103 protein-coding genes and 2 pseudogenes (1 of these 105 only partly in view) are annotated in these 111,825 nt (G+C 64.2%); 39 read left to right on the top strand and 66 right to left on the bottom strand.

What is annotated here, in order from left to right; translation table 11 throughout:
• The 7 genes from pth to PHA8399_RS11275 form a co-directional block, all read right to left on the bottom strand.
• Positions 1-259, bottom strand: partial view of an aminoacyl-tRNA hydrolase gene (gene pth / locus PHA8399_RS11305; RefSeq protein ID WP_058286253.1) — the 5' end (the start) only. 425 nt of this gene lie to the left of the window's left edge; 259 of the gene's 684 nt are visible here — the first part of the coding sequence; it begins with the start codon at positions 257-259; its stop codon lies beyond the left edge, outside the window.
• A 75-nt stretch (positions 260-334) separates the two neighbouring features.
• Positions 335-1,576, bottom strand: coding sequence for an NAD(P)/FAD-dependent oxidoreductase (locus PHA8399_RS11300; protein ID WP_058286252.1), 1,242 nt, complete (start codon positions 1,574-1,576; stop codon positions 335-337).
• A 145-nt stretch (positions 1,577-1,721) separates the two neighbouring features.
• On the bottom strand, positions 1,722-2,351 hold the full coding sequence (locus PHA8399_RS11295) for a 50S ribosomal protein L25/general stress protein Ctc (RefSeq protein ID WP_058286251.1): 630 nt from the start codon (positions 2,349-2,351) through the stop codon (positions 1,722-1,724).
• Positions 2,352-2,498: 147 nt separating this feature from the next.
• The gene (locus PHA8399_RS11290; protein ID WP_058286250.1) at positions 2,499-4,241 is read right to left on the bottom strand and encodes a di-heme-cytochrome C peroxidase; all 1,743 of its coding nucleotides are present in this window, start codon (positions 4,239-4,241) and stop codon (positions 2,499-2,501) included.
• Positions 4,242-4,338: 97 nt separating this feature from the next.
• Positions 4,339-5,505, bottom strand: coding sequence for an alpha-hydroxy acid oxidase (locus tag PHA8399_RS11285; protein ID WP_058286249.1), 1,167 nt, complete (start codon positions 5,503-5,505; stop codon positions 4,339-4,341).
• Positions 5,506-5,756: 251 nt separating this feature from the next.
• Positions 5,757-6,548 carry a tryptophan synthase subunit alpha gene (gene trpA / locus PHA8399_RS11280; RefSeq protein WP_058286248.1) on the bottom strand — a complete coding sequence of 264 codons (792 nt, stop codon included), beginning with the start codon at positions 6,546-6,548 and terminating at the stop codon, positions 5,757-5,759.
• A gap of 105 nt (positions 6,549-6,653) precedes the next feature.
• Entirely contained in the window at positions 6,654-7,151 is a 498-nt protein-coding gene (locus PHA8399_RS11275; RefSeq protein ID WP_058286247.1) for an acyloxyacyl hydrolase, read from the bottom strand.
• A gap of 206 nt (positions 7,152-7,357) precedes the next feature.
• Between PHA8399_RS11275 and ychF the strand changes: the two genes are divergently transcribed.
• From ychF to PHA8399_RS11260, 3 genes are all read left to right on the top strand, one after another.
• Positions 7,358-8,455 (top strand): redox-regulated ATPase YchF, encoded by a 1,098-nt coding sequence (gene ychF, locus PHA8399_RS11270; RefSeq protein ID WP_058286246.1) that lies wholly within the window; start codon positions 7,358-7,360, stop codon positions 8,453-8,455.
• A 174-nt stretch (positions 8,456-8,629) separates the two neighbouring features.
• Positions 8,630-9,007, top strand: a complete 378-nt coding sequence (locus tag PHA8399_RS11265; RefSeq protein WP_058286245.1) for a DUF2237 family protein — start codon at positions 8,630-8,632, stop codon at positions 9,005-9,007.
• Positions 9,008-9,033: 26 nt separating this feature from the next.
• On the top strand, positions 9,034-9,378 hold the full coding sequence (locus tag PHA8399_RS11260; protein ID WP_058286244.1) for a lysozyme inhibitor LprI family protein: 345 nt from the start codon (positions 9,034-9,036) through the stop codon (positions 9,376-9,378).
• 69 nt (positions 9,379-9,447) lie between these two features.
• On the opposite strand, the gene trpB is transcribed toward PHA8399_RS11260, so the two are convergent.
• The 8 genes from trpB to PHA8399_RS11220 form a co-directional block, all read right to left on the bottom strand.
• Complete coding sequence (gene trpB / locus PHA8399_RS11255) at positions 9,448-10,707, bottom strand: tryptophan synthase subunit beta (RefSeq protein WP_058286243.1); 1,260 nt, start codon at positions 10,705-10,707, stop codon at positions 9,448-9,450.
• Positions 10,708-11,210: 503 nt separating this feature from the next.
• Positions 11,211-11,855 (bottom strand): phosphoribosylanthranilate isomerase, encoded by a 645-nt coding sequence (locus PHA8399_RS11250; RefSeq protein ID WP_058286242.1) that lies wholly within the window; start codon positions 11,853-11,855, stop codon positions 11,211-11,213.
• A 7-nt stretch (positions 11,856-11,862) separates the two neighbouring features.
• Positions 11,863-12,213, bottom strand: coding sequence for a V-type proton ATPase subunit G (locus PHA8399_RS11245; RefSeq protein ID WP_008555367.1), 351 nt, complete (start codon positions 12,211-12,213; stop codon positions 11,863-11,865).
• A complete protein-coding gene (gene ihfB, locus PHA8399_RS11240) occupies positions 12,213-12,497 on the bottom strand; it encodes an integration host factor subunit beta (protein WP_008557618.1) in 285 nt (94 codons plus the stop codon). The genes PHA8399_RS11245 and ihfB overlap by 1 nt, the downstream gene beginning before the upstream one ends.
• Positions 12,498-12,741: 244 nt before the next feature.
• Positions 12,742-13,974, bottom strand: coding sequence for a class I SAM-dependent methyltransferase (locus PHA8399_RS11235; RefSeq protein ID WP_058286241.1), 1,233 nt, complete (start codon positions 13,972-13,974; stop codon positions 12,742-12,744).
• A gap of 201 nt (positions 13,975-14,175) precedes the next feature.
• Positions 14,176-15,855 carry a 30S ribosomal protein S1 gene (rpsA, locus tag PHA8399_RS11230; RefSeq protein ID WP_058286240.1) on the bottom strand — a complete coding sequence of 560 codons (1,680 nt, stop codon included), beginning with the start codon at positions 15,853-15,855 and terminating at the stop codon, positions 14,176-14,178.
• 288 nt (positions 15,856-16,143) lie between these two features.
• Positions 16,144-16,578 (bottom strand): hypothetical protein, encoded by a 435-nt coding sequence (locus tag PHA8399_RS11225; protein WP_244270205.1) that lies wholly within the window; start codon positions 16,576-16,578, stop codon positions 16,144-16,146.
• 247 nt (positions 16,579-16,825) lie between these two features.
• Entirely contained in the window at positions 16,826-17,467 is a 642-nt protein-coding gene (locus PHA8399_RS11220; RefSeq protein WP_058286238.1) for an NAD(P)H-dependent oxidoreductase, read from the bottom strand.
• Positions 17,468-17,592: 125 nt separating this feature from the next.
• On the opposite strand from PHA8399_RS11220, the gene PHA8399_RS11215 reads away from it, so the two are divergent.
• A complete protein-coding gene (locus tag PHA8399_RS11215; RefSeq protein WP_058286237.1) occupies positions 17,593-17,970 on the top strand; it encodes a winged helix-turn-helix transcriptional regulator in 378 nt (125 codons plus the stop codon).
• Between the two features lie 12 nt (positions 17,971-17,982).
• On the opposite strand, the gene PHA8399_RS11210 is transcribed toward PHA8399_RS11215, so the two are convergent.
• The 6 genes from PHA8399_RS11210 to PHA8399_RS11190 form a co-directional block, all read right to left on the bottom strand.
• Positions 17,983-18,273: a DUF6525 family protein gene (locus tag PHA8399_RS11210; RefSeq protein ID WP_082649528.1), complete on the bottom strand. Its 291-nt coding sequence runs from the start codon at positions 18,271-18,273 to the stop codon at positions 17,983-17,985.
• Positions 18,266-19,468 carry a GTP-binding protein gene (locus tag PHA8399_RS11205; RefSeq protein ID WP_058286236.1) on the bottom strand — a complete coding sequence of 401 codons (1,203 nt, stop codon included), beginning with the start codon at positions 19,466-19,468 and terminating at the stop codon, positions 18,266-18,268. The genes PHA8399_RS11210 and PHA8399_RS11205 overlap by 8 nt, the downstream gene beginning before the upstream one ends.
• Positions 19,469-19,685: 217 nt before the next feature.
• Entirely contained in the window at positions 19,686-22,883 is a 3,198-nt protein-coding gene (locus PHA8399_RS11200) for a 2Fe-2S iron-sulfur cluster-binding protein (RefSeq protein ID WP_058286235.1), read from the bottom strand.
• Between the two features lie 17 nt (positions 22,884-22,900).
• Positions 22,901-23,353, bottom strand: a complete 453-nt coding sequence (locus PHA8399_RS11195; protein ID WP_058286234.1) for a MarR family winged helix-turn-helix transcriptional regulator — start codon at positions 23,351-23,353, stop codon at positions 22,901-22,903.
• Between the two features lie 333 nt (positions 23,354-23,686).
• Entirely contained in the window at positions 23,687-23,860 is a 174-nt protein-coding gene (locus PHA8399_RS21980; RefSeq protein ID WP_008557019.1) for a DUF1328 domain-containing protein, read from the bottom strand.
• 42 nt (positions 23,861-23,902) lie between these two features.
• Positions 23,903-24,277, bottom strand: coding sequence for a hypothetical protein (locus PHA8399_RS11190; protein WP_244270204.1), 375 nt, complete (start codon positions 24,275-24,277; stop codon positions 23,903-23,905).
• A gap of 127 nt (positions 24,278-24,404) precedes the next feature.
• Here PHA8399_RS11190 and PHA8399_RS11185 point away from each other — a divergent pair, with 127 nt between their 5' ends.
• The 3 genes from PHA8399_RS11185 (at position 24,405) to PHA8399_RS11180 (ending at position 26,220) form a co-directional block, all read left to right on the top strand.
• Positions 24,405-25,136 carry a Crp/Fnr family transcriptional regulator gene (locus PHA8399_RS11185; RefSeq protein ID WP_058286232.1) on the top strand — a complete coding sequence of 244 codons (732 nt, stop codon included), beginning with the start codon at positions 24,405-24,407 and terminating at the stop codon, positions 25,134-25,136.
• A gap of 287 nt (positions 25,137-25,423) precedes the next feature.
• Positions 25,424-25,594 (top strand): DUF1328 domain-containing protein, encoded by a 171-nt coding sequence (locus PHA8399_RS21975; protein WP_008556398.1) that lies wholly within the window; start codon positions 25,424-25,426, stop codon positions 25,592-25,594.
• A 128-nt stretch (positions 25,595-25,722) separates the two neighbouring features.
• Positions 25,723-26,220 (top strand): Dps family protein, encoded by a 498-nt coding sequence (locus PHA8399_RS11180; RefSeq protein WP_058286231.1) that lies wholly within the window; start codon positions 25,723-25,725, stop codon positions 26,218-26,220.
• A 181-nt stretch (positions 26,221-26,401) separates the two neighbouring features.
• Here the strand turns inward: PHA8399_RS11180 and PHA8399_RS11175 are convergent, their stop codons facing one another.
• A complete protein-coding gene (locus PHA8399_RS11175) occupies positions 26,402-27,217 on the bottom strand; it encodes a response regulator (protein WP_058286230.1) in 816 nt (271 codons plus the stop codon).
• Between the two features lie 47 nt (positions 27,218-27,264).
• Between PHA8399_RS11175 and PHA8399_RS11170 the strand changes: the two genes are divergently transcribed.
• The 4 genes from PHA8399_RS11170 to PHA8399_RS11155 are packed head-to-tail and all read left to right on the top strand — an operon-like array spanning position 27,265 to position 31,291.
• The gene (locus PHA8399_RS11170) at positions 27,265-27,510 is read left to right on the top strand and encodes a NepR family anti-sigma factor (protein WP_141889360.1); all 246 of its coding nucleotides are present in this window, start codon (positions 27,265-27,267) and stop codon (positions 27,508-27,510) included.
• Positions 27,503-28,060, top strand: a complete 558-nt coding sequence (locus tag PHA8399_RS11165) for an RNA polymerase sigma factor (protein ID WP_058286228.1) — start codon at positions 27,503-27,505, stop codon at positions 28,058-28,060. The genes PHA8399_RS11170 and PHA8399_RS11165 overlap by 8 nt, the downstream gene beginning before the upstream one ends.
• A gap of 5 nt (positions 28,061-28,065) precedes the next feature.
• Positions 28,066-29,829, top strand: coding sequence for a sensor histidine kinase (locus PHA8399_RS11160; RefSeq protein ID WP_244270211.1), 1,764 nt, complete (start codon positions 28,066-28,068; stop codon positions 29,827-29,829).
• Positions 29,807-31,291: a phospholipase D family protein gene (locus PHA8399_RS11155; protein WP_058286227.1), complete on the top strand. Its 1,485-nt coding sequence runs from the start codon at positions 29,807-29,809 to the stop codon at positions 31,289-31,291. The genes PHA8399_RS11160 and PHA8399_RS11155 overlap by 23 nt, the downstream gene beginning before the upstream one ends.
• 243 nt (positions 31,292-31,534) lie before the next feature.
• On the opposite strand, the gene PHA8399_RS11150 is transcribed toward PHA8399_RS11155, so the two are convergent.
• Both PHA8399_RS11150 and PHA8399_RS11145 read right to left on the bottom strand, forming a co-directional pair.
• Positions 31,535-31,660 (bottom strand): entericidin A/B family lipoprotein, encoded by a 126-nt coding sequence (locus PHA8399_RS11150; protein ID WP_058286226.1) that lies wholly within the window; start codon positions 31,658-31,660, stop codon positions 31,535-31,537.
• Between the two features lie 10 nt (positions 31,661-31,670).
• Positions 31,671-32,159 carry a hypothetical protein gene (locus PHA8399_RS11145; protein WP_058286225.1) on the bottom strand — a complete coding sequence of 163 codons (489 nt, stop codon included), beginning with the start codon at positions 32,157-32,159 and terminating at the stop codon, positions 31,671-31,673.
• A 207-nt stretch (positions 32,160-32,366) separates the two neighbouring features.
• Between PHA8399_RS11145 and PHA8399_RS11140 the strand changes: the two genes are divergently transcribed.
• Entirely contained in the window at positions 32,367-32,954 is a 588-nt protein-coding gene (locus tag PHA8399_RS11140) for an exopolysaccharide biosynthesis protein (RefSeq protein ID WP_058286224.1), read from the top strand.
• 182 nt (positions 32,955-33,136) lie between these two features.
• On the opposite strand, the gene PHA8399_RS11135 is transcribed toward PHA8399_RS11140, so the two are convergent.
• From PHA8399_RS11135 to PHA8399_RS11125, 3 genes are all read right to left on the bottom strand, one after another.
• The gene (locus tag PHA8399_RS11135) at positions 33,137-33,814 is read right to left on the bottom strand and encodes a PRC-barrel domain-containing protein (protein ID WP_158509261.1); all 678 of its coding nucleotides are present in this window, start codon (positions 33,812-33,814) and stop codon (positions 33,137-33,139) included.
• A 315-nt stretch (positions 33,815-34,129) separates the two neighbouring features.
• Positions 34,130-35,149 (bottom strand): AI-2E family transporter, encoded by a 1,020-nt coding sequence (locus tag PHA8399_RS11130; RefSeq protein WP_058286222.1) that lies wholly within the window; start codon positions 35,147-35,149, stop codon positions 34,130-34,132.
• Between the two features lie 359 nt (positions 35,150-35,508).
• The gene (locus PHA8399_RS11125) at positions 35,509-36,210 is read right to left on the bottom strand and encodes a GntR family transcriptional regulator (protein ID WP_058286221.1); all 702 of its coding nucleotides are present in this window, start codon (positions 36,208-36,210) and stop codon (positions 35,509-35,511) included.
• Between the two features lie 203 nt (positions 36,211-36,413).
• On the opposite strand from PHA8399_RS11125, the gene PHA8399_RS11120 reads away from it, so the two are divergent.
• From PHA8399_RS11120 to PHA8399_RS11110, 3 genes are all read left to right on the top strand, one after another.
• Complete coding sequence (locus PHA8399_RS11120) at positions 36,414-37,499, top strand: TRAP transporter substrate-binding protein (RefSeq protein WP_058286220.1); 1,086 nt, start codon at positions 36,414-36,416, stop codon at positions 37,497-37,499.
• A 66-nt stretch (positions 37,500-37,565) separates the two neighbouring features.
• A complete protein-coding gene (locus PHA8399_RS11115) occupies positions 37,566-38,063 on the top strand; it encodes a TRAP transporter small permease subunit (RefSeq protein ID WP_058286219.1) in 498 nt (165 codons plus the stop codon).
• Positions 38,060-39,610 (top strand): TRAP transporter large permease, encoded by a 1,551-nt coding sequence (locus PHA8399_RS11110; protein ID WP_058286218.1) that lies wholly within the window; start codon positions 38,060-38,062, stop codon positions 39,608-39,610. Before PHA8399_RS11115 ends, PHA8399_RS11110 begins: the two co-directional genes overlap by 4 nt.
• 82 nt (positions 39,611-39,692) lie before the next feature.
• On the opposite strand, the gene PHA8399_RS11105 is transcribed toward PHA8399_RS11110, so the two are convergent.
• Complete coding sequence (locus tag PHA8399_RS11105; RefSeq protein ID WP_058286217.1) at positions 39,693-40,388, bottom strand: GntR family transcriptional regulator; 696 nt, start codon at positions 40,386-40,388, stop codon at positions 39,693-39,695.
• Positions 40,389-40,523: 135 nt separating this feature from the next.
• On the opposite strand from PHA8399_RS11105, the gene PHA8399_RS11100 reads away from it, so the two are divergent.
• The 11 genes from PHA8399_RS11100 to PHA8399_RS11050 all read left to right on the top strand — a co-directional run bounded on the left by PHA8399_RS11100 (position 40,524) and on the right by PHA8399_RS11050 (position 53,933).
• Positions 40,524-41,222: an aspartate/glutamate racemase family protein gene (locus PHA8399_RS11100; RefSeq protein WP_058286216.1), complete on the top strand. Its 699-nt coding sequence runs from the start codon at positions 40,524-40,526 to the stop codon at positions 41,220-41,222.
• 22 nt (positions 41,223-41,244) lie between these two features.
• Positions 41,245-42,612: an NCS1 family transporter gene (locus PHA8399_RS11095; RefSeq protein WP_208856292.1), complete on the top strand. Its 1,368-nt coding sequence runs from the start codon at positions 41,245-41,247 to the stop codon at positions 42,610-42,612.
• 332 nt (positions 42,613-42,944) lie between these two features.
• Positions 42,945-43,736 carry a cyclase family protein gene (locus PHA8399_RS11090; RefSeq protein ID WP_058286215.1) on the top strand — a complete coding sequence of 264 codons (792 nt, stop codon included), beginning with the start codon at positions 42,945-42,947 and terminating at the stop codon, positions 43,734-43,736.
• Positions 43,737-43,824: 88 nt separating this feature from the next.
• Entirely contained in the window at positions 43,825-44,328 is a 504-nt protein-coding gene (locus tag PHA8399_RS11085) for a MarR family winged helix-turn-helix transcriptional regulator (protein WP_058286214.1), read from the top strand.
• A gap of 27 nt (positions 44,329-44,355) precedes the next feature.
• On the top strand, positions 44,356-46,521 hold the full coding sequence (locus PHA8399_RS11080) for a thiamine pyrophosphate-dependent enzyme (RefSeq protein ID WP_058286213.1): 2,166 nt from the start codon (positions 44,356-44,358) through the stop codon (positions 46,519-46,521).
• Entirely contained in the window at positions 46,518-48,059 is a 1,542-nt protein-coding gene (locus tag PHA8399_RS11075; RefSeq protein ID WP_058286212.1) for an indolepyruvate oxidoreductase subunit beta family protein, read from the top strand. The genes PHA8399_RS11080 and PHA8399_RS11075 overlap by 4 nt, the downstream gene beginning before the upstream one ends.
• Before the next feature lie 284 nt (positions 48,060-48,343).
• Complete coding sequence (gene dctP / locus PHA8399_RS11070; RefSeq protein ID WP_058286211.1) at positions 48,344-49,312, top strand: TRAP transporter substrate-binding protein DctP; 969 nt, start codon at positions 48,344-48,346, stop codon at positions 49,310-49,312.
• A 40-nt stretch (positions 49,313-49,352) separates the two neighbouring features.
• Positions 49,353-49,853, top strand: coding sequence for a TRAP transporter small permease (locus PHA8399_RS11065; RefSeq protein WP_058286210.1), 501 nt, complete (start codon positions 49,353-49,355; stop codon positions 49,851-49,853).
• 11 nt (positions 49,854-49,864) lie between these two features.
• The gene (locus tag PHA8399_RS11060) at positions 49,865-51,181 is read left to right on the top strand and encodes a TRAP transporter large permease (protein WP_058286209.1); all 1,317 of its coding nucleotides are present in this window, start codon (positions 49,865-49,867) and stop codon (positions 51,179-51,181) included.
• 182 nt (positions 51,182-51,363) lie between these two features.
• A complete protein-coding gene (locus PHA8399_RS11055; RefSeq protein WP_058286208.1) occupies positions 51,364-52,377 on the top strand; it encodes a ligase-associated DNA damage response exonuclease in 1,014 nt (337 codons plus the stop codon).
• The gene (locus PHA8399_RS11050) at positions 52,377-53,933 is read left to right on the top strand and encodes a cisplatin damage response ATP-dependent DNA ligase (protein WP_058286207.1); all 1,557 of its coding nucleotides are present in this window, start codon (positions 52,377-52,379) and stop codon (positions 53,931-53,933) included. The genes PHA8399_RS11055 and PHA8399_RS11050 overlap by 1 nt, the downstream gene beginning before the upstream one ends.
• A gap of 175 nt (positions 53,934-54,108) precedes the next feature.
• Here the strand turns inward: PHA8399_RS11050 and PHA8399_RS11045 are convergent, their stop codons facing one another.
• From PHA8399_RS11045 to pqqA, 17 genes are all read right to left on the bottom strand, one after another.
• Positions 54,109-54,912 (bottom strand): IclR family transcriptional regulator, encoded by an 804-nt coding sequence (locus PHA8399_RS11045; RefSeq protein ID WP_058286206.1) that lies wholly within the window; start codon positions 54,910-54,912, stop codon positions 54,109-54,111.
• 64 nt (positions 54,913-54,976) lie between these two features.
• Complete coding sequence (locus tag PHA8399_RS11040; RefSeq protein ID WP_058286205.1) at positions 54,977-56,317, bottom strand: TRAP transporter large permease; 1,341 nt, start codon at positions 56,315-56,317, stop codon at positions 54,977-54,979.
• 41 nt (positions 56,318-56,358) lie between these two features.
• Complete coding sequence (locus tag PHA8399_RS11035; RefSeq protein ID WP_058286204.1) at positions 56,359-56,853, bottom strand: TRAP transporter small permease; 495 nt, start codon at positions 56,851-56,853, stop codon at positions 56,359-56,361.
• Between the two features lie 62 nt (positions 56,854-56,915).
• Entirely contained in the window at positions 56,916-57,986 is a 1,071-nt protein-coding gene (locus tag PHA8399_RS11030) for a C4-dicarboxylate TRAP transporter substrate-binding protein (protein ID WP_058286203.1), read from the bottom strand.
• Between the two features lie 174 nt (positions 57,987-58,160).
• Positions 58,161-59,681 carry a class I adenylate-forming enzyme family protein gene (locus tag PHA8399_RS11025; protein ID WP_058286202.1) on the bottom strand — a complete coding sequence of 507 codons (1,521 nt, stop codon included), beginning with the start codon at positions 59,679-59,681 and terminating at the stop codon, positions 58,161-58,163.
• 23 nt (positions 59,682-59,704) lie between these two features.
• A complete protein-coding gene (locus PHA8399_RS11020; RefSeq protein WP_058286201.1) occupies positions 59,705-60,709 on the bottom strand; it encodes an NAD(P)H-dependent flavin oxidoreductase in 1,005 nt (334 codons plus the stop codon).
• A 10-nt stretch (positions 60,710-60,719) separates the two neighbouring features.
• Positions 60,720-61,499, bottom strand: coding sequence for an oxepin-CoA hydrolase, alternative type (locus tag PHA8399_RS11015; protein ID WP_058286200.1), 780 nt, complete (start codon positions 61,497-61,499; stop codon positions 60,720-60,722).
• Complete coding sequence (locus PHA8399_RS11010; protein ID WP_058286199.1) at positions 61,496-61,921, bottom strand: PaaI family thioesterase; 426 nt, start codon at positions 61,919-61,921, stop codon at positions 61,496-61,498. The genes PHA8399_RS11015 and PHA8399_RS11010 overlap by 4 nt, the downstream gene beginning before the upstream one ends.
• Before the next feature lie 3 nt (positions 61,922-61,924).
• Positions 61,925-63,055 (bottom strand): acyl-CoA dehydrogenase family protein, encoded by a 1,131-nt coding sequence (locus tag PHA8399_RS11005; RefSeq protein WP_058286198.1) that lies wholly within the window; start codon positions 63,053-63,055, stop codon positions 61,925-61,927.
• Between the two features lie 14 nt (positions 63,056-63,069).
• Positions 63,070-64,266, bottom strand: coding sequence for an acyl-CoA dehydrogenase family protein (locus PHA8399_RS11000; protein ID WP_058286197.1), 1,197 nt, complete (start codon positions 64,264-64,266; stop codon positions 63,070-63,072).
• A 13-nt stretch (positions 64,267-64,279) separates the two neighbouring features.
• Positions 64,280-65,458, bottom strand: coding sequence for an acetyl-CoA C-acyltransferase (locus PHA8399_RS10995; RefSeq protein ID WP_058286196.1), 1,179 nt, complete (start codon positions 65,456-65,458; stop codon positions 64,280-64,282).
• Positions 65,459-65,469: 11 nt separating this feature from the next.
• Complete coding sequence (locus PHA8399_RS10990; protein ID WP_058286195.1) at positions 65,470-67,563, bottom strand: FAD-dependent oxidoreductase; 2,094 nt, start codon at positions 67,561-67,563, stop codon at positions 65,470-65,472.
• 775 nt (positions 67,564-68,338) lie between these two features.
• Entirely contained in the window at positions 68,339-69,424 is a 1,086-nt protein-coding gene (gene pqqE, locus PHA8399_RS10985; RefSeq protein WP_058286194.1) for a pyrroloquinoline quinone biosynthesis protein PqqE, read from the bottom strand.
• Positions 69,421-69,708 carry a pyrroloquinoline quinone biosynthesis peptide chaperone PqqD gene (gene pqqD / locus PHA8399_RS10980; RefSeq protein WP_058286193.1) on the bottom strand — a complete coding sequence of 96 codons (288 nt, stop codon included), beginning with the start codon at positions 69,706-69,708 and terminating at the stop codon, positions 69,421-69,423. The genes pqqE and pqqD overlap by 4 nt, the downstream gene beginning before the upstream one ends.
• The gene (gene pqqC, locus PHA8399_RS10975; protein ID WP_244270203.1) at positions 69,705-70,457 is read right to left on the bottom strand and encodes a pyrroloquinoline-quinone synthase PqqC; all 753 of its coding nucleotides are present in this window, start codon (positions 70,455-70,457) and stop codon (positions 69,705-69,707) included. The genes pqqD and pqqC overlap by 4 nt, the downstream gene beginning before the upstream one ends.
• Entirely contained in the window at positions 70,454-71,338 is an 885-nt protein-coding gene (gene pqqB / locus PHA8399_RS10970; RefSeq protein ID WP_058286192.1) for a pyrroloquinoline quinone biosynthesis protein PqqB, read from the bottom strand. Before pqqB ends, pqqC begins: the two co-directional genes overlap by 4 nt.
• Before the next feature lie 21 nt (positions 71,339-71,359).
• A complete protein-coding gene (gene pqqA / locus PHA8399_RS10965) occupies positions 71,360-71,467 on the bottom strand; it encodes a pyrroloquinoline quinone precursor peptide PqqA (protein ID WP_027236494.1) in 108 nt (35 codons plus the stop codon).
• Between the two features lie 137 nt (positions 71,468-71,604).
• On the opposite strand from pqqA, the gene PHA8399_RS10960 reads away from it, so the two are divergent.
• Together PHA8399_RS10960 and PHA8399_RS10955 are read left to right on the top strand one after the other, a co-directional pair.
• The gene (locus tag PHA8399_RS10960) at positions 71,605-73,689 is read left to right on the top strand and encodes a 4Fe-4S binding protein (protein ID WP_058286191.1); all 2,085 of its coding nucleotides are present in this window, start codon (positions 71,605-71,607) and stop codon (positions 73,687-73,689) included.
• A complete protein-coding gene (locus tag PHA8399_RS10955; RefSeq protein ID WP_058286190.1) occupies positions 73,686-74,591 on the top strand; it encodes an FAD:protein FMN transferase in 906 nt (301 codons plus the stop codon). The genes PHA8399_RS10960 and PHA8399_RS10955 overlap by 4 nt, the downstream gene beginning before the upstream one ends.
• Before the next feature lie 6 nt (positions 74,592-74,597).
• On the opposite strand, the gene PHA8399_RS10950 is transcribed toward PHA8399_RS10955, so the two are convergent.
• Positions 74,598-75,500, bottom strand: a complete 903-nt coding sequence (locus PHA8399_RS10950) for a substrate-binding periplasmic protein (protein ID WP_145977025.1) — start codon at positions 75,498-75,500, stop codon at positions 74,598-74,600.
• Positions 75,501-75,518: 18 nt separating this feature from the next.
• The gene (gene pedF / locus PHA8399_RS10945) at positions 75,519-76,196 is read right to left on the bottom strand and encodes a cytochrome c-550 PedF (RefSeq protein WP_058286189.1); all 678 of its coding nucleotides are present in this window, start codon (positions 76,194-76,196) and stop codon (positions 75,519-75,521) included.
• 170 nt (positions 76,197-76,366) lie between these two features.
• Here pedF and PHA8399_RS10940 point away from each other — a divergent pair, with 170 nt between their 5' ends.
• The 9 genes from PHA8399_RS10940 (at position 76,367) to PHA8399_RS10900 (ending at position 86,744) form a co-directional block, all read left to right on the top strand.
• A complete protein-coding gene (locus PHA8399_RS10940; RefSeq protein WP_058286188.1) occupies positions 76,367-77,527 on the top strand; it encodes an ABC transporter substrate-binding protein in 1,161 nt (386 codons plus the stop codon).
• On the top strand, positions 77,524-78,498 hold the full coding sequence (locus PHA8399_RS10935; RefSeq protein WP_058286187.1) for a YVTN family beta-propeller repeat protein: 975 nt from the start codon (positions 77,524-77,526) through the stop codon (positions 78,496-78,498). The genes PHA8399_RS10940 and PHA8399_RS10935 overlap by 4 nt, the downstream gene beginning before the upstream one ends.
• A gap of 49 nt (positions 78,499-78,547) precedes the next feature.
• Entirely contained in the window at positions 78,548-79,006 is a 459-nt protein-coding gene (locus PHA8399_RS10930) for a cupredoxin domain-containing protein (protein WP_058286186.1), read from the top strand.
• Entirely contained in the window at positions 79,003-79,722 is a 720-nt protein-coding gene (locus PHA8399_RS10925) for an ABC transporter ATP-binding protein (RefSeq protein WP_058286185.1), read from the top strand. Before PHA8399_RS10930 ends, PHA8399_RS10925 begins: the two co-directional genes overlap by 4 nt.
• A complete protein-coding gene (locus PHA8399_RS10920) occupies positions 79,719-80,519 on the top strand; it encodes an ABC transporter permease (RefSeq protein WP_058286184.1) in 801 nt (266 codons plus the stop codon). The genes PHA8399_RS10925 and PHA8399_RS10920 overlap by 4 nt, the downstream gene beginning before the upstream one ends.
• A gap of 212 nt (positions 80,520-80,731) precedes the next feature.
• Complete coding sequence (locus tag PHA8399_RS10915; protein ID WP_058286183.1) at positions 80,732-82,498, top strand: PQQ-dependent methanol/ethanol family dehydrogenase; 1,767 nt, start codon at positions 80,732-80,734, stop codon at positions 82,496-82,498.
• A gap of 142 nt (positions 82,499-82,640) precedes the next feature.
• Positions 82,641-83,336, top strand: coding sequence for a LuxR C-terminal-related transcriptional regulator (locus PHA8399_RS10910; protein ID WP_058286182.1), 696 nt, complete (start codon positions 82,641-82,643; stop codon positions 83,334-83,336).
• Between the two features lie 33 nt (positions 83,337-83,369).
• Entirely contained in the window at positions 83,370-84,539 is a 1,170-nt protein-coding gene (locus tag PHA8399_RS10905; protein WP_058286181.1) for an FIST N-terminal domain-containing protein, read from the top strand.
• A 3-nt stretch (positions 84,540-84,542) separates the two neighbouring features.
• A complete protein-coding gene (locus PHA8399_RS10900; RefSeq protein WP_058286180.1) occupies positions 84,543-86,744 on the top strand; it encodes a hybrid sensor histidine kinase/response regulator in 2,202 nt (733 codons plus the stop codon).
• 17 nt (positions 86,745-86,761) lie between these two features.
• Here the strand turns inward: PHA8399_RS10900 and PHA8399_RS10895 are convergent, their stop codons facing one another.
• Together PHA8399_RS10895 and adh are read right to left on the bottom strand one after the other, a co-directional pair.
• A complete protein-coding gene (locus PHA8399_RS10895) occupies positions 86,762-87,109 on the bottom strand; it encodes a DUF779 domain-containing protein (protein ID WP_208856290.1) in 348 nt (115 codons plus the stop codon).
• Positions 87,110-87,180: 71 nt separating this feature from the next.
• Complete coding sequence (gene adh, locus PHA8399_RS10890; RefSeq protein ID WP_058286179.1) at positions 87,181-88,725, bottom strand: aldehyde dehydrogenase; 1,545 nt, start codon at positions 88,723-88,725, stop codon at positions 87,181-87,183.
• Positions 88,726-88,971: 246 nt separating this feature from the next.
• Here adh and PHA8399_RS22820 point away from each other — a divergent pair.
• Positions 88,972-89,112: pseudogene (locus PHA8399_RS22820) on the top strand (IS481 family transposase); the annotation flags it as partial.
• Between the two features lie 313 nt (positions 89,113-89,425).
• Here PHA8399_RS22820 and PHA8399_RS10885 read toward each other — a convergent pair.
• The 16 genes from PHA8399_RS10885 to cuyA form a co-directional block, all read right to left on the bottom strand.
• Positions 89,426-89,983 carry a hypothetical protein gene (locus PHA8399_RS10885; RefSeq protein WP_244270202.1) on the bottom strand — a complete coding sequence of 186 codons (558 nt, stop codon included), beginning with the start codon at positions 89,981-89,983 and terminating at the stop codon, positions 89,426-89,428.
• 380 nt (positions 89,984-90,363) lie between these two features.
• Positions 90,364-91,485, bottom strand: coding sequence for an alanine/ornithine racemase family PLP-dependent enzyme (locus PHA8399_RS10880; RefSeq protein WP_058286178.1), 1,122 nt, complete (start codon positions 91,483-91,485; stop codon positions 90,364-90,366).
• Complete coding sequence (locus PHA8399_RS10875; protein ID WP_244270201.1) at positions 91,482-92,462, bottom strand: N-acetyltransferase DgcN family protein; 981 nt, start codon at positions 92,460-92,462, stop codon at positions 91,482-91,484. The genes PHA8399_RS10880 and PHA8399_RS10875 overlap by 4 nt, the downstream gene beginning before the upstream one ends.
• Before the next feature lie 1,059 nt (positions 92,463-93,521).
• Positions 93,522-96,152, bottom strand: a complete 2,631-nt coding sequence (locus PHA8399_RS10870; RefSeq protein WP_058286177.1) for a nitrate reductase — start codon at positions 96,150-96,152, stop codon at positions 93,522-93,524.
• Positions 96,152-96,484: a nitrite reductase small subunit NirD gene (gene nirD / locus PHA8399_RS10865; RefSeq protein ID WP_058286176.1), complete on the bottom strand. Its 333-nt coding sequence runs from the start codon at positions 96,482-96,484 to the stop codon at positions 96,152-96,154. The genes PHA8399_RS10870 and nirD overlap by 1 nt, the downstream gene beginning before the upstream one ends.
• Complete coding sequence (nirB, locus tag PHA8399_RS10860; protein WP_058286175.1) at positions 96,481-98,922, bottom strand: nitrite reductase large subunit NirB; 2,442 nt, start codon at positions 98,920-98,922, stop codon at positions 96,481-96,483. The genes nirD and nirB overlap by 4 nt, the downstream gene beginning before the upstream one ends.
• Positions 98,923-98,926: 4 nt before the next feature.
• Positions 98,927-100,609 (bottom strand): ABC transporter ATP-binding protein, encoded by a 1,683-nt coding sequence (locus tag PHA8399_RS10855; RefSeq protein WP_058286174.1) that lies wholly within the window; start codon positions 100,607-100,609, stop codon positions 98,927-98,929.
• 6 nt (positions 100,610-100,615) lie between these two features.
• Positions 100,616-101,689 carry an ABC transporter permease gene (locus PHA8399_RS10850; protein ID WP_058286173.1) on the bottom strand — a complete coding sequence of 358 codons (1,074 nt, stop codon included), beginning with the start codon at positions 101,687-101,689 and terminating at the stop codon, positions 100,616-100,618.
• An 86-nt stretch (positions 101,690-101,775) separates the two neighbouring features.
• Positions 101,776-103,143: a CmpA/NrtA family ABC transporter substrate-binding protein gene (locus tag PHA8399_RS10845; RefSeq protein ID WP_058286172.1), complete on the bottom strand. Its 1,368-nt coding sequence runs from the start codon at positions 103,141-103,143 to the stop codon at positions 101,776-101,778.
• A 265-nt stretch (positions 103,144-103,408) separates the two neighbouring features.
• A complete protein-coding gene (locus PHA8399_RS10840) occupies positions 103,409-104,587 on the bottom strand; it encodes a CmpA/NrtA family ABC transporter substrate-binding protein (RefSeq protein WP_058286171.1) in 1,179 nt (392 codons plus the stop codon).
• Positions 104,584-105,168, bottom strand: coding sequence for an ANTAR domain-containing response regulator (locus PHA8399_RS10835; RefSeq protein ID WP_058286405.1), 585 nt, complete (start codon positions 105,166-105,168; stop codon positions 104,584-104,586). The genes PHA8399_RS10840 and PHA8399_RS10835 overlap by 4 nt, the downstream gene beginning before the upstream one ends.
• A gap of 525 nt (positions 105,169-105,693) precedes the next feature.
• Positions 105,694-106,422: an amino acid ABC transporter ATP-binding protein gene (locus PHA8399_RS10830; RefSeq protein ID WP_058286170.1), complete on the bottom strand. Its 729-nt coding sequence runs from the start codon at positions 106,420-106,422 to the stop codon at positions 105,694-105,696.
• Positions 106,419-107,075 (bottom strand): amino acid ABC transporter permease, encoded by a 657-nt coding sequence (locus PHA8399_RS10825; RefSeq protein WP_058286169.1) that lies wholly within the window; start codon positions 107,073-107,075, stop codon positions 106,419-106,421. Before PHA8399_RS10825 ends, PHA8399_RS10830 begins: the two co-directional genes overlap by 4 nt.
• Positions 107,076-107,078: 3 nt before the next feature.
• Entirely contained in the window at positions 107,079-107,795 is a 717-nt protein-coding gene (locus tag PHA8399_RS10820) for an amino acid ABC transporter permease (RefSeq protein WP_058286168.1), read from the bottom strand.
• 72 nt (positions 107,796-107,867) lie between these two features.
• Positions 107,868-108,731: an amino acid ABC transporter substrate-binding protein gene (locus PHA8399_RS10815; protein ID WP_058286167.1), complete on the bottom strand. Its 864-nt coding sequence runs from the start codon at positions 108,729-108,731 to the stop codon at positions 107,868-107,870.
• Between the two features lie 34 nt (positions 108,732-108,765).
• Positions 108,766-109,812 (bottom strand): D-cysteate sulfo-lyase, encoded by a 1,047-nt coding sequence (cuyA, locus tag PHA8399_RS10810; protein ID WP_058286404.1) that lies wholly within the window; start codon positions 109,810-109,812, stop codon positions 108,766-108,768.
• 129 nt (positions 109,813-109,941) lie between these two features.
• Here cuyA and PHA8399_RS10805 point away from each other — a divergent pair, with 129 nt between their 5' ends.
• Positions 109,942-110,829 carry a LysR family transcriptional regulator gene (locus tag PHA8399_RS10805; protein WP_082649524.1) on the top strand — a complete coding sequence of 296 codons (888 nt, stop codon included), beginning with the start codon at positions 109,942-109,944 and terminating at the stop codon, positions 110,827-110,829.
• Between the two features lie 854 nt (positions 110,830-111,683).
• On the opposite strand, the pseudogene PHA8399_RS22815 reads toward PHA8399_RS10805, so the two are convergent.
• A pseudogene (locus tag PHA8399_RS22815) lies at positions 111,684-111,825 on the bottom strand (VOC family protein); the annotation flags it as partial.

Genomic DNA, 111,825 nt, shown 5'->3' with positions numbered 1-111,825 from the left:
CCACATCAGCCGGCGTCAGCTTGTAAAACCGCATCGCCTCACCCACCGATTGGCCGGAGAGGTTCATGAAGGTCTGCGGCTTCAAGAGCAGCACCTTCACACCGCCCAAGACCCCCTCGCTGATCAGCGCCTGGAACTTGGATTTCCAGGGACTGAACCCATGATCCGACGCGATCTGGTCCAGCGCCATGAAGCCGATGTTATGGCGGTTGCGCTCATACTTCGGGCCGGGATTGCCAAGGCCGACAAAGAGTTTCATGGGTTCTGCCCGCTTGCGTTTCAAGGAAACCGAGTGATGCCCTATTTGGGCCGCGGAATCCAGAGGCCGGCGCCCTCAGGCAAAGGCCCGGTCCGCCGCAAATGGCGACAGATCGACATTGGGCTGGCGGCCTTCCGCCAGATCCGCGATCAGCCGCCCGGTGATGCCGCTCAGGGTCAGTCCGATGTGCTGATGGCCAAAGGCATAAAGCAGCCGGTCCGATTGCGGGCTGGGCCCGATGACCGGCAGCGAATCCGGCAGCGTCGGGCGGAAGCCCAGCCACTCGCTGTCCGGCTCCGGCAGCGGCCCCAGCATCTCGGCCCCCTTGCGGGCGATATAGGCCAGCCGGCGCTGGTTCGCAGGCGCATCCAGCGATGCAATCTCCACCGTGCCGGTCAGGCGCAGGCCCTGGGCATGGGGCACCGCGTAAAATCCCGCCTCGCCCCAGCCCACAGGCCGCGTCACCCTGTGCGCCTCGCCTCCATACATCAGGTGATAGCCGCGCTCGGTGCCCAGCGGCAGCTTGTCCGTGCCCGCCCCTTTGATGCGTTTCGAGAAAGCCCCGCTGGCGATCACCGCCCGCCCCGCCGTCAGGCTTTGACCGTCCGCCAGCAGCTCCACTCCGTTGTCGGAGGTCCTGATCGCTTCCACCGACGCCCGCAGCGTGGTGCCGCCCAGTTCGGTGAAGGCCCGGTGCATCCGGGTGATCAGCTCCTGCGGGTCGCGCAAGTGCCGCGCGGCGTGGAAATGCACCGCGCGCTTGACGGGCAGGCGCAAGCCCGGCTCCATCTCCAGCGCTTCCTCCGCACCGACCTCGCGCCAGGGCACCCCCAGCGCGCGGCGCTGCTCCAGGTCCGCGGTGGCCGCTTGGGCCGCCGATGCGGTGGACCACACCGACAGCTGGCCGCGCGCCACCACCAGATCCTGGGCGCCGGCCGCCTCGATCAGCGGATTGATCCCGGCATCGGCGTGGGCCAGCAGATCCGCCAGATGCCCCGCGATCCGGCGCGAGGGCGCGGCGCGGCAATTGGCCAGAAAGGACAGCATCCAGCGCGGATTGCGCAGCGCATGGGCATAAGACAGCGACAGCGGGCTGTCCTTGGAGAACATCAGGCCGGGCAGTCCCGTCAGCACCGACGGGTCGTTCACCGGCAGGCAGGCATAGGTCGCGAGCGTGCAGGCATTGCCATAGCTGGCGCCCGATCCCGGCGGGTTCGGATCCGCCAGCAGCACCCGGTGCCCGCGCATCTGCGCCCACAGTGCGCAGCTCATGCCGACCGCGCCCGCGCCCGCAACGGCAATATCGTAATCGGCCATGCCCCGCTCCCCTCCGCTCTCTGTCAGACGGAACTGGGGCAGCGGTACCGGGGAAAGTCAATCACTTGCGGAGCGCGCGCCGCGCAAAAGAAAACGGGCCCCCGGATGGGAGCCCGCGAAACCGTTGCCCGGACGGGCGCGGGTCTTATTGTTCGACTTCGGTCGCTTCGACCTCTTCGTCTTCCTCGTCATCGGAAGAGGACAGGCCGCCGGGCGATGCGATGTTGGCAATCACGAAGTCGCGGTCGATGGTCGGCTTGGTGCCTTTCGGCAGCTCGATCGACGAGATGGTGACAACGTCGCCGATGTTCAGGCCTGCCATGTCGACAACCAGCTTCTCGGGGATATCACCGGCGGTCACAACCAGCTCAACCTCGGGGCGGGTCACGTTCAGCATGCCGCCCTTCTTGATGCCAGGGGCCTGGTCTTCGTTGATGAATTCAACCGGGATGTACAGGTTGATCTTCGAGGTGCGGCGCAGGCGCATCAGGTCGAGGTGGGTCGGCAGGTCCTTCACCACGTCGCGCTGAACGTCGCGGCAGATCACGCGCACGTCGTCGTGGCCTTCCACTTTCAGGTTCCACAGAGTGGACTTGAACTGGCCGGCTTTCAGCTTTTTCAGCAGCTCGTTGAACGGAACCTGGATTGCCAGCGGCTCTGCGTCGCCACCGTAAACCACACCCGGAACCATGCCTGCGCGGCGCGCAGCGCGAGCGGCGCCCTTGCCTGTCCCCGCACGTTCCTGGACTACGAGATCAGGAATCTCTTTTGCCATCTTAATTCTCCAATATGTCTGCCGGGGTGCCTCCAAGGCTGTCACCCCGCGTGAAGCCGTGCCTATAGACCCGTTCAGCCATTTTGGAAAGGGGTTTCCTGCCGCCGCAGCCCTTGCAAACAGGGCTGCGGCCGCTTTTCGAGGGACTCAGATCGACTTCAGATACTCCAGCAAGGCCGTTTTGTCCGCCGCGGACAGGCTGGTGCCATAATCGTGGCCGCAGCGGCTGTTGCCCGAATCAAGCTGATCGCAGCCGGTGGTCTCGATCACCTGGTCAAAGGCGGTCTGCTCCGCCGCCATGCCCACCGCCTCGATATCGTAGGCCGGGCCGGGCTTGAAGGACGCTGGGCGGTCTGCGGGCGCGGTCAGCAGATCGCGCAGCGTCGGCACCGACCCGTTGTGCAGATAAGGCGCCGCGGCCCAGATCCCGTCCAGCACCCGGGCCTCGTATTTGCAGCCCGGCTCTGCCGCGGATTTGAGCATCCCTGCATTGTCGCCCGTCGGGAAGGCCTTGCGCAGGTCTTCGAACTCCGAGAGCGCATCGCGGTCGTCTTCGTTGCCCGGCGTCGCCTCTGCGGCCTTGGCGGTCGCCACAAAATCCTCACCGAAGGCCCCCAGCGAATGCTGCACGATGGCGCCGATCACCGACACCGCCAGCACGTCGAACGCCTTGGCCTCTGCGCCCAGCGTGGTGCCGGTCAGCGGGATCGACGCCCCCTCCAGCACGCCGGTCTTGACCGTGCGGGTCAGCACCCCGCATTCCCGCGTGTCGGTGCCCGCATCCAGGATCGGCGTCTCCCAGGTGGTGTGGAAGATCGAGCGGAACTTGCCTTTCTTCTTGCCATGGCAGGCCACGCAGCCGCCCTCTGCCGCGGTCCGGTTGAACACCGCCTCGCCCTGGGCGGCCAGATCATGGTCCAGCTCCCACGGCCACTGCGGCGCGCCGATGTCCCAGATCCATTCCTCCAGCGCCTTCAGCCCGCCCCAGTTGGCCGAGTTCTGCGAGATGTAGTCCCGGTTGAACAGCACCCCGGACTGCGGCTGCGGATGGAATTCGGCAAAGACGCCATAGACCTCGCCCAGGTTGCGCGACAGCCCCAGCAGATCGTTGCCGTTGGCGGAGAACCCAGGCCATTGGGTGAAGTCCTGCCGCGCCGCGTTCCACAGGAACGGGTAGCGGGTGGGCGCATCGGCCACCGCGATGTTTTCCGGAATCAGATGGTCGTCCGCCGGGTCGCCGAGATCCAGCCCCGCCAGCCGGTTGAAGATCATCGACACCGCATCCAGCCGCGCAGGCCCCCAGGCCGGGTCCGGCAGCGAGCGGCTGATCAGGGTGTGGAAGCGGTTGCTCCAGACCTCCACTTCTGCCTTCAGCGCGTTGCGTTCGGACTCCGAAGCACCGCTGCCCAGCACCTTGTCCGCAAAGGCGTCAAACGCCGCATCCTCTGCCAGCACGGCCAGCACCGCATCGTCCAGATCCTTCAGGAAGCTCTGGAAATCGACGATGCCGGGGCCGCCGTCGATCCTGTAGGCGGTGCCGCTGACTTCGATCTGGCGGGTGTGGCAGGCGGGACAGGGCATGCCCACCGCCATATCCGCGCCGCTGCCATTGGTGGTGAAGCCCGCAGGAAGGTCCGCCTCCTGCCGCCCGGTCATCGGCAGGTAGCCATAACGCGCCAGCGCATCGTGCAGGAATGCCTCGCCGTCCGGCAGGGCCAGCGCCCGCATCCAGCCAAGCGGCATGATGCGGGCGCCCTGGTCCTGGGTGTAGAACTGCTGGCGCAGGCTGGGCGTCCAATCGCTGCCCTGATTGACATAAACCGTCTGCGCCGCTGCCGGCGCGGCCATGGCTGCCGCGCCAATCGCGCAGGTTGCTATCAACGTCCTCATCAAATCCTCCGGATACAAAATTAACAACCCATGGTTGCGCTTCTGCGGGAGGCTTGGACAGGGAAATCTCCGTTCGTTTGTCTTTATTGTGCTGGCTTCACGGTTGCCAGCGGCCGCCAAAGTCCTCCGGGATCAGCAGGTTGTGGCGCCCCAGCCCCTCGACCGAGCGTTCGCCGCACAGCGCCATGGTGGTGTCCAGTTCCTTGCGGATCACCTCCAGCGCCGCGGTGACGCCCTTTTGGCCCATCGCGCCCAGGCCGTAGACAAAGGCGCGCCCGATCATGGTGCCCTTGGCCCCCAGCGCCAGCGCCTTCAGCACGTCCTGGCCGGAGCGGATGCCGCTGTCCAGATGCACCTCGACGTCATTGCCGACCGCATCCATGATCTCCGGCAGCATCCGGATCGAGCTCAGCGCGCCGTCCAGCTGCCGCCCGCCATGGTTGGAGACCACGATGGCATCGGCCCCCAGCTTGGCCGCCATGCGCGCGTCCTCCGCGTCGAGGATCCCCTTCAGGATCACCTTGCCGCCCCACATCTCCATCAGCTTTTCGACCTTGCCCCAGTCCAGCGCCGGGTCGAACTGCTCTGCTGTCCAGACGCCCAACTGCGAGGTGTCGGAGACGCCGTGCACATGGCCCACGATATTGCCGAAGTTGCGCCGCTTGGCGCCCAGCATCTCGATACCCCAGGCCCATTTGGTCATCAGATTGGCAATGGTCCTGGGCGTCAGTTTGGGCGGCGCCGACAGTCCGTTCTTCAGATCCTTGTGGCGCTGGCCGAGGATCTGCAAATCCAGCGTGATCACCAGGGCGGAGCATCCGGCATCCTTGGCGCGCTGGATCAGGCGGCGGATATAGTCCTCGTCCTTCATGGTATAAAGCTGGAACCAAAACGGTTTGGAGGTCGCCTCCGCCACCTCCTCGATCGAGTTGATCGACATGGTGGAGAGCGTGAACGGCACCCCGAAGTCCTCGGCCGCTTTCGCCGCCTTGATCTCGCCATCGGCGTGCTGCATCCCCGTCAGCCCCACCGGGGCCAGCGCCACCGGCATCGCCACATCCTGGCCGATCATCCGGCTGGCGGTTGTCCGCCCGGACATATCCACCGCCACCCGCTGGCGCAGGCGGATCTTCTCGAAATCAGAGGTGTTCTCGCGGAAGGTCTGTTCGGTCCAGCTGCCGCTTTCGGCATAGTCATAGAACATCCGCGGCACGCGGCGTTCATAGATGCGCTTCAGGTCGTTGATATTGGTGATCACCGGCACCGGACTGTCTCCCGCTTTCGTTTGGTAAAGTTTTCTTACCAATCCAGCCCAACAAAAGCAACGCCGCCTTTGCCGCACCCCTTGAGACGCAAAAACCGCGCCAAAGGGCGCGGTTTGTTCAACTATTGGCGCATCTCGCATCTGGACCGCCCGGCGGCACCGCCGGGCAGCGCCCGACCCTCCCCACGGGAGGGCGCTTCGCACCCACCCAGGCTCGGGCGCTGCCCTAGGTGTCTTATTCGCCTGGACCCTCAGCCCTTATGCGCGCCGTCCGCAAGCGACTTCACGAACGCCAGCACTTCCTCCGGGGACTTGCCTGCGCCGATCTGGCTGACGATGGCACTGCCCACCACCGCGCCGTCAGAGATCGAGGCGATGTTCTGCGCCTTCTCCGGCGTGTTGATGCCAAAGCCCACGATGATCGGCAGATCAGTCGCCGCCTTGATGCGCGCGACCTCGGGGCCGACGTCGCCGGCCTCGGCCTCAGCGGCGCCGGTGATGCCGGTGATCGAGACGTAATAGACAAAACCGGAGGTGTTCTGCAGCACCTTGGGCAGGCGCGCGTCGTCAGTGGTCGGGGTCGCCAGGCGGATGAAGTTCAGCCCCGCCTTCTGCGCCGGGATGCACAGCTCTTCGTCCTCTTCCGGCGGCAGGTCCACCACGATCAGCCCGTCGATGCCCGCGGCCTTGGCGTCCTCCAGGAACTTGTCCACGCCGCGGTTATAAATCGGGTTGTAATAGCCCATCAGCACGATCGGGGTGGTGTCGTCGCCCTTGCGGAAGTCGGCTGCCAGCTGCAGCGTCTTCTCCAGCGTCATGCCGCTGTCCAGCGCGCGCTGCCCGGCCAGCTGAATGGTCGGGCCGTCGGCCATCGGATCGGTGAACGGCAGGCCCAGCTCGATGATGTCCACGCCCGCGCCCGGCAGCCCCTTCACCATCTCCAGAGAGGTCTCGTAGTCCGGATCCCCTGCCATCACATAGGTGACAAAGGCTTTCTTTCCGGCGGCGTTCAATTCGGCGAATTTGGCATCAATGCGGGTCATGGGCGGGCCTTGCTTTCAGGTTTCCGCTCCGGTGTGCCGAATGTTGCGCGGGAAATCAATCCCGCGCCGTGTGCCGGCCCGTGCGGCCCGCAAGAAGGCCCCGGCTCAGCCGCCCAGTGGAATGTGCCAGCGCAGCGTCACCGAGTTCACGCCGGGGTTATCATCCGCGGTCGAGGCGTTGGATTTGTGGCTGAACGCCAGCGATACCGCCTTGCCGTTCTGGAACCGCTTGCCCACCGCCACCAGGGTGCGGATTTCAAAGGCAGAGCCCAGGTCGTTGGCATCGGAGCTTTCGTGGTAGGCGCCGGGCATCAAGCTGGACTCGATGAACCAGTCATTGTTCAGATCAAACACGCCGCTGATGCCGACGCCGGCAAACACTTCGCCGGTCTCCTGCACCTCCAGCGCGGCGCCGAAGCGCGCCGACAGCCGCCCGCGCTCGTGGAACGGCGCATGCAGGTAGTCCACTGCGAACATTGCGCCGTCTTCCGCCGCATCCCGGTGATAGTCGGAATACCCCAGCCCCAGCGTCACCTCCTGGGCAGCCGCGGGCAAGACCATGGCAGCCGACAACGCTGCCGCCAGCAAAGCTGTCTGTTTCATTTCGAGCCCCTCGCAGAATTATTTATTTTGCTTAAAGATATTTTATTGCAGTGGTTTTCCAAGCCACCTCACGAAAAAGCAATATGAGGGCTTGCTGTGCAGAGCCGCACAGAAGCCGATTGTGGCGCTTTTGCCAGCCATACTTGGCTTGCGCGCCCGGCCAATGCTGCCTAGAAGCAGCTCCCAAATGGCATCAGGAGGCCGAAATGGGCTTTAAAATGGGAATCGTCGGCCTGCCCAACGTGGGCAAGTCGACGCTGTTCAACGCGCTGACCAAAACCGCCTCGGCGCAGGCGGCCAACTTTCCGTTCTGCACCATCGAGCCCAACGTGGGCGAGGTTGCGGTGCCGGACGCACGGCTGGACAAGCTGGCGGAGATCGCCAAGTCGAAACAGATCATCCCGACCCGGATGACCTTTGTCGATATTGCGGGCCTGGTGAAGGGTGCGTCGAAGGGCGAGGGCCTGGGCAACCAGTTCCTGGCCAACATCCGCGAAACAGATGCCATTGCCCATGTGCTGCGCTGCTTTGAAGACGGCGACGTGACCCATGTGGACGGCCGCGTCGATCCGGTGGCCGACGCCGAGGTGATCGAGACCGAGCTGATGCTGGCCGATCTGGAAAGCATCGAGAAGCGCCGCGCCAACCTGGTGCGCAAGCTGAAGGGCAACGACAAGGAGGCCCAGCAGCAGGACCGCCTGCTGGCCGCCGCCCAGGCGATGCTGGAAGACGGCAAGCCCGCCCGCCTGGTCGAGGTCGACGCCGAGGACGCCAAGGCCTGGAAGATGCTGCAGCTCTTGACCACCAAACCGGTGCTCTATGTCTGCAACGTGGGCGAGTCGGAATCGGTCGAGGGCAACGCCCATTCCGCCAAGGTGGCCGAGATGGCCGCGGCGCAGGGCAATGCCCACGTGATCATCTCTGCCCAGATCGAGGAAGAGATCAGCCAGTTGGACCCGGAAGAGGCCCAGATGTTCCTGGAGGAGATGGGCCTCAGCGAAGCCGGTCTCGACCGGCTGATCCGCGCAGGCTACGACCTTTTGCACCTGGAAACCTACTTCACAGTCGGCCCCAAGGAAGCGCGCGCCTGGACCATCCGCCAGGGCACTGCCGCGCCGCAGGCGGCGGGCGTTATCCACGGCGACTTCGAGAAGGGCTTTATCCGGGCCGAAACCATCGCCTATGACGACTTTGTCGCCATGGGCGGCGAACAGGGCGCCAAGGAAGCCGGCAAGATGCGCGCCGAAGGCAAAAGCTATGTCGTCAAGGACGGCGACGTGCTGCACTTCCTGTTCAACACCTGATCTGCAGCGTCCGCTGGATTGTCAGCCGCCCGTCAGCCCCGCTGGCGGGCGGTTTGCTTTTCGCGCCCGCCTGCGGCAAGGCTGCAGGAGCGCGACCGCTGCCGCCGGAAATCCCGGGACGGGCGGCGCAAACGCGCTACAGTTACTTGTGCATGCAGCGAGGGCGGGTCACCCATGGAAAAAGAAGAGAGCATCAACGTACTGGGCAGCCCGCTGGCGCCTTGTTCCACTGCCCCGGTGACCGGCTTTTTCCGCGACGGCCATTGCAACACCTGTGCCGAGGATCACGGCAGCCACACCGTCTGCGTGGTGACCACGGCGGAGTTTCTGGCCTTCAGCAAATATGTCGGCAACGACCTGTCCACGCCGCGGCCGGAGTTCGGCTTTGCGGGCCTGCAGCCCGGCGACTGCTGGTGCCTGTGTGCCGCCCGCTTCCTGCAGGCCGCGGACGAGGGCTGCGCGCCCCAGGTAAATCTTGAGGCAACCCACATGCGGGCACTGGACATCGTGCCGCTGAGCATTCTGAAAAGCTACGCCGCCGATCCGGCCTGATCCGCCCCCAGCGAAGGAGACTGCCCATGCTGCGCTTACTGGCCCTTCTCGCCGCACTCAGCCCCGCTGCGGCAACCGCCCAGCCCCATTGCAACGGCCAGACCCAAATCGACGCCAATTTCTGCGCGATGGAGAAATGGGAGATCGCCGACAGGGAGCTGAACCGGCTGTGGAGCCAGGTGAAGCCGGCCGCCGATGCCCGCGGCACCGGACAGGCGCTGCTGGCAGAGCAGCGCGCCTGGCTGAAACGGCGCGACGCCACTTGCGAGCCGGAGCAGGCCTCCGGCGGCAGCGCGGCGCCGATGTTCTATTGGGATTGCATGGAGCAGGAGACCCTGCGGCGCAATCAGGTGCTGCGGGCACTGCAGTAGCCCGGCACAAGAAAGGCCCCGGAAATCCCGGGGCCTTTTGCGTGAAGCAGAGGCGGTAGGACGCCTGCCTTATTCCTCGAAGGTGCGCCCTTCTTCGGTGTCGGACATGTCAAAGCCCAGGTGCTTGGCGACGGTGAAGACGTCCTTGTCGCCGCGGCCGCACATGTTCATCACGATGATGTGGTCCTTGGGCAGGTCCGGCGCGATCTTGGTCACATGGGCCAGCGCATGGGAGGGCTCCAGCGCCGGGATGATGCCTTCGGTGCGGCAGCTGAGCTGGAACGCCTCCAGCGCTTCCTTGTCGGTGATCGACACATACTGCGCGCGCCCGGTGTCATGCAGCCAGGAATGCTCCGGCCCGATGCCCGGGTAATCCAGGCCCGCGGAGATCGAGAAGCCTTCCTGGATCTGGCCGTCCTCGTCCTGCAGCAGATACGTGCGGTTGCCGTGCAGCACGCCGGGGCGGCCGCCCGTGAGGGACGCGCAATGCTGCATCCGGTCATCGACGCCCTTGCCGCCGGCCTCAACCCCGATGATGTTCACCGAAGGGTCGTCCAGGAACGGGTAGAACAGGCCGATGGCGTTGGAGCCGCCGCCGATTGCGGCGATCACGGTGTCCGGCAGGCGGCCTTCGCCTTCCTGCTCGGCCAGCTGCCAGCGGACTTCCTTGCCGATGATCGACTGGAAATCGCGCACCATCGCCGGATAGGGGTGCGGGCCGGCCGCGGTGCCGATGCAATAGAAGGTGTCGCGCACATTGGTCACCCAGTCGCGCAGCGCGTCGTTCATCGCGTCCTTCAGCGTGCCGCGGCCAGAGGTCACCGGGATCACCTCAGCCCCCAGCAGGCGCATGCGGAACACGTTCGGCGCCTGGCGCTTCACGTCGTGCGCGCCCATGTAGACGATGCACTTCAGCCCGAACTTGGCGCAGACGGTGGCGGTGGCGACCCCGTGCTGGCCCGCGCCGGTTTCGGCGATGATCCGGGTCTTGCCCATGCGCCGCGCCAGCAGGATCTGGCCCAGCACGTTGTTCACCTTATGCGCGCCGGTGTGGTTCAGCTCGTCGCGCTTCATATAGATCTTGGCGCCGCCCAGCTCAGCGCTCAGGCGCTCGGCATGGTACAGCGGGCTGGGACGTCCGACATAGTGTTTCCACAGATTGTCCATCTCGGCCCAGAAGGAGGGATCATCCTTGGCCTTGTTGTATTCTTCCTCAAGGCTCAGGATCAGCGGCATCAGGGTTTCCGAGACGAAACGCCCGCCGAAGATGCCAAAGCGGCCCTGTTCGTCCGGACCGTTCATGAAGCTGTTGAAAAGATCGTCGGCCATGGTTCTTCCCTCACTTTCGCAGCGCCCGCCATGACTATAGCGCAGCCGCGCCTTGGTAAAGGGAGATTGCGCAAGCGGGCGCATCCGGCCAGGGCCCCTGCCCTGCCGATGTGTTCCTGTTCTGCTGTGCCGGCTGCCTGTCCTGAAGTGCGGACGGATAAGGATGGCGGCGCCGCCAAAGGGCGGAGGCGGGACGGGAGGGTTTCTCCCGCACGCTGAACGTTGTCTCTGCGTGCCCTTGCCAAAGGGCCCTGTTCCAAGGTGCCGGGGGTGTCAGGCCCGGCGGTGACCGCGATCAGGGGGACTATGGCATCTGACGCCTAAGATCCGGTGAGGACGGCGTCCGCAGGGGGCGCAACACCCTGAACGGTGCGCTGCGGGGCAGCGGCGGCGCAGTGAGTATTGATGGAAAGATAAAAGCGCGGGCGCGGTGTTTCATCTTTCCCCAAATACTCAAAATCCGCCCCGGCAGCCTCCGCGCCGCCCGCGGCGGTGCGCTGCCCTCAGCCGCGGGCGGCGCGGGTGAAGGCTTCGATCAGGCCCGCATCTTTTTCGCCGGGGGCGCTTTCGACGCCGGAGGAGACATCGACCTGCCGGGCGCCGGTCATGCGGATCGCCTCGGCCACGTTTTCAGGCGTCAGGCCGCCGGCCAGCATCCAGGGTTTCTGCCAGTATTTGCGCCCGGCCAGCAGCCGCCAGTCAAAGGCAAGGCCGTTGCCGCCGGGCAGCTCTGCCTCCTTCGGCGGCTTGGCGTCGATCAGGAGCTGGTCTGCCACCTGTTCGTAAAGCGCGATCTGCGGCAGGTCCCCGGCATCGGCAATGCCCACCGCCTTCATCACCGGCAGGCCGTAGCGGCTGCGCACTTCGGCCACCCGCTCCGGGGTTTCGCGCCCGTGAAGCTGCAGCATGTCGAGCGGCACGGCGCGGGTGATGGCGTCCAGTTCGGCGTCGCCGGCATTCACCGTCAGCGCCACCTTGCAGAGGCCAACGGGCGCTTCGACCGCCAGCGCGGCGGCCTGTTCGATGCTGACGTTGCGGGGCGACTTCGCAAAGAAGACAAACCCTGCATAGGCAGCGCCCGCCGCGGCAACGGCGGCCACATCCTGCGGGGTGCTGAGCCCGCAGATCTTGACCCGGATGTCCGTCATGACCGGCTCAGCCTGCGTCTTCGAGGAGCGCCAGGACTTCGTCCTTGCCTTCGTTCTTCTGCTTTTTCAGCCGCTTCACTTCGCGGTTCAGCTTGCGGGCTTCGCGGGCCTTTTCGGCCGCTTCGCGGCGGTGCTTGTGCTCGCGGATCCATTCCCACAGGAAGCCAAGCACCAGCCCGGCGCCGACCCCGCCGAGAACCACCGCAAAAAGCGGCAGCGAAATGCCCGGGTTGAAGCCGAACAGCTCACCCAGCGCCTCGGGCATCAGTTTGAGCTCAACAAAACTCCGGTTGGCAAGGCACACCGACACCAGCACGATGGCCAGAGATCCCAGAACCGCATAGCGAATGTAACGCATCAGGCTTTCCCGTTCAGGCGGTCCCTCAAGAGTTTACCCGTCTTGAAGAACGGCACATGTTTTTCCTCGACATGGACGGTTTCACCGGTGCGGGGATTGCGGCCGACCCGCGAGTCCCGTTTCTTGACCGAGAAAGCACCGAAACCGCGCAGCTCCACCCGGTCGCCCCGGGCCATCGCGTTGGTCACTTCCTCAAACACCGTGTTCACGATCCTCTCCACATCCCGCTGATACAGGTGCGGGTTTTCGTCTGCAATCTTCTGAATCAACTCAGAGCGGATCATGATCTGTTTTCCTCCCAGGATGCCGTGATGTTTTGGCTATTGTTCTGAGAGTATAGGAAAAATTCCATCGCGGGGGAACAAAATGACGCATGCAGGACGGGAAAACTGGCAAGAGTTCACCCGCTTTCCAGCCTGCCGGGCCCGGATCGGGCGCCGCCGCCCGGCGCTGCATCGCGGCATCCGTGGTCCGGATGCCGCGGCGGTCCCGGTTGATTCGCGCCCCTCAGGCCGCCCGGCAGCGGCGCTAGTGGCAGGGCTGGCCCTGATGGCCGGCGCCCGCGGCGTCCGCAGGACGCCAGGCCGCGGAGGGCGGGGCGGACCGGTCGCCGCCTTCCCGGAGCGGCGGGCGCAGGCGCCACGCCGGGTTCAGCCACACGGTGGCGGCCGCAGCCTCCCCGGCGGGGATAAGCGGGCCGTTTGCGGCAACGCTCAGATGCGAGGTGTCATGCTGCGCGGTGACCGCCAGGCGGTCCCCCGGCGCTGCGGCCTGCGCTTGGTCCAGCAGGAAGGCCGTGCGCCCCCAGTGGCCGCCGGAGTCCATTCCGTTTGACACCCGGATGCCGGGCGCCAGCTGCATTTCGAAACTGACAAGGACCGCATGAACGGTGCCCGCGGCAGCGCACATGAGGTCCGTTGCGGTGCGTGCGGGGGTGAGGTCCGGATTGGTGAAATCAAACCGGAACAGCTCTGCCGCCGGGCCCAGAGGCCGCAGGCCGCAGGCCGCGAATTCGCCCGGCGTCAGCTGCGCAACGCGGGCAAAGCGGTGAAAGGCGCTCAGGTCGAAGCCTTCCGCCGCCTGCGGGCGCCACTGGTCCAGCAGGCCGCTGCTTTCCACGAGCTGCGCCTTCAGCGTTCCCCATTCCGGAACCGCACGCGCGTCTGGCTTGGCCAGCGCGGACATCGCGTGGGTGAGCGTCGCAAGCGCGCCCTCGCCCAGCAGGACGGTGTCGACGATTTCCGAGATCACAACATCCGCCCGTTCGGGAATATCCGTGCCCACGGCGATGTCGTGCGACCATTTCGGGATCACGGTGATCCGGTCGCTGAGACCGTTGTCCGAGATCACACGGGTTGCGGCCTGGGCGATCAGCGGCTGCTGTTCGCAGGTGTACACATGTTTCGCGCCGGCCCGGGCCGCCAGCATGGCCGTCAGGCCGGCACCGCAGCCGATATCCAGAACCACATCCCCGGGCCGCACCTTGGCGGCGATGGCCTCGGCGTAGGCGCGGTTGCGCGCGGTGTCGGCAAGCATCGGGAAATGCCAGCGGGGCACGAACATCTGGTGCAGCCGCTCCTGCAGCACCTGTGCCTCGTGGTGGCGGGGGTCCAGCGTAAGGGCGTCGTCAAGGATCTGCGAGGTCCGCAGGCCGCCATCGTCCAGAGGTTCGGATTTTGCGCGCTGGACCAGTGTGTCAGCGTGCGGGGCGCCTGCGCCGTGAAAATCCTGCGCAGGGTCAGCCGAGTGTCTTTTCGTCAACTTTTAGTCTTCCCGATTTAAAGCAAATGCCATTGGTTTGCATATTCATCATGCGCCTCTAACAAATGATGAAGGGAAGGCCGGGGCCGGGGCGGCACAGGCCGCGCCAGGACAGTTTTGGCCGGGCCGCCAGGAGCCGGAACAGAAAAAGCCCCGCAGTCGCCTGCGGGGCTTTCCAGTTCAGAGCCGTGAGGCCGGGTCTTAGTCGCCCGACTTCAGTGCGGCGCCCAGGATGTCGCCCAGCGATGCGCCGGAATCCGAGGAGCCATACTGTTCCACTGCTTCTTTCTCTTCCGCGATCTCGCGCGCCTTGATGGACAGGCCCAGGCGGCGGGTCTTGGAATCGACGTTGGTGACGCGCACGTCGACCTTGTCGCCAACCGAGAAACGCTCGGGGCGCTGGTCGGCACGGTCGCGGGCCAAGTCGGAGCGGCGGATGAAGGACTTCATGCCTTCGTATTCCACTTCGATGCCGCCTTCTTCGATTGCGGTCACTTCCACGGTCACGATCGAGCCGCGCTTCACGCCGCCAACCGCTTCGGCGAACTTGTCGCCGCCCAGAGCTTTGATCGACAGCGAGATACGCTCTTTGTCGACGTCCACTTCGGAGACCACGGCCTGAACCACGTCGCCTTTGCGGTAGTTCTGGATCGCGTCTTCACCGCGCTCGTCCCAGGACAGGTCGGACAGGTGAACCATGCCGTCGATGTCGCCGTCGAGGCCAATGAACAGGCCGAATTCGGTGATGTTCTTGACTTCGCCTTCGACCTGGGTGCCTTCCGGGTGAGTCTCGGCAAAGACTTCCCACGGGTTGCGCATGGTCTGCTTGAGGCCCAGGGACACGCGGCGCTTGGCACCGTCGATTTCCAGAACCATGACGTCGACTTCCTGAGAAGTGGAGACGATCTTGCCCGGGTGGACGTTTTTCTTGGTCCAGGACATTTCGGAGACGTGAACCAGGCCTTCGACGCCCGGCTCCAGCTCAACAAATGCACCGTAATCGGTGATGTTGGTGACGCGGCCCTTGTGAACGGAGTTCAGCGGGTACTTGGCGCCAACCAGATCCCACGGATCTTCCTGCAGCTGCTTCATGCCGAGGGAAATACGGTGGGTCTCTTTGTTGATCTTGATGACCTGAACCTTGACGGTTTCGCCGATCGACAGGATCTCGGAGGGGTGGTTCACACGGCGCCATGCCATGTCGGTGACGTGCAGCAGGCCGTCAACGCCGCCCAGGTCAACAAACGCACCGTATTCGGTGATGTTCTTGACGACGCCGTCCACTGCCTGGCCTTCGGACAGGTTGCCGATGACTTCGGCGCGCTGCTCGGCGCGGGACTCTTCGAGGATCGCACGGCGCGAAACCACGATGTTGCCGCGGCGGCGGTCCATCTTCAGGATCTGGAACGGCTGCTTCAGACCCATCAGCGGGCCGGCGTCGCGCACGGGGCGGACGTCAACCTGCGAGCCGGGCAGGAAGGCAACAGCGCCGCCCAGGTCGACAGTGAAGCCGCCCTTGACGCGGCCGAAGATCGCGCCTTCGACGCGCTGATCGTCTGCGTATGCTTTTTCCAGGCGGTCCCAGGCTTCTTCGCGGCGGGCCATCTCGCGGGAGATGACAGCTTCGCCACGGGCGTTTTCTGCCGAGCGCAGGAAGACTTCCACTTCGTTGCCGACAGCGATTTCAGCAGCTTCGCCGGGGTTTGCGAATTCTTTCAGATCAACGCGGCCTTCCATCTTGTAGCCGACGTCGATGATGGCCTGGCCGGCTTCGATTGCCAGCACTTTGCCTTTGACAACCGAACCTTCGTCCGGGGTGTCCATTTCGAAGCTTTCGTTCAGGAGGGCTTCGAATTCCTCCATCGATGCGTTTTGAGCCATGAGGTCTCAGGTTTCCTTTACTAACGGTTTTCTGGCCGGGCGGTTGTCTCCGCCGGTCTTGGTTAGCCCTACAGAACGTGGTCCGGAGCACATCTGATCAAACAAACACAAAGGGCCGAGGTGTTCCTCAGCCCTGCTCAGATATGCCACCCGGACGTTGGCCGCCCTTGTATTGACAGCGCGCGTATAGGCGGATTCCCGGAGTTGCGCAAGGGAAAAGCCCTTTTGGGCAAGGCGGAGACGGCATTTGTGCAGCCCCTGCCCAGCCGTTCGGGCGCCGGGGCCGCTTCAGGCCCGGTCCGGGCGCCGGTATTCCTGCTCCAGCAGCACGACGCCCGTCATCACATAGTCGACCGACGCGCCCTCTCCCCGCAGGGGGAGCATGATTTCGGTGGAGCTGCGGTATTCCGGCAGCGGGCCGACATAGGGCAGCGAGACCAGCAGCGGCCGGGGGTTGGCGGCCACTTCGGCAAAGCAGGTCCAGATCATGGACCCGGGGCCAAAGCCCGGGCGTTCAGACAGGCGGGTGCCGGCGACTTTGGTGCTTAGGGTATTAATGATCTTGCTGCGCACATAAAGCGCTTTGAAATCAGACAGCTCGCCGCTCCCGGTCCGCTCGATTTCAAAGACCGCCAGGATATTGGTCGTCGTGCTGACATACGGCAGGCTCAGTTCAGCGAGCCGCGGGAACGCGCCCGCCTCCGAGGCGTTCTGCCAAAGCATAAGAACGGGTTTCAAAGCGGGATCCAGATCACTCGCAGAAAAATCAGCGGTAAACATGGAAACTGGCACCCCTTGCAAAACTAACTGACAGCCCCAAGCCCAGCGGATATGCCGGAGGCCGAAAGGGTGCCTGCAGGCCAGTATAATGCAGATGGAATGCATGAATAGTCTCCGCAGGCGAAATTTACCTGCGGAGAAACCGGTAGCGGGCGCGGCAAAAGCCGCCCGCCGCCGGGGATCAGCCCTCTCAGGCGATTTCGGTCACGATGGTATCGCGGGACTTGCGGACCTTCTTCATCGGCAAGAGCCAGTCGCCGTCCTCCTGGCGGTAGCCCAGCGGCAGCAGCAGGACAGAGCGCAGGCCCTTGTCCTTGAGGCCGAGGATTTCGTCGATCTTCTCGGGCGTGAAACCTTCCATCGGGGTGCTGTCCACCTCAAGCTCCGCGGCGGCGGCCAGGGCAAAGCCCAGCGCGATATAGGCCTGGCGGGCGGCGTGGTCGTGGTTGGTGCGCGCCTCGCGCGGCAGGTAGGTCGCCTTGAGGTTCGCGTAATACTGGTTCAGCATCGGAATCTCGCCGCGCTCATCGGTCATCTGGCGGGTCACCGCGTCGATGCGGTCTTCGGAGTAGTTGTCCCAGGCGGCAAAGACCAGCAGGTGCGAGCCGTCGGTGATCTGCGCCTGGTCCCAGGCGTGCGGGCGGATCTGCGCGCGGATCTCAGGATTGGTGATCACGAACACCTCAAACGGCTGGGTGCCGGAGGAGGTCGGCGCCATGCGGATCGCCTCGATGATCTGGTCGATCTTCTCCTGCGGAACCGCCTTGGAGGGGTCCATCTTCTTGGTGGCGTAACGCCAGTTCAGCTTCTCGATCAGGGTGCTCTTGCTCATGCGTCCGGTCCTTTCGGTGGCCTTGCGGGAAGGGTGGTATAAATTTGTAACCGGCTATATAAGCGGTACCGGAAGGGGCACAAGAAGGCACAATTTTTAGCCCCGGTCACACGGAAGGAACCACCATGGCAGAAGGGCAATGCCCGGAGTGCGGGCGCATCAACGAGGTGCTGTCGCGGGTCGGCGACCGCTGGAGCGTGCTGATCGTGATCTCGCTGGCGCAGTACGGGGTGCTGCGCTTCAATGAGCTGAAGCGGCATCTGGGGATTTCCCAGCGGATGCTGAGCCTGACCCTGCGCGAGCTGGAACGCGACGGGCTGGTCAGCCGCACCTATCACCCGACGATCCCGCCCAAGGTGGAATACGCGCTGACGCCCTTGGGCGAGTCGTTCCGCGAGCCGGTCCGGGCGCTGGGGCTGTGGGCGCTGGAGCATCTGCCGGTGATCGATGCCGCGCGGGCGGAGTTTGACGCCACGGCAGAGGCGGAGAAGAAATCCGCCTGAGACGGCAGGCCGCTATGCCGGCTTGCCCCGCCGCTGCGCCCGGACCGCCCAGACGCGGGCGTCCCGTTCCAGCATCGCCTGTTCGGCGGCATCCAGCCGGGCGGCTGCGGCAGCGGGATCGCGGCTGCCGCCCGCTTTGGTCCAGATCCTGAGCGCGGAGGCCGGGCTCCAGGGCAGGCAGGCCGCAGCGAGCCACTGCCGCAGGGGCGGCGGCAGCGCGTCGTAGGCCTGCATCGGATTCCCCGCCCGGCGCCGCCGTTTCAGGCGCGACTTCAGGTTGCGGCCCGCCCCGCGGTCAGCCATTGCGCCGCCAGCCCGGAAACGGGTCGTCCAGGGAGGCCCAGGCCGGGTCGAAGCCGCCTGCGCTGTCGGGCATCAGGCAAGCATCCAGCCGTGCAGTGGTCGCAGCCTTGTCCAGGCCTGCGCCAATGAACACCAGCTCCTGCCGCCGGTCGCCCCAGGTCTCATCCCAGTTCTGCAGGATTTCGCGCCGGGCCTCGGGATGGGCGGGCCAGCGCTCGCTTGGCACCGCGGCCCACCACAGCCCCAGCGGACGGACCGAGGAGACCGCCCCGGCCAGCGAGAACTCCGCAGCCCACTCAGGGCGGGTTGCCAGCCAGAAATGCCCTTTGGCCCGGATCACGCCGGGCAGATCGCCGTTCAGCGCGGCATGGATCCTGGCGGGATCAAAGGGCCGCCGGGCGCGGTAGACAAAGGAAGAGATGCCGTATTCCTCCGTCTCGGGCACGTGGTGTTCGAAGCCATAAAGCTCCTTGGCCCAGAGCGGATGCTCATGCGCGCGGTCGAAATCGAAGCGGCCGGTGCCGAAGATCCGGCCTCCGTCCACTGCGGAGTAATCCGCATGGATCACCTCCGCATCCGGGTTCAGCGCCCTGATCACGGCCATGGCTGCGGCGGTCTGGTCCGGACCTGCATCCGACACCTTGTTCAGGATGATCACGTCGGCGAATTCAATCTGATCGGTCAGCAGGCTGACCAGGGTCCGGCCGTCCTCCTCGCCCAGGCTTTCGCCGCGGTCGCTGAGGAAGTCATGACTGGCGAAGTCGCGCAGCAGGTTCACCGCATCGACCACGGTGACCATCGTATCGAGCCGGGCAACGTCCGACAGGCTGGCGCCTTCGGCATCGCGGAACCCGAAGGTCGCCGCCACCGGCAAGGGCTCGGCAATGCCGGTGCTTTCGATCAGCAGGTAGTCGAACCGCCCCTCCCCCGCCAGCCGGCGCACCTCTTGCAGCAGATCGTCGCGCAGGGTGCAGCAGATGCAGCCGTTGGTCATCTCCACCAGCTTTTCGTCCTGGCGCGACAGCTCCGCCCCGCTGCGCACCAGGCCGGCGTCGATGTTCACCTCGCTCATGTCATTCACGATCACCGCAACCCGGCGGCCCGCGCGGTTGTTCAGAACGTGGTTCAAAAGCGTGGTTTTTCCGGCCCCGAGAAACCCGGAGAGCACTGTCACCGGCAGTCTGTCATCCCTCATGTTCGAATCCTATTATGTTATATCGTAACACCTAATGTGCGCAGACCTATCAGCTTCGGAGGCGGCCTGCAATTGCCGCACGCGTCCGGCGGCCGCCAGTCCGCGGACGGCCGCGTATTCAAACGCCTCCGCCTGCCGCGCGGGCAAAAGTTTTCAGCAAAACTTTTGACAACTTTCTTTTCAAGAAAATTGCGCCGCCCGCTCTCCGGTCTGCCGCCTAGAGGTCGATTTCCAGCACCCCGTCCGGCGCCTGCGCGCGGGACTGGCAGAGGATGATGGCGTCCTCGCGCTGCTTGTTCGACAGCACGAAGTCGCGGTGCTCGGCGTCGCCGGAAATCAGCCCGCATTTGCACACGCCGCAGATGCCGTCGGAGCATTTCACGTTCACATGGATACCGTTCTCGGCCAGCGCCTCGGTGGCGGTTTTCCCGGCCGGAACAAGTACCTCGCGGCCCGATTTCGCCAGCCGGAGGGTGAAGGGATGGTTTTCATATTCCGGCTGCTCGGGGACCGAGAAATATTCCATGTGGCAGGCCTCCTCGGGGAAGCCGTTGGCCGCTGCCGCGTCCAGCACCGCCTGCATGTAGGCCGCCGGACCGCAGGTGTAGACGTGGCTTCCAGGGGCATAGTGCAGCACGTCAGACAGGCCGGCACGGGTTCCCTGGTCGGAGAAATGCAGATGCACCTTGTCTGCCCAAGGGACATGTTTCAGGTCTTCCAGAAACCCGGCATTTGCCATTTTTGAACAGGAGTAGCGGAACTCAAAGTCCCGGCCCAGCGCGTGCAGCCGGTGGGCCATGGCGATCATCGGTGTCACCCCGATGCCGCCGCCCATCAGGAAGGACTTGGCGGCGTCCTCCACCAGCGGGAAGTGGTTGATGGGTTTGGAGATGAACACCATCCGGCCTTCCTCGAAGATCCGGTGCATAAGGCGGGAGCCGCCGCGGCCTGCGTCCTCGCGCAGCACCGCGATCTGGTATTTCGAGCGGTCCGCCGGGTCGCCCGACAGCGAGTACTGGCGGAAGAATTCAGGCGCGACCACCACGTCGATATGGGCGCCTGCGGTGGCTTGGGGCAGCAGGGAGCCGTCCGGCAGGGAAAACTCATATTTGGTGACGGCGTCCGTCATGTGTTCCGCCCTCGTCAGCCGAACCCGCATCACCGGCGCGTCGCCCTGAGCGGCGGTATAGACATGCTCGGGCGGCAGGCCCGCGGCGCGGCGGCGCTTGTGCTCATCGGCGGGGATCATCGCCTGATAGGCGGCAATCCCGGCCTCCCGGTCCATCGGTGCAGGCCAGGCGTAGGGCGGCGGCGCCAGCGGTGCGGGGTAGACGGCCAGGGTCTGATCCTCAAACTTCAGGTCCAGATCCTTGGAGAGCTTGCGGGCGTTGACCGGATGCTGCGAGGGCGCATAAGGCCCCTCTTCCACCATCTCCAGATCCCACCACCATTTCTTGGCCGGGTTGACCTCGCCATTGCCCAGCGCGTCGTCGAGTTTTGCCAGCAGCGGCGCGCTGCCCGGCACATGCATCGCGGCCCAGCGGAACGGCGCCTCGGCAAACAGCCCTTCGAGGTTCCAGGGGCAGGTCTTCATGCAGCGGCCGCACATGGCGCCGCCGGGCACTGTGACGCGGTAGGTGGTGCATTTCTGGCTGTCGGATTTCCAGATCTCGTAGCCGTTGAACATCAGCTTGGGCCCGGCGGTGATGGCGCCGGAGGGGCATTCGCGGGCGCATTTGTTGCAAGCCTCGCAAAACCGCTGCAGGCCGAAGTCGACCGGTTTGTCATGGGTCATCGGGAGGTTTGTGGTAACGGCGCCGGATTTCAGGCGGGGGCCGAGGAAGGGGTTCAGGATCACCTCGCCAATGCGGGAGACCTCACCCAAACCAGAGAGCAGCAAGAGCGGCGGCTGCAGCACCTCGCCGTCCATCACCGAATGCACGCGGGCGGTGTAGCCCAGGTTGCGGATTTGCTGCGCGATCACCCCGCCCAGGAGCGAGAACCGAAGGTAGGCGCGCATCGACTGGGCGCAGGCAATCCAGTCGTCGCCGGAGGCGCCCTCCATCGTTTCGTGACCCTGGTCGATGATGATGCTGATGGCGTTTTCGTGGTAGGGGGCCAGGGGCTCGCCCGCCGCGTCATGGGAGTAATAGGCCCAGTCCGGGCAACGTGAGATGCCCACCGCGTCGCAGCCGAGAAAATAAGCCGCGGCCTTGATAGTTGCAGCATTGCGGGACGCGTCCGCGGCGCTGGAATCGATATTCGGTGCCGGGTCGCCGTCCTGCAGCAGCACGAAAGCCGCGAGGGAGGAGCGGAAGGCGAAGGCGGAAGAGGATTTGCGGACGTAATTGCCGTTCTTCGCCGCCTCCTGCGGGCCTTTGCCGAGGTCGCCGAACAGGGCGCGGGCGAACATGTCGGCGCGTTTCGGAACGCGCGCGACGTTCACCTCGTCGATGTAGGTGGTGGGATCGTCGACCCGTTTCAGGGTCTCGAACGGGTGCGGGCCGTCCATGAAGCGGCGCTTGGCGTATGGGTCGCGGGCGGCGGCGCTTTTGGCGTGGGTGCCAAGGCCCAGCCGGTACGCAAGGCCCGGTGCCTGGCCCGGCACCAGCGGCAGATCGGCGGCCAGCTCCAGCGTGGTGGTGACGGCCGCGATGCCGAAGCGGGTGCCGAGAAACGGATTGGTGAGGACGCCGTTGTCAAACGTGGCCAGCCCGGCCTGCACCGCCAGCCTTCCCAGATGCACATCCGTGGCGGCGCCGGTGTGGGCGCGCGCCTCCCACCCCAGGAGGCGGAGGTAATTGGCCAGCGTCACCCCGGTTTCCGCCGCCCGCAGGCAGGCGCGCTGGTCCTGCGCGTCCGCCAGCCACTCGGTGCCCTGCTCGCCCGTTTCGGGGTCGCGGGGGAATTCGTAGACATAGACCAGCGCATGGGTGTGGTGGCGGCAATCCGCGGGCGGGGCTTGCATCGCCTCCCGCAGGTTCGCCATCACCACGTCGATGCCGGAGGCAAAGGTCTTGGTCTGTTTGCTGCGCAGCGTCTCCGCCAGTGCCGCCACATCCGGATTTGCCAGCGGTGTGTCCAGCCAGGCGCCGGAGGGTACAGTACAGACACCCGCCAGCGAGGCATCGCAGAAGTACCCGAAAGCTTTCAGGTGATCGCTGCGCTCCTGCGAGCAGGCGGGAATGTCTGCGCGTTCCTTTTTCACCAGCCCGTCGCGGGTGGCGTCCAGTATCGCCTGATAATCGCGCATAGCGTTAACGAGGGACAGCGGCGCATCGGGGCGGCGGAAGCTGACCTGGGTCAGCGGCGGCAGCGCCTCCGCCTCAGCAGGTTCTGCCTGCCGCGCCAGGGTTTCCATCGGGTAAGGCCCAAGATGCACTGGCCGGTTGCGGTAGGAAAACAGTTTGCCCATGGCTGGCCCCCGGTGAATTACAGCTTGGCGACGATGCGCGGCTCGTCCGCGAGCAGCTTGGCGGCAGCGGTGCGCAGCTGGGCCAGTTCCTGCCCGGTGAGCTTAGCCTCGAAATAAGCTGCGTTTTCCTGCGCGATGGGCAGCACCTCTGCCAGCGCGGTGCGGCCGCCCGGCGTCAGCCTGACCTGGATCTTCCGGCCATCCTGCGCGCCGCCGCTGCGGGTGATGAGGCCGCGCTCCTCCATCTGCCGGAGCGTGCGCGAGGCCGCGGTGCGGTCGATGCCGATGAAGCTTGCGATCTCTGACGGGGCAGTGAGTTCCTCCCGCCCTGCGGCCAGCAGCACGCACCACATCACCCGGGTCAGGCCGAATTCCGCGATCCGCTGTTCAAAGCGGCGCTCGACCACCCGGGCCAGCATGGTCACTTGATAGCCCAGGGAGCGGTGGAGATGAAATGGATCGTCAGGCATGATGGTTGGCAATGTCAACTACTTAATTGACGATGTCAACTATATAGCCGGATGCCGGGCTTTCCTGCTGAAGCTGCGTGGCTCTGGCTGCTGCAGTGTATGGCGGCGCAGCTAAGACCGAGCCAAATTCCTGAAGCCTGAAATAAATTTGCCTGAACCGGACATAGGATGGCGGGCGGTCCTGGCCGCTTGTCAGCGGCGCAAGACCAGCCCGCACGCGCCCCCCGGCACGCACACCCTATGCCCGGCAGGCAGCCCCCCACCCCCACCCGGGCAAGCACGGCCTGCCCGCGGCGGGGCCTTGACCGTGCGGGCAGGCCGCTTCGCCATTCGTTAAACCGGCGGTTTGCCCTTCATTGCCCGGGCAATCATCGCGATGACGAACAGCACCAGGAAGATGAAGAACAGAATTTTAGCAATACCCGCGGAGGCGCCGGCGATGCCGCCGAATCCAAGCAGGGCCGCGATCAGAGCGATAACCAGAAATGTAAGCGCCCAACCAAGCATATCATTACTCCTTTTCAGCAACGCTGCTTCAGGCAGCATCCGCTAAACCAACCCGGCAACGCGGTTTTTGTTCCCTGCCCCGGGTTGCAGAAGCGCCAGCTGGGCCCGGATCATCTGGGTGGAAACAGGCCGGGCAAGCACCGGCCACCGCAAGCATGGCGAGTGCGCGTCCAGCTCGTTTTCGGCGGTGTTTCCCAACAGAACCAGGCGGCCGCCACGGTCCTGCACCGCACTGTCGAAGTGAAGCCGGGTCACCTGCTCGGACCCCGCCTCGATAAAGGCGACGGCCACCTGCCGGTACCGCGACAGCGCCGTCAGCGCAGAATCATGCCCCTTCTGAATGCTGAGTTCGGCGGCCGGGTCGAAATCCAGAATGGCATCGCAAATATCACATGTTACCAGATAGTTCCGGGACATGATCAGATAAACCTGTGAGCAGCCTGGAGATAGCATTTCCATTGCACCAGCCTCCCTGTCTGCATAGAGTGTGTAGTTATTCCACACCCGGCGCATTAAACTGCGACATAGCTGTTAGGGGAGCGCCATGTCTTCGACTGCCTGCCGCCAATGCCCATTACGTAAACGGGCCATCTTCACGCCGATGTCGCGTGAGGAGCTGCAGTTTACCCAGCAGTTCAAAACCGGCGAACTGGTGGTGGATGCGGGCACGACAATCCTCCTGGAAGGCTCCAACAGCCCGCAGCTGTATACGGTTCTGAAAGGAATGGGCACGCGCTACACCACCCTGGAAAACGGCCGCCGGCAGGTGATCAACTTTCTTTTTCCAGGCGACTTCGCCGGGCTGCAGGCCGGGCTGATGGGGGAAATGAAGCATTCGATCGAGGCCACCACCGCGATGACGCTGTGCGTGTTCCGGCGCACCGCATTGTTTGAGCTGTACGAGCATCAGCCGCACCGGGCCTACGATCTGACTTGGATTTCCGCGGTCGAGGAGCATTTTCTGGGCGAGACCATCGCCTCGCTCGGCCAGCGCGACGCTGCGCAGCGGATTGCCTGGGCGCTGGTGCGGATCTACGAGCGGCTGAAGGCCGTGGGGATGGAGGCAAACGGCGCGGTGCCGCTGCCGTTCAAGCAGCAGGATCTGGCGGATGCACTGGGCCTGTCGCTGGTCCACACCAACAAGATGCTGAAGACGCTGCGGGACAAGAAGCTGGTGCATTGGCATAACGGCCAGCTGAAGATCAGCAATCTGCCGGCCCTGGCCACCGTGGCGATGATAGATCTTGCCGCGCCCGAACCGCGGCCGCTGATCTGACGCCGCAGCAGCACCCGGCCCGGCGGCCCGGGGATTTTCCAGACTGATCAAACTTCACGTGCGCACGGTCCCGGCCGGAGGCGTGCAGCCGGCCTGTCCGGCCCGCCCGGCCGGTCCAGACTGTGCGCGTGCCTGCGGGCGGGCACGGGCCCGCAGCGCCATCCCGCCGCCCAAGCCTCAGGCTCAGGCGGTAGAGCGGATGCGTCGAAAAACTGCGGCACCGGCACTGGAACCTTTCGCCGGCTGGCGGGTTGGGCTGGTACAAATCGCAACTGAAAGGACACGGCATGCTGTACTGGGCGCTCGTCTTCCTCGCCGTTGCAATTATTGCCGGCATCTTCGGGTTTGGCGGCATCGCTTCGGCCTCCGCCGGGATCGCACAGATCCTGTTCTTTATATTCCTGGTGCTGTTCGCAGTGGCGCTGATCATACGGCTGCTGCGCGGCTCCTCACGCTGACGGCCGGGGCCGGCGGCGGCCGCTGCTGGCCGCCGCATGCTCACCAGCCTGCAGACCGGGCACCGCACTGATTGCCGCGTGGTTCGTGTTGAACCGCCGCAATCCTGACAGAGATGAAGGAGTACTTTATGACTGACGCACTTGCAGCCACCCCGAGCCCTGACACCGTCGAAACCGGTGTCCGCGACACTGGCCCGATCGCCAGCGGCCTGGCCGATGTGCTGGCGGACACCTACCGCCTTGTTTTCAAGACCCACGCCTATCACTGGAACGTGGAAGGCCCGTCCTTTTACTCGATGCACAAGCTCACTGAAGAGCAGTACGAGAACATGTTCGCTGCCGCCGATACGCTGGCCGAACGCATCCGCGCGCTGGGGCATCTGGCACCGTCGCGGATGGATGAGATTCTGAACCGCTCCAAAATCAAAGACGCCAGCGGCGAACTGTCCGCCGGCGGGATGGCGCAAGACCTGGCCGCCAGCCACGAGCGGATCGCCCACCGGCTGCACGCGCTGGCCGAGCTGGCGAGCAGCCGCCGCGATATCGTGACCGAAGATCTGGCAACCGCGCGCTCTGCCTTCCATGAGCAGGCCGCCTGGATGCTGCGGGCCCTCGCCAAGTCCTGACACCGGAACCGGTTTTGCCTTCCTGCCACCCTCCCGTCCTGCAGGAAGGCAGCAAGCCCCGCCCCGTTCTCCTCCCCGGGGCGGGGCCATTAACAAAAGGCCGCCGCCGAGGGCCGGGCACAAAGAAGCCCGGACCGCAATAGCGGCCCGGGCTGCCAGCCTCCCGCCCTGCCGGGCAGTGTCAGCTTTTCAGGGTTTCGGTGGAGGAGAAGAACATCGCTTGGCTCACCGCCGAGCGCACCTGTTCCTCGGTATAGGGTTTCGAGATCAGGAAGGCAGGTTCGGGCCCCTCGCCCGTCAGCAGGCGTTCCGGGAAAGCGGTGATAAAGATCACCGGGCAATCGCCGTGCTTGGCCAGGATGCCGTTGACAGCGTCGATGCCGCTGGAATTGTCCGCCAGCTGGATATCCGACAGGATCAGATCGGCGCTTTCCTTGGCGGCCAGGTCCAGCGCGCTGGCTTCGGTGCGGGCGATGCCGGTCACCTGATGGCCCATCTCTGTTACGATCGCCTCCAGGTCCATGGCAATGACGGCTTCGTCCTCGATAATCATGATCTTGCCCGCTGTGGCCCGCGACATCTCCTCGTATGCGATCGAGATCAGCTCTGAGGCTTCGCTTTCAGCCACCCCCATGATGGTGCCTGTTTCAGCTGCGCTGAACTCCTCGATCGTGTGCAGCAGCAGCGCCTCGCGGGTGTTCGGTGTCAGCCGCCGCAGATGTTTCTGCGCCTTGGCGGCCAGGCCGTCATCGCTATCCTCGTCTGCCGACGGTGCGCCGGAGGAGGACCAGATCGCATGGAAGACACGAAACAGCGCCACTTTTGGAGACAGGACGCTGTCGTAATCGGCGTCACCGGCCAGGATCGCCTCCAGCGAAGCCAGTGCATATTGGTCGCCGCTGTTCTGGCTGCCAGTCAGCGCACGGGCATAGCGGCGCAGATAGGGCAAGTTTGCACCAATCTGGCTGGCGATCTGTTCTCCCGATTGAGCGGTCATTTTGTGATGTCCTTTTTTGCAATACACATGGAACTATACGCCTTAATATGCGTTTTGGTTCCAGAAAACCGCGCAAAAAACCGATGGATGGCATGACACAGCTACACCCCCCCCGGCCGCGCATGGAAACGGCCGACCGCGACATAGACGAAAACCTCAAGCGGGCTTTCGAAGAGATCGCTAATGAGCCCGTTCCTGACCGGTTCACCGATCTGCTGAAGCAATTGAAGGAAAAAGGCGCGTCGACTCCCGCCGCACCGGAACCTTCTGAGAAGGACCGCTCCGATGACTGACGCCGCACAGGACCCGAGAGACGACCTGGTCAACCACCTGGGCGCCCTGCGCGCCTTTGCGATCAGCCTGACCCGCAACGGCGCCACCGCCGATGATCTGGTGCAGGACACGCTGGTGAAGGCCTGGACGAACATCGACAAGTTCGAGAACGGGTCCAACATGCGGGCGTGGCTTTTCACCATTCTGCGCAACACCTATTACTCGCTGCGCCGCAAGCGCAAACGCGAGGTCGAGGATGCCGACGGGGCACTGTCTGCCACTCTTGCGCAGAAACCCGATCACGATGGGCGGCTGCACATGCGCGATTTTCAAGTGGCCTTTGCTCAGCTGAACGACGAACAGCGCGAAGCACTGACGCTGGTCGGTGCAGGCGGCTTTTCCTACGAAGAAGCGGCGGAGATGTGCGGTGTGAAGACCGGCACCATCAAAAGCCGTGTGAACCGCGCCCGCGCCCGGCTGAGCGAACTGATGGACTTGGGTGAAGACAGCAAAATGGAACTGACAGACACCGTCACCGCTGGGATCGTTGCCCGGCAGGGCGCCGCGTGATCAAAATGCCCCGGCTGCACGCAGGCAGCCTTTTGGTCCGGCTGGCGGCACTGATGACGCTTGCGTTGCTGCCGCTCGGATTGATTGCGCTGTACCAGACCAACGCAGTGGTGGAAGAAGCCACCCGGCTGTCGCACGCCTCGCTGCTGGACCGCACTGAGCGGGCCGCGGCGAGGGAGCGGGAGTTGCTTCAGCGCGCCGGCGGCGCGACTGAGGGTCTGGCTGCTGCAATCCTGCCGGTGGCGGACGACGCCGACAGCTGCACGCGGCTGCTCAGGGCATTTGCCGAAGGAGCGAACCCCTTCACGTTTGCCGCTTTCGTCTCCCTGGATGGCAGCGTTCAATGCGCCTCCGACGGTGTGACACGCGACCTGTCCGAAAAATGGATGTACCTTAAAGCCCAGCAGACGACCCGCCTGTCCTTTGCCTTGGGCCGCGACTTGGTGGGCGGGGGCAGCAGCTTCCTGCTGGCGACCAGCCCGGTGCTGCGGGACGGCATCCTGAAGGGTTATGTGACCATCGGGATTCCCCATAAGGTCAGCGCTGCACAGGCCGGAACGGAGGCGCCGGACACCGGCATTCAATATGTCACCGTTGATGCGCAGGGGGAAATCCTGTCAGCAAGCATCCCCGAGCAGCAGGCCCCGCTGGCCCTGCCCGTGTCGGTGCCCCGGCGCGACTTGGTGACCCTGTCCGGCGATACGTTTTTCGAGGATTCCCGCTCTGGCCGTGAGCGTTTTTTTGCTGTCAGCGAGATCCTTCCCGGGCAAGTGTCCGTGATCGGCAGCTGGCCGGTGGACAAAGCGATGTCGGCGGCCCGGAACCCGGTGTCGCTGATGACCCTGGCCTTTCCCCTGCTGATGTGGCTTGCGGGGATTTCTGTGGCGATCTTCGGGCTGCAGCGGATGGTGATCCGCCACCTCAGCGCGCTGCGCACGGCGATGCGCCGCTATGCGCTGGGGGAGCGCGAAAACCCTACATTGGACCTGGTTGCGCCGCCGCGTGAATTTGCCGAGGCGCAGCAGTCGTTCAACCGGATGGTCTCCATCCTCAGCGAAGCGGAGCGGCGGCGCGAGCTGGACCTGGAAGAAAAGACCATCCTGCTGCGCGAGGTGCATCACCGGGTCAAGAACAACCTGCAGCTTGTCGCCTCGATCATGAATATGCAGAGCCGCAACGCGCAGACGCCGGAGGCGCGGCGGATGCTGGCGCAGCTGCAGCGTCGCGTGCGCGGTCTGGCGACCATTCACCGCAGCCTGAACACCAACCCCGATATCACCACGGTCGACAGCCGCGACCTGATCGACGCGCTGATTTCCGAAATCGGCGCGATGATCCCAGGTGCCGGGCAGGAACTGACCATCAGCACCGACCTGGTGCAGGTGCCGCTGAGCCAGGATCAGGGGGTGACCTTGTCGATGCTGGTGTCGGAGGCGATGACCAACGCGGTCAAAAACGCCGGGGTGCCCGCCGGCGGAAAGCCGGAAATTCTTATCAGCCTGCGCGAAACCGCGGAAAACTGGCTGGAGCTTGAGATTACCAACACCAAGGGGAAACCGGTAGTGGCCCCCGAAGATGCCAGCGACGGGACCGGCATCGGGGCGCGGCTGATGCTGGCGTTTGCCACCCAGCTTGAAGGCGAGGCTGACACGTACGAGACTGAGGACAGCTATAGTTACCGGCTGGGATTCCCCGCGGCGGCCGGGGCTGTCCCGCCGGCACCGCCAAACCAGGATCGGGAGAAACATGCCGCAGGAGCCGCAACCTGAACAGCGCCGCGAGGAATTCGAGGTGCTGATTACTGCCGAAGAGGCCTGGCCCGCGTTTGAACGTGCGGTGCTGGGTGCTCAGCGTGAGCTTCTTGCCAGTTTCCGCCTGTTCGATTTCGCCACCCCTCTGCTGAGCCCGGAGGCGCGGGAGACCGGGGACACCTGGGCGGATCTGATTGCCGATGCGCTGCGGCGCGGGGTCCGGGTGCAGCTGGTGGTCAGCGATTTCGACCCGGTGATGGCTGCGCCGCTGCATGCCGCCGCGCAGAAGACGCTGACGCAGGCGCAGGAAATCATGGCGGGGCTCGCTCCGGAGCAGGCTGCGCTGCTGTCGGTCGCCGCCGCGCTGCATCCGACGCGGGCGGGGCTGCTGCCGCGGCTTGCGTTTTCGCCCTTTGTGCTGCGCAAACTGCGCAAGCTGCCCCGGCGGCTGCGGCCGACTGCGGCCAGCCGCCCCGGGCTGCCGCAGCTGTACCCGGTGTCGCACCACCAGAAGGTTGCGGTGATCGACCGGGAGGTTCTGTACATCGGCGGCCTGGACCTGAACCGGCGCCGTTATGACACCAAGGAGCATGATCTGCCCGCGCATGAGACCTGGGCTGATGTGCAGCTGATCCTGCGCGGCCCCGAAGCCGAAGAGGCGGCCCGCCATCTGGAGCGGTTCCGCGATGAAATCGCCCTGCGCAAGCAGCCGCCCGAGGGCCAGCTGATCCGGCGCACGATGTCCGCGCCGCGCCGTTTCGGGTTCTGGGCCTTGTCGCCCCGCACAGTGCTAAAGGAGATCGAGGAAGACCACCTGGCCGCCTTTGAGCGGGCGCAGAACCTGATCTATCTGGAATCCCAGTTTCTGCGCTCCAGCCCGATTGCGCGCGGACTGGCCGCTGCGGCGCGCCGCAACCCCGCGCTGTCGCTGATCCTGATCCTGCCCGCCCTGCCCGATGACGTCGCGTTTGAAGGCAACCGCGATCTGGATGCGCGTTATGGCATGGCGCTGCAGGCGGAAGCGCTGGACGAGGTGACGGAGGCCTTTGGCACCCGGGCCTGCATCGCCAGCCCGGTCCAGCGGCGCATGGCCGCCCGCGATGCGCCTGCCACCCTGTCGGGGTCGCCGATCATCTATGTGCACAGCAAGGTGCTGGTCACTGACAGGGATTTTGCCATGGTCGGGTCGGCCAACCTCAACGGACGGTCGATGCGCTGGGATACCGAGGCGGCCTTGCGGATCACCCAGCGCGGGCGAATTGAAACGCTGTGGAATAACCTGGCGCGGCATTGGTGGCAGGAAGACCTGCCGGCCGAGGCGCTGGATCCGGCCCATGCCGCGGCCTGGTGGCTGAAGGAGGTGCGCCGCAATCAGGTGCGCCGGCCGGAAGCGCGCCGCGGGCTGCTGGTGCCGCACGACCCCGGCAAGATGTCGGAGCTGCAGCAGCGGCTGCCGGGCGCCACGGAGGACATCGTCTGATCCCGGGTGCCCTGGGCCGGCTGCGGCAGCAGACATAAAAAAGGGCACCCGGGGCCACAACCCGGGTGCCTTGAAGGAAGCCCGAAACTGCCGGATCAAACCGGATAGGGGGAGGACTTCGGACCGGTATCTGCAAGGTCAACGCCCCTGCCCCGCAAAAGTTCCGCTCATCCTGAATAAAAGAAAACCCGGCGCGCCCAAAGGCCGCCGGGTTATCAGAATACGCTGGAAGCGGAGCCTGGCTTATTGCGCTTCCTGCGCTTCCTCGGTGATTTCATCGCCAAGGTTCGAAACGTCCCGGCCGAAGCCTTCGGTGGTTTCGCAGGCCGCCAGTCCGGCAAGGGCCAGAAGTGCGATCAGGATACGCATGACGGCCTCCTTACTTCAGTTTCGACGCGACGTTGCTGGCAAAAGCGTCGATAATGGCGTTGTAGAAAATTTCGCTGTCAACGGTCACCACGGCCGGATCGGTGCCTTCGGGATAATACGCGTTGACCTGATCCGCGGAGACGGTGAGGTCATAACGCATGTCCTTGGAGGCATCGGGCATGTCGATGTCCACGTCGCCCTTGAGCATCCATTCGCCCACGCCCAGCGCGTTTTCGAAGTTGCTTGCCAAGGAGACAGAGTCGATTTCGATATGGATTTCCGCTGCCTCTTCGGCACCTTCACCCGCGATCTGGCCCACGAGGTTTTCAGCCAGAGCCGTTTCCAGGTCGGTCTCAAGGCTGGTCCAGACTTTGGCAGCTTCGTAGTTCTCGACCGCGCTCAGGTCGGCGGTCACGTCGATTTCGGAAACCTGGGAGCCCGCAGCAGCTGCGGTGGCCATGGCGGCAACGAGGGCGGTGGTGCGGATCAGATGAGTCATTTTAATGCTCCTTTCCATGTCAGTCCCTCTTGGGGATCCAACACAGAAACGCGCCGCCGGTCTGAAAGGTTCCTGATGCGTGAACGAAATTACCGCCAATAACCGTTCTGCGCGAGATCTGGCCGACAGCAGGACAGTCGCAGACGGAACTTTGCGGGCGGGCCAAACGTAGGTGTTGCGCAGAATAGCAGCCGGAGACAGCAACCGATGAATCCTTCGAAAAAGCCCGTTGCCGCGGTCCTTCAGGAAACCAGCCGCATTGTCCGCGACAGCAGCGGACCGGTCACTGTTGCCAAGCTGACAGAGGAGCTTGGCCACAGTTCGCTGTCGGCGGTTCTGGCGGTTCCGGCGCTGGCGGTGGTCTCGCCGCTGAGCGGGGTGCCGCTGTTCTCCTCCGCCTGCGGCGTCATGATCTGCCTGGTGTCGGGACAGATGCTGCTGGGGCGAACGCATCTTTGGCTGCCGCAATGGCTGGGCCGCCGCGAGATCAAGGGCAAGACCGTGCGCAAAATGACGGCGGGCCTGCAGCGGACCGCGCGGTGGCTGGACCGGCATTCCGGAAAACGCCTGCCTGCGCTGGTGCGGCAGCCCTTTCTGACCGTCATCCGGCTGGTCTGCCTGATCTGCGGCGCGCTGATGCCGCTGCTGGAGATCGTACCCTTCTCGTCTTCGATCCTAGGGGCTGCTGTCAGCCTGCTGGCAGTGGCGATGCTGACCCGCGACGGGCTGATTGCCTTGCTGACACTGTCCGGGCTGGGGGCTGCCGCAACGGCGCTGGCGGCCGGGCTGATCTGACACAGGCGGCGTGTCTTAAACACCCGAAAGGCCGGGCTCCTTTACGGAACCCGGCCTTGAAGGGCCGCCTGGCAGTTAAGTTTGCCCGAAACGCCGGTACGAGGCAGGAAACCGGCAAAGGGACGGGGGGCAAACCGGCGGCTGTCAAAGGGGCCTGGGCGGCCCCTTTGAAACTGGGTGTGTTAGTCAGCCTGGTACTCGGGCAGAGCGTCCAGTTCTTCGCGGGTCAGATGGGTGTTCACGCGGATGTCGCCATCAACCTTGCCGATGTCCAGGTCGCCCATGGTCAGCTCGACCGGCTTTTCGCCGATGCCCAGGAACCCGCCAACGTCGATGATCACCGCTTCGACAGAGCCGTTGGTGTTCACGATCACCTGCGACACCTCGCCGATGTGTTCATCTTTGGAGTCGTAGGTCCACGCGCCGGTCAGGGCTTCTGCGGTCAGCTCGCCTTCGGCCAGCGGTTCCATGGCCGGGCCGTCCGCGTCAGGGTTGACGGCGTCCGACATGCTTTCAGCCGCGTTCTCGGTCTCGGTGGCCATCTCGCTGGCCTCCTGCTCCACTTCGGCAGCGCCAGCTTCGGCTTCATTTGCCAGCTCAGCGGCACCGGATTCGGCTTCGGTCGCCAGTTCTTCGGCCTCGGCTTCGACCTCATTGGCCATCTCTTCAGCCTCTTGCTCCAGAGTGCCGGTGTCGGCCTGGGTCTCACCCGAGACGTTGGCTTCGCCGGAGACATCTGCTGCCGGAGTTTGGATCTGAACTTCGGCCTCGGCGTTGCCGGCGGCTTCGGTTTCTGTGCCGGCAAAGGCGGGCACTGCGGTTGCGACGATCAGCGAAGTCGAAAGCATAAGATGTTTCATCGGATTGATCTCCTGTCCAGTTTCACTCATCAGCGCGCTTGAGTTACAGCCACCCAACCCGCTGCGGACCCGCTTGGTTCCCGCGCCGCGCTAATTTTTTTCAAAAAACGCGCCGGCGGACACGTGGCAGGCAGATTACCGCCTGACGCGGCCCGGCCAGCCGCGACGGCGCCGGATGGACGCGGCTCAAAAGCGGGAAAACATCAGCCGGCATTAGCCTCATGCGCGCCCCTCAGGGAGCAGAACTTCGGAGGGGTGAAACGGAAAGGGCAGCCACAAAGGGCTGCCCAAACCGGTTTGAAGGCTGTTCCGGCTTTACTCGTGTTCCGGCGCGTTGATCTCCACCGTGTCTGGCGGCGGCACCAGCATGCGGCCGCACCACAGCACCACCGGCAGCGCCACGATGGCCCCCACCGGGCCCCAGATCCACAACCCGAGAACAATTGCCCAGAACACAATGAGCGGATTGAGATCCAGCTGGCGGCCGACAAAGGCCGGGGTGACAAATTGCGCCTCGGTAAGGTTAATCGCGAGGAACACCAGCGGCGGCAGCACGGCGCCTGCGCCGCCGATCTGCGTCAGGCCCGCCACCGTCAGCCCGGCGAGCATGATCAGCGGGCCAAGATACAGGATGAAGTTCAGGATGGCCGCCGCCAGCCCCCAGATCCAGGCCCCCGGCAGGCCGATCAGCGCCAGTCCGGCGGCCGTAAGCAGGCCCAGCCCGCCGTTGACAATCGTGACCGCCGCGAAATAGCGCGCCACCGCACGCTCTGCCCGGAAGAAGCGGGCGGCATAGCTGCCCGCCTTTTCATAAAGCTCGTTCCGGGTCAGCACGAAGAAAAACAGCGTGCCTGCAAAAATGAATATCTGCGCGCCAAAGTTCGGCGCCAGCCAGAGCGCATCCGTCAGCGTCGGCAGGCCGCCGCCCTCTTCCTCCGTTTCCGCGTCCGCAGCGCCTATTGTCTCCTCAATCTCGCTGCTGATGCTTTCGATGCCGCGCAGCAGGCCGGATACCATGTCGAGCCAGCCGCGGATTTCGTATTTGATCTTGGGGACCTGGCTGGCCAGCGATGTCATCAGCGGGTCCAGCGACAGGATCAGCAGGGCCAGCAGCGCCGTGGACAGCACCAGCAGGCTGCTGGCGACAGCCACGCGGCTGACCCCGATCCGTTCCAGCCGGTCAGCCAGCGGCGCGACCACCACGCCGACCACCAGGGCAAAAACGCCAGGCGCCAGAATCGGCTTCGCGAAATACATTGCCCCGCCCAGCAAAATCAGGGTGATGATCAGCAGCATTACACGGACGGAGCGTTTGGCGATAACTGTTTGCCACATGATCTAGTGTCCCGTGCCGCTGGGCTGCCTGTGGCGTCCAGCCTCCGGCGGCGGCAGGGCGGCGGCGAAGTGATCATTCGGCATAGGGGACCTCCCAGGTGACATTGGCCTTATGGCTCCGTTCGCGCAAGCTGCCGCGTCAGTTCCGGCTCTCCGGGGCGCGCCGCTGCGGGCGTCTGCGAGGCTGGTATGCGAGCAAGCTGGCGGGCCTGGGACACTTGGGCTGCGCAGCGCCTGCAGCGCCTTGGGCGCGTTCGGCTTGCATCATATCCCAGTCTGTTTCAGGTACCCGTGCGTTTTGAGGCAAACGCCTGCAATCCCGGTTCGGTTCCCTGAGACGCCGCTTTCGCAGCTCTTTGTCAGCCCTGGGTGACCAGCTGATAGCCAGGATGCGCCACAGCGCGCAGACTGGTGATCGGTTCCTCGCCGATCCAGGTGGTGCGCTCCATGACAAACAAGGCGTCGCCGGCATTGCTCTGCAAAACCTCGCTGTCGCTTTCGGTGCCGGGCCGCGCGTAGAGCCGCAAATCGCAGCGGCTGTATGGGCGGTTGCGGACCAGCCATTCATTTGCGCTGTCGCGGGTCAGATCTACGGACGCGATTTCGGGCACGGTTTCCAGGCAGATCCAGCGGTCTTCGAAAATATAGGGGCGGCTGTCGGCCAGATGCAGCGCCTCGACCCGCAGCATCGGGCGGGGCTCAGGCAGGCCGAAATTGGCCATAATGGCAGGGGTGGTCGCCTGCACCGACTGGCGGATCAGCTGATACTGGTAGACGCTGCCCTTCTGTTCGACCTCAAGCCGGGTGATCGGGATATTCAGCGTCGCGCGGGTGACCGGATCGCGCCGCACCATGGTGCCGCCTTTGCGCCGCCGCTCCACCACCCCGCTTTCGGCCAGATCCCGCATGGCGCGGTGCACGGTCGAGCGGGCACAGCCGAAACGGGCCGCAAACTCTTCGTCGCGCGGCAGCTTGTCCCCGGGCCCGTAGGTCGAATCCAGGATCATCTGCCGGATGCTGTCCCGGATCTCCGTCCAGGAATGGCGCCGCTTGTCCGTCAATATTCATCTCCCAGGCCGCGCGGGACAATGTTCGCTGCTGCTCCATATTTCATCGTGCGGCGAAAGGCGAACGGGAACCGCGCAACCGTGATTGACAATAATATGTAGCTACATATTAATGTAAAGCACTTACAAAACAAGATCGACTCTGCGCCACCGGCCCGCGGCCATCGCAGATCCACCGACAGACGGAGGAATGGAACATGCAAAGACGGAAGTTTCTGAAAGCCGGCGCCATGGGCGCGGCGGCCACGGCGCTGGCCAGCCCGGCCATTGCCCAGGGCAAGATGCAGTGGAAGATGGTGACGGCCTGGCCGAAGAACCTGCCCGGACCCGGTGTGGCGGCGCAGATGCTGGCCGACCGGATCACCACGCTGTCGGGCGGCCGGATCGAGGTCAAACTGTTTGCCGCGGGCGAGCTGGTCCCTGGCCGCGGCGTGTTCGATGCGGTGTCCGAAGGCACCGCGGAGCTTTATCATGCGGTTCCGGCCTATTGGGGCTCCAAGTCCAAGGGCATCCTGCTGTTCGGCTCGCAGCCCTTCGGCCTGCGCGCGGATGAGCAGTTCGGCTGGCTGTACCACGGCGGCGGTCAGGCGCTCTATGACGAGATGTACGGCCGGTTCGGCATCAAGCCGTTCCTGTGCGGCAACTCCGGCCCGCAGTGGGGCGGCTGGTTCAAGACCGAAATCAACTCCGCCGAAGACCTGAAGGGGCTGAAGTTCCGCACCACCGGCCTGGCGTCGGAAATGGCCTCGAAACTGGGCATGGCGGCGGAGGCCACCAGCGGCCCGGCGATGTTCCAGGGCCTGCAGACCGGCGCGCTGGATGCCGGCGAGTTCATCGGCCCCTGGACCGACAGCGCGCTTGGCTATTACCAGGTGGCCAAGAACTACTACTGGCCGGGCGTGGGCGAGCCGTCCTCAGCCGAGGAATGCGGCGTCAACGCCAATGCCTTTGCCGAACTGCCGGAAGACCTGCAGCAGGTGGTGTCGCTGGCGTGCGAGAGCCTCTACAATCCGGTCTGGACCGAATACACCACCAAACACGCGCAGGCGCTGAAGAAGATGGTGGATGAGGACGGCGTGCAGGTGAAGATGTTCCCCGAGGACGTGATCGCCGCGATGGGCGCCGCCGCCAAGGAAGTGATTGCCGAGCTGCAGGAAGACGAGGACGAACTGGTGCGCCGTATCACCGAGAGCTTCCTGACCTACCGCGACAGTGTCGGCGGCTACATGACCTATGCCGACAACGGCCAGATGAATGCCCGCGCATCGGTGATGGGCTACTGATCTGTGCAAAGGCTGCCGGCGCCCGGGAAGACCGGGCGCCGGCTTTTTAATAGGGAGAGACGCAGGATGCTACGGGTTGCGGATGCGCTGGACGGCATCAACCGGGGTCTGGCGATGGTGATACGCTGGCTGGCGCTGCTGATGGTGCTGGCGCAATTTGCCATCGTGGTCGGGCGCTATGTGTTCGGGGTGAACTCCATCGCCGCGCAGGAAAGCGTCCTGTACATGCACGCCACCCTGTTCATGCTGGCGGCCGGCTATACGCTGCTGGTCGACAAGCATGTGCGCGTGGATGTGTTCTATGCGGGCCTCAGCCCCCGGGCCCAGCGCCGTATCGATATTTTCGGCCATCTGGTCCTGCTGCTGCCGTCGATGGCGGCGCTGCTGTACTGGTCCTGGCCGTCGGTGCGCAATTCCTGGGCCATTCTTGAAGGCCCGATTGCCGTCGGCGGCCTGGAGGCCGTCTTCCTGCTGAAATCGCTGATCCCCGCCTTCTGCGTGCTGGTGATGCTGCAATCCTTCGCCCTGCTGATCCGGCTGTTCTCGGAAAGATCCCCTCAATGACGGAATATCTCGACCTGGTCATGTTCGCAGCCCTGATGGCAGCGATCCTCATGGGGTTTCCGGTGGCCTTCTCGATTGCGGGCGTTGCCATCCTGTTCGCCTATCTCGGCTGGGTCCTGGGAGTGATGGACGTTTCGCTGCTGGGGGCGCTTGGCCAGCGCGCCTTCGGGCTGCTGAGCAATCAGGTGCTGATCGCCATCCCGCTGTTTGTGCTGATGGGCGCGATCCTGGAAAAAAGCCGCATCGCCGAAGAGCTGCTGGACACCATGGGGCGGCTGTTCGGCCAGCTGAAGGGCGGTTTGGGTATCTCGGTTGTGCTGGTGGGGGCGCTGCTGGCGGCCTCGACCGGCATCGTCGGCGCCACGGTAGTGGCGATGGGCATGATCGCCCTGCCCGCGATGCTGCGCGCGGGCTATGATCCGCGGGTGGCCTCCGGCATTGTCTGCACGGCCGGCACGCTGGGGCAGATCATCCCGCCCTCGACGCTGCTGATCATCCTCGCCGACGTGATGTCCAACGCTTTCCAGCAGGCGCAGTACGAGCAGGGCAAGTTTTCGGTCGAGGCCCTGTCAGTGGGCCAGTTCTTTGCCGCGGCGCTGGTGCCGGGGCTGGTGCTGGTGGTGCTGTACCTTCTTTATATTCTGGTCCGTGGCTTCCTGCGGCCGCAGGACATGCCTTCTGCCCCGGCAGAAATGGCCCGCCCCAGCCGCGGTGAGGTGGTGCGCGCGGTGGTGCCGCCGATCCTGCTGATCTTTGCCGTGCTGGGTGCAATCCTTGGCGGCGTGGCCACACCGACGGAGGCGGCTTCGGTCGGGGCCATCGGCGCGCTGCTGATGGCGGGCCTGCGGGCCGGCGGCCCGGTCCGGCTGATCCTGCTGGGGGCGGCCGCACTGATCCTGCTGGGCATCCTGTCGGGCGTGCACCCCATCCGTCTGCAGCGCAGCGACCTGAGCACCGGCGATTTTGCGGCGGGGCTGTTTTACGCGCTGCTGACGGCTGCGGGGGCCATTGCGGTGATCGCCGCCCTGCGCAGCGGACTGAAAAAGCGCATCCTGCATGAGGCCGTGACCTCAACCGCGACGATGACCGCGATGATCTTTGCCACCATCCTGGCGGCGGGCATGTTCTCGCTGGTGTTCATCGGGCTGGGCGGCGAGGAGCGGGTGGCGCATATCCTGGGCAACATGCCGGGCGGCCCGTCCGGGGCGCTGCTGTTTTGCATGCTGTTCATCTTTGTGCTGGGCTTCTTCCTCGATTTCGTCGAGATCTCGGTGATCGTGCTGCCGCTGGTCACGCCGACACTGATCCTGATGGGTCATGACCCGGTCTGGCTGGGCATTCTGATCGCCATCAACCTGCAGACCAGCTTCCTGACCCCGCCGTTCGGCTTTTCGCTGTTCTACCTGCGCGGCGCCGCGCCGGAGGAGGTCACCACCCGCCACATTTATCAGGGGGTGGTGCCCTTTATCGGCTTGCAAGCGCTAGGGGTCCTGCTGGTCTGGCTGATCCCCGGCCTGGCAACCTGGCTGCCCGCGGCGATTTTCTAACGCTCCGACGGAAACGGCAGCGGGGCTGCCGGCCGCAGCCAGGCAGCCCAAACCAGCGCCGGCTCGGGTGGGATGTGCCCGGCTACTCTGCCGCCGGGGGCTTGCGCGGCGCGGCCAGCTGCTCCCTGAGACTCATGGGGGCGGCGGGCGGCTCATCAAAATTCAGGCCTTCCTCCAGATGGCGCAGATGCTCATCCGCAAGCCGGACCAGCTCATCCGTCTTGCCGGCCTCCAGCGCATCGACGATCCGGTCGTGCTCATCCTCGGCGCAGGAGGAACTGCCAGTGGGGGAATAAAGCCCCAAAATCAGTGTGCTGCGCATGGTCAGCTCTGACAGGAACCGCTCCAGCACAAGATTGCCGGCGATATAGGCAATCCGCATGTGAAACTGCCGCGAGGCGCGCAGTTCCGCCGGTTTGTCACCCGCCTTGCGCGCCTTGGCTTCCTCCTGAATATTGCCGCGCAGAAAAGCGATGTCCTCTGCTGAGGCCTGGCCGGAGGCGTGGCGCGCAATCGTGCGTTCGATCGCGCGGCGGGCCTGGAAGATGTCGCGCGCCTCTTTCGGCGAAGGTGTCATCACAAAGGCGCCGCGGTTCGGGCGCAGCTCCACCACCTGCTGCGCCGCCAGCGAGGCGAGCGCCCGGCGCACATTGGCGCGGTTGCAGGCAAACAAATCGCTCAGCGCCTGTTCACCCAGCTTGGTTCCGGCCGGGAGTCGCTGCTCGGAAATCGCATCGAGAATCGCATTCACGATCTGATTTTCGGGAGAATCCTTCATCGGGCCTCAAAAAAGTTTTCCTGCGCTGCCGCAACTTAAGGGCCGTCAGGGCACTTGGCAATGGCGCCAGGGCAGGCGCCGGCTTGACCTGTTATCATTAATTGTTAACAATAAATGATAACAAAGGAGGAGCGCATGAAAATTCTGGTCGTCAATCCCAACTCCACCGAGTCGATGACACGGAAGATTGTTGAGGCCGCTCAGGCCGCTGCCAGCCCCGGCGTGACCATTCTGGGCGCAACCGCAGCCGGCGCGCCTGCCAGCATCGAAGGCCATTTTGACGAGGCGATGTCGCTGCCTGGCCTGCTGGCGCAGGTGGCGGCGGGTGAGGAACAGGGCGTGGACGGCATTGTCGTTGCCTGTTTCGACGACCCCGGCATAGGCGCCTGCCGCGAGCTGGCCACCGGCCCGGTGCTGGGCATCTGCGAAGCGGCGGTGAAGGCGGCCAGCATGCTGGCAACCTCCTTCACCGTGGTCACCACGCTGCCCCGCGCGGTGCCGGTGATCGAACATCTGATACACGGCTATGGCCTGTCACACCAGTGCCGCCGGGTGCGCTCTGCTGCGATCCCGGTGCTGGCGCTGGAGGAAGAAGGCCCGGACGCGCGCCAGAAGATCCGCGCCGAGATCCTGCGCGCCATCGAAGAGGATCATTGCGAGGCGGTTGTGCTGGGCTGTGCCGGCATGGCCGATCTCACCCAATGGCTCAGCCAGGAGACGGGCATCCCCGTCATCGACGGGGTCAGCGCGGCAACGCGGATGATCGAGGCGCTGGCAGGCTGCGGCCTGAAGACCAGCAAGATCAACGCCTATGCGCGCCCCAACCGGAAATAGTGGTATCGTCAGGGAGGAAGACATGACCATGAATGCAGAATTGGAAGCCATCGCCAAAGGCGGCGGCATCGGGGAACACAGCGGCAAGGGGATCGGGGAGGAGAGCCTTGCACCGCAGGAAACCAGGATCATGGATCCGTGGTCCTATCTGTTTGCCTGGCTCGGCGGCTGCGTGTCGATTGGCACCTTCACCATCGGCTCCGGCCTGGTGGGCACGCTGAACCTGCTGCAGACCTTTGTCGCGATTGCAATCGGCTGCACGGTGATCGGCCTCGCGCTGATGATCAACGGGCAGGCCGGCCACAAATACGGCATCCCCTTCATGGTGCAGGCGCGCTCTGCGTTCGGGTTTGCCGGCACCCGGCTGCCCGCGCTGGTGCGTTCCGTTCCCGCAATCGTCTGGTTCGGCTTTCAAAGCTGGATCGGCGCCGGGGCGCTGAACCTCGTCTCCGACACGCTGTTTGGCTATGACAACATCGTGGTCTTCTTCATCGGCTTCCAGCTCTTGCAGATCGGGCTGTCGGTGCTGGGCTTTCACGGCATCAAATGGCTGGAGAACATCGGCTCAGTCTTCATCATCGGCTCGCTGGTCTACATGTTCATCAGCGTGATCAGCAAATACGGCGAGGAAATCTCCGCCAATCTGGTCAACGTCGAAGGTACCTGGGGCGCGCCCTTCTGGGGAGCCACCATGCTGTTCCTGGGCATCTACAGCACCATGATGCTGAATGTCTCGGACTATTCGCGCGAGCTGCGCCAGAACGTCGGCCCGTTCCGCCAGGTGGCGATCTATGCCAACTCGATCCTGCCCGCGACGCTGTTCATGGGTCTGATCGGCCTGATGGTCTCCGGCGCGACTGGCGAGGTCGACCCGATCAAGGTGTTCTCCAGCGCGGTCGACAACAAGCCGCTCTTGGTCATCACCCTGCTGTTCATCGCCTTTGCCCAGGTCACCACCAACATTCTGAACAACGTGGTGCCGCCGGCCTATGCGCTGATGGATATCTTCAAGATCAAGTTCAAGACCTCCGCCGTGATCGTCGGCGTGCTCGCCTTTGCCACCTTCCCGTGGGAGCTGGTGAAGGACGAATCCGCCGCAGGCCTCAGCCTGTTCATCCAGACCTATTCCGCCTTCCTGGGCCCGATCTTTGCGATCCTGGTGGTGGACTACTTCATCCTGCGTAAGCAAACGCTGGATCTGGACAAGCTTTATGATGAAACCGGCCCCTACCACGGCGTCAACTGGGCCGCGGTGATTGCGATGGGCATCGGGGTTGCAGCGGCGCTGATCTTCTCCGGCATCTCCTGGTACGCCAGCCTGCTGCCTGCCGGTCTGTCCTATTACCTGCTGATGCAGCATCTGCCGTCGGCCAAGCGGTTTATGAGCTGACCGCACTGCAACGCGCTAAAAGGAGGGCTCCGCTTCTGGCGGAGCCTTCTTTCTTTGTAGGCACAATTTTTGATCAGGGTTTAATCCGGAGGCAGGCCAACCGCGCCAGTGGAGGTATCGGAAAAAAGGGCTGCTTGCCGGCAGTTCCTGTGCCGCCCCGCCGAAAAACATGTAAATGCATATATGTACGAAGCATGGGACTGGGCCAGATGCCGCTCCAGATGCCTCTTTCAAAGGGCTTTCAAATTTGCAAATACATGTATATTTTGAAACGCAGTCCATAACCGGACGCGAAAAGCGGCGTTCAGACCGCGCACAACGGGAGAAATAGAATGACTGCAGCCAATACATTGGACGGCCTGGGCGCGATGATCCTGTCCGGACAGGTCGAAGTGGTGGACTGCTCCGGCACTCTGGGGCCTGAGACACCGATCCTGCGCCTGCCCGAGGATTTCGCCAAGAACACGCCCAAGGTCGAAATCCACAAGATCAGCGAATACGACGAGGACGGCCCGTTTTTTGCCTGGAACTGGATGGTTCTGGGGGAGCATTCGGGCACCCATTTCGACGCCCCGCACCACTGGATCACCGGCAAGGACTATAGCGACGGCTATACCGATACGCTGGATGTGCAGCGCCTGGTGGCGCCGGTCAATGTGATCGACTGCTCCAAGGAAAGCGCCGAGAACCCGGATTTTCTGCTGACGGCAGACCTGATCAAGGCCTGGGAGGCGGAGCACGGCGAGATTGGCGCGGGCGAATGGGTGGTGATGCGCACCGACTGGGACAAGCGCGCCGGTGACGAGGACGCCTTCCTGAACGCGGATGATACTGGCCCGCACAGCCCCGGGCCGACCCCGGACGCGGTTGAATACCTGCTGTCGAAGAAAATCGCCGGCTGGGGCAGCCAGTGCATCGGTACTGATGCAGGCCAGGCCGGCGGGATGGAGCCGCCCTACCCGGCCCACAACCTGCTGCACCGGGACAACTGCTTTGGCCTGGCCTCGCTGGCCAATCTGGACAAGCTCCCGCCCAAGGGCGCGCTGCTGATTGCCGCGCCGCTGAAGATCAAGCGCGGCACCGGCAGCCCGATCCGGGCTCTGGCTCTGGTGCCGCGGGGCTGAGGCAGGTAACGCGCCCGCATCACCCCCGGAGCCGGCGCCGATGCGCGGGCGGCGGCTCCGGATCTTATCTGGCGTAAAGGAAAGATGCATGACTGCAAATGAAACCGCAGCACCGCAAGCTGCCGCGGAGGCAACATCCCCGCTGCCGCGGCTGGGGGAGATCGGGCTGGAAAACTTCCCGCCTTACCTGATGAACCGCATCATGGGGCGCTACAACGCGGCCCTGCGCGAGGAGATGGCGGCGCATGGGCTGACCACGGCCAAGATGCGGGCCTTGGCGGTCCTGTCGGTGCTGGACGGTCTGCTGATCCGCGACTTGTCGGTGTATGCGGTGGTGGAGCAATCCACCCTCAGCCGGGCGCTGGATGCGCTGGAGCGCGACGGGCTGGTTCTGCGCCAGTCCGATCCCGATGACAGCCGCGCCACCCGCATTGTGATGACCCCGAAGGGCCGCGAAACCCACGAGGGGCTTTGGCCGCATGTGGCGGAGGCCTGCGCGCAGATGTTCAAGGGCATCGACCCGGAGGAACAGCGCGCCTTTACCGCCACGCTGCAGAAGATCCTGCGCAACGTGCGCGTGAACCAATTCTGATCCCGGACCGCAACCAAGGAGGCGCCAATGGCCGAAAGATCGTTCAAGGCTGAGGTCGAGCATCTGCGCCAAGGTGCAGGCAGCAGCTTTACCGGCGAGGGCATTCTGGCCATCACCAAGGCGCTTCTGGAGAACGGCGTGGGATACGTCGGCGGCTACCAGGGGGCGCCGATTTCGCATCTGATGGATGTGCTGGCCGATGCAGAGGACCTGCTGGGCGAGTTGGGCGTGCGCTACGAGGCCAACGCCTCCGAAGCCGCCGCCGCGGCGATGCTGGCGGCCTCTGTCCACTATCCGATCCGCGGCGCGGTTACCTTCAAAGGGTCGGTCGGGGTCAATGTGGCCTCGGACGCGCTGGCCAACCTCGCCTCCTCCGGGGTCACTGGCGGCGCCATCATCATCGTCGGCGAGGACTACGGCGAGGGCTCCTCGATCATGCAGGAGCGGTCTTATGCCTTTGCAATGAAATCCCAGTTCTGGCTGCTTGATCCGCGGCCGAACCTGCCGTCCATCGTGAAATCGGTGGGCGACAGCTTTGCCCTGTCGGAGGCGTCGAACACGCCGGTCATGCTGATGGTGCGGATCCGCTCTTGCCATGTGACCGGCACCTTTGAGTGCCGCGAAAACCAGCGGCCGCCGCTGACCGTGCGCGAGGCGCTGTCCAATCCGCAGCGCGATTTCAAACGCGTGGTGCTGCCGCCGATGTCCTATCAGCATGAGCACGACAAGATCGAAAACCGCTGGCCCGCGGCGGAGAAGTTCATCCTGGAGCATGGGCTGAACGAGCGCTTTGGCCCGCAGGACGGCAAGGTTGGCCTGATCTGCCTGGGCGGTATGTACAACAGCGTGATCCGCGCCCTGCAGCGGCTGGGGCTGGCGGATGTCAGCGGCAACACCGATGTGCCGCTTTATGTGATGAATGTGGCCTACCCGCTGGTGCAAAGCGACCTCCTTGACTTCTGCGCGGGCAAGGACGCTGTGCTGATGGTGGAGGAGGGCCAGCCGGAGTTCATCGAACAACAGCTGGGCAACATGCTGTTCAAGGCGGGCAGCCAGACCAAGCTGGAGGGCAAGGGCATCTTCCCGAAAGCGGGTGAATACACCGGCCAGGTGATGATGGACGGGCTGGATGATTTCTTCCGCAAATATGCTGCCCACCTGCTTCCCGGCCAGGTGCGCGCGCCCAACACGCCGCAGCCGGAGATCCCGGATCTGAGCCAGACCGTGCCGATCCGCCCGCCGGGCTTCTGCACCGGCTGCCCGGAGCGGCCGATCTTTGCCTCGATGAAGCTGGTTGAGCAGGAACTGGGCAAGCATCAGATCTCGGCGGACATCGGCTGCCACCTGTTTGCGGCACTGCCGCCGTTCGAAATCGGCGGTCAGACGATGGGTTACGGGCTGGGACCGGCCTCCAACGCGGCCTTTGACGGCGGCGGCGAAAAGCGCGCGATCTCGATCATCGGGGACGGCGGGTTCTGGCACAACGGCCTTAGCACCTCGATCGGCAACATGGTGTTCAACAAGTCGGACAGCGTGGCGATCATCGTCGACAACTATTATTCGGCGGCAACCGGCGGCCAGGACATCCCGTCAAGCCGCGCCACGAACGCCAGCAAGTCGACCAACAACCCGATCACCAAGGCGCTGGAGGGCGCGGGCGTCAAATGGATCCGGCAGATCGACCGGACCTATGACGTCACCAGAATGCGCGAGACCATCCGCGAGGCGCTGACCACCGATTACGACGGGCCGAAAGTGATCGTCGCTTCCTCCGAATGCATGCTGAACCGGCAGCGCCGCGAAAAGCCGCAGCGCAACAAGGCGGTCAAGGACGGTGCGCGGGTGGAGATCCCCCGCTTTGGCGTTGATGAGGACATCTGTACCGGCGATCACGCCTGCATCCGCCTGTCCGGCTGCCCGTCGCTGTCGCTGAAGACGCTGGACGACCCGCTGCGCGACGATCCGGTGGCGCATATAGACCAGTCCTGCGTCGGCTGCGGCAACTGCGGCGAGGTGGCGGACGCCGCCATTCTCTGCCCCTCCTTTTATGAGGCGCGCGTGGTGCACAACCCCAGCGGCTTTGAACGCTGGGCGGCTGGATTGCGCAGCCGCGTGATCTCCTGGCTTCAGACCCGCCGCGCGGCGCGGCGCCTTACCTTCAACGGCACGGCCTCCGGGAGGATTGCACCATGACCATCGAAATGCCGCTTGCGGCCCGCCCGGACGGCCCGGGCGGGCAAGGCGTGATCAAGCTGGCCGTTCTTGCCGTTGGCGGCCAGGGCGGCGGGGTGCTGACCAACTGGATCGAATCCCTCGCCCGCAGCCAGGATTACAGCGCCCAGGCCACCAGCGTCGCCGGCGTTGCCCAGCGCACCGGCGCCACCATCTATTACATCGAGATGGCGCCGGGCAGCGTGCCGCACCCTGTGTTCTCGCTGGCGCCGGCGCCGGGCGACGTGGACGTGATGATCGCCGCCGAGATGATGGAGGCCGGCCGCGCCATCATGCGCGGCTTCGTGACCCCGGACCGGACCACGCTGATCGCCTCGACCCACCGGGCGCTGGCGGTGTCCGAGAAGATGGTGCCGGGCGACGGCATCGCCAGCGCGGAGGAGGTGCGCGCCGCCGCCGGAATCGCGGCCCGCAAGCTGGTGATGGCCGATATGGACAGCGCCGCAGTCCGGGCGGGTTCGGTGATTTCCGCCTCGCTGTTCGGGGCCCTGGCAGGCTCTGGCGCGCTGCCCTTCCCCAAAGCCGCGTTCGAGGACGCAATCCGCGCCAGCGGTAAAGGCGTTGAGGCGAGCCTGCGGGCCTTTGCCGCCGGTTTCGATCTGGCGGAGCAAGGCGAGCGGCCGGAGCCTGCACCCGCCGCAGAAACTCCGGCGGAGGCCGCAGGCCCAGGCAAGGCGCTGACCGCCTGGAACGGGCTCATGGCACGGGTTGCGCAGTTTCCGGCCGGGGTGCAGGAGATGGCCGTGCCGGGCCTGCGCAAGGTGGTGGATTTTCAGGATACGGCTTACGGAACCGAATACCTGGACCGGTTGCAGCGGGTGCTGGATCGCGACAGCGCGGACCAGGGATATGAGCTTGGCCGCGAGGCGGCGAAGCATATCGCCAATGCAATGGCGTATGACGACGTGATCCGGGTTGCCGACCTCAAGACCCGCAGCACCCGCTTTGGCCGTATTGAGAGCGAGATGGGATCGCAGGGCAAGCTGATGACCCTGACCGACTATCTGCACCCCCGCGCCGAGGAGATCGCGGGGCTGCTGCCCGCCCGCCTGGGCGCGCGGGTGGAGACCAGCCCGAAATGGATGGCCCGCCTCGACACGCTGTTCAGCAAGGGCCGCCGTATCCGCACGGACAGCCTGCGCGGCTTTGCGGTGCTGTATCTATTGGGCGGTCTGCGCGGCTGGCGCCGCCGCAGCCTGCGGCACGCGCAGGAGCAGGCGCATCTGGACCAATGGCTGGCCGCCGCGCTTGGCTATCTGCCGCAAAGCTACGGCATGGCAGTCGAGGTGATCCGCTGCCGCCGCCTGATCAAAGGCTATTCGGACACGCACGCGCGGGGGCATTCGAAGTTCGACATTGTGATGCAGGGCGCCACGCTGGTGGCAGGGCGCGAAGACGGGCCGCAATGGGTGGCCCGCCTGCGCGAGGCCGCCTTGCAGGACGAAAAGGGAGAGGCCCTGGACGGCGCGCTTAGAACCATCCGGAGCTTCGCGGCATAGCCGGGCCAAGGCGGCCGGCAGGTCGCGGGGGGTGGATGCGCGGCTATTGCGCCGGTCAGGGAAGGACAGCGGTCGCGAAATTCCGAATCAACCGGGCCGCCGACCGCCTGACATAGCTGCGCCACCAAAGTTTTTTATGCGTTTGCATATAAACTTACTTGAAGCTTAAAACTTCATGCTTGAAGGTGAGACAGCCTGGACCTAGGCTTTTTCAAGGGCGCCCGGAAAACAAGGGACAGCAAACCGCCCGGTCTGCGCGCCGCCACACATCCAGGGAGACCAACATGACATTCCGCACACTTTCCGCCGCCGTCCTTTTAGGGGCTGCCACGCTCACCACCGCCTCTGCCCAGGCCGGGGAAGTCACGCTGAAGGCGGTGACTGCCTTTGCCACCGGCACAACTTTTTCCCGTGATTTCGAAGCCTTCGTTGACTGGGTCAACGAGAACGGAGAGGGTGTGGTGCAGATCGACCTGCTGGGCGGGCCGGAAGCCGTGCCGCCCTTTGAACTGGGCAATGCAGTGCAGGCGGGGATCGTCGACATCGCCAACAACACCACCGCCTACTATCCGAACCTGCTGCCTGCCGGCGACGCGCTGCACCTGGCGCAGAACACCATTCAGGACCAGCGGGCGAATGGCTGCTACGAGTTGATCGACCAGGTCCACCAGGACCAGATGGGTGTGAAATACCTCGCCCGCGTGGGTGATCACATGAATTATCATCTATATCTGACCAAGCCGCTGGAAGGCCCGGACCTGACCGGACTGACCATCCGCACCACGCCGGTCTACCGCGCCATGTTCGAAAAACTGGGGGCCACGCTGGTGCGCACCGCACCGGGCGAGGTCTACACCGCGCTGGAGCGCGGGGCGATCGACGGCTATGGCTGGCCCAGCCAGGGCGTGCTGGACCTTGGCTGGCACGAACAGACCGCCTATCGCGTCGATCCCGGCTTTTATCAGGTGGACGTGAACTTCCTGGTCAACCTCGACAGCTGGAACGGCCTGAGCGATGAGCAGCGCGCCCTGCTGGAAAAAGGCGCGGCCTGGATCGAAGAGCAGAACGCCGGGAACATCGCCCGCAACGAGGCCGAGGCCAAAGCCCAGGCCGAGGCGGGGATCAAGACCATTACCCTGGACGGCGAGAACGGGAAGCTGTGGAGCGAGACCGCGCAGACCGAAGGCTGGGGCGAAGTGATGAAGACAGACCCGCAGCTTGGGGAAAAGCTGCAGGCCTGCCTGCTGAAGTGATGGGACCGGGGCGGCCTGATGCCGCCCCGCCTCTGTGCCCATGACCCGCTTAGACCGCAGTTTCGGCGCCCTGCTCACCGGCCTGGCCGTGCTCAGCGCTGCCCTTCTCGCCGCGATCACCCTGGTGATTCCGCTCAATGTGCTGTTGCGCAACCTCGGCCTGCCGGTGATCTACGGCGCGCTCGATGCCATCGAATACGGGCTGATGGCGGCGGCATTCCTCGGGGCGCCCTGGGTGCTGCGCCTCAACGCCCATGTGCAGGTTGACCTGATCACCCATGGCCTGCCGCCGCGCGCCCGCCGCAGGGTCGTTGTGGCGGCCTGCCTGCTGGGCGCGGCAACCTGTGCCCTCCTTGGATGGGCCGGGCTGCAGGCGCTGATGCAATCTTATGCCCGCGGCTCCATGGTGCGCACGGCGTTCACCTTCCCGGAATGGTGGACGCTGACAGTGCTGCCGTTGTCGATGGCGCTGTGCACCCTCGAATTTCTGCGCAAGATCTTCCGCCCCGCGGCGGCAGACGCGCCGCTCTCCGGCCTCTGAAAGGACTGCCGATGGACTGGATCCTTACTCTGTCGCTGATGCTGGGCGGCCTGGCCGCGCTGCTGCTGATCGGTCTGCCGGTGGCCTTCGCCTTCATCACCGTCACCATGATCGGCGCTTACGAGGTGCTGGGCGGCGACCGCGGCCTGCTGCAGCTGGCGCGCAATGCCACCCAGTCAATTGCCAATTTCCAGATGGCGCCGATCCCGCTGTTCATCCTGATGGGAGAGATCCTGTTCCAGACCGGCATCGCCCACCGCGCCATCGACGCGATCGAGCGGGTGGTCACCCGGGTGCCCGGGCGGCTGTCGGTGGTCACGGTGTTCGGTGGCACCATCTTTGCCGCGCTGTCAGGATCGACCATCGCCAATACCGCCATGCTGGGCTCCACCCTGATGCCGGGGATGCTGCAGCGGGGCTATCACCCGACCATGGCGATGGGGCCGATCATGGCCTCGGGCGCCATTGCCATGCTCATTCCGCCGTCGGCGCTGGCGGTGCTGGTCGGCAGTTTGGCAGGGATTTCCATCGCCGGGCTGCTGGTGGCGGGCGTCATGCCTGCGCTGCTGCTGGCCGCCGCCTTCGTCGTCTATATCGTGACCCGCAGCCTGCTGGATCCAACGGTGGCGCCGCCGGACGACCTGCCCCAGATGAGTCTGGGAGAGCGCTGGCGGCCCTTCCTGGTATATGTGGCGCCGCTGTCGGTGCTGTTCGCCGTGGTGATCGGCAGCCTGCTGCTGGGTTTCGCCACGCCTACGGAATCCGCCGCGCTTGGCTGTCTGGCGGCGCTTGCCACCGGTGCGGCCTACCGCTCGCTGTCGTTTGACAAGGTCGCCAAGGCGCTGATGGAAACCGTGAAGCTGTCGGTGATGATCCTTTTCATCATGGCCGCCAGCCAGACCTTTGCCCAGGTGCTGTCCTTCAGCGGCGCCACCAATGGGCTGATCAAGGCAATCAACGCGGTGGACCCGACCCCCACCATGGTGCTGGTTGGCATGATCGTGATCCTGCTGCTGCTCGGCTGTTTCGTCGATCAGGTGTCGATGCTGATGGTCACCGTGCCGGTGTTTGTGCCGCTGGCGGGACAGATGGGGATCAACGAACTGGTGCTGGGCGTGGTCTACCTGCTGACCATGGAGATCGGCCTGCTGACCCCGCCCTTCGGGCTGTTGCTGTTCGTGATGCGAGGCGTGGCGCCGGAGGGCATCGGGATGAAGCACATCTATGCCGCGGTCACGCCTTTCCTGGTGATCAAGCTGGCGGTGCTGGCGTTGGTTGTCTGGCAGCCGGCCGTGGGCACCTGGCTGCCGGGGCTGATGGCAAGATAGGCGGCCGCCTTTGCGGCGGGGCTGCGGCTGTGCTGCCTGGAACCTACAACCAAGGCGGGTTTCCTTCCGCAGGTCAGGTGCGGCACCCGCCTGGCGTGCCGGAGGGCGCCCCTTGTTCGGCGCCCAAGGCAGCTTAACTCTAGTGCGACGTCTCTGAGAAGGTTGCAAACGGGTACTGCATTTTGACCGCTTCACGCCCCCCGGAACAGCTGCTGCATCCGCGCCCGGAGGGGCTTTACTGCCCGGCGGGCGATTTTTTCATCGATCCGGTGCGGCCGGTGCCGCGCGCGATGATCACGCATGGCCATGCCGACCATGCGCGCGCAGGGCACGGCACCGTCTGGGCCAGCCCGCAGACGCTGGACATCATGGCGATCCGTTACGGCGAGGCGTTTTGCGACACCCGTATTCCAGTAGAAGGCCAAACGGAGGCAGGCGGCATTCGCGTGGCATTCACCCCGGCCGGTCACGTTCTCGGGTCCTGCCAGATCACGGTGGACGATGGCAGCACCGCCATCACCGTCTCTGGCGACTATGCGCGGGCTGACAACCCGGCCTGCGCGCCGTTCCAGCTGGCGCCCTGCGATATCTTCGTGACCGAGGCGACCTTTGGCCTGCCTGTCTTCAACCATCCCGCGCCCCTTTCCGAGATCGAAAAACTGCTGCGGTCCGTCGCCGCGCAGCCTGACCGCTGCCATCTCGTCGGCGCCTACGCCTTGGGCAAGGCGCAGCGGGTCATAGCGCTGCTGAGGCAGGCAGGCTGGGAGCAGCCCATCTATATCCACGGCGCGTTGCAGCGGCTGTGCGACTACCACATCGAACAGGGCATTGACCTCGGCGACCTGCGCCCGGCGACAACCGGTGACGGCAAGGCAGCCTTCAAGGGGCAGATCATCCTTGGCCCGCCCTCGGCGTTTGCGGCAACCTGGGCGCAGCGCTTTCCCGATCCGGTCATCTGTTTTGCAAGCGGCTGGATGCAGGTGCGCGCGCGGGCCCGCCAGCGCGGTGTTGAGCTGCCGCTGATCCTCAGCGACCACGCCGACTGGCAGGATCTGACGCGGACCATCCAGGAACTGGCACCGCAACAGGTGTGGGTCACGCATGGCCGGGAGGACGCGCTGGTGCGCTGGTGCGAGTTGAACCAGATCGCCGCCCGCCCGCTGCGGCTGGTCGGCTATGAGGAGGAAGCGGACTGATGCAGTCTTTTGCCCGTGTTCTGGAGCAGCTTGCCTTTACGCCGTCGCGCAACGGCAAGATCGCGCATCTGGTAGAGGCCTTCCGCTCGATGCCGGATCCTGAACGCGGCTACGCGCTTGCCGCCTTTACGGGTGATCTTGCGCTGCGCAATGTGACGCCCTCCCTTCTGCGGGGGCTGGTGGCAGAGGAGACAGATGCCGAACTGTTCCGCCTGTCCTATGAGTTTGTCGGCGACCTGGCAGAGACCGTTGCGCTGATCTGGCCGCATTCCGGCACGGTGGCAGACATGCCCCTGACCGATGCGGTGGAGGAACTGGCCGCCACCGCAAAGGCAGAGCTGCCTGCCTTGATTGCCCGCCGCCTGACGCACATGACGCCTTCGCAGCGCTATGCCTATCTGAAACTGGCCACCGGGGGCTTGCGTGTCGGGGTGTCGGCTCAGCTTGCCAGGACGGCGCTGGCCCGGTTTGGCGGTGTTGAGGTCACCGAGATCGAAGAACTTTGGCACGGGCTTTCCCCGCCGTATCTGCCCCTGTTTGCCTGGCTAGAAGGCGGTGAAAAGCCGGTAAGCCTCGCGGCTGCCCCCTTCCGGCCGGTGATGCTGTCGACAGCCACCAACCTGGACGATCTGGCAGAGTTCGCACCGGCCGATTTCACAGCGGAATGGAAGTGGGACGGCATTCGCGTTCAGGCGGTGAATGACAGTGGCACGCGGCGTCTCTATTCCCGCACGGGAGAGGACATTTCGCGATCATTCCCCGATGTTATCGGCGCCCTCAACTTTGAGGGCACGCTGGACGGCGAACTGCTGGTCAAGCGCGGTGGCGGCATTGCCCCGTTTGGCGATCTGCAAAAGCGTTTGGGCCGCAAGAAGCCCGGCAAAGCCATTTTGGCCAGCCATCCTGCAGCGTTTCGGGCCTATGATCTGCTGTTCTGGAATGGCGAAGACTGGCGGACGCGGCCGCTGGTTCAGCGGCAAACCAGACTGCGGGATGTTGTGGCTGAACTCAGCGATCCGCGCATCGATCTCTCCCCTGCCCTTGCCTTTGCCAGCTGGCAAGAGCTGGCAGAGCTGCGCGCAAACCCGCCCGAAAGCGTGGTCGAAGGCGTCATGATCAAGCGCCGCGGCAGTGCTTATGTTGCCGGGCGCAAACGCGGCAACTGGTTCAAATGGAAGCACGATCCGATGCTTGTTGACGCCGTCATGCTGTATGCGCAGCGCGGTCATGGCAAACGCTCGGGCTATTATTCGGATTTCACCTTTGGCGTGTGGCAGGGGAACCATCTGGTGCCCGTGGGCAAGGCGTATTTCGGCTTCACCGACGCTGAGCTGAAGGAGCTGGACCGGTTCGTGCGCAACAACACCACGGACCGGTTCGGGCCGGTGCGCGCCGTCAAGCCCGAGCTGGTGCTGGAAGTCGCCTTCGAAGGCTTGAACCAATCCAGCCGCCACAAGAGCGGCCTGGCCATGCGGTTTCCCCGCATCAACCGGATCAGGACGGACAAACCGGCCTCGGAAGCCGGCACGCTGGATGAGCTGAAACAGCTTCTTTGAGTAAGGGCTGTCATGTTTAGCACTTTGCCGCCTTGCGGTACGACCGTCGCTGACAAGTGGTCTGCGTGGCCAGATCACGTCACACGGCCAGACCATGTTCCGCTGTGCTTGCCTCCTTCAGCCACATCCGTTCGGGAACAGTTCTGCCGATAGGCGCGGAAGCGCTTGGGCAGCCTTATCCCTTTACCACTAGCGCCGATTGCTGGCCTGTCATCCTGCGGACCTCAGCCACTGCCTCGGCGAGTGCCGGGCCGACTTCTTCGGAGATCCGCTGATCAGACAGCTGCTGTGAAGTGGAGCTTGCCAGAAAAGCCACCGGCTCACCCAAATCAGACGGACGGTATGGCACAGCAGCGGCGTTGATGGTCTCGGAAAACCGGTCTTCGCCCCGCACCTGGGTATAGCCTTCAGCCAGGATCTCGCCGTGCGCGGCGGTTCTGATTGCCGCAAACTCCGCCAGCAGGTCTTCGGGCTCATCCCCGCGGCTCTCAAGAAAGCGGGCAAATTCCTCATCGCTGAGCGCCCCCAGATACGCTTTGCCGCTGGAAGAAGTATGCAACGGCATCCTGTAGCCGACGTCCAGCCAGATCGAGGAAGAGTTCACCGGCCGCCAGGCTCTGGTCAGCAGCATCCGCCGGTCGTCCTTGATGCTGATCGCTGTCAAGGTACCTGTTGCATCCGCCAGCCGCTGCATCACCGGCGAAGCAATCTCTACAAAGGCAAATGAGGCTGCCGCGATGTTCCCCAGCGCCAGTGCCGCCGGACCCAGGCGGTATTTGTCGTGCCGCCGTCCATGTGTCAAATATCCAAGCGCACACAGCGTGAAGGTCAGCCTCGACACTGTCGGGCGCGGAATGCCGGTGCGTTCGGAGATTTCAAGATTGCCCAATCCGTCATCGGTGGGACGGAATGCCCTCAGGATTGTCAGACCCCGCGCCAGTGTATTGGCAAATCTTTTATCCGATGAATCGGCTGGCATTGCATTCTCTGAGTCTGTTTGGGGTCGCGCCCGTTCAGGGCCGCCGCTGTTCACCAGCCGGATACTACTGAACCGCATTTGACAGTACCAGAGAGATTGACGGGAAAGCCACCAGCAGCAGCAGCACGACCACGTCAATGCTGAGGAACCGCCAGATGCCGGAAAACACCATCCCGACCGGGGCATCCTTGCCGACGACATTTGACAGGACAAAGACGTTCAGCCCCACAGGCGGAGTAATCAGGCCGATCTCAAGAAGCTTCACCACGACCACACCAAACCAGATCAGGTTCAGCCCGTAGGATTCCACCAGCGGCACGACCAGCGGCAAGGTCAGGACCATGATACCGATCGGATCCAAGAACATGCCCAGCACAAGATAGACTGCGCAGATCGCAAGAAGCAGCGCAGCCGTCGAGAACTCAGCCTCAGAAACCCACTCCACCAGCGCCGGCGCCATTCCAGTCAGCGCGATGGCCGCAACAAATATCTTGGCACCCGCTGCCACAAAGAAAATCGCGGCAGTTTGCACACAGGTTTCCCGCACAGCCTGCCAGATTCCGGACAAATCCAGCTGCCGCTGCGCGAGGCCGATCAGCATGGTCAGAACCACGCTCACCGCCGCTGCCGCGGTAGCGGTAAAGTAGCCGCCGTAAATCCCGACCACAATTACCGCAAAGATAACCGCCGCGGGCCAAGCCCTGCGGAACGCTTTCACCTTGTCCGCTATGCTGGCCGCTTCGCCGCAGGCGGGCACCGCCGACGGGTCCGCTCTGATCCACATCGCGATTACCAGAACAAAACCGGCCAGCGTCAGCAGCCCCGGCAGGATGCCGGCAATGAACAGCTTGTTCACCGAGGTCTCGGTAAAGATCGCATAGATGATGAACAGGATGCTCGGAGGGATCAGAGAGCCAAGTGTGCCCCCGGCAGCGACGCTGGCGGTTGCCAGCCTTGGGTCATAACCAAGGCGCAGCATTTCAGGCGTGCAGATTTTACCCATGGTCGACGCGCATGCCAGACTGGAACCGGTAATCGCGGAAAACCCGCCGCACCCCATGACCGAGGCTACCGCAATGCCGCCTCGCACCCGCAACAGCCAGACCTTTGCCGCATCATACACCGCCGTTGTGATTCCGGCACGGTAAGCGATATTGCCCAGCGCAATGAATAGCGGGATCATCGACAGGTCAAAGGAATGCAGCAGGTCGAACGAGTTGTTGAAGACCAGAGCCGATGTGGCCCGGAACGCGCGCTCCGGCAAGAAAGTACCGGTCCGGAAGGCGAAAATCGAAAAGGCCGCCACAGACGCCACGCCGATCAGGGCAAAGGCAATCGGCACACGAATGGCCAGGAGGACAAGCATTACAGCAAAGGCCACAAGGCCGATCAAGGCAGGATCCACAGTCAGTCTCCTCGGCAGATCTTTATGTTTTCAGATGGATTTCAGTTTCCGTTCGGGGCGATTTCGCCGCCGCGCAGCAGCGCCAGGCCATCGGCTGCGGCCATTACGGCAAGCCGCAACCATGCCAGCGCGATGCCCAGCACAAAGGCCAGACGCCCCGGCCACTGCGGCAGGTTCAGGTCACCGTAAAACACGTTGCCGGTCTGCCATTGGTGCAGGAAATCCCTGCCGCCGGAATACAGGATCGGCGACAGCGCCATCAGCCCGAACAAGGTGCCGAACACTGTCAGCCACCCGGACACGCGCGGCGGCAGCGCTTGTGTCAGGAACTCCACTGCGATATGCGCGCGCTGCGCAGTTGCGGCAGCCAAGGGCATCACAATTGCCAGAACCATCAGTTCGCGAACGATGACAATTGTGTCCGGCACAGCGCTGCTGAACACATTGAGTGCCACAACATCCGCAAAGATCAACAGCGCCAGCAAGATGATGGCCGCTGCCGATACATCTACAAATACTCGTTCCAGCCTGCTCAAAGTCACATCCTCCCTGGAGTTGCCGGGCAGCCCCCAGCCACCCGGCTCTTGTTTGGCCTGGCTCAGTTGCCGCGCATCCAGGGGTAGCCCTTGGCTTCGAATTCCGCAGTGTATTGAGCCACCGCAGCGGTATAGGTTGCCATCAGCCGGTCCGCATCCAGACCGACGCTGCGGGCATTTTCCATCCAGTCGGCAATGAAGGGTTCGGCTGCGGCATTGAGCAGTGCCTTGTCAGCCTCGCTTAGCTCGATGACTTCGATCTTGCGGGCGGTGCCGCCTGAGATCATCGCCTGCATTGCCTTGTCATTGGCACCCGTCACAATCTTGGCGAACTGGTCGGCCAACTCCTCGCCCGCCTGCATCAGAACCTGCTGCTGGCCCGCCTCCAGGCTGTCAAAGACCTGCTTGTTCATGAACATGCCATAGCCGCCGATCTGACCCCAATTCAGGACGGTGTAGCTGTCGATCACCTCCTCCCATTTGAGTGACGGAATGATGTAGTCGTACCCCTGGCTGCAATCGATCAGCCCAGTATCCAGGCCCTGATACGCCTCATAAACCGAGAGGTTCACGGGGGTTGCACCCATTTCTCCGAAGACCTTGCCGTAAACTCCAGCGCCGCGGACCTTCTTTCCCTTGATGTCCGAAACCGAACGGATTGGTGCACCGGTGCAGGCCACGTTCACAGCCGACGCGGTGAACGTGCCGATGTATACGAGGTTCTGGCGTGCAAGGTGCTCGGTGATCTGGGACTCTGAGCGCATAAGGTGGTCAGCTGCACGCATTGCAACCCAGGCATTTGGTCCGCCAATCGGAAAATCAGCCAGTGAATAGGCCGCCATCCCCTTCTGGAAATAGGCCGCGATGATGGAGCCTGCGTCTGCAACCCCGTCGCCGATCCCCTGCAGCGCCGCGCTCGCCTTGAACAGCGCTCCGCCCCACTGGACGTCCATCCGCAAATCGCCGCCGGACAGCTCGCCGATCCTGCTGTTATACCACTTCAGCGCCGCAGGAACCGTGCCACGGTCTGGACCGCTGTGGCCGTAATAGATCACGGTTTCCGCAGACGCTGCGGTTACCCCAAGGCTGGCTGCAATGGTCAGCCCTCCCAGAAAATTTTTCACCATTCCCATGACTGGCCTCTCCTCCTCCAAAGTCACTTTATATATTTCACTATGTGGAATTGTTGTCGCTAGTCTAGAAATTTATTCCACATAACGGAATTTTAGGGCGTGTCCGCGTTTACCGCGCAGCGGATCAGCAAGCCCGTTTCTGCCCTTCTGCAGCCAAGCAACGGAATCAGCGGTTCACACGACCACGTCCAGCTCGCTGGCGAATGTTTCGATCAGCTTCGCCTTCAGGATTTTCCCGGTCGGCGCAGCAGGCAGCGCGTTGGCCACAATAACCCGCGCAGGCCGCTTGTAGGGCGCCAGCCGGTCATGCAGAAAAGTCTTCAGCTCTTGTTCTGTCACGCTGCTGCCAGTGGCGGCGCTGACAAAGGCCAGAACCTCCTCGTTCCCTTCGACAGACCGCCCCACGACGCTTGCCACGACCACATCCGGATGCTCGGTCAGGGCCGCTTCAATTTCGACCGGGTAGACATTGAAACCGGACCGGATGATCAGCTCCTTGGTGCGCCCGGCAATATGCAGCCTGCCTTCATCGTCAAACCGGCCCAGATCGCCTGTGCGGAAAAACCCGTCCTTTGTAAAAGCTGCTGCGGTCTGCTCCGGGTCGTGGAAGTAGCCCTTCATAACCTGCGGGCCGCCCACCAGGATTTCGCCGATCCCCTCTTCGGGGGTGGCGCCCGCTGCGTCCAGATCAAGCTTGAGGCTGCATTCCCCCATCGCCAGACCGACGCTGATGTCAGGATCGCCAATGCCGTTACGGGTCGCACAAACACCCGCTGCGCCCTCGGTCAGCCCGTATCCGTTCTGCAGGGGAAGGCCATAAAATGCCTCTGCCTCGCGTTTCCAAGCCGGATCCAAGGGCGCGCCGCCCGAAGACACAAACCGCAGTTTGTGCCCGTCATAGCGCGGCTTGCCGTGGGAGCGGGCATAGTTGAACAGATGCGCATGCATCTGCGGCACTGCAGGCAGCAGAGTGACATCCTCCTGCAGCGCATTATAAAGACGCTCTGCCGAGAATTGCGCCTCCATCCGCATCGCTGACTGCGCAAAGGTGACTGAAAGCATAGTCACCAGCCCGAAGATATGGCTGAGCGGCAGCGCCAGATAGGTCACATCCGAGTTCTTGATGCCCCGCACCTCTGCCGAGGCCGCGGCCCCTGCAATAAGGTTGGCGTGGGTCAGCATTGCCGCTTTGGGAGTGCCGGTGGTGCCCGAGGTGTAAAGCAGCAAGGCAAGCTGTTCGCGCCCGTCCTCTGACACCGGCTCCGGAGAGGCTCCTGCCCGGGGCATCAGGGCCGCAGCACCAAAGGCGCCGTGAACATCCTGTGCCCCATAGTGGCCCGCGTGGGCACGCGCCGCTTCGGATGAAGCCGCTGAAAACAAAATGGCGCAGGGATCGGAATGCGCAATGATCCGGTCCAGTTCCGCCGTGGTCAGCCGGGCGTTGATGGCTACAGCCGACGCGTCCAGCATGCTTGCGCCAAAGAAGAACGCAATCGCCTCGGCACAGTTCTCGAACACCAGCACCACGCGGTCGCCTGCCCGAACACCCGCTGCCTTCAGCTGCGCCGCCGCGGCCAAAGCCGCTTCGAGCATTTGCAGCCAGCTCAGGCGGCGGCCATCCTGATCCGCAAGCGCCAGGGCATCCGGGCGGGTCTCAGCTGCTGCTTCCAGCAGCCCATGTACACGGTTGTGCATGTCACTTCTCCTCCCATTTGCCATCACGCTGCCACACCCAGCCGCGCAAATGCCGTCAGCGCCTCGGCTTCCAGCCTGCCGACGATTTCGGCAAACGGTTCCACCTCATCGACAAAGCCCAGCGCGTGGCCTGCCGACAGCAGGCCTTGGGACACGTCGCCGGTTGCATAGGCATTGCGCCCTATCTTGCCGGACACGTGCTGAAGCAGCTCTTGGATACTGATTTCGGGGTTGTCGCGCTCAAGCCGGGCGACTGTTTCAGTGGTCTGGTTGCGCAGGCTGCGAACGGTGTTGCGGACGGATTGCATCGTCAGTTGAGTGTCCAATTCGCTTGCGTCAATCATCGCTTGTTTATAGTCCGGATGCGCGGTCAGCTCACTTGCAACCAGGAACCGGGTTCCCATCACCACGCCCGAAGCTCCCATCACCAGCGCTGCCAGGATCTGCTTGCCGTGACCAATGCCACCGCCGATCAGCCAGGGGATGGTCAGCCGGTCCCCCGCCAGACCCGCATTGACCATGCTGCCGATCATGTCCATGCCGGGGTGCCCGCCGCATTCGGCCCCGACGATCGAGACCATGTCGACCCCCACTTGCTCGGCCTTCACCGCATAACGCAGGCTGGGCACCTTGTGCAGCACAGTGATCCCAGCGTCCTTTAGGATCGGCATGAATGCCTCCGGGCTGCGGCCCGAGGTTTCCACAAACCGGATGCCTTCTTCTGCGATCAGGCGGAACACTTCTTCGGTTTTCTCCCCAGGAACCAGCTTGGGGATCATCGAGACATTGACCCCAAAGGGCTTGCCGCCGCACATCTCGCGGCAGCGGCGGATCTCGGCACGCAGGTCCTTCGTTTCGGGGAAACTGGCGGCGGTGATGAAGGAAATGATTCCAGCCCGCGCCGCAGCGGACACGTACTCGGCATTGGCAAGCCATTGCAGGCCGCCCGCCACAACCGGCAGGCGGGTGCCATAGGTCCGGGTCACGGGCGTGTCGAAAATCGCCGGCAGTGCAGAAGAATGCATCATTTCGGTCTCCTTACCGGAATACTGGGGATGTTTTTGTGAGAAAGGCACCGATGCCCGCCTGGGCCTCGTTTCCGCCGAGGGCTTTGGCCATGGCATCGCGTTCATGCGCGAGCTGCTCTTCGAAGCTGGCGGTTTCCGCCTGATTGATCAGACCCTTGATATCGGCGATCGCCGTCTCAGGCCCTTTGGCGACGGCGGCCGCCAGCGCCTCGGCTTGTGCTACTGCGGTGCCTGCGGCGGCCAGTTCGGTTATTGCACCCAGCTGGTGCATGCGCTCGGCGCTCAGCGGCTCGGCCAGCATCGCCATCCGCGCCACGGTCGCCCGCGGCAGCGCCTGCGTCAGTGCATAGGTAGCGCCGCCATCCGGCACCAGGCCCGCTTTGACATAGGCCAGGGTGAACTGCGCCCTTTCTTCCGCCACGATCATATCCGCCGCCATTGCCAGCGACAGACCGGCCCCTGCCGCGCCGCCCTCCACCGCCGCGATGACAGGTTTGGGGCAGGTGCGGACGGCTCGGATAAGGGCATTCAGCTTGCCGATCTGCACCTGGCGTTCCTCATAGGGCATCTCACGGCGTTCCTTCAGCATGTTCAGATTGCCGCCGGAACAGAAAAATCCGCCTTCCCCGGCCAGGATCACTGCCGCAATTGCTGGATCAGAAGCCGCCCTCGAAAGACCGTCCTGCAGACCCTGGTAGTATTCATACGACAGCGCATTTCGCATCGCCCTGTTGCAGTTCCAGATAATCAGGGTCCCGCCGCGGACCTCATGCCGGTAAAGCGCGCTCATGCCGCTGCCTCCGTTCCTGTATTCCGCATCCGCTTGAAGACCCCGGTGGACGCCGCGATCAGCCGGCCCTCTGCGTCCCGCAGATCGCAGGCGACAAACTTGGTTGTCCTGCCGCCGCCGGTAATCCGGCCGGATGCGCGCACCGCCCCCTGCCGGGCCAGCGCCATGTAGTTGACGTTCAGCGAAAGGGTTACAAAGGGCGTCAGCCCTTGCGGATCACAGGACAGGCTGGCGGTGATCCCGCTGGCGGTATCCAGAAGCGTTGCTGCGACCCCGCCATGCAAGCTGCCTTGACGGTTCAAATGCAGCTGGGAAATCTCCATCACGCAGTGCGCCTCAACTGCCTCTGCATTGATTTCGACGTTATAGCCCATTGCCTGAAACAGAGGGATCAAGGGTCTGTCGAGAGGCATCGCCGGCATGTATCACCCCGCCTTGAGCGCGATGAAGCGCTCTAAATGATAGTCCGTATCGCCGAACAGATGGTCGATCATCGTCAGGCGGCGGGCAAAGTGGGACAAAGCGTATTCATCCGTCATGCCGATACCCCCATGCATCTGGATGCATTCTTCGGCCACCAGCGCCCCGGCCCGGCCAATCAGGTTCTTTGCGGCGCAGGCGTGGATTTCACGCCGGCCACGCGGCTGATCCAGGTTGCCCGCCAGGTTAATCACCGCTGATCGCGCTTGTTCCACTTCGATCAGCATGTCCGCCATCCGGTGCTGCAGCGCCTGAAACTTGCCAATCGGCACTCCAAACTGCTTGCGTTCCTTCAAGTAGCCGATGGTCAGTTCCTTGGCCGCCTCCATCGCGCCCAGCGCTTCGGAGCAGATGGCCGTGAGGCCGCGGGCAACAGCGGCTTCCAGTGCCTCCAACCCCTCTCCGGCAGCGCCCAGCCGCGATGAGGCAGCCAGCCGCACCCCGTCCAAAGCAACCGTTGCAGACGGGATGCCGTCCATGTTCCGGTGACCGCTGACCGTCACGCCAGGCGCATTCACCGGCACCAGAAACAGCGAGATGCCTGCCGCATCCGTTGCAGCGCCGGCTTCCCGCGCCGAAACCACCAGGGTCTGCGCCTCGGCGCCGTACAGCACATGGGTCTTGATGCCATTCAGAACGATGGCATCGCCTTCGGCAGCCGCCGTGGTCTCCACATGGTTCAGGTCATAACGCGATCCTGCCTCCCCCTGTGCCAGCGCGGCCACATGGGTGCCGGCGATGATTTCCTCCACCAGCCCGCGCTGCTGCTCACTGCCAAGGGCCGCGATCAGCCCGCCCGCCAGCACGGCAGGCAGCACAGGCTCGATCACACCGGCACGGCCCAGCTCTTCGAACACCACCATCAGGTCAAAGCCCTGGCCGCCGAAACCGCCCTGACCCTCGCTGAACATGGCGCCCAGCACACCCAATTCGGCCAATCCCGCATAGATCCCGGCGTCATAGGGCTCACCCGCTGCAATCATCGCGCGGCGGTTCTCATGCGAGTATTTGTCCGCCAGAAACCGCTGCAGCGTATCGCGGAGCATCATCCGTTCTTCGGTCAGATTGAATTCCATGTCGCCTGCTCCCGTTACAGCCCCAGAATGGCCTTGGTGATGATGGTGCGCTGCACCTCGTTCGAGCCGCCAAAGATCGACAGCTTGCGCATGTTGAAATACGCGGGGGCCGCCGCGGCGGCATGATCCGGACCCAGCGCCGCAGCATTGCTGCCGCCGTCCAGGAAATCAGGCTGGAACGGCAGCGCGTCGGGCCCCATCGCGCGGCGCAGCAGCGATGTCAGCTCTTGCCGGATCACCGTGCCCTTGACCTTGAGCATCGAGCTTTCGGCACCGGGCGCCTGCCCCTTGGCCGCAGCCGATACCACCCGCAGGTTGGTGGTCGCCATTGCCATCAAGTCGATCTCCGCCTGTGCCATCCTGGCCGCGAAATGCGGGTTCTGCGCCAATGGCCGCCCGCCGGAATTTACCCGCGCGGCCACGTGTTTCAGCGTCGTCAGCAAAGCGTTGGAGAACCCCACCCCGGCAATATTGGTGCGCTCATGGGTCAGCAGATACTTGGCATAGGTCCAGCCCTTGTTCTCCTCGCCCACCAGGTTCTCCGCCGGCACCCGGACGTTGTCAAAGAACACTTCGTTCACTTCCGGCTCGCCGTCGATCAGCACGATGGGGCGCACGGTGACGCCGGGCGTCTCCATGTCGATCAGAAGGAAAGAGATGCCCTCCTGCTTCTTGGCGTCCGGATCGGTCCGCACCAGGCAGAAAATCCAGTTCGCGTGCTGGCCCAGCGTGGTCCAGGTTTTCTGGCCATTGACCACATAGTGATCGCCGTCACGCACCGCGCGGGTCTTCACTGCCGCCAGATCGGACCCGGCGCCCGGTTCGGAATAGCCCTGGCACCACCAGTCCTGCCCGTTCAGGATACGCGGCAGGAAGCGCTGGCGCTGGTCTTCCGATCCAAACGCCAGCAGCACCGGCGCCAGCATCGACAGGCCAAACGGCAGGCTGCGCGGGGCATGGGCCAGGCAAGCTTCCTCCTCAAAGATATGGCGCTGCACCGCATTCCACTCGCAGCCGCCATAGGCCCGCGGCCAGTTCGGGGCCAGCCAGCCGCGCGTATGCAGCAGGCTGTGCCACCGCTCGATGTCAGCCTTGGCAAGCCGCTTGCCCAGCCGCACCTTCTCGCGCAGCTCATTCGGCAGGGTATCCTCCAGCCACTGGCGCACCTCGGCCCGGAACGCTTGTTCTTCCTTGGTGTAATTCAGATCCATTGCGAGCTGCCCCTCAGAAGATTTCAAACAGGCCGGCCGCGCCCATGCCGCCGCCGATGCACATGGTAACCACACCAAGCTTTGCGCCGCGCCGCCGGCCTTCGAGCAGCAGATGCCCGGTCATCCGCGCGCCGGTCATGCCAAACGGGTGGCCGATGGAAATCGAGCCGCCGTTGACGTTGCAAATCTCCGGGTCGATCTCCAGCCGGTCCCGGCAGTAAAGCGCCTGCGATGCGAAAGCTTCGTTCAGTTCCCACAGATCAATGTCGCTGACGGTCAGCCCATGCCGTTTCAGCAGGCGCGGCACCGCATAAACAGGGCCGATGCCCATTTCATCCGGCTCGCAGCCCGCAACCGCGAAGCCCTTGAACGCGCCGAGCGGTTCGGCCCCTTCGCGCTCGGCCACGGCACTGTCCACCAGCACTAGCGCCGCCGCGCCGTCGCTGAGTTGCGAGGCATTGCCGGCGGTGACGAAATGCCCCTCGCCCTGCACCGGGGCCAGACCAGCCAGCCCCTCCAGCGTGGTGCCGGGACGGTTGCAGTCGTCCATGGCAAAGGTCACCTCCTTGCGGGTGATCTCGCCACTTTCCTTGTCCTTGAAGGCCTGTGTCACAGTGATCGGCACGATCTCACCGTCGAACTTGCCTGCCGCCTGCGCCGCTGCTGTGCGCTGCTGGCTGGCCAGCGCCAGCTCATCTTGTGCGGCGCGGCTGATGCCATAGCGTTTGGCGACGATGTCGGCGGTCTGGATCATTGGCAGATACAGCTCCGGCTTATTCTCCAGGATCCAGGCTTCCTGCGCCTGCGGCGGCCGTGCGGGCGGCATCTGACTGATGCTTTCCACCCCAGCGCCGATCGCGGCCGGCGCGCCCTCCACCACAATCGAATGCGCCGCCATTGCAACCGCCTGCAGGCCGGAGGAGCAGAAGCGGTTCACTGTGGCTGCTGAAACCGACACCGGAAGGCCCGCGCGGATCACTGACTGACGGGCGATGTTGGACCCGGTCCAGCCCTCAGGGTAGCCGCAGCCAACCAGCGCGTCCTCGATCAGATCCGGCGCAATGCCGGCCCGCTGCACCGCGTGGCTGATGGCATGGCCTGCCATGGTTGCCCCATGGGTTTCATTGAAGGCGCCGCGGTAGGATTTGGCCAGACCGGTGCGCGCGGTGGAGACGATGACCGCCTGTTTCATAATAAGCTCCTTCAGGTATTGAGGCTAGCAAAGGTCCGGCCTTCGGCGGCCAGACGCTCCAGCAGCGGCGCGGGTTGCCAGAAGAAAGGATCTTCCTCATGGAAGCGACAGATATCCTGCAAGATCCTGTCCAGCCCGATGGTGTCGGCGTAATGCATCGGCCCGCCCCGCCAGCGCGGAAACCCGTAGCCGTTCAGCAGGGTCACATCCACGTCCAGCGGCCGCAGGGCGATCCCGTCCCCGACCACACGCGCGGCCTCGTTCACCATCGCGGCCATGTAGCGGCTGATGATGTCCTTTTCGCCAATGCTTCGCGGGGTAATGCCCTTTGCCGCACGCTCAGCGGCGATGATTTCTTCCACCTCTGGGTCCGGCCGGGCTCTGCCTGCCCCCTCTTCGTAAATGTAGAATCCGCGTCCGCTCTTTCGCCCGAACCGGCCCAACTCGCACAGCCGGTCGGCAAATTCCGGATAAAGCTCGCGCGGATCGCGATAGCGGGCAAGGCGTTTGCGGTTGGCCCAGCCGATATCCAGTCCTGCCAGATCTCCGACGGCAAAAGGCCCCATGGCCAGGCCGAAGCCGGTCAGAGCCCTGTCCACCGCGTAGGGGCTCGCCCCGGCCAGCACCATTCCATAAACGGACTTGCTGTAATGCGACAGGATCCGGTTGCCGATAAACCCGTCGCAGACCCCGGCACGCACCGCCACCTTCTTCAGCCGTTTTGCCAGCGCAAATCCAGATGCAACCGCATCAGGAGCAGTTTCAGCGCCCACCACCACCTCGAGCAGCCGCATAACATGCGCGGGCGAGAAGAAATGCAGCCCGATTACGTCCTGCGGGCGGCTGGTCATCGCGGCGATCGCATTCAGATCCAGATAGGAAGTGTTTGACGCCAGAATGGCACCGGGCCTGCAGACCTGATCCAGCCGGGTAAACACGTCCTTCTTAACGTCCATGCTCTCGAACACGGCCTCGATCACCAAGTCAGCCGTTGCGAAATCCTCGAAACAGGTGGTGGTGCGGAAAGACGCCGCCAGAATGGCCTCACGCTGCGTCCCGGCCAGTTTGCCGCGATCCACCGCATTGCCAAGCATCTGCCCGACACTGGCTGCGGCCTTGGCTGCCGCCGCTTCATCACGCTCGGCCAGGGTCACATCCAGCCCGCTGAGCAGGGCGCTGACAGCAATTCCCGCCCCCATAGTGCCGCCCCCGACAACCCCGACACGCCTGATCGCGCGCGGCTCCACGCTTTCAGCTTCCGGCAGTTTTCCAACCTGGCGTTCGGCAAAGAAGGCGTGGATCAACGCTTTGCTTTCATCCGATGCCATCAGGTCCTGAAACAGCGCGCGCTCTTTCTTCAAGCCCTCGCCGAACGGCAGCGTCATTGCTGCCTTCACGGCCTCCAAACAGGCCAATGGCGCAGTCGCCCCGCGAGCCGCCTTGGCCGTTTCTGCTGTGATTGCCTCCAGCTCCGCAGGCTCCAACTGGTTGCACGGCAGACTGCCGGCCCGGCGCGGCTCCTTGCCTGCCGCGATCAGTTCGCGGGCAAAGGCAACCCCTTCGGCGCAGGTATCGTTGCTGCTCCCAATCCGGTCAATCAGCCCTAGGGACAGCGCTGCATGCGTATCAACGGGTTTGCCGCCAGTGATCAGCCGGGCCGCATCTGCAGCCGGGATCAGCCTCGGCAAACGCTGCGTTCCACCAGCACCCGGCAACAATCCCAGTGAAACTTCCGGCAGACCGAAACGGGTGCCCTTCACTGCAACACGGTGATGCGCACCCAATGCCACCTCCAGCCCGCCGCCGAGTGCGTTCCCGTGTATCGCTGCGATGACAGGCACTGGCGCTGCCTCGATTTCGCTGATCAGATCCGGCAGGAACGGGGCTTGGGGCGGCTGGCCGAACTCGCGGATGTCTGCCCCGGAAAAGAAGCTGGGCCCCGCGCAGAATATAACGACCGCGCTGGTCTGCGGCTTGTTCAGCGCCGCGCGCAAACTGTCCCGCAACCCAGCACGTACCGCGTGCGAAAGAGCATTCACCGGCGGGTTGACTACCCTCACGACCGCAATGCCGTCGTCGAGTGTCAAATTGACTAGGTTCCCCATCTCTTGCCTCGCCCGTTGTTCGCAGAGTCTCTTGGTTTAGCTTTGGTACCCAGCCCGGCCTATAATTTCAATATGTAAAATTACATTTCTATTTGCGGAATTATATGAGCGCGGAGCTGACTCGGCGTTTCACCCGCCGCTACCACTTTCCGGAGACCGGAAACGGCTGCTCCAGCTGAAAAACCAGCACTTCCGGGACTATTCAGGTAACCCCGCTCGCGCAGCGCGCCGGCGTGGCGCGCCTGGCATGTCTCGGCAGCGCCAGGATGAGCCGGATGTCCACGCCGCGCTCCAGCGGATGCATTTGGGAGTAACTTTCGTCATCTGGTGGCACGACCTCCGCAGAGCTCTAGAGCCAGGCCGCAAATCGCTTGAAAACCCGCAAGTGGCAGGTCAGCAACAGGGGCGGGCAGGGATAACGTGCCGGCATTTTCCCGGACATGAGCGAGCGAAGAAGTGCAGCCGGTACCAGGTGCTGACCACTCAGGGGGAAATCTCTGTGTGCCGGGGGAGGATTGCCTCGGCCAACAGCACGTACCCGGCTTTCGGCACCGCGAAACAAGCCCCGCTTCAGCCCAGGGCAATCAACGCAGAGCCCCTATCGCGGAGTGGTTTACTGCAAGCGCAGATAGTGACCCTATCAATGCCGGGCACGCCTCATCGCAGCTTCCGTGAAGCTGCCGTTCGCTCCCATTTGCAGCATCTCTCTATGATGCACGGCCGCAGAGGGACATGCCAGGACGCCCTGGAAAACCGCGGCCGCAGCCGGTGTGCTTCAGCCAGCAGCGCTGCGGTAGACAAAAGCCGTATCAGCCCGGCTTCCGCCTGTTTCGAGAAGTTCAAGCACGGCCTGATGCCGGGGCGACTTGCGGCAGACGGGATCGGTTGCGCCAGCGTCCCCTGCCAGGGCCAGCGCCTGGCAGCGGCAGCCGCCGAAATCGGTGTCCTTGCGGTCGCAGCTGCGGCAGGGCTGCGGCAGCCAATCGGTGCCGCGGTAGGCATTGAAGGCCGCACCGCCGTACCAGATCGCCGCCAAAGGTTTACCGCGGACATTGTCAAAGTCCAGATGCGGGATGGTCTGGGCCGCATGGCAGGGCAGCACGGTGCCGTCCGGCGCGATGTTCAGCCCGGCCGTGCCCCAGCCCCCCATGCAGGCCTTGGGGTAATCCGCATAGTAGTCGGGCGGCACGAAATCAAACGCCAGCACCCCGCGCAGCCGCTGCTCTGCCTCTGAGACGATGCGCTTGGCTGCCTCTGTCTGCGCGCGGGTCGGCAGCAACTGCGCCCGGTTGCGGGACGCCCATCCGTGGAATTGGACGCAGGCGACCTCAAGCCGCCGGGCGCCCATTTCGACGGCCATTTCGATGGTGCGCTCCAGATCATCCAGATTGTGCCGGTGCATGACGGCGTTCAGCGTCAGGGGAATGCCCCGGGCCTTGATTTCGGCCGCGATCTTCATCTTGCGGTCAAACCCGCCCTTGTAGCCGCCGATCCAGTCCGCGAGCTCTGCAGTCGTGCCTTGCAGGGACAGCTGGATGTGGTCCAGCCCTGCGGCCTCCAGCGCATCCAGCCGCTTGGGCGTCAGGCCGATGCCGCTGGTGATCAGGTTGGTATAGAGCCCGCAGCCCTGTGCCGCGGCGGTCAGTTCCGCCAGATCGGGGCGCGCAGCGGGTTCGCCGCCGGACAGGTGCAGTTGCAGGACGCCCAGTTCGGCAGCCTGGCGGAAGGTGTCCGCCCATTCGGCGGTGGTCATCTCCGCCTCGCGGCCCAGCAGGTCCTGCGGGTTAGAGCAATAGGGGCAGGACAGCGGGCAGCGGTGCGTCAGCTCAGCCAGCATCGCGATGGGAGGAGGCACGGTCATGACCGCACCGCCAGATACATGCGGGCCCGCAGCCCGGCCAGGAAGCGCTGCACGTCCCCGGCGATCTGCTCCGCCGGGGCATCGTATGCCTCCGCCAGACCGGCAACGATTTCCTTGAACGAAGCGCTGCCATCCACCCGCGACAGGATCGCCTCGCCGATGGCATCCAAAGCAATGGCCTTTTCCGGGCAGAGCAGCACTGTGCCGCCCCGCACCTTATCCGTGATCATCCGCACCCCGCGCGGCAGATAGGGGCGGTCCGTGGGGGCAAACGCCAGTGTCATGCCAGCCCCTCGCCCGGCTGCCAGGCGCCCGGCGGGATCCGCCCCGGCTCAACATAGGCGCCCCAAAGCGCATCCAGCTGCGCCCACAGGACATTGGTCTTGAAGATCAGCGCCTCGCAGGCGGCGTCTTCCTTTTCCGGGTTGTTGGCCTTCTCCAGCACCCAGGCCAGGCCGAATTTCACGTCTTTCGGCGCCTCAGTCAGCCGTTTGCGGAAATAGGACAGGCTGGCGGCATTGGCAAAATCGTAGTGCTGCAGCAGGCCTTCGATTCGCCGTTCGTGGATGGAGGGGGCAAAGAGTTCCGTCAGAGACGAGGCCACCGCCTGCAGGAGCGGCATGTCGCGGACATAGCGGATATAGGCGTCGACAGCGAATTGGGTGGCCGGCAGCACGCCCCGGCCGGAGGCCACGTAGTCGGGATCCAGCCCGACCGCTTCAGCCAGCCGCAGCCAGCGGCGGATGCCGCCGCCCTCGCTGATGCCGCCGTCATGGTCTTCGATCCGGCTGCGCCAGGCCCGGCGCATGGCGGGATTGGCGCAGCGGGACAGAAAGGCCGCGTCCTTCATCGGGATCGCCGCCTGATAGGCCCAGCGGTTGATCACCCAGGCGCGGACCTCGTCCGGCGAACACTCCCCGCCGTGCAGCCTGTGGTGAAACGGGTGCTTATCGTGGTAGCGCGCCGCGCCGATGGCGCGCAGGCGGGCCTCAAGCGGCTCTGTGGCGGGCATTTCCCGGGGGTAGGCATTCATAGGGCGATCTCCATCCCATCCGCTGCAATTGTCCATCCGGCGGCCAGCACCTGCGCGCGCTCGGCGCTGCCGGGCTGCCAGACGGGATTGGTGTTGTTGATGTGAATGAAGGTCTTGGCGGCATCCACACTCCGCAAGCTGGCGATGGAGCCTTGGGGGCCGCTGATGGAGATATGCCCCATTCGCTGGCCAGTCTTGGTCCCCGTCCCGCTCTGGATCATCTCCTGATCGTGCCAGAGCGTGCCGTCAAAGAAGATCTGATCGGCATCTGCCAGTATCTCCAGCAATTCGGCGGAGACAGCGGAACAGCCGGGGATGTAATAGGCGGTTTTCGTGCCGTCGCTCAGCCGGACGCCGACGGTCTGCTCGCCCAACAGATCCGTCTCTACCTGCCCGCCTTCCAGGAACAGCGGCACCTTGCCGGGCACCGCGAAGACCGTTGCCTGCAGGCCCGGAAGCAGCTCGAAGCCCTCGCTCAACCGCACCGGGTTGCGGCCGACAGCCGCCGGAAGGGCGTTGAACACCGGGTTGGACGCCAGCACATCCAAGAGGCCGGACGTGGCGAACAGGGAAAACGGCGATTGCTCCCGCAAGGACAGCAGCCCCGCGATGTGGTCAATGTCGCCATTGGTCAGCAGCACTGCGCGCAGCGGGCTGTGGCGCAGCGACTGCGGGTGCATGGACGGGCAGTTCTGCAACTGAACACGGATGTCGGGAGAGGTGTTCAAAACCGCCCAGTTCTGCCCGTCCAGTGTCACGGCAAGCGAGGACTGGGTGGCGGAAGCGATCCTGCCGAGACGCACGTCCCGGCAGTTCCGGCAGCCGCAATTCCACTGCGGCAGGCCGCCGCCCGCTGCCGCGCCAAGAACCAGAAACCGCATGGCCGTTTTCCTGTTAGGCGATCAGAACAGATCGGGTTCGTATTCGCGGCCCTCGTCCTCGGACGGGGAGTACATGTTGATTTCCATGCCGCAGTTGATTTCTTTCAGTTTCGGGGCAGACCAGGCCATTGCATCCTCCTTTGCTGGCTTTGATCCCTTCAGCCTAGCTGCCCGCCCCTGGCCCCGGTATTGGCCTTTGGTCGTAGGGGCAGCCTCAGACTTTGGTCCAATGGCACGCAGGCGCGCCCCTCGGCAGACTGCCAGCCATGCGCGTATCCCGGTTCATACTCTGGCTTCAGGCTTGGCTGTTTGCGGCCAGCGTTCTGGCGGCGTCCCCATTGCCGCGCGAGCAGATCAGCGCTCTGATCATGCCGCCGTTCTCCCTGGGGGAGCCGGTGAACGGCAAGGGCGTCTATACCCTGCTCAACTCCGGCGGGGCGGAGGCTGGCTATGCCTTTGAAACCGAACCCCTTGCCCCCCTGCCCGGGTTTTCCGGCGCGCCGGTCAACGTGCTGGTGCTGCTGGACTTGGACGGCAATTTTCTGGATGTCCGGCTGATCAGCCATAACGAGCCGGTCTTTGTCTCCGGGCTTGGCCCGGCCCCGTTCCACAGGTTCTTCGAGCAGTATCCCGGCCTGTCGGTCTTTTCGGCGATCACCGTCGGCACCCCCTATGGCGAGACAGATTCCGGCTCATCGCTGGTCTATCTCGACGGGGTGAGCAAGGCGACCGCGTCGGTGCGGATCGCGCATGACTCGGTGATGGCCGCGGCGCTGGCGGTCGCGCGGGAGAAGATGCATGGCGTCATCGCCGCCCCCCCGGCCCGGCCGGACCCGGACCACAGCGAGCCGCTGGACTGGGCGGCGCTGGTGGATCAGGGGCTGGCCACCCGCGCCACCGTCTCCAATGCGGAGGTCGACGCGGCCTTCGCCGGCACCCTCTGGGCTGATGACGATCCGGAGGCGCAGCAGCACCCCGAGGCGCCCTATCTGGATCTCTGGATCATCGACCTCGGGCCGCCGTCAATTGCACAGGCGGCACTGTCGCGCGACGGTTACGACGAGCTGCAGGAGTTCCTGGCGATCTCCCCCGATGATGAGCCGCTCTTGCTGATTGAGACCGGCCGCCACGGGCTGGTCAGCCCGGAGTTCATCCGCAACACCGCGCCGGACCGGGTGTTTGCAACGCAGAACGGCCTGCCGGTGGCGCTGCGCGACAGCGACCTGCTGGTCGAGCTGTCGCCGGATCTGCCCGAGCCTTTGCACGACGGCACGGCAATGATCCTGCGGGCCGACCGCCGCCTCGGCTTTGACCCGGCGCAGGCGTGGACCCTGCACGCCCAAGCGATGCGTGCGCACGGCATGTTCCAGCCCGAAACCGGCACCGTGGAATTCCCTGTCACCCACCGGACCCCCGAACGCTTTTTCCTGCGGGCCGAGGCGCCGGCGCCGGTGCCGCCCTGGCTGGAGGCACTGCGCAGCCGCCGCACGGACCTGATCGTGCTGGGCGTGCTGCTGACCACGCTGACCGCCGCACTGCTGCTGGCCCAAAGCCGGATCGCCGCCCGCAAGACCCTGACCCCGCTGCGGCTGACTGTGCTGGCGGCTGTCACTCTGTTCATCGGCTGGTGGGGCCAGGGCCAGCTGTCCATCGTCACCGTTCTTGGCGTGCTGCGCGCCACGGCCGAGGGCGGCAGCTTTGCCTTTCTCGCCTACGACCCGTTTTCGCTGCTGATCTGGGGTTTTGCCATCCTCGGGCTGGTGCTGTGGGGGCGGGCCCTGTTCTGCGGCTGGCTGTGCCCGTTTGGCGCGCTACAAGAGTTCGCCCACCATCTGGGCCGCAGGCTGGGCGTGCCGCAAACGGGCCTTTCGCCGGCCTGGGACGGGCGGCTCAGGTACTTGAAATACGGCGCACTGGCCGGGCTGGTTTCGCTGGTCTTCCTGGCGCCTGCGCATGTGGACACCGCGGCGGAGGTCGAACCCTTCAAGACCGCGATCACCACCTATTTCCTGCGCGAATGGTATTTCACAGCCTACGCCGTTTTCTGGCTGGCGGCGGGGCTGGTGCTGTTCAAGCCCTTCTGCCGCTACCTGTGCCCGCTGGGCGCGGCCATGGCGGCAGGCGGGCTGCTGCGGCGGCGCAACTGGATCGCCCGGCGCGCCGCCTGCGGCAGCCCTTGCCAGCTGTGCCGGGTGAAATGCGCCTATGGCGCGATCAAACCATCCGGCGCGGTCCGCTATGACGAATGCTTCGGCTGCCTCGACTGCGTGTCGATCCACGATGACCCGTCCCGCTGCGTGCCGCTGATCCTGTCGGCGCGCAAGAAACAGCAGCTGGAGGCCGCGGAATGAGCGCCGAACTGACCCGCCGCCGGTTCCTGGCAATCTCTGCCGCCGCCCTTGGAGGCGCGGCTCCGGCGGCGCGGGCCGCGCCCGTCACCTGGCAGGGGTTTGCCCTGGGCGCCGAGGCGCGCCTGACCATCCATGCGCCGCCGCCGCTGGCAGACCGGGCAATTGCCGCCGCGCTGTCGCAGCTGCTGCAGGCCGAACAGCTGTTCAGCCTCTACGATCCGGCCTCCGCGCTGTCGCGGCTGAACCGGACCGGGGTTCTGAAGAACCCGCCGCCGCCGTTTCTGGATCTGGCCCGGCTCTGCACCCGGGTGCACGCGGCAACAGCGGGAGTGTTCGACCCCTCGGTGCAGCCGCTTTGGCAGGCGCTGGCGCACGGCGGCGGCGGTGTCCGCGCGGCTGCCCGCCTCACCGGCTGGCACAAGGTGTCGGTGACGGCACGGGAAATCCGGCTGGCGCCGGGCCAGGCGCTGACCTTCAATGGCATTGCCCAGGGCTATGCCACCGGCATGGTCCGCGCCGCGCTTGGCCGTTTGGGGCTGGAGCGGGTTCTGGTCAACGCCGGCGAGTTTGCTGCCCTCGGCGGACCGTTCCGCATCGGGCTCGCCGATCCGGACCACGGCGCCTTTGCCATCCGCAGCCTGACCGGCCGCGCCATCGCCACCTCCAGCCCCGGCGCGCTGCGGCTGCAGGGTGCGGCGCATATCCTGCACCCCGCGCGTGACCGGCGGCCGCTATGGGCGACCGTCAGCACCGAGGCCGGAAGCGCCGCGCTGGCGGATGCGGCCTCCACCGCCTTCTGCCTGATGACTGAACGTGAAATCAGTGCCGCGCTGGCGCGCCTTCCGGGCGGCACCAGCGTTACCCTGCTGGCGCAGGACGGCAGCCAAAAAACGCTGGGATAAGAAGGATCAGCGCAGCTCAGGCGGACGGTGGCTGAGGCCGTGGGCCGCAAAGATGGCGGCAATCCGGCCATCCTGCAGCGCGGCGGCAATGGCATCTTCTACCGCATAGGCCAGCGGGCGGTAGGAAAAATGCACCGCCACCCCGGCGGTCCAGGTGCCCGCGGAGAAGCCGGGCAAAGGCGGCGTGTGGACGGCGGTCTGCGCGGTCAGCCCGGCCTCCAGCTGCGCCAGCGGCCCCATCGCGGCCTTGGTTTCGGCCCGGTCCAGGCCTGCCATTGCCGCCGCCGCCGTCGGGTAACGGCGGATATTGCCGCTCAGCTGGCCGCCGGGAAAGGCTGAAAGGTAGAAGTCGGCGATGGAATCATTCTCCACCGCGACGCTGTCGAAGCGGAAATAGGCGGGCAGTGGCGGGTCTTCGGGATAGGCGTCGCGGCGGTAGGCGATGGCGACCTCCTCGACGTGGTACTGGCCGGTGAACACAACCTGTTCGACCCGGCAGGCAAATTCGCTGTCATAGGGCACATGCAGCATGACGTTGGCAACGCTGCCGCCCACGACCGGTCCTTTCCAGATCCAGTTGCGCAGGTCCGCGTCCAGATTTTCGCCCGCCGCGACCAGGGTGAACCGGGCCTCGACCCCCAGCTCCGCAGCAATCAGCCGGGCGAGGTCGATGTCGGCGCCTTTGATGCGGCCCGCCTCCTCGTAGGACCAGGGGGAAAACTCCTCATAGGCCGCAAAGGTGATGAAGCCGCGCTCAAGGATGGCCTCCAAGTCCTGCCCGACAATGTCGCGCGAGGCGTTCTGCGGCTTGGGCTGCGGCACGTGGTCCGCACAGCGGGTCTGCCCGGCCTGCGCCCAGCCGCAGGCCAGCGCCGCAATCGTAAGGAAACCGGCCAGTTGCTGTCTCATGTGCCGCCGCCCTCCGCCCTAATGCGCCGCCGAGAGGCCGACAGTCAGGGCCTCCGCAGCCCCGGCAAAGTCCGGCTGCGCGCCGCCGATCAGGCTTGCCGCCCGGTAGGCCGCGCTGTCAGCGACCGGGGCGCCGGAGCCGGTTTCGACACCCTCCGCGATTTCCGAAAGCTCTGCCTGCAGCGCCGCCGCATCACCGCCGCCGCCGCTGGCCAGGGACGTCAGTTCGTCGCGGATCTCCAGCAGCCGGCCGGTGGCCTCGTCCAGAGCGCCATCATCGGGCCGGGTTTCCAGATAAGTGCGTATCGCCCAGGCGGCCTTCTGGCCCAGCAGCTCCCCGAAGGCGGGCATTTTGGTGATGCCGTTCTGGGTGTAACCGGTGCGGAAGCGTTCGACGAACCACTCGTCGCCCATCTCCTCCGCCTCCAGGTAACGCAGGTCAGGCGCCAGCCCGCCAGAAACGCCGCCCAGCCCGTGGCAGCGGGCGCAGTTCTGGGTGTAGCCGCTGCCGCCAATGTCAATCGCCGCCTGCCAGACCTCCGCCTCCTGGCCGCGATAGGGATTTTCTGTCAGCCATTCCTCGCCCACATCGGGCAGGGCATCGGTATTCACCGGCTGCGGCGCGACGTCTCCGTGGGCAAGCGCCGCTGTGGCAAGAGCCGCGAGCCCGAGGGCCGCAAAAGGCAATTTGAACATGAGTTCCTCCCGTAAGTTTGTGCTTGCCGAAAGCATAGCCAGCCCGGCCCCTGCCCCGATACGCGACTTAAGTTGGAGAACCGCGCAGGCGGCCTACGACCTTGGTCCAATGGCAGCGGGCCTCTGGGCGGCAGTACGCTCGGCCCATGCAGCCAGAACCGGGTGCCCCCATGCGCTTCCTGATCACACTCCTGATGGCCCTTTGCCCCGCCGCCCTTGCCGCCGCCGGGCTTGAGGTGCCGGTCATCTACCTGAAGCAGCAGGAACAGCAGCCCCCCACCCTTTCCAATCTCGACCCGCAGCCCGCGGACCTGGGCGAAACCGGCGCCCGGCTGGGGCTGGCCGACAACCGGACCACCGGCAGCTTCCTTGGCCACAGCTACAGCCTGGAGACGGTGGCGGTACCGCCGGGCGGCGATTTTGCCGCGGCGGCGCGCGCGGCGCTGAGCCGCAGCGCGCTGCTGATCCTCGATGCGCCCAAGCCGGCGCTGCTGGCTGCCGCCGCCCTGCCGGAGGCGGAGGAAGCGCTGCTGTTCAACACCGCCAGCCCGGACACCGGCCTGCGCAGCGGCGACTGCCGCCGCAACCTCTTGCACACTCTGCCCTCGGACCTGATGCGCAGCGATGCGCTGATGCAGTTTGCGCTGACCAAGCGCTGGACCGGCCTCGCGCTGATCTCCGGCAGCCACCCGCAGGACCAGGCCTTTGCCGCTGCCCTGCGCCAGAGCGCCGCCAAGTTCGGGCTGGAAATCGCCGCTGAGCAGACCTGGGACTATGGCGCCGACATGCGCCGCAACGCCGCCCAGGAGGTGCCCTTGCTGTCGCAGGGACTGGGCCGCCATGACCTGCTGCTGGTCGCCGACGAGTTGCAGGATTTCGCCCGATACCTTCCATACAACACCTGGTTGCCGCGGCCGGTTGCCGGCTCCGAGGGCCTGGTGCCAACCGCTTGGGCGCCGGTGGTCGAGCAATGGGGCGCCGCGCAGCTGCAATCGCGGTTCCACGATCTGGCCGGGCGCAAGATGCTGGCGCGGGACTACGCCGCCTGGGCCGCGGTGCGCAGCATCGGCGAGGCTGTGACCCGCACCGGCTCAGCCGACGCGGACGTCCTGCGCCAATACCTGCTGTCGGACGCGTTCGAGCTGGCGGGTTTCAAGGGCCGCCCGCTCAGTTACCGCAGCTGGAACGGTCAGCTGCGCCAGCCGATCCCGCTTGCCACTCCCCGCGCGCTGGCAGCGCAGGCACCCTTGCCCGGTTTCCTGCACCAGCACAGCGAACTTGACACCCTGGGCCTTGATGAACCCGAAAGCCGCTGCGGAGCCTTCCAATGACATTTTCTGCAAAACCCCTCGCCGCGCTGGCCTTGCCGGCGCTGCTGGCCACCGCACCCCTTGATGCCCAGGAAATCTGGGTCACCAACGAGAAGGACGACACCATCAGCGTGATCGACATCGCCACATTGGAGGTGGTCCGCACAATCGCAACCGGGGAGCGGCCGCGCGGGATCACCTTTTCCAAGGATTTCTCGCGGGTCTACGTCTGCGCCTCCGACAGCGACACGGTTCAAGTTCTGGATGCCGCCACCGGCGAGATCCTGCACGAGCTGCCCTCGGGCGAGGATCCCGAGCAGTTCGTGCTGCATCCCGACGGCCGGCATCTTTACATCGCGAACGAGGACGACGCCGTGACCACAGTGGTCGACACGGAAACCCGCAAGGTGGTCGCCCAGATCAACGTCGGGATCGAGCCCGAGGGCATGGCCGTCTCGCCAGATGGCAGGATCGCCATCACCACTTCCGAGACCACCAACATGGCGCATTGGATCGACACGGAAACGCAACAGCTGTTTGCCAACACGCTGGTCGACGCCCGGCCCCGCCACGCCGAATTCACCGCCGGCGGCAGCGCGCTGTGGGTCTCTTCCGAGATTGGCGGCACCATCACCGTCTTTGACACCGCCACCCAGACCGAGACCGGCAAGATCGCCTTTGCTGTCAAAGGCGTGCACCCCGACCGCGTGCAGCCGGTGGGGTTTGCCTTCACCGAAGATGAAAAGACCGCCTTTGTGGCGCTGGGTCCTTCCAACCATGTGGCGGTGGTCAATGCGGAGACGCTGGAGGTGGAGGATTACATCCTGGTTGGCCGCCGGGTCTGGCACATGGCGTTTTCCCCCGACAAGTCGCTGCTGTTCACCACCAACGGCGTGTCCGGCGATGTGACCGTGATCGACACCGCCAAGCGCCAGGCGCTGAAGTCGATCAAGGTCGGCCGTTTTCCCTGGGGCGCGGCGCTGCGCCCCTGAGACCTGCCGCGCCCCGGCGGCGCGGCGCATCCAGACAGGAGGATCTCCGATGCTGAACTCCCGCCTTTTTGCCGTGGCGCTGTGCCTGGCGCTGCCCGCAGTCGCCCTGGCTGGTGACGATGATGATCCGGGCAAGGCCGGCCTCGGCCTCGCCGGGCTGCTGTCCGCCAGCAACAAGGAGGACTTGCCGCCCATCACCCTGTCGGCGGGGATGCCGCTGGCCGAGGCGCCCTGGGTGCTGAAATCCGGCACCTATTACGAGTTCGAGATCCAGGGCGACGGCAGCCAGGAGCTGGCGCTGACGGGCGCGGAGTTCTTCCGCGCGGTTTGGATCGACGAGATCGTGGTGGAGGGCCTTGAGATCCGCCCGCTGGGACTCGACAGTATCGAATTCGACGAGGCGGGCGAGATGGAGATCGGCTTCATCGCGCTGAAGCCTGGGAAATACCATCTCAAGGTGCCCGGCTCCACCGGCGATACCCAGCGGCTGGAGATCACCATCCAATGACCGGGCTGCGGGTGGAAAACCTGAGCTATGCCTACGGTGCCCGGCAGGCGCTGGACCGGGTCAGCTTCCGGGTTGAGCCCGGCACCTTCTGCGCCCTGCTCGGCCCCAACGGCGCGGGCAAGTCGACGCTGTTTGCGCTGCTCACCCGGCTGTTCGCCGCGCCGCAGGGCAGGATCGGGATTGCAGGCCACGACATGGCCCGCGCCCCGCGCCAGGCGCTGCGGCAGATGGGGGTGGTGTTCCAGCAGCCGACACTGGACCTGGACCTGACGGTGCAGTGCAACCTCAGCTATTTCGCGGCCCTGCACGGGCTGCGCGGCGCCAGGGCGCAAGCCCGGATCGAGGCCGCGCTGGAGCGGCTGGAGATGCGCGGCCGGCTGGGCGAGAGGGTGCGCGACCTCAATGGCGGCCACCGCCGCCGGCTGGAGATTGCCCGCAGCCTGATCCACCACCCCAAGGTTTTGCTGCTGGATGAGCCAACGGTGGGGCTGGATGCGGCGACCCGGCGCGCGATCACCGCCCATGTGCATGACCTGTCCCGGCGCAAGGGGCTGACGGTGCTTTGGGCCACCCATCTGACCGACGAAATTGACGACGCCGACCAGCTGCTGATCCTGCACCGCGGCAGGCTGACTGAGGACGGCACCGCCCGGCAGCTGCGCGGCGGGCTGGGGCTGGCGGATCACTTTCTCAGGCTGACGGGAGAGGCGGCATGATGGACTGGCTGGCCGCCCTGACGGCAATCACACAGCGCGAGGCGCTGCGGTTCATCGGCCAGCGCGGCCGCTTTGTCGCGGCGCTGGTGCGGCCGATGCTGTGGCTGGTGGTTTTTGCCGCCGGTTTCCGCGCCGCGCTTGGACTGTCGATCACCCCGCCCTATGCCACCTACACCACTTACGAGGTCTATATCGTGCCGGGTCTGTGCGGCATGATCCTGCTGTTCAACGGCATGCAAAGCTCGCTGTCGATGGTTTATGACCGGGAGATGGGCTCAATGCGGCTGCTGCTGACCAGCCCGCTGCCTCGCTGGTGGCTGCTGGTCTGCCGCCTGCTGGCCAGCACCGCAATCTCGATCCTGCAGGTCTACGTGTTCCTGGGACTGGCAGCGCTGTTCGGCATCCGCTTCAGCTGGGGCGGTTATGCCGCACTGCTGCCCGCCCTGGTCCCCGCCGGGCTGATGCTGGGGGCGCTGGGGCTGGCGCTGTCCTCGGTGATCCGCCAGCTGGAGAACTTTGCCGGGGTGATGAATTTCGTGATCTTCCCGATGTTTTTTCTCTCCACCGCGCTTTACCCGCTGTGGAAGATGGCCGAAAGCTCGGCGCTGCTGCGCGACATCTGTGCCGTGAACCCCTTCAGCCAGGCGGTGGAGCTGATCCGCTTTGCGCTCTATCAGCAGCTGAACGCCGCCGCGCTGGCCTGGGTGCTGCTGTCGGGGCTGGTCTGGCTGGGGCTGGCAGTCTGGGGCTACGACCCTGAGCGCGGGCTGATCCGCAAGGCTGGGAAACCGGGCTGAGCGGCCCCTGACCGCGCCGTATGCAAATGCACCGCAAACCCGGGCCGCAAGGCGCCGGGCGCTGCCGCGTTGCGCCGCCGTCCCGCCCCGGCTGCCGCCCGCGTACGACCATTGTGCAATACCGCCCGCCCGGTGCGCGCTGAATACTGTGGCAAGCCGGCAGCCCGCACCGGGCCGTGGCTGTTGAGGATCAAACGAAAGGGAGGAAGCCAATGAACCGCTTTATCGCGGCGGTCGCCGCAGGGACCATGATGGCGGGCGTCAGCCACGCCGGGGTCACCGAGGACGATCTCAAGAATGACCAGACAACCACCACCCAGGTGGTGACCAACGGGATGGGGCGGCACCTGCAGCGCTACAGCCCGCTCGATACCCTGAACAAGGACAACGTCGCAAACCTGGTGCCCGCCTGGGCCTTCAGCCTCGGCGGCGAAAAGCAGCGCGGCCAGGAAACCCAGCCGCTGATCTATGACGGCATCATGTATATCACCGGCTCCTACAGCCGGGTCTATGCCATCGACGTCGAGACCGGCCGCGAGATCTGGCAGTACGACGCCCGGCTGCCCGAAGGCATCCTGCCCTGCTGCGACGTGGTGAACCGCGGCGGTGCGATTTATGGCGACACCTTCTATTTCGGCACGCTGGACGCCCGCATCGTGGCGCTGGACCTCAAGACCGGCGACGTGAAATGGCGCAAGAAGGTGGCCGACTACAAGGCCGGCTATTCGATGACCGCAGCACCGCTGATCGTCAACGGGCTGGTGATCACCGGCAATTCCGGCGGCGAGTTCGGTATTGTCGGCGAGGTGCAGGCGCGCGACGCAGAAACCGGCGAGTTGGTCTGGACCCGGCCGGTGATCGAGGGCCACATGGGCACCTTCAAGGGTGAGGACAGCACCATGACCGGCACCCTGAATGCCACCTGGCCGGGCGATATGTGGAAGACCGGCGGCGGCGCCACCTGGCTCGGCGGCTCCTATGATGCGGAGACCGACACGCTGGTCTTCGGCGCGGGCAACCCGGCGCCCTGGAACAGCCACCTGCGCAACGCCGGCGCCCCGGTCGAGGGCAACGCGGGCGACAACCTCTATGCCGCCAGCCGCATCGGTATCGACCCCGCCAACGGTGAGATCAAGTGGCACTTCCAGACCACCCCGCGCGAGGGCTGGGATTATGACGGCGTCAACGAGGTGGTCGCCTACACCGACCGCAGCGGCAACAAGCGTTTCGCCACCGCCGACCGCAACGGCTTCTTCTATGTCCTGAACCGCGACGACGGCAAGTTCGTCAGCGCAACGCCCTTCGTCAAGGATATCACCTGGGCCAAGCGCATCGACGAGACCGGCCGCCCGGTGTTCAACGAGGACAACCGCCCCGGCAACCCGGCGGATACAGCCGACGGCAACAAGGGGGAGGTGATCTTTGCCTCGCCGTCGTTCCTGGGCGGCAAGAACTGGATGCCGATGGCGTTCTCCCAGAACACCGGCAACTTCTATGTGCCTTCGAACGAATGGGGCATGGATATCTGGAACGAGCCGATCAGCTACAAAAAGGGCGCCGCCTACCTGGGCGCGGGCTTCACCATCAAGCCGAACTACGAGGACCATATCGGAAGCCTGAAGGCGATCGACCCGGACACCGGCGAGATCAAGTGGGAATACAAGAATGACGCGCCGCTTTGGGCCGGGGTGATGACCACCGCGGGCGGGCTGGTGTTCACCGGCACCCCCGAGGGCCGCTTCATCGCCTTCGACGACGAGACCGGCGAGGAGCTGTGGTCGTTCCAGACCGGCTCCGGCATCGTCGGCCAGCCGGTTACCTGGGAGCAGGACGGTGTGCAGTATGTTTCTGTCGTCTCCGGCTGGGGCGGCGCGGTGCCGCTGTGGGGCGGCGAGGTCGCCAAGAAGGTCAACTACCTGAACCAAGGCGGCATGGTCTGGACGTTCCGCCTCCCCCGCCAACTGGCGCAAGCGGACTGATCCCGCACCGACTGAAGGTAAATGCAATGAACTCAGGCGCGTCTCCTGCGGGAGGCGCGTCTTCCATATGCGACTTTAGGCGTATACCGCTGCTGCTGCCCGCTTGCTAAGCTGGCAGGAAAACAACAGCTCTGGTGCAGATATGCCGACACACACGGACACGCCGAAAACCCCAGGGTTCAATGCGGCGCTGCTGGTGGATGACCACCCGCTGTTCTGTGACGCTCTGGCGATGACCTTGCAGGCGGTGACCGCGATCAGCAGCATGCACACTGCGCCGGCCCTGCAGGCTGCGCTCGACATGATCGCCGGGGGAATCCGCATCGACCTGGTGGTGCTGGACCTGAACCTGCCCGACGTCAACGGGCTGGACGGGCTGCTGCGCCTGCGCAAGGTGACGGACTGCCCAATCCTGGTGGTCTCCTCCATGGCCGACAACCGCATCGTCAGCTCGGTGATCCATGCCGGCGCCAACGGCTTCATTCCCAAGCACAGCCAGCGCGACGTGTTCCAGAAGGCAGTGGAGGCGATCAACCAGGGCAAGGTGTTCCTGCCCGACGGATACGTGCTGCTGGAAGACAGCGCCGGCAGCAGCGACGACGTCCTGCAGCGGCTGTCGCAGCTGACCAACCAGCAGGCCCGGATCCTGCAGCTGATCTGCGAAGGCAAGCTGAACAAACAGATCGCCTATGACCTGTCGATCGCCGAGACCACGGTAAAGGCCCATATCACCGCCATCATGCGCAAGCTAGGCGTGCAAAGCCGCACCCAGGCGGTGCTGGCCGCCAAGCAGGCGAGTTTTGCAAACGTCTTGCAAGACACGCCGCCGTCCGCCTAGTCTGGCGGACGAAATTCGGGGAGGAGAAAGGCGATGGACCCTGTCCATGGCCCGTCGGGTGCAACCATGGCGGAACCGCAGGTTGTCCGGTCCGGTTCGGTTGACTGCCGGGCGGCGGACGCTGTCGAACAACTGGCACAGGCGCTGAACCCGAACGGCCTTTCGCTGGTGGTTCTGTTTCTGTCTCCGGACACCGACGTGGCGCGGCTGATCGACGAGGCGCAGCGCCGGTTTGCCCCGGCGCAGGTTGTCGGCTGCACCTCTGCGGGAGAAATCTCAGCGGCCGGCTATGTCGAAGGCGAGATCGTCGCCATCGGCTTTGCCCAATCGCATTTTCAGACCCGCACCATCCTGATCGAGGACCTCGACAGCTTCGATCCGCACAGCGTGATCGAGCGGATGATCCGCAACCGCAGCCACATGGCGCAGGAGCCCGGCAGGTGGATCTCAGACTTTACCTTCCTGCTGGTCGACGGGCTTTCCACCAAGGAGGACGCGCTGACCTCGCAGCTGTCGGTGGGGCTGGGGCCGGTGGCCTTTTTCGGCGGGTCGGCGGGTGACGGCACCAACTTTGGCAAGACCTATGTGCTGCATGGCGGACAGGCCCATTCCAACGCTGCCATCCTGATCCAGGTGCGCAGCCGCTGCCCGATCAAGGTCTTCAAGACCGACCACCTGATCCCCTCTCAGAAGCGCATGGTGGTGACCGGGGCCGATCCGGCCCGCAGGGTGGTGCATGAAATCAATGCCGAACCCGCCGCCCGCGAATACGCGCGGGTGCTGGGCAAAGACCCGGAGCAGCTCACCGCCTTTACCTTTGCCGCGCATCCCGTCGCCGTGCAGTTCGGTGATCAGCACCATGTGCGCGCCATCCAGCGGGTCGCCGACAATGACGAGCTGGTATTTTTCTCCGCCATCGACGAGGGCGTGGTTCTGACCCTGGCCGAGCCGGAGGACATGGTGACTCACCTGGAGCGCGAAATGGCCGCGCTCAGCGCCAAGGGCCGCCCCGAAATCATCCTGGCCTGCGACTGCATCCTGCGGCGGCTGGAAGCGCAGCAGAAACAGGTCTCGCAGGACATTTCCCGCATCCTGCGCGACAACCGGGTGGCGGGCTTTTCGACCTATGGCGAGCAGATCAACTCGATGCATGTCAACCAGACCCTGACCGGGGTGGCGATCTACCCGCCCGAAGAGGGCTGAGCGATGGTGCATGAACTGATCGACCCCCGCGACACGCCGGAGCGGCAGAACCAGAAGCTGCTGAAGATCGTGGAAACCCTGATGCGCCGGGCCGAGCAGAGCTCGGATGCCTCTGGCGAGGCCTATGCCCAGTTCCAGCGTGCGGTGATGCTGGAGGAGGAGGTGCGCGTGCGCACCCGCGAGCTGGAGCACGCGCTGGACCTGCTCAACGAGTCGAACGCCAGGCTGGCGCTGGCCAATGCCGAGACCGAGGCCGCCCGCGCCAACCTGGCCAATGCGATCGAGACGGTGCAGGAAGGCTTTGCCCTGTTTGACGCGCAGGACGTGCTGGTCATGTGCAACACCCGCTTCGGCAAGCACATGGCCGATATCTACCATCTGCTGCGGCCGGGACTGAGATTTGCCGACTACGTGAACCTTGTGGCAACCAGCGTCCATCTGGCGCTGCCGGAGGGGGAGAGCGCCGAAGGCTGGGAGGCCTACCGGATCGCCCGCCACAAAGACGACCATGCGGTGTTCAACGTGATGATGGCCGGCAACAGCTGGCTGCAGGTCAGCGAGCACCGCACCCCGGACGGCGGCACCGTGATCCTGCAGACCGACATCACCGACATGATGCGGCTGGAGCGGCAGGAGCGCGAGCGGCTGCTCGACGACCAGTCGCGGGTCATCAAGGCAACCCTGGAGCATCTGAACCAGGGTGTCTGCATCTTCGACGCCCAGAACCGCCTGGTCGGCTGGAACCGCCGCGCCGGAGAGCTCTTGTCGATGCCCGCGGGCAAGTTTCAGCTGGGCATGTTTTTCGCGACCCTCTACCGCCAGGCTGCGGACAGCATCCGCATCCTGGGCGGCACCCGGCTGGACGACGTTGAGGCCTGGGTGGCCAGCACCGCCAAGCGGGCGCCCCTGTCGTTCGAGATCGGGCTGGGACGCGACCGCATCCTGGCAGTGTTTGCGCAGCAAATGCCGGACAAGGGATTTGTCATCAGCTTTACCGATGTGACCGCCGAACGCGCCGCCGTCCGCACCATTTCCCAGGTCAACGAAACGCTGGAACAGCGTGTTGCTGAACGGACTCTGGAACTGGAGGACGCGCTGTCGGAGGCGGAGCGTGCCAATGCCTCCAAATCGAGGTTCGTTGCCGCCGCCAGCCACGACCTGCTGCAGCCGCTGTCCGCCGCCAAGCTCTATGTCGGCTCGCTGGAGGACGACCTGCAGGACGCGGGCCTTAGGGACCGGGCGGCCAAGGCCGGCAACGCGCTGGTCGCGGTCGAGCGTATCCTCGGCGCCCTGCTGGACATCTCCAAGCTCGACTCCGGCCTGGCGGCAATCGACCGCACCGCCATCAGCCTGGGCAGTCTGCTGGACCAGCTGAAGGACGAACTGGAACCCGTTGCCCGGATCAAGGGGCTGGACTTCCGGGTCGTGCGCAGCGGCGCAGTGGTGGAAAGCGACGCCGCCTACCTGCGCCGCATCCTGCAGAATCTCGCCTCCAACGCGGTGCGCTATACCGGCAGCGGCAAGGTGCTGATCGGGGTGCGGCAGCGGCCCGGCCGGGTGCTGCTGGAGGTCCGCGACACCGGCCCCGGCATCCCGCCGGAGCATCAGGACAGGGTGTTCCAGGAGTTTCAGCGGCTTAACGCCAAGGCCAGCCCTTCGGACGGCATGGGGCTGGGTCTCGCCATTGTCGAGCGGGCCTGCCGGCTGCTGAAACATCCGCTGAACCTCACCTCGGAGGTCGGGCGCGGCACCTGCTTTTCGGTGGAGCTGCCGCTGAGCACGGCGGCGCGCGCGCCGTCACCCCTGCCCGTCCCCGGTGCCGGCGCCGCGGTGCCGTTCGAGCACCGGATCGTGGTTCTGATCGAAAACGACGCCGGCCTCAGGGCGGCGCTGGAGATCACGCTGGACAGCTGGGGGCTGAACGTGCTGCCCTGCGCCAGCTGCGCCGAGGCCAGAGCGCTGCTGCAGGAAATCGACATCAGCCCGGATGCGATCATCGCCGATTACCAGCTGGACGACGGGGCACTGGGAACCGATGCGATTGCCGCGCTCAGGGCGCAGCACGGGCCGGTCCCGGCCTGCCTGGTGACCGCCAACCGTTCACCGGATCTGGCGGCTGCCTGCGCCGGGCTGAACGCGGCGCTCTTGCACAAACCGATAGACACCGGCGCGCTGCGCGGCTTCCTGGAGCGTGCGCTGACCTGACCAAATCGCGGCGCGTCTCAGCGCAGGCACACGTCCGAGCGGGTCAGGAACCGCTTTCCGCTGCCGTTCTCCAGCGAGAACATCCCGCCGATGCCATCAATCGCGTCGATCACCAGGCTGGTATGCTTCCAGCGCGCGTGCTGATCGGCATTCATGTAAAACGGCACGCCGCCGATCTCCCCCACCAGCACATCGCTGCCGCCGATGATGTAGTCGCCCTGCTGAAAGCACATCGGCGCCGACCCGTCGCAGCAGCCGCCGGACTGGTGAAACAGCAGATCCTGCCCGAACCGCGCCTTCAGCGCGCCGATCAGATCCAGCGCCGCCTGTGTTGCCGTCACGGTCATGCCAGTTGCCCCGGTCATTGCAATCTCCCCCGGCTGAATGAAAAAAGGAACGGCCCCGGACACCCGGGGCCGCCTGCAGCGCGCCTTGCTCAGAAGAAGCCCAGCGCGTTGGGGCTGTAGCTAACCAGAAGGTTCTTGGTCTGCCGGTAGTGGTCCAGCATCATCTTGTGGTTCTCGCGGCCGATGCCCGACTGCTTGTAGCCGCCAAAGGCCGCATGCGCCGGATAGGCGTGATAGCAGTTGGTCCAGACCCGGCCCGCCTGGATGTCGCGGCCAAAGCGGAAGGCGCGGTTGGTGTCGCGGGTCCACACCCCGGCGCCCAGGCCGTAGAGCGTGTCATTGGCGATCTCCAGCGCTTCGGCATCATCCTTGAAGGTGGTGACGGACAGCACCGGCCCGAAGATTTCCTCCTGGAAGATCCGCATCTTGTTGTGGCCTTTGAAGACGGTCGGCTCGATATAGTTGCCGCCTTCCAGCCCCTCCAGGGCGGAGACATTGCCGCCGGTCAGCAGCTCCGCCCCCTCATCCTTGCCCAGCTGCAAGTAGGACGCGATCTTCTCCTTCTGCTCGGCAGAAGCCTGTGCGCCGATCATCGTGTCCATCGACAGCGGGTTGCCCTGTTTCACCGCCTTCACCCGCTCGATCGCGCGGGCGATGAAGTCGTCATAGATCGACTCCTGGATCAGCGCCCGGCTGGGGCAGGTGCACACCTCGCCCTGGTTCAGGGCAAACATGGTGAAGCCTTCCAGGCATTTGTCGAAATAGGCGTCATCCGCGCTCATCACGTCTTCAAAGAAGATGTTCGGCGATTTGCCACCCAGTTCCAGTGTCACCGGGATCAGGTTCTGGCTGGCATATTGCATGATCAGCCGCCCGGTGGTGGTCTCGCCGGTAAAGGCGATCTTGGCAATGCGGTTGGACGAGGCCAGCGGTTTGCCGGCCTCAAGGCCGAAGCCGTTGACGATGTTCAGGACACCTGCGGGCAGGACGTCAGCGATCAGTTCCGCCAGCACCATGATCGAGGCCGGGGTCTGCTCCGCCGGTTTCAGCACCACGCAGTTGCCCGCTGCCAATGCCGGCGCCAGCTTCCACACCGCCATCAGCAGCGGGAAGTTCCACGGGATGATCTGCCCGACCACGCCCAACGGTTCCGGGATGTGGTAGGCATAGGTGTCGGCATCGATTTCGGAGATATGGCCTTCCTCGGCGCGGATGCAGCCCGCGAAGTAGCGCCAGTGGTCGACACAGAGGGCGAGGTCGGCGTGAATTGACTCGCGGATCGGCTTGCCGTTGTCCAGCGTCTCCGCCGCCGCCAGCAGCTGGGTGTTCTCCTCCATGATACCGGCGATCTTCAGCAGCATGTTGGCGCGCTCGGTGGTCGAGGTCTTGCCCCAGGCCGGAAACGCCGCGTGGGCCGCGTCCAGGGCCGCCTCGACATCCTCGGCGTTTGAGCGGGCCACCTCGCAGATCACCTCGCCGTTAATCGGGGTGGTGTTTTCGAAATACTGGCCCGAGCGGGGTTCGGTGAATTCGCCATTGATAAAGTTGCCATAGCGCGGCTTGAACGGAAATTCGACGCCCAGATGCGCCGTGTCCAGTGCCGGATTGGCCAGCCCGTTCGTGTGGATGTTCATGCCATTCCTCCCAAGAATTGATCCAAGAAATGCAGCGGAACTGGCGGCCATGCACCTTCGATGGCAGGCACTCGGTCCGGTGCTGCTTCAAGGCTTAGACCATCGGCAATAGCCGCGGTATTCGACCAAAGTCCTTGCCGGCCGCCGGGCGGATTGCAGCCCGTCGCCGCTTAAGCATTTGATCCCGCGGCTTGATGGCGTGATCTTTTCGTTGGAATGGAAGGAGGCACCATGGGGTAGTATGGTCATGGCAGCGCCGCGACCACGCACGCTGTCAGAACAGCATTACAGCGATCGCAAGCTTCGATCGCGGAACTGAGCCGGGAGCTTGGGATCAATCCGAAGACGGTGGGAAGATGGCGGAACAAAGACTGGCCCAACGAGCCTCATTTGAACCGCGCGGGGTTTACCGGAGGCTGATTCCAGTCAGTTAGGCTGCCAAAAAATAAACCCCAGCAGGAGCTTGGCGAAGTGCTGGTCTGGAACAATAAAAGCTGTGCTGTCCGAAGGGTTTCAACGGCGGCCAGGCGAACCGGATCTTACTGGAACAGCGGTACGCCATGTATTTGAAGACTTGCAGCGCCGGCAAATCCGTTCACCGAACCCTTCACTCCAGAAAACCGAATTGCACCGCAAGCAACGGCGCTCCCGTGGCACGTCTCCGCGGGCAGGTGCCACAATAACCTCTGGTTCGTTTTCATCAGTCATGACGTGGTTCCTTGCGGCTTGGCGAGTCCGGTGCTGGACTGGCACGATTACTGGCGCGATTGTCTGCCAGAGGTGCTAGCCCTTCGTTCTCTGCAGCTTGGATTGCAGATGCGCCTGAAGGGCCTGCCCGTTCAGCATTCCGGGCAGCTTGGTCGCGACCCTGGTCCGAGACGCACTCGCCAAGGTACAGGCGGCGAACCTGGGCTTCTGACACCCCGTCGGCCTGCATGACCAAGCGCACCATTGGGTCGGCAAGCATTTCGTCAAGGAAGAACTGCGACAGATCCTTGCCCGTCAGCTTGTCCTTGGCTTGGGCGCTTTCGAGGTCCGCCAGTGAAACCGTCAGGTTGCGCGCCAGCCCGGGATGGGACGCGCGCGGGTGCAACTGTATCAAAACAGAAGCTTTCCAGGCTTGTGGTGTCAGGTGGCCCGGAGGTGCGGACAATTCGGTTTCAATGCCGTATTCCCCAGCTGGAAGTGTCTCGTCGAATCCAGGCAAGGTGAAAGGGCGGGAGAATATTGCGACGGCCTTGCGTTTCATCTGATCCATTTTCCAGTTCTCCTTTGCTGCGGTGCTGTTCCAGCCGCTCTGGCAAAGCGGAGTTGCCGCGGACTGGCGGCATCAGGGCCCTTTAGAGGGCCGTCGGGGCTGGTCTGGAACATGCAAGCGGATCTGAACCCCGCTCTCTCTTTCCTGCATTCGCGCCAGCCGAATTGTTCGGAAAAACCGCGTCACCGGTGCTCGGACCATTGAAAGAGATGTTGCGGCCGATCGATTGCGAGCCACAGTTTTCAAGCTCGCCGTGAGGCGAAGAAAGCACCCGCAGTCACATCCTATATAGGTATTCCCGGCTCAAATTGCTACGGGGCGCCGCAAACTCGAAGGCGCTGAACGAGGCTTGGAGCTGCAATTCCAAGGAACCGCCGGTATCACAGCAGAGCCGCGTGCCGCCCATTGCGGCTGGCTGTACGACCGTCTGCTGCAGGCCTGCCGCTGCAAATGACCTTTTCAACATCGGGCGCGGCCATGGCGCGAAGAAGGGCGCTGTAATTGACACGCAGCCTTATCTCGCTCCCGATGCGCAGCGGGCAATTGGTCGTTTCCACGACGAGGTGATCGCTGGTCGCTCCGATGTAGGAAACCGCTGCGGGAAAAGTGAGCCCGGCAGGATCTGTGTCTTGCAGCCCGACGGCCAGGATCGACCGGGTTTTCCAATGATTGCCGGGTACCAGGCTTAGCGCTGACAATGCGGGGTCGGACAGCTTCAAGGGGGCCAGCTTTGATTTCGCCTTCGTCTCGATCACCTCTGCCTGCAGGACGAAAGCGTCCGTGTGAAGCCCGCTTATCGGGTTCCCGGATACCGGATCGGTGCCGAGCAGGATGGCCTCACCCAGGCGCAAACTGTTCACCCTTCCCGCCGGTCCTGTACCAAGCGCCCACAGAAGATTTGCGGAACTGCCTCCGGCGACCACATCAACGAAGGGACCGCATACTTCTCCGGTGCCGTTCGCAAGCGATGAGAGTGCTGCCATATCCTCAGCAGTGGGCGCCGGGCCGGCCAGGCAGGCAAAGTTTGCTCCGATGCCTCTGAGCAGCGCGCCCGGTGTCCTGGTGACCTGAAGCGCGATGTCGGTCAGATCCTCAGGCATAATGCCTTCGCGAAGATCCCCCATCTCCACCATCAGGATGATCCCATGATTGGTGCCTTGGCGCAGGGCAGCAGCGGCGAGGCTGGCGATGACCCCAGGTTCGGTGTTGCAACTGGCTTCGCAGGACGAAACAACGCGCTCCACCTGGCTCAGCATGGGTGTCCGGATCATCAGGACCGGACAGGTTATCCCTGCCGCGCGCATGCGCTCAACATTTGCCATCCGCGCATCAGCCAGTCCTATTGCACCGCCTGCAAGCATGGCTCTTGCGATGCCCGGGTGGCCGCATACGGCTTTGGTTACCCCCGTCACAGTGATCCCGCGGGGCTTCAGGCGGTCGACAAGCACGCGCGTATTCTGGCGGATTTTGCTCAGATCTATTTCCATGCGCGGCGCGGTCATAACGCGGCCTTCCCCGGCACCGGCCGCAGTTGAGGATAGGCTGACAGAACAAGTTCAGCCAGATGCGCCGGAGGGCAGCTCAGGGCGTCGCTGACCGGCAGGTCCAGTTTCCGCGCATGGTCCCTGATCGCGGCATTGATCCCTGCGTCTGTCAGCCCTTCATGGTTGAGGGTCACGCCGATTACCTTTGTGTCCGAAAACGCTTCGATCAGGGCAATCTCGTCACTGGGATCTGGCATTGCCATCTCTGGGAAATCGCAGCGGTGCGCCCGCGCTGGTGCATGCTGAAGGATTACCGCGTCGGGCTGGCTGCCGCGCAGAATGAATGCAGATGTGCAGAACGCCGGATGGCTGAGTGCGCCCTGGCCTTCGATCAGAATGACATCCGGCTGTTCGATTTCGTACGCCGCAAGCACAGCCCCTTCCAGTTCCCCGCAGCAGAATTGCGGCGGCACCGCGTCCATCGCGACGCCATATCTGGCCCCCTGCATCAAACCTGTTTGGCCGGTGCCAACCAGAACCGTCTTGATGCCTTGCGCATTCAGTGCCCTGGCGAGGAGGGTTGCCGTGGTCCGTTTTCCAATTGCGCAATCGGTTCCCAAAATGGCGATACGGATCGCCTTTACACGCGCAATACTGCCGTCGAACAGGCGCATGTCCTTGCTGAGCTTCGGTTTTCGGATATCCCGGACAGTGACGTTCCAGGATTTTGCGGCAGCAACGATCTCCGGATCTTCGCTAAGGTACTCATGCAGGCCAGCGACGATATTCATTCCCCGCGAAATCGCTTCCAGAACGACCCGCCGGTCCTCGCCAGCGAGTTTCCCGTTGGACGGCGCCATCCCGTAAATCAGCGTATCAGGGACTGTGCTTTGGTGGGCAATGGCTGCGTCAAGGCTGCCGAAAATAGGAATCCGGTTGAACCCGCCATCCAGGATTTGCCCGCTGTCACTCCCGTGGTGCCCGCTGTCGATCACTGAAAGTATCCGATAAGCCTCTGAGTGGCGAACCAGCCCGTTTGCAGTTTTCCCGTCAATCTCGGCGAAGTTTCCTTCGCAGTACACTATTGCAGTGGGAACGGGGAGGAACGGCAGTTTGCCTGTGCTCCCAGTGTCACCGAATTGGAAGGGTGAGCGTAAGCGCCCATTGCTGATATTTCGCCGGACTGAGAGTCCAGCCTTGGCTGCGGGGTCCATGATTTGTCCTTTGGATTGAAACAAGCGCTTGGCATTCACGTGCCCGCCGCAAGTTATGACGCTGCCAATCAGGGCAGCAGAAGGTGCAAAGCCTAGTTGCTCAGGGCACAACGGCCTCTTGTCCGCTGAAAGCTCTTGTTGCACTCCCATCGGTTGCCTGACCTGTCGAGATGAGCGTTTTCAGGCAGATCTATGAGAATGCAGCGCTCTCCAGACACCTCGTAACCGCGGGCGCACTTCCACCCTGATCTGTAAGGTGCATCGTCGAAGAATGCATTTTCAGGGACAAACACGGCTGCGCATGTCCCGTCCTGTTCAAAGAACCCGCGCTCGCATGTCCATGGACGCCCGTATCTTGAGCCGTTCAGGTAGGCGCGTTCCGGCACTTCGATGGCAAGGCATTTTTCCCCTTTTGCCTCAAACCCTCGATTGCACTGCCAGGCTGGCGCACTGGTGTCGTTCGTCAGATAGGAATTTTCCGGCAGGGCAATTTCCTGGCAACTGTCGTCGATCTTCCGGTATCCGCGCAGGCAATTCCACCGCTTGCCGGTAGGATCGAGATACCCGCCGTCCGGGATGAAAACTTTGTCACACGATGCGCTTTCGACCTCGATATACCCATGGGCGTCGGCGTGTTTGCCAACAAAGACCCTTTTTGCCGAAGGCGGGCCAGTTCCAAGACCTCACCATCAACGAGGCGGTCAAAAAACCGTGTCAGCCTGCTGCAGTCTTTGCAATGCGCCAAGCGTCAGCAGGTCGCGTGCGCCGGGGCCTGCCCCACCAGAGCAAGTGACCCCGGTGCGTTTCAAGTTTCGGGTGGAGCTGTCATCAGGAGCCGTCCTATTCCGCGGCCTGCCGGAACGGGCGCCGCGCTAGCAATTCAGCGATGTCAGGACGGCAGGAGCCGCAGTTTGTTCCCGCGTGCAAGGCAGTGCCGACGTCCGCAATGCTCACCAGCCCGCCGCTTTGGATGGCGTTCAAAATGGTGTTGGCCCCGACGTTGAAGCAGGCGCAGACCACCGGGCCGGGGTCGGGCCGGTCTGCTGCCGGAATGCCGGTCAGAACACCTTCCGCGCTGGTGCCCGGCAGTCCCGCCAGGTAGTCCCGGCTGACCGCCACCGGGTCCGGCGCGGTGAACAGCGCTGCCATGACCTTGCCGTTATGAAACAGCGCCAGCCGGGTACTGCCTTTGCCGCTGTCTGTCATTATCTGCACCCCGGCCTCGGGCTGGGCGAACAGATCCCGTGCCGCGGCCTCCGGATCAGCAAGCGGAGACACCCCGGCCAGTTCTGCACGGTACCCGGCTTCCGTGCGTGCCATGGCCCAGTACTCTGACCGGGGAGCCATCGGCCGGCAGGATACGGCAAACCCGTACCAGGCCGGCTGCCAGCGCTCCGCCGCAACAACGGCGGCTTTGCTTTCCGGCTGCCCCGAAACAGGATCAACGGCAGCGGCGACAAGGGTATCAACACACGCCGAAGGGGCGGTTTCGCCGGTCCAGTGGATCGGCACGAACAGATCGCCGGGCTGCACATCGGAGGTGATCCGCGCGCGCAGGATGGCCTGCCCAGACGGGCTGCTGAGGCGCAGCAGGTCAGCGGGCTGTACTCCCAGCCGCCGGGCGTCCTCCGGGTGGATATCGGCAAAGGGTTCGGCCAGATGCCCTGACAGGCGGGCAGCCCGTCCGGTGCGGGTCATCGTGTGCCACTGGTCCCGGATTCGGCCTGTGTTGAGGCGGAACGGATACTGGCGGTCCGGCGCAGACGCCGGAGGGCGCCAGCGGACCGGCAGCATGCGGGCCTTTCCGTCCGGGTGAAAGAACTGCCCGTCCGCAAAGAACCGGCCGCCCTGCCGGTTCCGGCTCACCGGCCAGCGGACCGGGCCCAGGCTCTCGTAGTCAGAATCGGATATGCGGCTGAGGCCGGAAATGTCGAAATCCAGCCCGAAGCTGCCGGCCAGGCCGGACAATACGGCATGCTCCCGGAAGATTTGCGCCGGAGACTGATAATCGAAGGCCGCACTCCAGCCCATCCGCCTGCCCGCGTCTGCCAGAATGTCCCAGTCCGGGCGCGCTAGGCCCGGCGGCGGCAAGACAGCGCGCTGGCGGCTGATGGTGCGGTCCGAATTGGTGACAGTGCCATCCTTCTCGGCCCAAGCCGCGGCAGGCAACAGCACATCCGCCAGCCGCGCGGTGTCGGTTGCCGCGGTGATGTCGCTCACAACGGTGAAGTCGCAGGCCTTGATCGCGGCCCGCACGGCATCGGCCTCAGGCATGGTGACGGCGGGGTTGGTATGGATGATCCACAGCGCCTTGAGCCGCCCGTCGCCTGCCGCGCGGAACAGGTCGACCGCCTTCAGCCCGGGCCGGTCCGGCATTGCGGGGGCACACCAGAATTCCTGCACCGCCGCGCGGTGGCTGCGGTTTTCCAGATCCATATGGCAGGCCAGCATATTGGCCAGTCCGCCAACCTCGCGCCCGCCCATCGCGTTCGGCTGGCCTGTCACCGAGAAGGGGCCGCAACCGGGTTTGCCAATGCGGCCGGTTGCCAGATGGCAGTTCAGGATCGCGTTCACCTTGTCCGTGCCGGAGATGGACTGGTTCACTCCCTGGCTGAAGATGGTCACCACCTTTTCAGTGCCCATCCAGATGCGGCAGAAGGCTGCGATTTCGCTGTCAGACAACCCGGTGACGGAGGCATCGCTCGCAAAGGCGGCTTCCAGCGCGCCTCCCAGCCCCTCCACATGCTGCAAATACTCCGCGTCCAGCGCGCCGCCCTCATAAAGCCCGGTCAAAAGCCGGTTGAACAGCGCCACGTCGCTGCCTGCCCGAAGTTTCAGATGCATGTCCGCCTGATCGCAGCTCGCCGTGCGCCGCGGGTCGATCACCACCAGCTTGGTGCCGCGCTTTTCGCGGGCGGCGAGGATGCGCTGGTACAGAACCGGGTGGCACCAGGCGAGATTGGAGCCCGCCAGGACGATCAGGTCCGCCTGGTCGAGGTCATCATAGGTGCCGGGCACCGTGTCGGTGCCGAAGGCGCGTTTGTGGCCCGCGACGGTGGAGGCCATGCACAGGCGCGAGTTGGTGTCGATATTGGCCGAGCCAAGGAATCCCTTCATCAGCTTGTTGGCGACATAGTAGTCTTCGGTCAGCATCTGGCCCGACAGGTAGAACCCGACGCTGTCCGGGCCGTGCCGGTCCACCGCCTGCCGGAACCTGGCGGCCACCAGGTCCAGAGCACTGTCCCAATCCGTCTCCTGGCCGTTCACTTGCGGCGCCAGCAGGCGGCCCTCCAGCCCCAGCGTCTCCCCCAGCGCCAGCCCCTTGGAGCAGAGCCGCCCGCGGTTGGCCGGGTGATCGGGGTCGCCGCGCACCGCCAGCCCGCCCGCGCCATCCGGGCGCAGCAGCACGCCGCAGCCGGTGCCGCAATAGGGGCAGGCGGAGCGGGTTTCCCGGCAATCCGCACCGGGCATCACGCGGCGCTCCGCTTGCCGATTGCATCGCCGTCGATCAGAAGACGGCCGCCTTCGACGCGCACCGGGTAGGTGCCGATCCGGCCTTCATCTGCTCCCTGCGCCTGGCCGGTGTTCAGGTCGAACACCCAGTTGTGCAGCGGACAGGTGACGCTTTGGCCGTGCACGATGCCTTCGGACAGCGGGCCGCCCTTGTGCGGGCAGCGGTCATCGGCGGCAAAGACCTCGTCCTCTCCGGTGCGGAACAGGGCGACGCAGCCGACGGGGGTTTTCACCACCCGGGCGCCGTGCAGCGGGATGTCGTCGATTTGGCCGATGTCGATCCAGTTCATTCCGCAGCCTCCAGTGTGAGATTGGCAAGCGGCGCGTATTGCGCCCGCGTGGTGCTGTTCTGTGCGTGCTCGGCCCACGGGTCCTTGCGGTAGACGGATTGCGACAGCGCAAACCGCTCCGCCAGCGCCCTGCGGTTCTCAAGGTCGTCGACGATCTGCGCCTTGACCCAGTCAAGGCCGACCCTGGCCAGCCATTTGTAGATCCGGTCCAGATAGCGGGCGTTTTCGCGGTAGATCTGGGTCATGGCAGAGATCACCTCGACCGCCTCCTCCTCACTCGTCACCTTGCACAAGACCTCAGTGCCCTTGATCTCCATCCCCGCAGCGCCGCCGACGTGGATCTCGTAGCCGCTGTCGACACAGACGACGCCGATATCCTTGCAGGTTGCCTCGGCGCAGTTGCGCGGGCAGCCGGAGACCGCAAGCTTCAACTTGTGCGGCGTCCAGGCCCCCCACAGGTGTTTCTCCAGCTTGATGCCGAGGCCAGTCGAGTCCTGGGTGCCAAAGCGGCAGTGATCGGTGCCGACGCAGGTTTTAACCGTGCGCAGCCCCTTGGAATAAGCGTGGCCCGAAACCAGCCCGGCGCGGTTCAGATCGGACCATATGCCGGGCAAGTCCTCGCCCCTGACACCCAAGAGATCAATGCGCTGACCGCCGGTGACCTTGACCGTTGGCACGTCGTATTTGTCGGCGGCATCGGCGATGGCGCGCAGCTCATCCGGGGTGGTGATGCCGCCCCACATGCGCGGCACCACGGAAAAGGTGCCGTCCTTCTGGATGTTGGCGTGTTTGCGCTCGTTCACGAAACGGCTTTGCGGGTCGTCGCGGTATTCCAGCGGCCAGTCCGCCAGGAGGTAATAGTTCACCGCAGGGCGGCAGACATGGCAGCCGTTGGGGGTGGTCCAGCCAAGCTCCTGCCAGACCGCGGCCTGGCTTTTCAGCTCTTGCGACTTGATCAGGCGGCGCACGTCCTCGTGGGTGTGCTGGGTGCAGCCGCAGATCGGCTGCGCCTGCGGGGCGGCGTAGCCGTCGCCGAGCGTCACCGACAGCAGCTGCTCCACCAGCCCGGTGCAGGTACCGCAGGAGGCGCTGGCCTTGGTGGTGGCGCGGATCGCGCCGAGGTCGGTGGCGCCGCCTTCGATGGCGCTGGTGATCTGTCCCTTGCAAACGCCGTTGCAGCCGCAGATCTCCGCCTCAGGCGGCAAGGCTGCAACGGCTGACAGAGGGTCCGCGGAGGCGCCCCCCTGGAAGGCCGGACCGAAGATCAGCGTCTCGCGCATCTCTTCGATTTCTGTGCCGTCTTTAATCAGACCGAAGAACCAGCTGCCGTCGGCGGTGTCGCCGTACATCACCGCGCCCATCAGCTTGTCGTCCTCGATCACCAGCCGCTTGTAGATACCGCGGGCGGGGTCGCGGAAGACAATGTCCTCGCGGGTTTCGCCCTCCGCGAAGTCCCCGGCACTGAACAGATCGCAGCCGGTGACTTTGAGCTTGGTCGCCAGTTCCTTGACCACGAAGACGTTGGGCCGGCCCAGCAGGCTGTCCGCCAGAACCTTGGCCTGGTCGTAGAGCGGCGCAACGAGGCCAAACAGATGGCCGTCGAACTCCACGCATTCGCCGACCGCGTAGATATCGGGATCGGAGGTCTGCATCTGCGCGTTCACCTCGATGCCGCGGGCCACATCCAGATGCGCGTCATTGGCCAGCCGGGTTTCCGGGCGGATGCCCACCGCCATCACCACCAGATCGGCTCCCAGCGTCTCGCCGCTTTCCAAGAGCACCGCCCGGGCGCGGTCCTCGCCCAGGATCGCCTTGGTCGAGGCCTGGGTTTTTACGGTGATGCCCCGTGCCTCCAGATCCTTGCGCAAGAGATACCCGGCGGCCTCATCCAGCTGGCGCTCCATAAGATGGCCCATCAGGTGCAGCACGGTCACATCCATGCCGCGTTCCTTGAGCCCTGCGGCGGCTTCCAGACCCAGCAGCCCGCCGCCGATCACCACCGCCTTGCCGCCCTTTGCGGCGGCCTCGATCATCGCGTTGGTGTCGTCCAGGTCGCGGTAAGAGATCACCCCCGGCAGGTCGTGTCCCGGCACCGGGATGATAAAGGGGGCGGAGCCGGTGGCGATCACCAGCTTGTCATAGGGCACATGGCCGTTTTCGCCCTCGACCACCTTCATCTCGCGGTCGATCTTCACCACATGTTCGCCGAAGCGGCAGGTGATGCCGCGCTCCACGTACCAGTCGTCCGAATGGGTGACGATCTCCTCATAGATCTTTTCACCCGACAGCACCGGGCTCAGCATGATGCGGTTGTAATTGCCGCGCGGCTCGGCGTTGAACAGGGTAATGTCATAGGCGCCGGGGTCTGCATCGAGCAGATGCTCGATCACCCGGCCGGAGGCCATGCCGGCCCCGATAATGACGAGTTTCTGGGTCATGGTCTCACTCCGCTGCTATCTTGTCTGCGGCCGGTTTGGCGGCGGGTTTGGTCCCGTGCTCGTATTCTTCGAGGAAATCGAGCACCTCCTGCCGGTAGCTGTAATAATCAGGGTGCTCCAGCAGCGCCTTGCGGGTGCGCGGGCGCGGCAGGTCCACGTCGGTGATCTTGCCGATGGTGGCCTGCGGGCCGTTGGTCATCATCACCACCCGGTCCGCCAGCAGGATTGCCTCGTCCACGTCATGGGTCACGCAGATGGCGGTCACCTTGGTGCGGCTCCAGACCTCCATCAGCACCTCCTGCAACTCCCATCGGGTGAGGCTGTCGAGCATGCCGAAGGGCTCATCCAGCAGCAGCAGCTTGGGCGACAGGGCAAAGGCCCGAGCGATGCCGACCCGCTGCTGCATGCCGTTCGACATGGCATGCGCGGGCTTGTCCATCGCGTCCGCCAGGCCGACGCGCTCCAGGTAGTATTCCACCACGTCCTGCCGCTCCGCCTGGGACGCCTTGGGATAGACCTTGTCGACTCCGATGGCGCAGTTTTCGCGGGCGGTCAGCCAGGGAAACAGGTTGGGCGACTGGAACACAACGGCGCGCTCCGGGTCGGCGCCCTCGACGTGGCGGCGGTCCAGCTTGATCGCCCCCTTGGAAATCGGGTTCAGCCCGGCCGCCATGGTCAGCACGGTGGACTTGCCGCAGCCCGAGTGGCCGATCAGCGAGATGAATTCGCCCTTGTTGATCTTGAGGTTGAAATCCTCGACCACGGTCAGCGGCCCCTTGGGCGTCGGATAGATCTTGTGCAGCTGCGAGAAATCCAGAAAGCGTTCTTCTGTCAGCGACTTCGAGGCTTCGGCCACGGCAGCAGGCAAACCGTGGATCGGGGTCACGTTCGGCAGGATCTTCGAGCCTTCGATCCTGGCCTTGACCCCCACGTCCATCAGGTAGGACGTGACCTCTGCCCGCAGCCGCTTGAAGGTCTCGTCCGTGTTCATCGCGGAACGGTCGCGCGGGCGGGGAATGGTGACTTGGAACGCCTCTCCCAGGCTGCCGTCCGGGTTCAGCGCGATGATGCGGTCGGCCAGGAGGATCGCCTCGTCCACGTCATTGGTAATCAGCACGCAGGTCTTCTTGTCCGCCTCCCAGATCATCTCGATCTCCTCCGCCAGATTGGCGCGGGTCAGCGCATCCAGCGCCGACAGCGGCTCATCCAGCAAGAGCATCTCCGGGTCCATCGCCAGGGCGCGGGCCACATTCACCCGCTGGCGCATGCCCCCCGACAATTCCACCGGGCGGCGGCTGGCGGCATGGCTGAGGCCGACCATATTGACGTAATGGTCCACTTTCGCCTGTTTTTCCGCTTTGGGCAGGCCGGGAAACACGGTGTCCACCGCCAGCGCAACATTGCCGCTCACCGTCAGCCAGGGCATCAGCGAATAGCTTTGGAAAATCACGCCGCGCTCCGGACCGGGGCCGGTGATTTCCCTGCCCCGATAGGAGGCGGTGCCCTGCGACGGCCTATCCAGCCCGGCCATCAGGTTGATCAGGGTTGTCTTGCCGGTGCCGGAGAAGCCCAGCAGCACAAGGAACTCGCCCTCCTGAACACTGAGGCTGATGTTTTTCAGAACTTGCGTGCGGCTGGTGCCCTCGCTAAAGCTCTTGGAGACTTTTCTAAATTCAAGAATGCTCATGGCGGCTCACCGGTTGTTCGTGAAGGTAAACAGCGACTGCAGCGCGTACATCACCCGGTCCAAGAGGAAGCCGATGATACCGATGGTCAGCACCGCAACGATGATCCGGGCCAGCGACTGGCTGGAGCCGTTCTGGAACTCGTCCCAGACGAATTTGCCGAGGCCCGGGTTCTGCGCCAGCATCTCTGCCGCGATCAGCACCATCCAGCCGACCCCGAGCGACAACCGCAGCCCAGTGAAGATCAGCGGCAGGGCCGAGGGCAGCACCAGCTTGGTGATCTTGGTATAGGTGTTCATTTTCAGAACCTTGGAGACATTCACCAGGTCCTTGTCGATGGAGGCCACCCCCAATGCGGTGTTGATCAGCGCAGGCCACAGCGAACACAGCGTGACGGTGATGGCAGAGACCAGGAACGACTTGGAGAACAGCCCGTCGTTGGTGGCATAAAGCGCCGAGACAACCATGGTCACGATTGGCAGCCAGGCCAGCGGCGACACTGGTTTGAAAATCTGCACCAGCGGATTGATGGCCGCGTTCGCAGCGGGCGACAGACCGGCCAGAATGCCCAGCGGGATCGCCACGGCGGCGGCAATCAGGAAGCCGAAGAAGACGGTCTTTATCGACGTCCAAATTTGCTGGTAGTAGGACGGCGCGCCCGTATAGGGGATGTCCTTGACCCGTTCCGGCTGGCCGCGGTCGATAAAGCGCTGGTTGCGGGCCTCCACCTTCTCGTGGTGGGCGCGCTCCTTGGCAGCCTTGGCCTGCGCATCCTGGTGCAGGTTCACCGCTTCGGTCCACACCGCACCCGGGCCGGGAATGGCGCCCAGCGAGGTCTGAACCTTGGGTGCCAGCACAGCCCAGAGCATGAGGAAGCCGGCAATGGCGATGACGGGAATTGCTAGCAGCCGCCAGATTTCCTTCAACTGCGCCTTGGGATTGTCCCCGGCGGCGGCTTTCAGCACCGGGGTGACCCAGGCCAGGCCAAAGACCTGAAACCAGGCGTCCATCTTGCTGATGCGGGTAAACAGCCGGGCGCGGCGGGCCTCGGAGCTGAGCGTGTCGGGATCGGCGATCGTCATGGTGTCATCCTCTGATGCGTGCGGGGAGGGCGTGGAGCGGCGGCGGCTCTTGCTAGGTCACCGCCCCCCTGCCCTCCTGTCCGGGGTCAGCCCTGAATGGCGCTGCCGACGACGGTTTGGCCGGCCTTCAGTCCGATCGGCAGGCTGTCGATATAGGCGTTGGGCGCTTTGCCATCGAAGGGGATGCCATCGATGATGTCCTCTGCGGGCGTCGGGGCCTTGTAGCCATCGCTGTCCCAGGGGAAGTCCTCGGGACTGGCAAGCCCCTCATCCACCAGAATTTTTGCGGCTTCGAGGTAAATCTCCGGCTTGTAGACCGACCGGGCGACCTCGTCATACCAGCTGTCGGGCTTGGGTTCAGCGATCTGCCCCCAGCGGCGCATCTGGGTCAGGTACCAGACCGCGTCCGAGTAGAACGGGTAGGTGGCGTTGTAGCGGAAGAACACGTTGAAATCCGGAACATCGCGTTTGTCGCCCTTCTCATACTCGAAGGTGCCGGTCATCGAATTGGCGATCACCTCATAGTCGGCGCCGACGTAATCGGGGCGCGACAGGATCTCCACCGCTTCGGGGCGGTTGGCGTTTTCGTTTTCATCCAGCCACTGGGCCGCGCGGATCAGCGCCTTGACCACCGCCAGCGTGGTGTTCGGGTTTTCCTCGGCGAATTCCGCGGTGATGCCGAACACCTTTTCGGGGTTGTTCTTCCACAGCTCGTAATCGGTGATGACCGGAACGCCGATGCCCTTGAACACAGCCTGCTGGTTCCATGGCTCCCCCACGCAGTAGCCAGAGATCGTGCCGGCCTCCAGCGTGGCGGGCATCTGCGGCGGCGGGGTCACCGACAGGAACACTTCGGCGCCGATCTGGCCGGTCACGTTTTCGGGCGAGTAGTAGCCAGGGTTGATGCCGCCGGCTGCCAGCCAGTAGCGCAGCTCATAATTGTGGGTGGAGACAGGGAAGACCATGCCCATGTTGAAGGGCTTGCCCTTGGCGTTGAAGTCCTCAATCACCGGCTTCAGGAAAGAGGCGGAGATCGGATGCGCGATCTTGCCGTCCGCATCCGTGGGCAGGTTCGGTTTCATCATCTCCCACACTTCGTTGGAGAGCGTGATGCCGTTGCCGTTCAAATCCATGGAAAACGGTGTGACGATATGCGCTTCGGTGCCATAACCGATGGTCGCGGCCAGCGGCTGGCCTGCCAGCATATGGGCGCCGTCAAGGGTGCCGCCGATCACGCCATCCAGAAGGACCTTCCAGTTTGCCTGCGCTTCGAGCGTGACAAACAGCCCCTCGTCATCGAAAAAGCCCTTCTCATAAGCCACCGCCAGCGGCGCCATATCCGTCAGCTTGATGAAGCCGAAGGTCAGCACATCCTTTTCCAGCTCCAATGTTCCGGCCAATGCCGGTCCGGTAAGGGCAGTCGAGGCCGCAAGCGCCATCATAAGTGTCTTCATCGGGTTGGTTCCTTTTCCTAGCTGCGCCCCGCCCAGGGGACGGAACAGAAAAAAGCCGCTGACACGCACCGCCAGGAGGAGTGGCGGCGGGTCGAGCGGCTTTGCTCAGTGAAACCCGGTCTTCGGGAAAATTCTCAGTCAGGCTCCGTTGCCTGTCTGACTTCAGACTGCCGGAAGATCCGGCCTGCGCAAAAGGTTTCTTTGCTCGCGCAGCAGGAAATTCTGCGCCGCAGCGTTGCAGCGCGGCAAGCTGCCTGCTTTTTCATCAGTCCGCGGCCATGGGATCAAAAACACGGCCATCAAAGAACCGGTTCGGCAGCAGCCTGACCGCTTCCGATTCTCCTGCGGCCAGCAGCGAAACGCCGGTCGCGCCTTCCAGTTTCGACGAGGCGCCGGGCAAGTCCGCACCGGTCCCGGCCAGGGCGGAGCGGTATAGATCGCTGCGGAAGACCGGCCCGGCCAATTCCAGCGCCCTGTGCCGGTCGAGGCCAGTCCGTTCCGCCAGTTGCAGCGCAACCCATTGGGCTTGGCTGCGCCAGGGAAAGCCAGCGGCGCCGTCATGGAAGCCGATAAATCCGGAGACTTCACGCTGCAGCCCCTGGGGCGTGACCGTGAACTTTCCCGACAGCGCGCGTTCGATGATTTCGGCGGGCAGATCGAGATACCGCCGCGCGGACAGGATTTCCGCCGCCAGCCCGCGGGAAGCCGGGTCGGCCAGCCAGCGCCCCGCGCGCCACAGGGCCCGGATCAGGCGGCCGGTCAGGCCGGGTTCGGCCTCTGCCCAGGTACTGCGGACCGCCAGCACCTTTTCCGGCGCAAAGGACCAGATCGCCCGCCCGGGCAACAGCAGCGCCCCCGCGCCATTTTCTACCGCGATGGATCCCCAGGGTTCGCCAACGCAGAACGCGTCTATCTCACCGCTTTTGATGGCATCGCTCATCAGCGGCGGCGGGACCGTGCGGATGCTGATGCCGCGGCCGCGGTCCGCCGCCAGCCCTTGCAGCCAGTAGTGCAGCAGTTCCATATGCATGGAAAAGGGAAACGGCACGCCAATCCGCAGGCCGGGGCCGGCTGCGGCTATCAGGGCCTTGCCGGCGGATGCGGCGTCATTGAAGGAAAAATTGTGCCCTGCATCGGCAAGTCTGCGGGCCAGGCTGCTGCTGACGCCAATGACGGTGCCGTTGACGGACAGCACGGACAGAACAGAGAATGGCGCGCTGGCGCCGCCAACGCCAAGCGCCGCGGCGACCGGCACCGGCGCGAGCATCTGAGCGGCATCCACCTGCCCGAACGCCAGCATGTCGCGCAGGGAAGACCACGAGGGCGCGCGGTGCAGCTCCAGACTCAGCCGTTCTTCGGCGGCAAAGCCCATTTCTTGGGCGGCAATAAGCGGCGCCGCATCAGTCAGCGGAACATAACCGGCGGGGATGCGTGTCGCGCTCATGCCAGCAGCCCTGCCGCGGTGACCAGCGCCTGCGCAACCTCCGCGACGCGCTTGTTCTGGTCCATCGCGGCCTTTCGCAGCAGCGCGTAGGCTTCGTCCTCGCCGATGCCCCTGGCCTTCATGACCATCCCTTTGGCGCGGTCGATGACCTTGCGTTCTTCCAGGGCCCGTTTGGTTTCTGCAAGCTCGGTGCGCATGCGCTGAAACAGCCGGAAACGCGCGATGGCTGCGTCCAAGACCGGTTTCAGCCGGGCGGCCTGCAGCCCGTCAACCACGTAAGCCGAAACCCCGGCTTCAACAGCGGCCGCAGTCATGCCGTCTTCACTGCGGTCCACAAACATCGCCACTGGCCGGTCCTTGGGGCCTGAGGCCAGCGTCAGTTCCTCCAGCACATCGCGGGAGGGGTTGGCGATGTCGATCAGCACCACATCCGGGTCACGCATCTGTATTTGACGCGCGAGGCCTGAAGGTTCCGAGATGACCTGAATGTCAAATTCCCCGGCGTCCCGCAGCCCGTCCACAATCATGAAGGCGCGGTCACGGTCGGTTTCGACAACAACAATGGACAGGGCATCGGGCATGCGGCAGAGCATGAAAAGGGTGGAAGACGGCTGTAAAGGCTGCAGGTATGGCGCAATTTTACAACAGCCCGTTGGCGCCGAAAATTTGAGCTGACTGCCCGAGCTTTAAGCTGGGAGGAGACACACACTGGCGGCAGCCAAAACGTCGGCATTAATGTCCGCAATGGGTGATATGTGCCTACAGCGGACATGTGCGCGCTTCCTGTCTGCGTGTGCGGCGAATGGCAGGCTTGCCCCCCGTGCCGATATTGCCGCCGTTGCCCCTCCGGGTGTTTGCTGACGCAGCATCCGCTCGCAGGCGCGGCACGCTCACCGCTGTGTTGCAGCCAATGCCGCCAGACCGGGCATTCAAAACAGCCTGAAGTGCAAAATGTAATCCGCCCTTTTCGCCGCGGCCGATCTCGACAAAGACGACGTGGAGGAAGTCTTGCCCGCACAACACGTCAAGGCGGCTCCCAGCAGGTCTCTGTCCGGGCTTGCGCCAAGTGCTGAAGGCACCTTCGGGCGCAAGCCCGCCGGGCAAGCCTAATGATTTAGTATCTTGCTCAGGAAGTCCTGTGCCCGTTCGCTTTCTGGATTACCGAAGAACTCTTCCGTGGCGCGGTCTTCGACGACCCGGCCGGCATCCATGAACACCACCCGGTCCGCCACCTTGCGGGCAAAGCCCATCTCGTGGGTGACAACCATCATCGTCATACCGTCCTGCGCCAGTTCAACCATCACGTCCAGCACCTCGTTGATCATCTCCGGGTCGAGTGCCGATGTCGGTTCGTCAAACAGCATCGCAATCGGGTCCATTGCCAGCGCCCGGCTGATTGCCACCCGCTGCTGCTGGCCGCCAGACAGTTGCCCGGGAAACTTCTCGATATGCGGCAGCAGCCCGACACGGCTGATCAGGGCCTCGGCCTTGGCGTTGGCTTCGTCGCGCGACCTGACCAGAACCTTCTGCTGGCCCAGGCACAGGTTTTCGCGCACGCTCATGTGCGGGTAGAGCTCAAAGTGCTGAAACACCATGCCGATCCGCGAGCGAAGCCTGGTCAGATTGGTGCCCTTGGCGGTGACATCCGCATCCTCCACCAGGATGCGGCCCTGCTGCACCGGTTCCAGCCCATTCACGCATTTGATCAGGGTCGATTTTCCCGAGCCGGACGGCCCGCAGACAACCACCACCTCGCCCTTGCCGACATGGGTGGTGCAATCGGTCAGCACCTGAAAGTCGCCATACCATTTGGAGATGTTTTCGATGCTGATCATGCGGTTTTGGCCTTCTGAAGGCGCCGGACAAAAAGCGAGCCGGCGAAGCAAATGGTGAAGTAGACAAGGGCTGCGAAGATATACATTTCCGCCAGCCGACCCTCAGTGCGGGCGACGATTGAGGAAGCGGTCATGAAGTCGCGCAGGCTGACGACAAAGACCAAGCTGGTGTCCTGAAACAGGATGATACCCTGGGTCACCAGAATCGGGATCATGTTGCGGAACGCCTGCGGCAGAACCACATAGCGCTGAATCTGCCAATAGCTGAGTCCTGTTGCCTGCCCGGCATGCACCTGACCCTTACGGACCGACTGAATGCCAGCGCGGATGATTTCCGAATAGTAAGCCGCCTCAAACATGACAAAGGCGATCAGCGCCGAATAGAATCCGCCGATCGGGCGGCCCAGGGCCAGAGGCACCAGGAAGTAGAACCAGAAGATCACCAGGATCAGCGGCACCGAGCGGATCAGGTTCACATAGCCAGCGGCAGCCAGAGCCAGGGGCATGATGCCGGAAAGCCGCATCAGTGCCAGGCCGGTGCCCAGGATGATGCCCCCAATAACCGCCAGCAAGGTGAGCCATAGCGACAGCTGCAGACCCTGCCACAGAAAGGGAAGATTGTTCCAAATGACGGAAAGATCGAAATCACCCATGGCTCAGTCCTTTCCGACATAACCCGGGATACGGGTATATTTTTCTAGCGTCTGCGCGATCACCGTCGCGCCAAGCGCAATAACCACATAGATGACCGTTGCGGCGGTGAAGGCTTCGAACCCCTGAAAGGTGTATTCCGCGATCTGCTGGCTTTGCGCAGTCAGCTCCAGAAGCCCGATGGTGAGCGCCAGGGAGGAGTTCTTGAAGATGGTCAGGAACTCGGACGTCATCGGCGGCACGATCAGCCGGAAGGAAATCGGCAGCAGCACATAGCGGTAGGTTTGCGCGGTCGAGAAGCCGTTGGCGTAGGCCGCGCTGGTCAGGCCGGGGCCCACAGCGTTGATCCCGGCGCGGACCTGTTCGGCAACGCGGCTGGCCGTATAGAGGCCCAGGCCGATCACAGCGGTGACATACTCGGGGTTTGGCATATCCCGCTTCATCCAGCGGCCCAGATCGTCCGGGACGATCTCGGGCATCACGAAATACCACAGGAACAGCTGCACCAGGAGCGGGACATTGCGGAAAAGCTCGACATATGCGGTGCAGAGGGTGGCGACGGGCTTTGACGGCAATGTGCGTCCGACACCTACTAGCACCCCGACGGCCAGTGCCAGAACCCAGGCTGCAAGCGCGACCGCAAAGGTCCAGCCCACCCCTGATATCAGCCAGCCCAGGTACTCCCCCTCAAAAAGGACGCCCCAGTTCCAGTTGTAGTTCATGATTGTTTACCCTGTTGAAGGTGCCGGGCCCCGCAAGCGGCGAAGGCCCGGCCGTGCAAGCGCGGGAAGAGATTATTCGGGCAGCGCGTTGATCTGGAACGCAGCCTTCAGCAGATCGGTCTGCGCAACGCCCAGCGGATCGAACCACTTAGAATAGATCTCGTTGATCTCGCCTGAGCGGAACACTTCGGCCAGGGCCTTCTTGCCCACCAATTCAAAGGCGCTATCGTCGCGGCGCACCATCAGCGCATAAGGGTCGAAGGAGAGGAAATCGCCCACGACCTCAAATGAATCGGGTGTTTTCGACTTGGCGATCAGCCCGAACAGCAAGATGTGATCGGTTGCATAGACATCCACCCGGTCAGTTTCCAGCGACAGCATGCCCTCGGCATGGTCGCGCACCGGCAGCACCTTCACGTCCAAGCCCAGTTCTTCAATTGCCGCCTTTACCGCGCGCTCGTTGGTGGTGCCCTGCGCCAATGCCACGGCTTTGCCTTCCAGGTCTGCAACCGAGCCAATCCCCGATCCTTTGCGCACCATCAGTTTGGTTCCGGTGATAAAGGTGGTGGGCAGGTATTCCACCTGATCCTGACGCGTAAGGTTGTTGGTGGTTGAGCCGCACTCCAGATCAATTGTGCCATTGGCCATCAGTGCGATCCGGGTTTTCGGATTCACCGGCACGTATTTGATCGACAGTTCCTTGCCCAGTTCCGCAGACACCGCATCGACCACTTTCATGCAAAGGTCGATCGAATAGCCAACCGGTTTCTGGTTCTCATCAAGATAGGCAAACGGAACCGAGCTTTCGCGATGCCCGAGGACGATCTCGCCCGAGGCATCAATCTTGGCCAGGGTTCCCGTGCGTTCCTGGGCGGCGGCCGGGGCCGCCAGGGCCAAAGCAAAGGCTAAGGCGGCGGCTGGTTTCAGAAGTTTCATGTTTTTCTCCCTATTGAATTGTCTTGTGCTTTTGTTAATCCTGATAGCCCGGCAGACCGAAGATACCGGGGTATCCAAACAGCGCTGCGCTGCCGCCGGTATGAAGGAACACGATGTTATCCATGCCGTCGAAATAACCCTTGCGGACTTGGTCGATCAGGCCGTCGAGTCCCTTGCCAGAATAGACCGGATCAAACAGAAGCCCCTCCAGCCGGGCCAGCTTCAGAAGCGCCGCGCGCATGCCCTCGGTCGGCAGCCCGTAACCCGGCCCCACATAGTCGCAATTCGCCCGAACCGACGCCCGGTTGATTTCGGCCCCCATGCCAAGGTAATCCATGGTCTTGCAGGCCAGATCAAAGACCATGCTCTCCTGTTTCTCCTGCGGCGCCCGCACGCCGATCCCAAGCAGGTGAATGTCACTTGCAAGACCTGCAAGCCCCGCCACCAGCCCCGCCTGAGTTCCGGAACTGCCAGTGGCATGAACCAGCGCGTCGACCTTCAGCCCAAGCGCTCCGGCCTGCTCCTCCAGTTCGGCGGCGCAGTTCACATACCCCAGCGCGCCAACGCGGTTGGAGCCGCCGCCCGGAATTATATAGGTCTTGCGGCCCTGGTCTTGGAGCGCGCCAGCCAGGGTTTCCATCTCGGCATTCATGTCGGCACCGCCGGCCCGCTTGGAGATGGTTGCGCCATGCAGCTGGTCCAGCAGAACGTTGCCGTTGAAGTTATAGGCCACGTCATTCGACCCGGTGCGGTCCTCCAGAAGGATTTGGCAATCCAGGCCCAGCTTGGCCGCCGCCGCCGCCGTCTGGCGGGCGTGGTTGGACTGGGTGGCTCCCTGGGTAATAACCGTATCGGCACCGAGTTTCAGCGCTTCTGCCATCAGAAATTCCAGCTTGCGGGTCTTGTTGCCGCCAGAGGCAAGACCGGTGCAGTCATCGCGCTTGACCCAGATGCGCGGCCCGCCCAGTTCTTCGCTCAATCTATCCAGAGGTTCCAAAGGGGTCGGCAGATGGCCCAGCCGCACGCGCGGGAAGTTTTCAAGTGCGCGCTTTACAAGCGCAAGGTTGCCACCCCCGGCCATTGTGTCTTCTGTCACTGCGGTGTTCATCGAATACATCCCTTTTGCGTATTTTCAGTAAGGCTAGACGCTGGAATGGCCGTTGAATAATGCAAACATTGCAGCCTACTCATACATATTGTATGAGCAGGCATGGATACCCGCCTTTTTGAAGACGCTTTGATCCTGCTGGAGGAGCGCAGCCTGACTGCCGCGGCAGCACGCAGGAACGTAACACAACCAGCCTTTTCCAGGCGCATACGGGCCTTGGAGCATTGGATTGGCAGAAGCTTGCTGGTGCGTGAGGCCAACCGGGTAGAGCTGTCTCCCACGTTGCTTCAAAGCGAGCCGCAGATCCGGGCGCTGCTGGCACATTTACGGCAATTGCATGGGCATCTGAAGAATTCGGAAGGCATTGGCGAACCGCTGGTGCTGGTAACGCAGCACTCGCTGTCAGTGTCTGTTGTTCCGGAGATTCTCCGCAAATTCCGCAACAGCGGCCGGACGCCGCAAATCCGGCTGCGGACGCAAAACCAGGTATCTGCCATGTCCACGTTTCTGCGCCACGAAGGCGACGTGCTTTTGAGCTATGAGTACCGTGAACTGCCGCAGGTACCTTTTGACGACACTGTTGACCGTTATGTCTGGCGGCGGGACACCCTGCTTCCCGTCGCCGGCGGCGCGCTGCGGCATGATCTCCTGGAAGGCCAGATACTGCCGCCGGATGCTCCCTGCATTGATTATCCTGCCGAAAGTTTCTTTGGACAGATTTTAACGCTGCATCAAAACAGGGCTGAACGCGCCTGGACGGGTACGCCGGCAGTGGAAAGCGCATTTTCGGTGGGGATTTCCCAGATGGTTCTTGAAGGAAGCGGCGCCGCCTGGGTGCCTCACTCCATCATTCAGAACCACATCATTTCCGGTGATGCTGTCATTCTCTCTCCAGAGTACGGCCGTCTGCCGCTGGATATCGTCCTATATACCCATGTATCCAATCCACGCGGGGCACATTTCCGGAAAACAGTTGCTGACTTGGCTTGACGGAAGCTCGAAACGCCTGCGGTGGCCTGTAGGCGGCGGTCTGCGGGCGGCGGAAAAACCGGCCAGTTTTGGCCCTTTCTGGTTTCAGGGAGGGCGGGAGCATTTTCACCGTGAAACTTTATCAGCGTCCGTCGTCAGAGATTTTGGGCCAGTTGCGCCTTCAACAAGAGACAGTAGAAATCCGCGCGGGGCGCGCGGATTGCATATCCCAGGAGTCGCGGCAGGGCATCAACGGGCTGCGCCCGCTCCCCCCTGCCCCGGCATTTTCCGTTTGATTGGTCCGCCTGCCATCCGGCCGGCACACTGAACACGGGTTCTGATGTGGCTTGCGCGTCAGCCTCCACGGAGAAACCCGGTTCCTCCCGCACCAGGCGCGGGCCCCTCCCAATTTCACCGCTACGGCGCATCCTATCATTTCGCGGGTGTCAGATCACCGTCCGGCCGCAGTCCGGAAGACACGAGGTCTTCCGAAGTGAAAATCAGGGAAGGCTTCGCCACTGGCGGAACAGGAGGCGCGAGCGAGGATTTTGGAGACACGAAAAAGGAAAGGGTCTGCCGCAAGTGGCAAAACTATGTGTCGCCCGACAAGAAGTGTCGGGCGACACATAGTGTCTCCCTTTTAGGGAACTTGACTGATTGATTTTAAAGGGAAATATTTTCATCCGAAGCAGCAAAGTTACCTTTAGCGACTCATAGATTTACCTTCGTATGAAGCAGACATTCATGCAGCGCGCGGCGAAACCGGGCTTCGAGCCCGGTTTAACCGATGCTGCTAAGGTTTTAACCGGCAGCTATTGGAAAACCACTTTGCGACTGGAGCGCGCACGCTCCAGAGACGATAAGAAACCTAAGCGTTACCCAGCTCCTCCGGTCAAATCCTCAGCAAGCATCAGGGCGTTGCCGTCGGGGTCGTAGAATGTTGCGGTCTTGACCATGCCCTCGACGACATCCGTTTCGCCATCAAATCTGACCTTGGCCTGTTCCAGTTTCTGCCGA

This window comes from Leisingera aquaemixtae (genome assembly GCF_001458395.1).
GTDB classification, from domain to species: Bacteria; Pseudomonadota; Alphaproteobacteria; order Rhodobacterales; family Rhodobacteraceae; genus Leisingera; species Leisingera aquaemixtae.
This window is presented reverse-complemented; position numbering and strand designations above follow the sequence as displayed.

Coding starts and splice junctions, on each gene's coding strand:
- PHA8399_RS11300 (WP_058286252.1), bottom strand. CDS start 1,576: ATGGCCGATTACGATATTGCCGTTGCGGGCGCGGGCGCGGTCGGCATG.
- PHA8399_RS11295 (WP_058286251.1), bottom strand. CDS start 2,351: ATGGCAAAAGAGATTCCTGATCTCGTAGTCCAGGAACGTGCGGGGACA.
- PHA8399_RS11290 (WP_058286250.1), bottom strand. CDS start 4,241: ATGAGGACGTTGATAGCAACCTGCGCGATTGGCGCGGCAGCCATGGCC.
- trpA (WP_058286248.1), bottom strand. CDS start 6,548: ATGACCCGCATTGATGCCAAATTCGCCGAATTGAACGCCGCCGGAAAG.
- PHA8399_RS11275 (WP_058286247.1), bottom strand. CDS start 7,151: ATGAAACAGACAGCTTTGCTGGCGGCAGCGTTGTCGGCTGCCATGGTC.
- ychF (WP_058286246.1), top strand. CDS start 7,358: ATGGGCTTTAAAATGGGAATCGTCGGCCTGCCCAACGTGGGCAAGTCG.
- PHA8399_RS11265 (WP_058286245.1), top strand. CDS start 8,630: ATGGAAAAAGAAGAGAGCATCAACGTACTGGGCAGCCCGCTGGCGCCT.
- PHA8399_RS11260 (WP_058286244.1), top strand. CDS start 9,034: ATGCTGCGCTTACTGGCCCTTCTCGCCGCACTCAGCCCCGCTGCGGCA.
- trpB (WP_058286243.1), bottom strand. CDS start 10,707: ATGGCCGACGATCTTTTCAACAGCTTCATGAACGGTCCGGACGAACAG.
- PHA8399_RS11250 (WP_058286242.1), bottom strand. CDS start 11,855: ATGACGGACATCCGGGTCAAGATCTGCGGGCTCAGCACCCCGCAGGAT.
- PHA8399_RS11245 (WP_008555367.1), bottom strand. CDS start 12,213: ATGCGTTACATTCGCTATGCGGTTCTGGGATCTCTGGCCATCGTGCTG.
- ihfB (WP_008557618.1), bottom strand. CDS start 12,497: ATGATCCGCTCTGAGTTGATTCAGAAGATTGCAGACGAAAACCCGCAC.
- rpsA (WP_058286240.1), bottom strand. CDS start 15,855: ATGGCTCAAAACGCATCGATGGAGGAATTCGAAGCCCTCCTGAACGAA.
- PHA8399_RS11225 (WP_244270205.1), bottom strand. CDS start 16,578: ATGCTTTGGCAGAACGCCTCGGAGGCGGGCGCGTTCCCGCGGCTCGCT.
- PHA8399_RS11220 (WP_058286238.1), bottom strand. CDS start 17,467: ATGAGCAAGAGCACCCTGATCGAGAAGCTGAACTGGCGTTACGCCACC.
- PHA8399_RS11215 (WP_058286237.1), top strand. CDS start 17,593: ATGGCAGAAGGGCAATGCCCGGAGTGCGGGCGCATCAACGAGGTGCTG.
- PHA8399_RS11210 (WP_082649528.1), bottom strand. CDS start 18,273: ATGGCTGACCGCGGGGCGGGCCGCAACCTGAAGTCGCGCCTGAAACGG.
- PHA8399_RS11205 (WP_058286236.1), bottom strand. CDS start 19,468: ATGAGGGATGACAGACTGCCGGTGACAGTGCTCTCCGGGTTTCTCGGG.
- PHA8399_RS11200 (WP_058286235.1), bottom strand. CDS start 22,883: ATGGGCAAACTGTTTTCCTACCGCAACCGGCCAGTGCATCTTGGGCCT.
- PHA8399_RS11195 (WP_058286234.1), bottom strand. CDS start 23,353: ATGCCTGACGATCCATTTCATCTCCACCGCTCCCTGGGCTATCAAGTG.
- PHA8399_RS21980 (WP_008557019.1), bottom strand. CDS start 23,860: ATGCTTGGTTGGGCGCTTACATTTCTGGTTATCGCTCTGATCGCGGCC.
- PHA8399_RS11190 (WP_244270204.1), bottom strand. CDS start 24,277: ATGTCCCGGAACTATCTGGTAACATGTGATATTTGCGATGCCATTCTG.
- PHA8399_RS11185 (WP_058286232.1), top strand. CDS start 24,405: ATGTCTTCGACTGCCTGCCGCCAATGCCCATTACGTAAACGGGCCATC.
- PHA8399_RS21975 (WP_008556398.1), top strand. CDS start 25,424: ATGCTGTACTGGGCGCTCGTCTTCCTCGCCGTTGCAATTATTGCCGGC.
- PHA8399_RS11180 (WP_058286231.1), top strand. CDS start 25,723: ATGACTGACGCACTTGCAGCCACCCCGAGCCCTGACACCGTCGAAACC.
- PHA8399_RS11175 (WP_058286230.1), bottom strand. CDS start 27,217: ATGACCGCTCAATCGGGAGAACAGATCGCCAGCCAGATTGGTGCAAAC.
- PHA8399_RS11170 (WP_141889360.1), top strand. CDS start 27,265: ATGCGTTTTGGTTCCAGAAAACCGCGCAAAAAACCGATGGATGGCATG.
- PHA8399_RS11165 (WP_058286228.1), top strand. CDS start 27,503: ATGACTGACGCCGCACAGGACCCGAGAGACGACCTGGTCAACCACCTG.
- PHA8399_RS11160 (WP_244270211.1), top strand. CDS start 28,066: ATGCCCCGGCTGCACGCAGGCAGCCTTTTGGTCCGGCTGGCGGCACTG.
- PHA8399_RS11155 (WP_058286227.1), top strand. CDS start 29,807: ATGCCGCAGGAGCCGCAACCTGAACAGCGCCGCGAGGAATTCGAGGTG.
- PHA8399_RS11150 (WP_058286226.1), bottom strand. CDS start 31,660: ATGCGTATCCTGATCGCACTTCTGGCCCTTGCCGGACTGGCGGCCTGC.
- PHA8399_RS11145 (WP_058286225.1), bottom strand. CDS start 32,159: ATGACTCATCTGATCCGCACCACCGCCCTCGTTGCCGCCATGGCCACC.
- PHA8399_RS11140 (WP_058286224.1), top strand. CDS start 32,367: ATGAATCCTTCGAAAAAGCCCGTTGCCGCGGTCCTTCAGGAAACCAGC.
- PHA8399_RS11135 (WP_158509261.1), bottom strand. CDS start 33,814: ATGAAACATCTTATGCTTTCGACTTCGCTGATCGTCGCAACCGCAGTG.
- PHA8399_RS11130 (WP_058286222.1), bottom strand. CDS start 35,149: ATGTGGCAAACAGTTATCGCCAAACGCTCCGTCCGTGTAATGCTGCTG.
- PHA8399_RS11120 (WP_058286220.1), top strand. CDS start 36,414: ATGCAAAGACGGAAGTTTCTGAAAGCCGGCGCCATGGGCGCGGCGGCC.
- PHA8399_RS11115 (WP_058286219.1), top strand. CDS start 37,566: ATGCTACGGGTTGCGGATGCGCTGGACGGCATCAACCGGGGTCTGGCG.
- PHA8399_RS11110 (WP_058286218.1), top strand. CDS start 38,060: ATGACGGAATATCTCGACCTGGTCATGTTCGCAGCCCTGATGGCAGCG.
- PHA8399_RS11105 (WP_058286217.1), bottom strand. CDS start 40,388: ATGAAGGATTCTCCCGAAAATCAGATCGTGAATGCGATTCTCGATGCG.
- PHA8399_RS11100 (WP_058286216.1), top strand. CDS start 40,524: ATGAAAATTCTGGTCGTCAATCCCAACTCCACCGAGTCGATGACACGG.
- PHA8399_RS11095 (WP_208856292.1), top strand. CDS start 41,245: ATGACCATGAATGCAGAATTGGAAGCCATCGCCAAAGGCGGCGGCATC.
- PHA8399_RS11090 (WP_058286215.1), top strand. CDS start 42,945: ATGACTGCAGCCAATACATTGGACGGCCTGGGCGCGATGATCCTGTCC.
- PHA8399_RS11085 (WP_058286214.1), top strand. CDS start 43,825: ATGACTGCAAATGAAACCGCAGCACCGCAAGCTGCCGCGGAGGCAACA.
- PHA8399_RS11080 (WP_058286213.1), top strand. CDS start 44,356: ATGGCCGAAAGATCGTTCAAGGCTGAGGTCGAGCATCTGCGCCAAGGT.
- PHA8399_RS11075 (WP_058286212.1), top strand. CDS start 46,518: ATGACCATCGAAATGCCGCTTGCGGCCCGCCCGGACGGCCCGGGCGGG.
- dctP (WP_058286211.1), top strand. CDS start 48,344: ATGACATTCCGCACACTTTCCGCCGCCGTCCTTTTAGGGGCTGCCACG.
- PHA8399_RS11065 (WP_058286210.1), top strand. CDS start 49,353: ATGACCCGCTTAGACCGCAGTTTCGGCGCCCTGCTCACCGGCCTGGCC.
- PHA8399_RS11060 (WP_058286209.1), top strand. CDS start 49,865: ATGGACTGGATCCTTACTCTGTCGCTGATGCTGGGCGGCCTGGCCGCG.
- PHA8399_RS11050 (WP_058286207.1), top strand. CDS start 52,377: ATGCAGTCTTTTGCCCGTGTTCTGGAGCAGCTTGCCTTTACGCCGTCG.
- PHA8399_RS11045 (WP_058286206.1), bottom strand. CDS start 54,912: ATGCCAGCCGATTCATCGGATAAAAGATTTGCCAATACACTGGCGCGG.
- PHA8399_RS11030 (WP_058286203.1), bottom strand. CDS start 57,986: ATGGGAATGGTGAAAAATTTTCTGGGAGGGCTGACCATTGCAGCCAGC.
- PHA8399_RS11025 (WP_058286202.1), bottom strand. CDS start 59,681: ATGCACAACCGTGTACATGGGCTGCTGGAAGCAGCAGCTGAGACCCGC.
- PHA8399_RS11020 (WP_058286201.1), bottom strand. CDS start 60,709: ATGATGCATTCTTCTGCACTGCCGGCGATTTTCGACACGCCCGTGACC.
- PHA8399_RS11015 (WP_058286200.1), bottom strand. CDS start 61,499: ATGAGCGCGCTTTACCGGCATGAGGTCCGCGGCGGGACCCTGATTATC.
- PHA8399_RS11010 (WP_058286199.1), bottom strand. CDS start 61,921: ATGCCGGCGATGCCTCTCGACAGACCCTTGATCCCTCTGTTTCAGGCA.
- PHA8399_RS11005 (WP_058286198.1), bottom strand. CDS start 63,055: ATGGAATTCAATCTGACCGAAGAACGGATGATGCTCCGCGATACGCTG.
- PHA8399_RS11000 (WP_058286197.1), bottom strand. CDS start 64,266: ATGGATCTGAATTACACCAAGGAAGAACAAGCGTTCCGGGCCGAGGTG.
- PHA8399_RS10995 (WP_058286196.1), bottom strand. CDS start 65,458: ATGAAACAGGCGGTCATCGTCTCCACCGCGCGCACCGGTCTGGCCAAA.
- PHA8399_RS10990 (WP_058286195.1), bottom strand. CDS start 67,563: ATGGGGAACCTAGTCAATTTGACACTCGACGACGGCATTGCGGTCGTG.
- pqqE (WP_058286194.1), bottom strand. CDS start 69,424: ATGACCGTGCCTCCTCCCATCGCGATGCTGGCTGAGCTGACGCACCGC.
- pqqD (WP_058286193.1), bottom strand. CDS start 69,708: ATGACACTGGCGTTTGCCCCCACGGACCGCCCCTATCTGCCGCGCGGG.
- pqqC (WP_244270203.1), bottom strand. CDS start 70,457: ATGAATGCCTACCCCCGGGAAATGCCCGCCACAGAGCCGCTTGAGGCC.
- pqqB (WP_058286192.1), bottom strand. CDS start 71,338: ATGCGGTTTCTGGTTCTTGGCGCGGCAGCGGGCGGCGGCCTGCCGCAG.
- pqqA (WP_027236494.1), bottom strand. CDS start 71,467: ATGGCCTGGTCTGCCCCGAAACTGAAAGAAATCAACTGCGGCATGGAA.
- PHA8399_RS10960 (WP_058286191.1), top strand. CDS start 71,605: ATGCGCGTATCCCGGTTCATACTCTGGCTTCAGGCTTGGCTGTTTGCG.
- PHA8399_RS10955 (WP_058286190.1), top strand. CDS start 73,686: ATGAGCGCCGAACTGACCCGCCGCCGGTTCCTGGCAATCTCTGCCGCC.
- PHA8399_RS10950 (WP_145977025.1), bottom strand. CDS start 75,500: ATGAGACAGCAACTGGCCGGTTTCCTTACGATTGCGGCGCTGGCCTGC.
- pedF (WP_058286189.1), bottom strand. CDS start 76,196: ATGTTCAAATTGCCTTTTGCGGCCCTCGGGCTCGCGGCTCTTGCCACA.
- PHA8399_RS10940 (WP_058286188.1), top strand. CDS start 76,367: ATGCGCTTCCTGATCACACTCCTGATGGCCCTTTGCCCCGCCGCCCTT.
- PHA8399_RS10935 (WP_058286187.1), top strand. CDS start 77,524: ATGACATTTTCTGCAAAACCCCTCGCCGCGCTGGCCTTGCCGGCGCTG.
- PHA8399_RS10930 (WP_058286186.1), top strand. CDS start 78,548: ATGCTGAACTCCCGCCTTTTTGCCGTGGCGCTGTGCCTGGCGCTGCCC.
- PHA8399_RS10925 (WP_058286185.1), top strand. CDS start 79,003: ATGACCGGGCTGCGGGTGGAAAACCTGAGCTATGCCTACGGTGCCCGG.
- PHA8399_RS10920 (WP_058286184.1), top strand. CDS start 79,719: ATGATGGACTGGCTGGCCGCCCTGACGGCAATCACACAGCGCGAGGCG.
- PHA8399_RS10915 (WP_058286183.1), top strand. CDS start 80,732: ATGAACCGCTTTATCGCGGCGGTCGCCGCAGGGACCATGATGGCGGGC.
- PHA8399_RS10910 (WP_058286182.1), top strand. CDS start 82,641: ATGCCGACACACACGGACACGCCGAAAACCCCAGGGTTCAATGCGGCG.
- PHA8399_RS10905 (WP_058286181.1), top strand. CDS start 83,370: ATGGACCCTGTCCATGGCCCGTCGGGTGCAACCATGGCGGAACCGCAG.
- PHA8399_RS10900 (WP_058286180.1), top strand. CDS start 84,543: ATGGTGCATGAACTGATCGACCCCCGCGACACGCCGGAGCGGCAGAAC.
- PHA8399_RS10895 (WP_208856290.1), bottom strand. CDS start 87,109: ATGACCGGGGCAACTGGCATGACCGTGACGGCAACACAGGCGGCGCTG.
- adh (WP_058286179.1), bottom strand. CDS start 88,725: ATGAACATCCACACGAACGGGCTGGCCAATCCGGCACTGGACACGGCG.
- PHA8399_RS10885 (WP_244270202.1), bottom strand. CDS start 89,983: ATGGATCAGATGAAACGCAAGGCCGTCGCAATATTCTCCCGCCCTTTC.
- PHA8399_RS10880 (WP_058286178.1), bottom strand. CDS start 91,485: ATGACCGCGCCGCGCATGGAAATAGATCTGAGCAAAATCCGCCAGAAT.
- PHA8399_RS10870 (WP_058286177.1), bottom strand. CDS start 96,152: ATGCCCGGTGCGGATTGCCGGGAAACCCGCTCCGCCTGCCCCTATTGC.
- nirD (WP_058286176.1), bottom strand. CDS start 96,484: ATGAACTGGATCGACATCGGCCAAATCGACGACATCCCGCTGCACGGC.
- nirB (WP_058286175.1), bottom strand. CDS start 98,922: ATGACCCAGAAACTCGTCATTATCGGGGCCGGCATGGCCTCCGGCCGG.
- PHA8399_RS10855 (WP_058286174.1), bottom strand. CDS start 100,609: ATGAGCATTCTTGAATTTAGAAAAGTCTCCAAGAGCTTTAGCGAGGGC.
- PHA8399_RS10850 (WP_058286173.1), bottom strand. CDS start 101,689: ATGACGATCGCCGATCCCGACACGCTCAGCTCCGAGGCCCGCCGCGCC.
- PHA8399_RS10845 (WP_058286172.1), bottom strand. CDS start 103,143: ATGAAGACACTTATGATGGCGCTTGCGGCCTCGACTGCCCTTACCGGA.
- PHA8399_RS10840 (WP_058286171.1), bottom strand. CDS start 104,587: ATGAGCGCGACACGCATCCCCGCCGGTTATGTTCCGCTGACTGATGCG.
- PHA8399_RS10835 (WP_058286405.1), bottom strand. CDS start 105,168: ATGCCCGATGCCCTGTCCATTGTTGTTGTCGAAACCGACCGTGACCGC.
- PHA8399_RS10830 (WP_058286170.1), bottom strand. CDS start 106,422: ATGATCAGCATCGAAAACATCTCCAAATGGTATGGCGACTTTCAGGTG.
- PHA8399_RS10825 (WP_058286169.1), bottom strand. CDS start 107,075: ATGGGTGATTTCGATCTTTCCGTCATTTGGAACAATCTTCCCTTTCTG.
- PHA8399_RS10820 (WP_058286168.1), bottom strand. CDS start 107,795: ATGAACTACAACTGGAACTGGGGCGTCCTTTTTGAGGGGGAGTACCTG.
- PHA8399_RS10815 (WP_058286167.1), bottom strand. CDS start 108,731: ATGAAACTTCTGAAACCAGCCGCCGCCTTAGCCTTTGCTTTGGCCCTG.
- cuyA (WP_058286404.1), bottom strand. CDS start 109,812: ATGGCCGGGGGTGGCAACCTTGCGCTTGTAAAGCGCGCACTTGAAAAC.
- PHA8399_RS10805 (WP_082649524.1), top strand. CDS start 109,942: ATGGATACCCGCCTTTTTGAAGACGCTTTGATCCTGCTGGAGGAGCGC.